This is a genomic window from Bacillus paralicheniformis (assembly GCF_001042485.2).
GTDB classification, from domain to species: Bacteria; Bacillota; Bacilli; order Bacillales; family Bacillaceae; genus Bacillus; species Bacillus paralicheniformis.
The window spans coordinates 1-81,199 of sequence record NZ_LBMN02000017.1 but is presented as its reverse complement, the minus strand read 5'-3'; the positions used below and the strand labels follow the sequence as shown (position 1 = coordinate 81,199).

Genomic DNA, 81,199 nt, shown 5'->3' with positions numbered 1-81,199 from the left:
GAGTAGGACGCCGCCAAGCGATTAAAAAGACCAGCTTATATAAGCTGGTCTTTTTTCTTGTTCCCTAAGGTTTTACGATAGCCAAAAGTGGAAATAATAAAGGACGAAGAGCAATTAGTTGAAAAAAAAGCGAAAACCACTTATAGTAAAGTTAAAGTCAAATATAGTCAAAGTCAAGTGAAGGAGGGGGCTGAGTGGGGAAAAATATTTCTGACATAATCGAACAGTATTTGAAACAAATATTAGAACAGAACGGGAAAGAAATATTAGAGATTAAACGGAGCGAAATAGCCGATAAATTTCAGTGTGTTCCTTCTCAGATCAATTACGTGATCAATACGCGTTTTACGAGTGAGCGCGGATACATCGTCGAAAGCAAAAGAGGCGGCGGCGGTTATATCCGAATTATTAAAATTAAAATGAACGATAAAATTGATTTGATTGACAACATTATGAATCATATCTATACAAGGCTCTCCCAGGCTGCTTCAGACGATATCATTTTAAGGCTTTTAGAAAATGGTGTCATTACAAAAAGTGAAGCAAAATTGATGGTGAGTGTCATGGATCGTTCTGTATTATATATTGATTTGCCTGAACGAGACGAATTAAGAGCAAGAATGATGAAAGCCATGCTTACGTCACTTAAATTTAAGTAAAGCGGGTGAGAAGCGTGATATGTCAAGAGTGTAAAGAAAGACCAGCAACTTTTCACTTTACGAAAGTCATTAATGGCGAAAAAAAAGAAATGCATATCTGTGAACAATGTGCAAAAGAAAACAGTGAGTCATATTCTATGAATGAAAGTGGCGGATTTTCCATCCATAATTTGTTATCCGGACTGCTGAATTTTGACTCGTCTTTTACTAACAGCAGTGAGGCTCAGCTTTTTCAACAGCCGGACCAGGTTCTGAGATGCAAAAAATGCAATATGACATTCCCGGAATTTCGAAAAACAGGCCGATTTGGATGTTCGGAATGTTATAAAACCTTCCATTCCTATATCACTCCGGTTTTAAGGAAAGTTCACAGCGGGAACACGGTCCATGCCGGTAAAATACCAAAGCGGATCGGCGGTAACCTGCATGTAAGAAGACAAATTGAAGCATTGAAAAAAGAGCTGAAAGAATTAATTCAGCAGGAGGAATTTGAAAAAGCAGCCAACATTAGAGACCAGATCAGGTCGCTTGAACAAAACCTGAATGCAAACAAGGAGGAGGAGGACTGATGTCACTGCAGCATTTTATTCAGAATGCTTTAAGCAATTGGATGCGGCAGGAAGGCCCTGAAAGTGACATCGTGCTTAGCAGCCGGATCCGTCTTGCTCGCAACTTGGATAAAGTTCGTTTTCCAACGCTTTTTTCAAACGAAGAGGCTTCAGCGATTATTACATTGTTTGAAGAACAATTCACAGGCTATGAAGTTCCAAGTATTGGGAAATTCGAGCTTGTGAAAATGGATCAGGTCCAGCCTTTGGAAAAAAGGGTTCTTGTAGAAAAACATCTGATCAGTCCGCATTTGACGGAAGCTTCCTTTGGCGCATGCCTTCTTTCTGAAAATGAAGAAGTGAGTATTATGCTGAATGAGGAAGATCATATTCGCATTCAATGTCTGTTCCCGGGATTTCAGCTTTCAGAAGCATTAAAAGCAGCAAATCAGGTGGACGATTGGATTGAAGAACGGATTGACTATGCTTTTTCAGAACAAAGAGGCTACTTAACCAGCTGTCCTACAAATGTCGGAACCGGGCTTAGAGCTTCTGTCATGATGCACCTTCCTGCTTTAGTGTTAACTAGGCAAATAAACAGAATTATTCCGGCAATTAATCAATTGGGCCTTGTTGTTAGAGGAATTTACGGTGAAGGCAGCGAAGCATTAGGGAATATCTTTCAAATTTCCAACCAAATTACCCTCGGTAAATCGGAACACGACATTGTCGAAGATCTGAACAGCGTCGTTGCTCAGTTGATCGAACAAGAGCGTTCAGCAAGAAAGGCGCTTTATCAGACTTCGCAAATCGAGCTTGAAGACCGCGTCTACAGATCTTACGGCGTACTGTCCAATTGCCGGATGATCGAATCGAAAGAAACAGCAAGATGTCTTTCAGACGTTCGTCTTGGAATTGACCTGGGGATAATAAAAGGTCTTTCCAGCAATATACTTAATGAGTTGATGATCCTCACGCAGCCTGGATTTCTCCAGCAATATTCAGGAGGAGTCTTAAGACCAAACGAGAGGGACATCAGGCGGGCTGCTCTTATCAGGGAGCGTCTGAAATTAGAAAACAACGGCAATAGACAGGAGGATGAAACGATATGATGTTTGGAAGATTCACAGAAAGAGCACAAAAAGTATTGGCGCTTGCTCAAGAAGAAGCTCTGCGTCTGGGCCATAATAACATTGGAACAGAACATATTCTCCTCGGCCTTGTCCGCGAGGGAGAAGGGATTGCTGCAAAGGCGCTGCAGGCATTGGGACTCAGCCCTGACAAGATTCAAAAAGAAGTTGAAAGCCTCATTGGCCGAGGGCAAGAGATGTCACAATCGATCCATTACACACCGAGAGCCAAAAAAGTGACTGAACTGGCGATGGATGAAGCAAGAAAGCTTGGTCACTCCTACGTTGGAACTGAACACATCCTCCTCGGCTTAATCCGAGAAGGGGAAGGTGTTGCGGCAAGGGTGCTGAATAATTTAGGCGTCAGCTTAAACAAAGCGAGACAGCAAGTATTGCAGCTGTTGGGCAGCAATGAGAGCGGTGGCGCTGCTTCAGGCGCCAACAGCAATGCCAACACACCAACCTTAGACAGTCTTGCCAGGGATCTCACGGCGATTGCAAAAGAAGACAGCCTTGACCCCGTAATCGGCAGAAGCAAAGAAATTCAGCGCGTAATTGAAGTGCTGAGCCGCAGAACGAAAAACAACCCTGTGTTAATCGGGGAGCCCGGTGTCGGTAAGACAGCGATTGCCGAAGGCCTCGCCCAGCAGATCATCAATAACGAAGTACCGGAGATTCTCCGCGATAAGCGAGTTATGACGCTTGATATGGGAACGGTTGTCGCCGGTACGAAATACCGCGGTGAATTTGAAGACCGCCTGAAAAAAGTGATGGACGAAATTCGTCAAGCGGGAAATATCATCCTCTTTATCGATGAGCTGCATACTCTCATCGGAGCCGGGGGAGCGGAAGGGGCCATCGATGCCTCCAATATCCTTAAACCGTCTTTGGCGCGCGGAGAGCTGCAATGTATCGGAGCGACAACCCTTGATGAATACCGCAAATACATTGAAAAAGATGCTGCACTCGAACGGCGTTTTCAGCCGATTCAGGTTGACCAGCCGTCTCCTGAAGAGAGCATTCAAATATTGAGAGGTCTCAGAGACCGCTATGAAGCCCACCACCGCGTATCGATTACGGATGAAGCGATTGAAGCGGCTGTGAAGCTGTCAGACCGGTATATTTCGGACCGTTTTCTGCCTGACAAGGCGATCGACTTAATCGATGAAGCCGGTTCAAAGGTTCGCCTGCGTTCATTTACAACGCCTCCGAACTTAAAAGAGCTTGAACAAAAGCTTGATGAAGTAAGGAAAGAAAAAGATGCCGCTGTCCAAAGCCAGGAATTCGAAAAAGCAGCGTCATTACGGGATACGGAGCAGCGCCTGCGCGAACAGGTCGAAGAAACCAAGAAAACCTGGAAAGAAAAGCAGGGACAGGAAAATTCAGAAGTGACCGTCGACGATATTGCAATGGTTGTTTCAAGCTGGACCGGAGTGCCGGTTTCGAAAATTGCGCAGACTGAAACAGACAAATTACTGAACATGGAGAGCATTCTTCATTCCCGCGTTATCGGCCAAGATGAGGCTGTCGTTGCGGTTGCCAAAGCAGTCAGACGCGCGCGTGCCGGCTTAAAAGATCCAAAACGTCCTATCGGTTCTTTTATTTTCCTCGGCCCTACAGGCGTAGGAAAAACGGAGCTTGCCCGTGCACTTGCCGAGTCCATTTTCGGCGATGAAGAAGCCATGATTCGCATCGATATGTCCGAGTATATGGAAAAACATTCAACATCAAGACTCGTCGGTTCCCCTCCGGGATATGTCGGCTATGATGAAGGCGGACAGCTCACTGAAAAAGTGAGAAGAAAACCGTATTCCGTCGTCTTGCTTGACGAAATCGAAAAAGCGCACCCTGATGTCTTCAATATTTTGCTGCAAGTGCTTGAAGACGGTCGCCTGACTGATTCAAAAGGGCGCACGGTCGACTTTAGAAATACGATTTTGATCATGACATCAAACGTCGGTGCGAGCGAACTGAGAAGAAATAAATACGTCGGGTTTAATGTGCAGGATGAAACCCAGAATTATAAAGATATGAAAGACAAAGTCATGGGCGAATTAAAACGCGCCTTCAGACCTGAATTTATCAACCGGATTGATGAGATTATCGTCTTCCACTCTTTGGAGAAAAAACATTTGAAAGATATTGTATCCCTCATGTCAGAACAATTAACTAAGCGTCTGAAAGAACAGGATCTGTCAATTGAGCTGACTGAAGCGGCTAAAGAAAAAATTGCCGATGAAGGCGTGGATCTCGAATACGGGGCGCGCCCTCTCAGAAGAGCAATCCAAAAACACGTGGAGGACCGGCTGTCTGAAGAGCTCCTGAAAGGCCATATTGAAAAAGGCCAGCATATTGTTTTGGATGTAGAAGGCGGAGAATTTGTCGTAAAAACCGAAGCTAAAACGAACTAATATAGAGACAAAAGAAAGAGGCATACGATGTTCATCAGTATGCCTCACTTTCTTATAAAGGGAGCGTTTTGAAAAATCAATGGCTAAAACAAAGACTAAATTCATTTGTCACTCATGCGGTTACGAATCCGCCAAGTGGATGGGGAAGTGCCCCGGATGCGGCACATGGAATACCATGGTGGAAGAAACGATAAAAAAACCCGCCGCCAACAGAAGAACCGCTTTTTCACATTCCGTTCAAACGGTGCAAAAGCCTTCACCTCTCACTTCAATCGAAACAACAGAAGAGCCGCGAATTAAAACGAAACTGGGCGAATTCAACCGCGTCTTGGGAAACGGTATTGTCAAAGGTTCACTCGTTTTAATCGGAGGCGATCCCGGCATCGGGAAATCAACCTTGCTGCTTCAAGTATCTGCCCAGCTCGCTGATTCAAAAGAAAATGTCCTGTACATCTCAGGTGAAGAATCGGTCAAGCAGACAAAGCTGAGAGCAGACCGTCTAGGCATCAACAGTCCCACTCTTCACGTTTTATCTGAAACCGATATGGAGTATATTACGTCTTCTATAGAAGAGATGAATCCATCATTCGTGGTGGTTGATTCGATTCAAACCGTTTACCAAAGTGATATTACATCTGCTCCAGGCAGCGTGTCCCAGGTCAGGGAATGCACCGCTGAGCTGATGAGAATTGCAAAAACAAAAGGGATTCCGATATTTATCGTCGGGCATGTCACAAAAGAAGGTTCGATTGCCGGACCGAGACTTCTGGAACATATGGTCGACACCGTCCTTTATTTTGAAGGTGAGCGGCATCATACATTTCGGATTTTAAGAGCCGTCAAAAACCGGTTTGGATCAACGAATGAAATGGGAATCTTTGAAATGAGGGAAGAGGGCCTGACAGAAGTGCTGAATCCGTCGGAGATCTTTCTCGAAGAGCGCTCGGCTGGAGCAGCCGGCTCGAGTGTCGTGGCTTCAATGGAAGGCACGAGGCCGGTCTTAGTAGAGATTCAGGCGCTGATTTCCCCGACGAGTTTTGGAAATCCGCGCAGGATGGCAACCGGAATTGATCATAACCGCGTCTCATTGCTGATGGCGGTTTTAGAAAAAAGGGTGGGGCTGCTGCTGCAAAATCAAGACGCCTATTTAAAAGTCGCCGGCGGCGTCAAGCTGGACGAGCCGGCGATCGACCTCGCCGTTGCGGTGAGCATCGCCTCAAGCTTCAGAGACACCCCGCCTCATCCGACGGATTGTTTTATCGGCGAAGTCGGCTTGACAGGGGAAGTCCGCAGAGTATCAAGGATAGAACAGAGGGTGCAGGAAGCGGCGAAGCTTGGTTTTAAAAGAATGATTATTCCTTCTGCAAATGTGGAAGGATGGACAAAGCCGAAAGGAATTGAAGTCGTCGGCGTTGAAAATGTAGCTGAGGCCCTTCGAGCTTCATTAGGAGGATCATAATATATGGAAAAAGACAAAAAAGGAGCGAAACAGGATCTTTCAGAAATATTGCAGTTTGTCGCCCCCGGCACACCTCTTCGCGAGGGAATCGAAAACGTCCTTCGGGCCAAAACAGGCGGATTAATCGTGGTCGGCTTCAATGATAAAGTGAAAGAAGTGGTTGACGGAGGGTTCCACATTAATTCTTCTTTCTCTCCGGCTCATCTGTACGAGCTGGCTAAAATGGACGGGGCGATTATTCTCAGCGATTCAGGGCAGAAAATTCTATATGCCAATACGCAGCTTATGCCTGAGGCGACGATACCATCCTCTGAGACGGGCATGAGGCACAGAACGGCCGAGCGTGTGGCCAAGCAGACCGGCTGTCTGATCATTGCAATTTCTGAAAGGCGGAATGTGATTACGCTCTATCAGGAAAATATGAAATATATACTCAAAGATATCGGCTTTATCTTAACAAAAGCCAATCAGGCGATTCAGACACTCGAAAAATACAAACTCATTTTGGACCATGCGATTTCCAATTTGAATGCGCTGGAGTTTGAAGAGCTTGTGACATTTGGGGATGTCATCTCTGTTCTGCATCGATATGAAATGGTGCTCAGAATCAAAAATGAAATTAATATGTATATTAAAGAGCTTGGAACAGAAGGCCATCTCATCAGGCTCCAGGTTAGTGAACTGATCACTGATATGGAGCAGGAAGCGGCGCTGTTCGTTAAAGATTATGTGAAAGAAAAAATCAAAGACCCGTTTGTCTTGCTGAAGCAGCTACAGGATATGTCGAGTTTCGAATTGCTGGATGACTCGATTCTCCTTAAGCTTTTAGGCTATTCAGCAACTACGAATATGGAGGAATACGTTTTCCCGAGAGGCTACAGGCTCCTTCACAAAATCCCCCGTCTCCCGATGCCGATCGTAGAAAATGTTGTCGAAGCATTCGGCCATTTAAAGCTCATTATCGAAGCGGATGTAAAAGAATTGGATGAAGTGGAAGGAATTGGGGCGGTCCGTGCCCAAAAGATAAAGAAAGGGTTAAAGAGACTTCAGGAGAAACATTATACTGACAGGCAGCTGTGAGAAAAATTTCTAAAAGTGATTAAAATTTGCAATTTATGGGTATATTATTCTTACTTTTTGTTTTCCCTTTTTCCGGTTGAAACAGCTGCATTCATAAAAATTAAAACGATTATTTTAAAGGAGGTGAAGGTATGTTGAAACGAATAGTTCAAGCGTTCTTTGCGATTTTGGGAGGCGTTATCGGTATTTTTCTCATACCGGAATTGTTTGTGCTGTTAAATGTACAGGACATACCTTTAGTAACAAACCCGTATGCGTCCGCTTGTTTAGGAGCTATCATCTTTTTTCTTCTGGGCATCTGGTGTGCGGATCATGTCATCAACTGGGTGAAACAAATTGAGGATTCCTTGATCAAAGCACCTGTCTCAGATTTATTGTTCGGCTCTTTGGGATTAATCTTCGGACTTATGCTCGCTTATCTTATCGTCAATGTCATTCCGTTAAAAGACATCCCTTATCAGTTGATCAGCACGGTCATTCCGATTGTGTTGGCCGCATTTCTCGGCTATCTCGGATTCCGTGTAGGTTTCAAGAAAAAGGATGAAATGCTGACACTTTTCACATCGAGAAAGAAAAAAGGTTCTGCTGAGGAAGAGCGTCCTGAAGAAGACAAAAAGCTGAAAATTTTAGACACAAGTGTTATTATAGATGGGAGAATTGCTGATATTTGTCAGACCGGATTTCTTGAAGGCGTCATTGTGATTCCTCAGTTTGTGCTTGAGGAGCTGCAGCATATCGCCGACTCTTCAGACGTCCTCAAACGAAACAGAGGACGGAGAGGACTGGATATTTTAAATCGGATCCAGAAAGAGCTCGATATCAAAGTTGAAATTTATGAAGGCGATTTTGAAGATATTCAAGAGGTCGACAGCAAGCTTGTCAAACTGGCGAAATTGACCTCAGGCGTTGTCGTTACCAACGATTTCAATTTGAACAAAGTATGCGAGCTCCAAAAGGTTGCCGTATTGAACATCAACGACCTTGCCAACGCCGTCAAACCTGTCGTGCTTCCGGGAGAAGAAATGAAGGTGCAGGTCATCAAAGACGGGAAAGAACATAATCAGGGCGTGGCTTATCTGGACGACGGCACGATGATTGTTGTGGAAGAAGGACGAAATTATATCGGCAAACATATCGACGTGCTCGTGACCAGCGTGCTGCAGACAGCGGCTGGCAGAATGATATTCGCCAAGCCAAAACTGCTGGAAAAGGCGCTTTGAAAAAGGGAGAAATAAAATGAATTACGAAGTCGTCATTCCTGCCGCCGGACAAGGTAAACGAATGAATGCCGGGAAAAACAAACTGTTTATCGAGGCGAAAGGAATACCTGTGATTATTCATACATTAAAGGTGTTTGAAAACCATGATGCCTGCAAAAGGATCATTCTTGTCATCAATGAACAGGAATTCGGTGAATTCAGCACCCTTTTAAAAACCTATCATTTTACAACGCCGATCGAGATGGTTCCGGGCGGAAGAGAACGCCAGCAAAGCGTATTTGCGGGTATTAAAGCGGCCGGCAAAGAGGAAACGGTCCTCGTCCATGACGGAGCAAGACCCTTTATTAAACGGGAATATATCGAACAGCTTGTCGAGAAAGCGAAGGAAACAGGGGCTGCTATCGTTGCCGTACCTGTTAAAGACACGATCAAACGCGTTCAAGACGGTGAAGTAGCCGGAACGATTGAACGTTCAAGCTTGTGGGCCGCTCAAACCCCACAAGCTTTTCGTCTTTCTATTCTGATGAATGCTCACCTTGAGGCTGAAACAAAAGGTTTCCTCGGTACGGACGACGCCAGTCTGGTCGAGGAAGCCGGAGGTACGGTTGCAATCATTCAAGGGGATTATCAAAACATCAAACTGACGACCCCGGATGACTTGCTTGTCGCAGAAGCGATATTAGAAGCGGAAAAGAGGAATGAACATGTTTAGAATAGGCCAAGGATTTGACGTCCATCAACTAGTGGAAGGCAGGCCGCTCATTATCGGGGGAATTACGATTCCTTACGAAAAAGGCCTGCTCGGACATTCGGATGCCGATGTGCTTTTGCACACGATTGCGGATGCGTGTCTCGGCGCCGTCGGCGAGGGCGATATCGGAAAACACTTTCCGGATACCGACCCTGAGTTCAAAGATGCCGACTCCTTCAAACTCCTTCGTCACGTCTGGATGATTGTGAAGGAAAAAGGCTATACGCTCGGGAACCTGGATTGTACAATCATCGCCCAAAAGCCTAAAATGGCGCCGTATATCGAAGACATGAGAGCCAGAATTGCCGAAGGGCTTGAGGCGGAAATGTCCCAAATTAACGTAAAAGCGACCACAACCGAAAAGCTTGGATTTACGGGAAGAGCCGAAGGAATCGCCGCTCAGGCTTCCGTTCTGCTCCAAAAGGTATAATTCATTTTGAAGACAGGTTCATTTGATGATAGAATAGGAAATAAATTTGAACTCTGTTAGAGACGAAAGGAAGTTAGACAGATGGGAAACGAAGTTCGGGTTCGTTATGCGCCGAGCCCAACAGGCCATTTACATATCGGAAATGCCAGAACCGCTCTCTTTAATTATTTGTTTGCCCGGAGCCAAGGCGGAAAATTCATCATCCGCATTGAAGATACGGACCGGAAGCGTAACATTGAAGGCGGAGAGCAAAGCCAGCTGAACTATTTAAAATGGCTGGGCATCGACTGGGATGAAAGCGTGGATGTCGGCGGAGAATACGGACCATACCGCCAATCCGAAAGAAACGACATTTACAAAACATATTACGAGGAGCTTCTTGAAAAAGGGCTTGCCTACAAATGTTACTGCACGGAAGAAGAGCTTGAGAAAGAGCGCGAGGAACAGGCTGCCCGCGGAGAAATGCCGCGCTACTCAGGCAAGTGCCGCAATTTAACTAAAGAAGAGCAGGAAAAGCTCGAAGCTGAAGGAAGACAGCCGAGCATCCGCTTTAAAGTCCCTCAAGGAGAAGTCATCAGCTTCAATGACATCGTCAAAGGAGAAATTTCTTTTGAAACAGACGGCATCGGCGACTTCGTTATCGTGAAGAAAGACGGAACGCCTACTTACAACTTTGCCGTAGCTGTCGATGACTATTTAATGAAAATGACGCATGTCCTGCGCGGCGAAGACCACATTTCCAATACGCCGAAGCAGATCATGATTTACAACGCCCTTGGCTGGGACATCCCGGCATTTGGACATATGACATTAATCGTCAATGAAAACCGTAAAAAACTGAGCAAACGGGATGAGTCCATCATTCAGTTTATCGAACAGTACGAAGAGCTCGGCTATTTGCCGGAAGCATTGTTTAACTTCATCACTCTTCTCGGCTGGTCGCCGGTCGGAGAAGAAGAACTGTTTACAAAAGAACAGTTTATTGAGATATTTGATGTACACCGTTTGTCAAAATCACCAGCGGTGTTTGATACGCATAAACTGAAATGGGTCAACAACCAGTATGTGAAAAAACTTGATCTTGATCAGGTGATCGAATTGACCGTTCCGCATTTGCAAAAAGCGGGCAAGGTTTCAGAAGAGCTAACTGGCAGCGAACAGGAATGGGTTCGCAAGCTGATTTCTCTATATCAGGAACAGTTGAGCTACGGCGCTGAAATCGTCGAGTTAACAGAGTTGTTCTTTAAAGACGATATCCAGTATAATCGTGAAGCAAGAACAGTTTTAGAAGAAGAGCAGGTTCCGGAAGTGCTTCGTGTATTTGCCGAAACGCTTGAGCAGCTTGACTCGTTTACGGCAGATGAGATCAAGGCATCCATCAAAGCCGTTCAAAAAGAAACAGGACATAAAGGGAAAAAGCTGTTTATGCCGATCCGCGTAGCGACGACAGGCCAGACCCACGGTCCTGAACTGCCTCAGTCCATTGAATTATTGGGGAAAGACACCGTTTTAAAACGGCTGAATAACATTATTCAATAAGATAAATCGTTGACAGGGATAAGTATAAAGCCAGGGCCTTTAAAGAGAGAGTCTTCATCGGCTGGAAAAGACTTAAGCGCCGGGCTTTAGAAATGCACCTCTTGAGACCTTTGAAGAACGTTTTTACACAAGTATTCAAAGGCGGTATCCGCCGTTATGGATGAGAGTTGAGAAAACAGCTGTGCTGTTTTCTAAACAGAGTGGAACCGCGCGTCAAAAAGCGTCTCTGTCATTAGACAGAGGCGTTTTTTTATATGGTTTGACAATAGATAGAGACAAAGGAAGCGGGGAACGGGGGGAATCATGTGTTCTTTAAAATGCTGAAAGAAGATGTAGATGTCGTATTTGATCAAGATCCAGCTGCGAGAAGCTACATTGAAGTCATCTTAACTTATTCAGGTTTGCATGCTATATGGGCGCATCGAATTGCACATGCTTTATATAAAAGAAAAAGGTTTTTCATCGCCAGAACGATCTCTCAAATCGCCCGCTTCTTTACAGGAATCGAAATTCACCCGGGTGCCAAGATCGGCAGGAGGTTTTTCATCGATCACGGCATGGGGGTTGTGATCGGCGAAACCTGTGAGATCGGAAACAATGTCACGGTTTTTCAGGGCGTAACGCTAGGAGGAACTGGAAAAGAAAAAGGCAAAAGGCATCCGACAATCGAGGACCATGCCCTGATCTCAACAGGGGCAAAAGTGCTTGGGTCCATTACAATCGGAAGAGGGGCGAAAATCGGCGCCGGCTCCGTCGTCCTGCATGATGTGCCTGAATGTTCCACCGTTGTCGGCATCCCGGGCCGCGTCGTCGTACAAAACGGAAAGAAAATCAGACGCGACTTGAACCACCAGGACTTGCCGGATCCGGTGGCTGACCGCTTCAGAGAATTGGAAAACGAAATCAGGCAGCTGAAACAAGAGCTCCGGAGAAAAGAAAGGGAAGATGAGCTGTGACACTAAAACTGTATAATACTCTCACACGAAAAAAAGAGCCGTTTGTGCCTCTTGAAGAAGGCAAGGTCAAAATGTATGTGTGCGGGCCGACCGTATATAACTACATCCACATCGGAAACGCGAGGCCGGCGATCGTCTATGACACGGTCAGAAAGTATTTGGAGTATAAAGGCTATGACGTCCAATACGTCTCCAATTTTACAGATGTCGATGACAAATTAATTAAAGCGGCAAATGAGCTTGGAGAGGAAGTGCCGGTCATCGCCGAACGCTTTATTAAGGCGTACTTCGAAGATGTCGGTTCACTGGGCTGCACAAAAGCGGACTGCCATCCGCGCGTCACTGAAAACATGGATGAAATCATCGATTTTATTCGAACGCTGATCGATAAGGGCTATGCTTATGAGGCAGACGGGGATGTTTATTATAAAACAAGATCGTTTGAAGGCTATGGAAAGCTGTCGCATCAATCAGTCGATGAGCTGAGATCAGGCGCCCGGATTCAAGTGGGCGAGAAAAAAGAAGATGCGCTCGATTTCGCATTATGGAAAGCGGCGAAAGATAACGAAATCTCCTGGGATAGCCCTTGGGGAAAAGGCCGTCCTGGCTGGCATATCGAGTGCTCTGCGATGGCGAAAAAATATTTGGGCGATTCGATCGACATTCACGCCGGCGGCCAGGATTTGACCTTCCCGCATCACGAAAACGAAATTGCCCAATCGGAAGCATTGACAGGGAAGCCTTTCGCGAAATATTGGCTTCATAACGGCTACATTAATATCGATAATGAGAAAATGTCAAAATCGCTCGGTAACTTTGTGCTTGTGCATGACATTATTAAAGAGCATGATCCCCAAGTGCTGCGGTTTTTCATGCTGTCTGTTCATTACAGACATCCGATCAACTATTCGGCCGAACTTCTTGAGAACACAAAAAATGCTTTTGGGCGTCTAAAAACAGCTTATAGCAATTTGCAGCATCGCCTGAAAAGCAGTACAAATTTAACAGAGGGCGATTCAGAATGGCTCGGAAAAATTGAAGAGCAGCGAAAAGCCTTTGAAACGGCAATGGATGATGATTTTAATACAGCGAATGCAATTTCCGTCCTGTTTGATCTGGCCAAACACGCCAACTACTATCTGCAGGAAAAGAATACTTCAGAACATGTCATTCAGGCGTTTCTACAGCTGTTTGACGAGATCTGCTCAGTGCTCGGCTTCTCCCTCAAGGAACAGGAACTTTTGGATAAGGACATTGAAGAACTGATCGAGAAGCGGAATGAAGCCCGCAGAAACCGTGACTTCGCAACATCTGACCAGATTCGCGACCAGCTGAAAAGCATGAACATTATCCTGGAGGACACTCCACAGGGTACGCGCTGGAAAAGAGGAGAATCGTAAACATGAATTTGGAAACCATTAAAGACGCCAAACAGCTGAATGGTTTGGCGCTTGCTTACATGGGTGATGCCGTATTAGAGGTATACGTCAGGCATCACCTCTTAAAGCAAGGCATGACAAGGCCCAATGATCTGCACAGGCAGTCGAGGCGCTATGTCTCTGCCAAGTCGCAGGCAAGCATGCTGTTTGCGCTAGAGGAGCAGAAATTTTTCACCGAGGAAGAACAGGCTGTGCTGAGAAGAGGACGGAATGCCAAATCCGGAACGGTACCGAAAAATACGGATGTTCAAACATATCGTTACAGTACGGCTTTTGAGGCGGTCATCGGGTATCTTTTTCTTGAGAACAGGGAAGATAGGCTTAATGAACTCATCAAAGTAGCGCTGGAAAAACGGGATGGCAGGGAGGAAGTCAAATGAGTGAGCAGCATGATTACGTCATAGGAAAAAACGCGGTCATCGAAACATTAAAGTCAGGCCGGGAATTGTATAAGCTGTGGATGGCGGAAAACACAGTGAAGGGACAGGCTCAGCAAGTCGTTGAACTTGCCGCCAAAAAAGGCATCACGATTCATTATGTCCCAAGAAAAAAACTCGATCAAATGGTTTCCGGACAGCATCAAGGCGTCGTCGCTCAGGTCGCGGCTTACGAGTATGCCGAACTGGATGATCTTTTTCAAAAGGCCGAAGACAGAAATGAACAGCCGTTTATCCTCGTTTTAGACGAGATTGAGGATCCGCACAATCTGGGCTCTATTATGCGCACCGCAGATGCGGTTGGGGCTCATGGCATCATCATCCCGAAGAGGCGCGCGGTCGGCCTTACGACGACTGTCGCCAAAGCCTCGACAGGAGCCATCGAACATATTCCGGTCGTCAAAGTGACCAACCTGTCGCGAACCCTGGAAGAAATGAAGCAACGGGGCATTTGGGTAGTCGGTACCGATGCGTCTGGAAAACAGGACTACAGGTCGCTCGACGGAAATATGCCGCTTGCGCTTGTCATCGGCAGTGAAGGAAAAGGCATGGGAAGGCTTGTAAAAGAGAAATGTGATTTTCTCATCCGCCTGCCGATGGCGGGAAAAGTTACGTCCCTGAACGCCTCAGTCGCAGCCGGCCTCCTGATGTATGAAGTGTACCGGAAACGAAGCCCTCTGGGAGAATAGACGGAATGGACATCCTGTTGGTCGACGGTTATAACATGATTGGGGCATGGCCTCAGTTGAAAGATTTAAAAGAAAACAGTTTTGAAGAAGCAAGGGATCTGTTGATACAGAAGATGGCGGAATATCAATCGTATACTGGGTTCCGGGTAATCGTTGTCTTTGATGCGCATCTCGTTAAAGGAATCGAGAAAAAGAAGGTCAATCATCGCGTAGAAGTGATATTCACAAGGGAAAATGAAACGGCTGATGAACGGATCGAGAAACTGGTGTCAGACTTGAATAATATTCAGACGCAACTCCATGTTGCCACATCTGACTACACAGAGCAATGGGCGATTTTCGGCCAAGGGGCCCTGCGCAAATCAGCCAGGGAGCTGCTCAGGGAAGTCGAAGCGATCGAAAGGCAAATCGAAAAAAGGGTGAAACAAATCACCTCAGAACGTCCCGCGGGGAAAATTCCATTGTCAGAAGACGTCTTGAAGATCTTCGAAAAATGGCGGCGTGGCGACTTGGATTAGGTTGACGCTTTTTTGTCCATTACTGTATAATATTTCTATCTACGTGCGGTCGGGGGGATCGGAGTGAACTTACAAAACAACCAGGGAAAATTCAGCAAAGAACAGTTCAGCAAAGAACGTTTTTGCCAGTTGGAAGACGAGCAGGTCATTGAAATGGTTCATGTCGGAGACAGTGATGCGTTAGATTACTTGATTACAAAGTACCGTAATTTTGTAAGGGCAAAAGCAAGATCCTACTTCTTAATCGGGGCTGATCGGGAAGATATCGTTCAGGAAGGCATGATTGGACTCTACAAATCTATCCGTGATTTTAGAGAGGACAAGCTGACTTCATTCAAAGCTTTTGCAGAATTATGCATTACCCGCCAAATTATTACCGCTATCAAAACAGCTACTCGCCAGAAACATATTCCGCTCAATTCTTATGTGTCGCTGGACAAGCCCATTTATGACGAGGAATCAGACCGGACGCTTCTCGACGTGATTTCCGGAGCCAAGGTTATGAATCCTGAAGAGCTGATCATCAATCAGGAAGAATTCGATGATATCGAGCTGAAAATGGGAGAATTGCTTAGTGATTTAGAAAGAAAAGTTCTTGCGCTCTATCTCGACGGAAGATCCTATCAGGAAATATCCGAAGAACTAAACCGCCATGTAAAATCGATCGATAATGCGCTCCAGCGTGTCAAAAGAAAGCTTGAAAAGTACCTGGAGCTCCGCGAAATCAGCTTGTAGCCAATGCTTATGGCATATTGACAGTCATTTTATGACTGTGATATGTTACTTAGGAAAATGATCGTCCAGAAAAAGGTGTAAACATGAAGAAAAAAGTAACGTTAGCCTGCAAAAATTGCGGAAGTCGTAATTATACGACAATGAAAAGCTCCGCAGCTTTGGCTGAACGGCTCGAAGTAAAGAAATACTGCAATAACTGCAATTCACATACAGTACATCTGGAAACAAAATAGGCGTTTTTGTTTTTAGGTTGTGGAGGTTTCTTACCATGGGTATTATCAAATTTTTAAAGAATGTCGGAAAAGAAATGAAAAAGGTCACCTGGCCTAAAGGAAAAGAACTAACGCGCTATACGATCACTGTTATCACCACCGTTATCTTTTTCGCTATCTTTTTTGCACTCATCGATTCGGGTATTACGCAATTAATTCGTTTAATAGTTGAATAATGATCAGCATAACGTGTTATAATAGATCTAAATATGACTTGCCAAAAAACCCGTTTAACGGGTTTTTTCATTGTTTCAAAATATGAGGCTCGTATAAAAGAAAGTGTCAGTTTCCCGGTACGGCCAAAAACTTTTAAGGTGTGGGGAGGGAAGGACTGAAAGGGTCCTGAATGAGAATGGAAAAGAAATGGTATGTGGTTCATACGTATTCCGGCTATGAAAATAAAGTAAAGGCGAATTTGGAAAAACGGGTGGAATCGATGGGGATGCAGGATAAGATATTCCGCGTCGTTGTACCTGAAGAGGAAGAAACCGATATTAAAAACGGCAAGAAAAAAGTCGTTAAAAAGAAAGTATTCCCTGGGTATGTACTTGTCGAACTAGTCATGACGGATGATTCCTGGTATGTTGTTCGAAATACGCCTGGCGTGACCGGGTTTGTCGGTTCAGCCGGATCAGGTTCAAAGCCGACTGCGCTGCTTCCGGGCGAAGCGGAAAAAATTCTGAAGCGGATGGGGCTTGAAGAAAGAAAAACAGAAATCGACTTTGAATTAAAAGAAACCGTCAAGGTGATCGACGGCCCGTTTGCTGATTTCACAGGGACGATCGAAGAGATCGACCACGACAAAAATAAAGTCAAAGTATTCGTTAATATGTTCGGAAGAGAGACCCCGGTTGAGCTCGAATTTACTCAAGTTGACAAATTGTAATGGAAAAGCGCTTGAAATCACTATATAAAAGTGATAATATACAAAGGTGCGTCTTGGCAAAAAGGTCAAGGCAGCTAGCTTGATATTTTCATCATTCATATAAAGAATGAGACCTTGAGTGGGAGGGTTCACCCTATTACCACATCACGGACTTAAGGAGGTGTGTCTCGTGGCTAAAAAAGTAGTTAAAGTTGTAAAATTGCAAATTCCTGCTGGAAAAGCGAATCCAGCTCCGCCAGTTGGTCCTGCATTGGGTCAAGCCGGTGTTAACATCATGGGATTCTGTAAGGAGTTTAACGCTCGTACATCTGACCAAGCTGGTCTGATCATTCCTGTAGAAATTTCGGTTTACGAAGACCGTTCATTTACATTTATCACAAAAACTCCGCCTGCTGCTGTATTGCTTAAAAAAGCGGCTGGAATTGAGTCAGGTTCTGGTGAGCCTAACCGTAATAAAGTCGCAACCGTTAAACGCGATAAAGTACGTGAAATCGCCGAAACAAAAATGCCTGACTTAAATGCGGCAGATGTTGAAGCGGCTATGCGTATGGTTGAAGGAACTGCCCGCAGTATGGGTATTGTGATCGAAGACTAATTTTTGTCTCTTTGCTGGGTTGCGAGTTTGGATCAGACAAGTTCGCAACCCTTATTCGTGGGAGGTTATTCCGCTAAAACCACTAAGGAGGAAATTTTAAAATGGCTAAAAAAGGTAAAAAATACGTCGAAGCTGCCAAGCTTGTAGAGCGTACAAAAGCTTACGACGTAAACGAAGCGATTGAGCTTGTGAAAAAAACAAACACAGCTAAATTCGATGCCACTGTTGAAGCGGCATTCCGTTTAGGTGTTGACCCTCGTAAAAACGACCAGCAAATCCGCGGTGCAGTTGTACTTCCAAACGGAACAGGCAAAACTCAGCGCGTTCTTGTTTTCGCTAAGGGCGAAAAAGCGAAAGAAGCGGAAGCTGCTGGTGCAGACTACGTAGGCGATTCTGATTACATCAACAAAATTCAGCAAGGCTGGTTTGATTTTGATGTAATCGTTGCGACTCCTGATATGATGGGTGAAGTCGGTAAAATCGGACGCGTGCTTGGACCAAAAGGTCTTATGCCAAACCCTAAAACAGGAACGGTTACTTTCGAAGTTGAAAAAGCAGTCAACGAAATCAAAGCTGGTAAAGTTGAATACCGCGTTGATAAAGCAGGAAACATCCACGTTCCAATCGGAAAAGTGTCATTCGAAGAAGGCAAGCTTGTAGAAAACTTCGCGACAATGTACGACACAATTTTGAAAGCGAAACCTGCTGCTGCTAAAGGTGTATACGTGAAAAACGTTTCTGTTACATCTACAATGGGACCTGGAATCAAAGTGGACCCTTCAACTTTCAACGTAAAATAATATTGACTTTTGATAAGACGTTCTGATATAATTCAAAACGTTGTAAAAATAAAATATGTCCATTTATACCGTAGACAGTAGGTGCCGATAAGGCTTAATCTCCTACCGAGGTGTATATATATCACAGCTCTAGCGTTACGTATGCTTGTATATACAGCCTCCATGTCGAATGGAGGCTTTTTATATGGAACATGTCGTTAAAGAACGTGATCACCGAACGGTATAAGTGTTACACAGATGAATCTTACAGGAGGTGTAACCATGAGCAGCGCAATTGAAACAAAAAAAGTTGTTGTTGAAGAAATTACTTCTAAACTGAAAGAAAGTAAATCAACGATCATCGTTGACTATCGCGGCCTTAACGTAGCTGAAGTAACAGAACTTCGTAAACAGCTTCGCGAAGCTAACGTTGAGTTCAAAGTGTACAAAAACACGATGACTCGCCGTGCGGTTGAACAAGCTGAACTTGATGGTTTGAACGATTTCTTAACAGGACCGAATGCGATTGCATTCAGCACTGAAGATGTTGTCGCTCCAGCTAAAGTTCTTAACGAGTTTGCTAAAAAGCACGAAGCTCTTGAAATCAAAGCGGGCGTAATCGAAGGCAAAGTATCTACAGTTGAAGAAGTGAAAGCTCTTGCTGAACTTCCATCTCGCGAAGGCTTGCTTTCTATGTTGCTTAGCGTACTTCAAGCTCCAGTTCGCAACCTTGCTCTTGCAACTAAAGCTGTTGCAGAACAAAAGGAAGAACAAGGCGCTTAATAGCATCAGTATCTAAAAAATAAAACAAAATGGAGGAATTACAAATGGCTTTAAATATCGAAGAAATCATTGCTTCCGTTAAAGAAGCAACTGTACTTGAATTGAACGACTTAGTAAAAGCAATCGAAGAAGAATTTGGCGTAACTGCTGCTGCTCCTGTAGCTGTAGCTGGCGGAGCTGCTGCAGGCGGTGCTGCTGAAGAAAAAACTGAATTTGATCTTGTTCTTGCTGGTGCAGGAGATCAAAAAATCAAAGTTATTAAAGTTGTTCGTGAAATCACTGGTCTTGGCTTGAAAGAAGCTAAAGAACTTGTTGACAACACTCCAAAACCTCTTAAAGAAGGTATTGCGAAAGAAGAAGCTGAAGAGCTTAAAGCTAAACTTGAAGAAGTTGGCGCTTCTGTAGAAGTTAAGTAATCTTCACCTAATCTTTAGGGGAAAGCTCGCTTTTAAAAGCGGGCTTTTTCTTTGCTAATTAATTGTAGTCCCTTCCGCATAAGATACGCCATCTTGTTTCAAGATATCTGGAGAGTTCACCAACTGAGGAGGTTCTGTGATGACTGACCATTATTATTCGGAAAAACCTTCAGCAAAAAGCAGCAGATCAACGTGGGCATTTCGCTTGAGAAACCGGACGTTTACTTTTATCAGCGACAGCGGAGTTTTTTCAAAAAGAGAAGTGGACTTTGGCTCAAGGCTGCTGATTGAAGCTTTCCGGGAACCGGATACAGAAGGTGATTTTTTGGATGTAGGCTGCGGCTATGGCCCGATTGGTCTTTCGCTTGCTGCGGATTTCGAAGATCGAATGGTTCACATGATCGATGTTAATGAAAGAGCTGTCGAACTTTCGAAGGAAAACGCGTTAAATAATCAGATCGACAACACGAAGATCTATCAGAGTGATCTGTTTGCCAACGTCGAACCTGCAAAAAAATTCGCTTCTATTATTACTAATCCCCCCATACGCGCCGGGAAAAAAACTGTGCACGCCATCTTTGAAAAAAGCGCTGAACATTTGCGGCCTTCAGGAGAGCTGTGGGTCGTCATTCAGAAAAAACAAGGCGGGCCTTCTGCCATTGAAAAATTAAAAGAACTTTTTGCGGACGTTGAAGTCGTTCACAAAAAGAAAGGGTACTATATCATCAAAGCAAAAAAAGTTTGACTCGGATTTTCAGCTATGTTAATATTATAAAATGCCAATGTATATATTTTGCTGCTGTTTTTAAGAAACGCCTAGGTTTGTATAAAATATACATTTTTGGGAACACTAATAAAATCGGTATTTTGTTTTTGGATGTGGTTTTCTAAATTAGAAACCCTTTTTTCTTTTGTCTTGTAAAAGTATTTCTTACATATTTGCGGAAGAAATGCTTGTTACACATATATTACGCATGATTTGAGGGGTGAATCAGTTGACAGGTCAACTAGTTCAGTATGGACGACACCGCCAGCGCAGAAGCTATGCACGCATTAGCGAAGTGTTAGAATTACCAAATCTCATTGAAATTCAAACCTCTTCTTATCAGTGGTTTCTTGATGAGGGTCTTAGAGAGATGTTTCAAGACATATCGCCAATTGAGGATTTCACTGGTAACCTCTCTCTGGAATTTATCGACTACAGCTTGGGCGAGCCTAAGTATCCGGTAGAAGAATCAAAAGAGCGCGACGTGACCTACTCAGCTCCGCTGCGTGTTAAAGTCCGCTTAATCAACAAAGAGACCGGTGAAGTAAAGGATCAGGATGTCTTCATGGGTGATTTCCCTATTATGACAGACACTGGAACCTTTATTATCAACGGTGCGGAACGGGTCATTGTATCTCAGCTCGTTCGTTCTCCAAGTGTATATTTTAGTGGTAAAGTAGACAAAAACGGTAAGAAAGGTTTTACCGCGACTGTCATTCCAAACCGTGGCGCATGGTTAGAATACGAGACTGATGCGAAAGATGTTGTTTATGTACGCATCGATCGCACACGTAAGTTGCCGGTTACGGTTCTTTTGCGTGCTCTTGGCTTCGGATCTGACCAAGAGATCATTGATCTCATCGGTGAAAACGAGTATTTGCGCAATACGCTTGATAAAGATAATACGGAAAACACCGATAAAGCGCTTCTTGAAATCTACGAGCGTCTTCGTCCAGGAGAGCCGCCTACAGTAGAAAACGCAAAAAGCCTGCTTGATTCAAGGTTCTTTGATCCGAAAAGATATGACCTTGCAAGTGTAGGACGTTATAAAATTAATAAAAAGCTTCACATCAAAAACAGACTGTTTAATCAGCGGCTTGCTGAAACGCTGATCGATCCTGAAACAGGCGAAATTCTTGCCGAAAAAGGCGCGATTTTAGACAGAAGAACGCTTGACAAAGTCCTGCCTTACCTTGAAAACGGAATCGGTTTTAAAAAGCTGTATCCGAACGGCGGAGTTGTTGAAGATGAAGTGACGCTTCAGTCTATTAAAATCTATGCCCCGACAGATCAAGAAGGGGAGCAGACAATCAATGTGATTGGAAATGCTTATATTGAAGAAGGCGTTAAAAATATTACACCTTCTGATATTATCTCTTCCATCAGCTATTTCTTTAACCTGCTTCACGGAGTGGGCGATACCGACGATATCGACCATTTAGGAAACCGCCGTCTCCGTTCAGTGGGAGAGCTTCTGCAAAACCAATTCCGTATCGGTTTAAGCAGAATGGAGCGTGTTGTTCGTGAAAGAATGTCTATTCAAGATACAAACACGATCACGCCACAGCAGCTGATCAATATTCGCCCTGTCATCGCATCAATCAAAGAGTTTTTCGGAAGCTCGCAGCTTTCTCAGTTTATGGATCAGACGAATCCGCTTGCTGAGCTGACGCATAAGCGCCGTCTGTCAGCGCTCGGACCGGGCGGTTTGACCCGTGAGCGCGCCGGAATGGAAGTCCGTGACGTTCACTATTCCCACTACGGCCGGATGTGTCCGATTGAAACTCCTGAGGGTCCAAACATCGGCTTGATCAACTCGCTTTCTTCATTCGCGAAAGTGAACCGTTTCGGCTTCATCGAAACGCCGTATCGCCGCGTTGACCCTGAGACTGGAAAAGTAACGCCGAGAATCGATTACTTGACAGCTGATGAAGAAGACAACTATGTCGTTGCCCAGGCTAACGCACGTCTGAATGATGACGGATCTTTTGTGGATGACAGCATCGTCGCCCGTTTCAGAGGGGAGAACACCGTTGTTCCGAAAGACCGCGTCGACTATATGGACGTTTCGCCTAAACAGGTTGTCTCTGCCGCGACTGCATGTATTCCTTTCTTGGAAAACGACGACTCAAACCGCGCCCTAATGGGAGCGAACATGCAACGGCAGGCTGTACCTCTTATGCAGCCTGAATCTCCGATCGTCGGAACCGGAATGGAGTATGTATCTGCAAAAGACTCCGGTGCCGCTGTTATTTGCCGCCATCCTGGAATCGTTGAACGGGTGGAAGCGAAAAACATCTGGGTGCGCCGCTATGAAGAAGTCGACGGCCAGAAAGTCAAAGGAAACCTTGATAAATACAGCCTGCTGAAGTTTGTTCGTTCCAACCAGGGAACTTGCTACAACCAGCGTCCGATCGTAAGCGTCGGTGATGAGGTTGTAAAAGGTGAAATTTTAGCTGACGGTCCGTCTATGGAAAAAGGTGAGCTTGCCCTTGGACGCAACGTCATGGTCGGCTTTATGACATGGGATGGCTACAACTACGAGGATGCCATCATCATGAGCGAACGCCTTGTAAAAGACGACGTATACACGTCTATTCATATTGAGGAATACGAATCAGAGGCCCGGGATACAAAACTCGGACCTGAAGAAATTACACGCGATATTCCAAACGTCGGTGAAGACGCTCTTCGCAATCTCGATGAACGCGGAATTATCCGTGTCGGTGCTGAAGTAAAAGACGGAGATCTTCTTGTTGGTAAAGTAACGCCTAAAGGTGTTACAGAGCTTACTGCAGAAGAGCGCCTGCTTCACGCCATCTTCGGCGAAAAAGCGCGTGAAGTCCGCGATACGTCGCTGCGTGTGCCTCACGGAGGCGGCGGTATCATCCTTGATGTAAAAGTGTTCAACCGCGAAGACGGAGACGAACTGCCTCCGGGCGTTAACCAGCTCGTCCGCGTTTACATCGTTCAGAAACGTAAAATTTCTGAAGGGGACAAAATGGCCGGACGCCACGGGAACAAAGGTGTTATTTCGAAAATCCTTCCGGAGGAAGATATGCCGTATCTGCCTGACGGAACACCGATTGACATCATGTTAAACCCGCTGGGCGTACCATCGCGTATGAACATCGGGCAGGTGTTGGAGCTGCACCTTGGTATGGCTGCACGCCGTCTCGGTCTGCATGTCGCGTCGCCGGTATTTGACGGTGCCCGCGAAGAAGATGTGTGGGAAACGCTTGAAGAAGCCGGCATGTCAAGGGACGCAAAGACAGTCCTTTACGACGGCCGAACTGGAGAGCCGTTTGACAACCGGGTGTCTGTCGGCATCATGTACATGATCAAATTGGCTCACATGGTTGACGACAAATTGCACGCGCGTTCTACAGGTCCTTACTCACTCGTTACCCAGCAGCCTCTTGGAGGTAAAGCGCAGTTCGGTGGACAGCGTTTTGGAGAGATGGAAGTTTGGGCGCTTGAAGCTTACGGTGCAGCATATACACTTCAAGAAATCCTGACTGTTAAATCGGATGATGTCGTAGGCCGTGTGAAAACATACGAAGCCATCGTAAAAGGCGACAATGTTCCAGAACCTGGTGTTCCGGAATCGTTCAAAGTATTGATCAAAGAGCTTCAAAGCTTAGGTATGGACGTCAAAATCCTATCAAGCGACGAAGAAGAAATCGAAATGAGAGACTTGGAAGACGACGAAGACGCGAAACAAAACGAAGGGCTTTCTCTGCCGAATGATGAAGAGTCCGAAGAATTCGTTTCTGCTGACGCAGAGCGCGATGTCGTCACAAAAGAATAAACGAATTTTATACGCAAGTGACAGGGTATAACCCGAAGATAAAAAGGGAGGTAGGCCCCTTGCTGGATGTGAACAATTTTGAGTATATGAACATCGGTCTCGCTTCACCTGACAAAATCCGTTCATGGTCTTACGGAGAAGTGAAAAAGCCTGAAACAATCAACTATCGTACTTTGAAACCTGAAAAAGATGGTCTATTCTGCGAGCGCATTTTCGGTCCTCAAAAGGACTGGGAATGCCACTGCGGAAAGTACAAGCGGGTTCGTTATAAAGGCGTAGTCTGCGACCGTTGTGGAGTTGAAGTAACCCGGGCTAAAGTCCGTCGTGAGAGAATGGGGCATATCGAGCTGGCAGCCCCTGTTTCTCACATCTGGTATTTTAAAGGAATCCCGAGCCGTATGGGTCTTGTGCTGGATATGTCTCCGCGCGCATTGGAAGAAGTCATTTACTTTGCTTCTTATGTCGTAACAGATCCGGCCAATACACCGCTTGAGAAAAAACAGCTTCTTTCTGAAAAAGAGTACCGGGCGTACCTTGATAAATACGGAAATAAATTCCAGGCATCAATGGGTGCTGAAGCGATTCATAAGCTCCTTCAAGATATCGACCTCGATAAAGAAGTGGATATGCTGAAAGAAGAGCTTAAAACGTCACAAGGACAGCGCCGCACACGTGCGATCAAACGCTTGGAAGTATTGGAAGCATTCCGCAACTCCGGAAATAAGCCGTCCTGGATGATCCTCGACGTTCTTCCGGTCATTCCGCCTGAGCTGAGACCGATGGTACAGCTTGACGGTGGACGTTTTGCAACTTCCGATCTGAACGATTTGTACCGCCGTGTCATCAACCGTAACAATCGTTTAAAACGTCTTTTGGATCTTGGAGCGCCAAGCATTATCGTTCAAAACGAAAAGCGCATGCTTCAAGAAGCCGTGGACGCGCTGATCGATAACGGACGCAGAGGCCGTCCTGTTACAGGTCCGGGAAACAGACCGTTAAAATCCCTTTCTCACATGCTGAAAGGTAAACAAGGCCGTTTCCGTCAAAACCTTCTCGGTAAACGTGTTGACTACTCAGGCCGTTCGGTTATCGTCGTAGGTCCGAACCTGAAAATGTATCAATGCGGTCTTCCGAAAGAAATGGCGCTGGAACTGTTCAAGCCATTCGTCATGAAAGAGCTTGTTGAAAAAGGTCTTGCCCACAACATTAAGAGTGCGAAGCGTAAAATTGAGCGCGTTCAGCCGGAAGTCTGGGATGTCCTTGAATCAGTTATCAAAGAACACCCTGTGCTTCTCAACCGTGCACCTACGCTTCACAGATTAGGTATTCAAGCGTTTGAACCAACGCTTGTCGAAGGCCGTGCCATCCGTCTTCATCCGCTTGTATGTACGGCATACAACGCTGACTTTGACGGTGACCAAATGGCGGTTCACGTTCCTTTATCAGCAGAAGCGCAAGCTGAGGCGCGCATCTTGATGCTTGCCGCACAAAACATCCTGAACCCTAAAGACGGAAAACCGGTTGTTACGCCGTCTCAGGATATGGTGCTTGGAAACTACTATCTGACGCTAGAACGCCCAGGCGCAGTCGGCGAAGGTATGGTTTTCAAAGATACGGATGAAGCGCTTCTTGCGTATCAAAACGGATATGTTCATTTGCATACGAGAGTAGCCGTTGCGGTTAACTCCCTGAAAAATGAAACATTTACCGAAGAACAGCGTTCCAAGCTGCTCGTTACAACTGTCGGAAAACTGATCTTCAACGAGATTCTTCCGCCGTCGTTCCCATACATGAACGAACCGACGAAGAGCAACATTGAAGAAAAAACACCTGACCGTTTCTTCTTGGATTACGGTGCAGATGTTAAAGAAGCCATTAAGAACCAGGAAATCAACCAGCCGTTCAAAAAAGGCATTTTGGGTAAAATCATTGCGGAGATCTTCAAAAGATTCCATATTACAGAAACATCAAAAATGCTTGACCGCATGAAAAACCTTGGATTTAAATATTCGACAAAAGCCGGAATTACGGTCGGTGTTTCCGATATCGTCGTATTGGACGACAAACAGGAAATCCTTGAAGAAGCGCAAGGAAAAGTTGATAACGTCATGAAGCAGTTCAGACGTGGTCTGATTACTGAAGAAGAGCGTTATGAACGGGTCATTTCCATCTGGAGTGCAGCTAAAGATACGATCCAAGGCAAGCTGATGAAATCCCTGGATGAAATCAACCCGATCTACATGATGAGTGATTCCGGAGCCCGGGGTAACGCATCAAACTTTACGCAGCTTGCGGGTATGCGCGGTCTGATGGCCAACCCGGCTGGACGGATCATCGAACTTCCGATCAAGTCAAGCTTCCGCGAAGGTTTAACGGTACTCGAGTACTTTATCTCTACTCACGGTGCGCGTAAAGGTCTTGCGGATACGGCTCTGAAGACAGCCGACTCAGGTTACCTGACACGCCGTCTCGTAGACGTAGCCCAAGACGTCATCATTCGTGAGACTGACTGCGGCACAGACCGAGGTATTCTTGCCAAAGCCATCACGGAAGGCACAGAAGTGATCGAGCGTCTTGAAGAGCGTCTTGTCGGCCGATTCGCGAGAAAACCTGTTAAACATCCGGAAACAGGTGAAGTGCTTGTGGATGAAAACGAGCTGATCGACGAAGATAAAGCGCTCGAAATTGTCGAAGCAGGCATTGAAGAAGTGTGGATCCGCTCCGCATTTACATGTAATACGTCACATGGTGTATGTAAACGATGCTACGGCCGCAACCTGGCAACAGGAACCGACGTCGAAGTCGGGGAAGCAGTCGGAATCATCGCTGCCCAGTCCATTGGTGAGCCGGGTACACAGTTAACAATGCGTACCTTCCATACGGGCGGGGTTGCCGGAGACGATATTACACAAGGTTTGCCGCGTATCCAGGAATTGTTTGAAGCGCGAAACCCTAAAGGTCAAGCGACGATCTCTGAAATTGACGGTGTCGTAGCTGAAATCAATGAAGTGCGTGACAAACAGCAGGAAATCGTCGTTCAGGGCGAAGTCGAAAGCCGTTCATATACGGCGCCTTACAACGCGCGCCTGAAAGTCACTGAAGGAGAGAAAATTTCCCGTGGCCAGGTGCTGACAGAAGGTTCGGTTGATCCGAAAGAGCTTCTGAAAGTTACTGACATCACGACGGTGCAAGAATACCTCCTTCATGAAGTGCAGAAGGTTTATCGTATGCAAGGGGTTGAAATCGGGGATAAGCACGTCGAGGTTATGGTTCGCCAGATGCTTCGCAAAGTGCGTGTCATCGATGCCGGCGACACGGAAGTGCTGCCAGGCACGCTGCTCGATATTCACCAGTTTACCGAAGCGAACAAAAAAGTTCTGCTCGGAGGCAAACGCCCTGCAACAGGCCGTCCGGTGCTTCTCGGTATCACCAAAGCATCGCTTGAAACGGATTCCTTCCTGTCTGCCGCGTCATTCCAGGAAACAACACGTGTCCTGACAGATGCAGCAATCAAAGGAAAACGCGATGAGCTTCTCGGCCTGAAAGAGAATGTTATCATCGGTAAGCTTGTTCCTGCTGGAACGGGTATGCTGAACTACCGTAAAGTGAAGCCGGTATTGCAAGTCCAATCATCTGATGAAATGGTTCCGGCTGAATAAATAAAAAAATCCTAAAGAAGGATGTCACTAAAAATTGTCATCATGTGTTGACATCCTTCTTTCAGGATGATAATATAACCAAGGTGCTCAATTTAAACCTGTTACTTTGGAGGATATATGATGTCTTATGATAAAGTATCACAGGCTCAATCTATTATTATCGGTACGAAGCAGACAGTCAAAGCGCTGAAGCGCAATTCTGTTAAGGAAGTCGTCGTAGCAAAAGACGCTGATCCTTTTCTGACGTCAGATGTTATTAACCTGGCAAATGAACAAGGGATTCCCGTCTCAATGGCAGAGTCCATGAAAAAGCTCGGCAAAGCCTGCGGAATTGAAGTCGGAGCTGCAGCTGTTGCCATTATTCAATAACGTACTCGTTGTTTTTGCTTTTATGCAAAGGCATTGTTTTTTGCTTTTAAATGAACCACCTGGGTATGTGGGTTATAAAACATGATGAAGGGAGGAATTACAAAATGCCTACAATTAATCAGCTAGTCCGCAAAGGACGCGTAAGCAAAGTTGAAAATTCTAAGTCTCCAGCACTTAACAAAGGATACAACAGCTTCAAGAAAGAGCACACTAACGTATCTTCACCACAAAAACGCGGAGTATGTACCCGTGTCGGTACAATGACACCGAAGAAGCCGAACTCGGCGCTTCGTAAATATGCCCGTGTTCGTTTAACTAACGGAATCGAGGTTACGGCCTACATTCCTGGTATCGGACACAACCTGCAAGAGCACAGTGTCGTATTGATCCGCGGTGGACGTGTAAAAGACTTACCGGGGGTACGCTACCACATCGTGCGTGGCGCGCTTGATACTGCCGGAGTTGAAAACCGTGCACAAGGCCGTTCTAAATACGGTACAAAACGTCCTAAGAAAAAATAATTCCGTTTAAATACAAATAAAAGGGTTTTTAAAAGCAAGGAGTTCTGGCAATGCTGTTAAGGGCATCAGGCTTTTCGCGCCTAGCGCTGGTTTGATCCCGGCAGCTGAACCGTGAATCCCTCTGCTTACTGTAAACCCGTAACAAGAGAAGGGAGGATAATCAGATGCCACGTAAAGGTCCTGTAGCAAAAAGAGATGTTTTACCTGATCCGCTTTACAACTCTAAACTGGTTACTCGTTTGATCAACAAAATGATGATCGACGGTAAAAAAGGTAAAGCTCAAACAATCCTATACAAGTCATTCGATATTATTAAAGAACGTACCGGCAACGATGCAATGGAGGTTTTCGAACAAGCATTGAAGAACATCATGCCAGTGCTTGAAGTTAAAGCACGCCGTGTAGGTGGTGCAAACTACCAAGTACCTGTAGAGGTTCGTCCTGAACGCCGTACGACTCTTGGACTTCGCTGGTTAGTAAACTACGCTCGTCTTCGCGGAGAAAAAACGATGGAAGAGCGTTTAGCTAACGAAATCCTTGATGCAGCTAACAACACTGGTGCAGCTGTTAAGAAACGTGAAGATACTCATAAGATGGCTGAAGCAAACAAAGCGTTCGCTCACTATCGCTGGTAATCTCACACGACAAAATATTATTCCCTAAGAAGGAAGGAGAAAAGACCCAATGGCAAGAGAGTTCTCCTTAGAAAAAACTCGTAATATCGGAATCATGGCTCACATCGATGCCGGTAAAACGACAACAACTGAACGTATCTTGTTCTACACAGGCCGTATCCATAAAATTGGTGAAACTCATGAAGGGGCTTCCCAAATGGACTGGATGGAGCAGGAACAAGAACGCGGTATCACAATCACATCCGCTGCAACAACTGCACAGTGGAAAGGTTACCGCGTAAACATCATCGACACACCAGGACACGTAGACTTCACAGTTGAGGTTGAACGTTCCCTGCGCGTACTTGATGGTGCCGTTGCCGTTCTTGACGCACAATCAGGCGTTGAGCCGCAAACTGAAACAGTTTGGCGTCAGGCAACAACTTACGGAGTACCTCGTATCGTATTTGTCAACAAGATGGACAAAACGGGTGCGGACTTCCTTTACTCTGTAGGAACTCTTAAAGACCGTCTTGAGGCGAACGCTCACGCGATCCAATTACCGATTGGCGCCGAAGACAATTTCGAAGGGATCATCGACCTTGTAGAAAACGTTGCGTACTACTATGAAGATGATCTTGGAACACGCTCTGATGCGCGTGAAATCCCTGCCGAGTACAAAGACAAAGCTGAAGAGCTTCGCGCCAGCTTGATTGAAGCTGTTGCTGAGCTTGATGAAGAGCTTATGATGAAGTACTTGGAAGGCGAAGAAATCACAGTTGACGAGCTGAAAGCGGCAATCCGCAAAGGAACTTGTAACGTGGAGTTCTATCCGGTTCTTTGTGGATCAGCTTTCAAAAACAAAGGTGTTCAATTAGTGCTTGACGCAGTTCTTGACTACCTGCCAGCTCCAACTGACGTACCGGCAATCAAAGGTACTCTGCCTGATTCTGAGGAAGAGGTTACTCGTGAGTCTTCTGACGACGCACCTTTCTCAGCACTTGCATTTAAAGTTATGACTGACCCTTACGTTGGTAAATTGACGTTCTTCCGTGTGTACTCAGGAACACTTGATTCCGGTTCATACGTAAGAAACTCAACAAAAGGCAAACGTGAGCGCGTCGGACGTATCCTGCAAATGCACGCCAACAGCCGTGAAGAAATCTCTACTGTGTACGCAGGGGATATCGCTGCTGCTGTAGGTTTGAAAGACACGACTACAGGGGACACGCTTTGCGACGAGAAAAACCTTGTAATTCTTGAATCTATGGAATTCCCTGAGCCTGTTATCCACGTTGCAATCGAGCCTAAATCTAAGGCTGACCAAGACAAAATGTCTACTGCACTGGCTAAATTGGCTGAAGAGGATCCAACATTCCGTGCGCATACTGACCCTGAAACAGGTCAAACGATCATCGGCGGTATGGGTGAGCTTCACCTTGATATCATCGTTGACCGTATGAAACGCGAATTTAAAGTTGAAGCCAACGTTGGTGCTCCTCAAGTTGCGTATCGTGAAACATTCCGTGCGAGCGCGCAAGTTGAAGGTAAATTCGTACGTCAGTCTGGTGGACGCGGACAGTTCGGACACGTTTGGATCGAATTCTCTCCAAACGAAGAAGGAAAAGGCTTTGAGTTCGAAAACGCAATCGTCGGTGGTGTCGTTCCTCGTGAATACATTCCGGCTGTTCAAGCAGGACTTGAAGATGCACTTCAAAACGGTGTAGTCGCAGGTTACCCTGTTATCGACATCAAAGCGAAACTTTTTGACGGTTCTTACCACGATGTCGACTCTAACGAAATGGCGTTTAAAATCGCTGCTTCCATGGCGCTTAAAAACGCGGCAAGCAAGTGTAACCCGGTTATTCTTGAGCCGATCTCCAAAGTTGAAGTCGTTATCCCAGAAGAATACATGGGAGACATCATGGGTGATATTACATCACGCCGCGGTCGCGTAGAAGGTATGGAAGGACGCGGAAACGCTCAAGTCGTTCGCGCGATGGTTCCACTTTCTGAAATGTTCGGTTACGCTACGGCTCTCCGTTCAAACACACAAGGACGCGGTACGTTCACAATGGTCTTTGACCATTACGAAGAAGTGCCTAAGAGCATTGCTGATGAGATCATCAAAAAAAATCAAGGTGAATAATTGATTTTGCCTCTTCATTAAAGTATAAATACTATTGTAAGATGAGAAAGTGAAACATCGCTTTCACTTTCTATCACTCTATATAACAAAAACTAACCTTTTTAAGGAGGATTTTCAGAATGGCTAAAGAAAAATTCGACCGTTCCAAATCACATGCCAACATTGGTACAATTGGACACGTTGACCATGGTAAAACTACATTAACAGCTGCTATCACAACTGTGCTTCATAAGAAATCTGGTAAAGGTACTGCTATGGCATACGACCAAATCGACGGTGCTCCAGAAGAGCGTGAGCGCGGTATCACAATCTCTACTGCACACGTTGAGTACGAAACAGAAACTCGTCACTATGCACACGTTGACTGCCCAGGACACGCTGACTATGTTAAAAACATGATCACTGGTGCTGCGCAAATGGACGGAGCGATCCTTGTTGTATCTGCTGCTGACGGTCCAATGCCACAAACTCGTGAGCACATCCTTCTTTCTCGTAACGTAGGTGTGCCTTACATCGTAGTATTCTTGAACAAATGCGACATGGTAGACGACGAAGAGCTTCTTGAGCTAGTTGAAATGGAAGTTCGCGATCTTCTTTCTGAGTATGAGTTCCCTGGTGACGATGTACCAGTTATCAAAGGTTCTGCACTTAAAGCTCTTGAAGGTGACGCTGAATACGAAGCTAAAATCTTCGAACTGATGGATGCAGTTGACGAATACATCCCAACTCCAGAGCGCGATACTGAAAAGCCATTCATGATGCCTGTTGAGGACGTATTCTCAATCACAGGTCGTGGAACAGTTGCTACTGGACGCGTAGAGCGCGGACAAGTTAAAGTCGGTGACGAAGTTGAAATCATCGGTCTTCAAGAAGAAAACAGCAAAACAACTGTTACAGGTGTTGAAATGTTCCGTAAGCTTCTTGACTATGCAGAAGCTGGAGACAACATCGGTGCACTTCTTCGCGGTGTATCTCGTGAAGATATCCAACGTGGTCAAGTACTTGCTAAACCAGGTACAATCACTCCACATAAAAAGTTCAAAGCTGAAGTTTACGTTCTTTCTAAAGAAGAGGGTGGACGTCACACTCCATTCTTCTCTAACTACCGTCCTCAGTTCTACTTCCGTACAACTGACGTAACGGGTATCATTCAGCTTCCAGAAGGCGTAGAAATGGTTATGCCTGGAGACAACATCGAAATGACTGTTGAATTGATTTCAACAATCGCGATCGAAGACGGAACTCGCTTCTCTATCCGTGAAGGCGGACGTACAGTTGGTTCTGGCGTTGTTTCTTCAATCATCGAATAATACTTATAAAATAAAAAACGAGATCCATCCGGGTCTCGTTTTTTATTTGTCCTGAAGTCCTTGATTATCCTTGCTGGAATCTGTATAATAAAAAAAGTGTGCAAAAGCCGGTAATATTCAATATTACCTTGCATCATGCCTATAAATTTTGTATAATAGTGCATGTTGGTCTTTGACTGCGATGAAGTGAGAGGTTGCTGACACACCCGGCCGCTTTGCCATGGCAAGGTGATTCAGGTTTTTCTCACGGAGAATTGTCTAATGTAAGTAGGCGAAAAGGAGGGAAAATAATGGCAAAACAAAAAATTCGTATTCGTTTAAAAGCGTATGATCATAGAATCCTTGATCAATCTGCTGAGAAGATTGTTGAAACGGCTAAACGTTCCGGAGCCAGCGTTTCTGGTCCGATTCCGTTGCCAACTGAGAAATCAGTTTACACAATCCTTCGTGCGGTGCACAAATACAAAGATTCTCGTGAGCAATTCGAAATGCGTACACATAAACGTTTAATCGACATTGTGAACCCAACACCACAAACTGTCGATGCTCTAATGCGATTAGATTTACCATCTGGTGTCGATATCGAAATTAAACTTTAATCTAAAATATAGAATGATTTTTATAGGAGGTGTGACGAATGACCAAAGGAATCTTAGGAAGAAAAATTGGTATGACGCAAGTTTTCGCAGAAAACGGTGATCTTATTCCGGTAACTGTTATCGAAGCTGCTCCTAACGTTGTACTTCAGAAGAAAACTTCTGAAAACGACGGCTATGAAGCGATTCAGATCGGTTTTGACGACAAGCGTGAGAAGCTTGCCAACAAACCAGAAAAAGGACACGTTGCAAAAGCGGAAACTGCTCCTAAGCGCTTCGTTAAAGAATTACGCGGAGTGGATATGGATGCGTATGAAGTTGGTCAGGAAGTCAAAGTTGATATTTTCTCTAACGGAGAAGTCGTAGATGTAACAGGAACATCGAAAGGTAAAGGTTTCCAAGGCGCTATCAAACGCCACGGACAATCTCGCGGACCTATGTCTCACGGTTCACGCTACCATCGCCGTCCTGGTTCAATGGGACCGGTAGACCCTAACCGTGTATTCAAAGGAAAGCTGTTGCCTGGACGTATGGGCGGAGAGCAAATCACTGTTCAAAACCTTGAAATCGTAAAAGTGGATGCAGAGCGCAACCTTCTTTTAGTTAAAGGTAACGTTCCTGGTGCGAAAAAATCATTAGTCGCTGTTAAAAGCGCTGTTAAATCTAAATAATTCTCTTAGGAAAGGAGGAAATTGATCATGCCAAAAGTAGCTTTATATAACCAAAACGGTTCTACTGCTGGTGATATCGAATTAAACGACTCTGTATTTGGAATCGAGCCAAATGAGAGCGTAGTATTCGACGCTATTCTTATGCAAAGAGCTTCCTTACGTCAAGGAACTCATAAAGTAAAAAATCGTTCGGAAGTACGTGGCGGAGGTCGCAAACCTTGGCGTCAAAAAGGTACCGGCCGTGCTCGTCAGGGATCTATCCGTTCACCGCAATGGCGCGGAGGTGGTATCGTATTCGGTCCTACACCACGCAGCTATGCATATAAATTACCGAAAAAAGTTCGCCGCTTGGCTATCAAATCAGCATTGTCTTCTAAAGTGAATGACAACAACTTGATCGTTCTTGAAGATCTTAATCTTGATGCGGTTAAAACAAAAGAAATGGCAGCTATCCTTAAAGGTCTGTCTATCGAGAAGAAAGCTTTAATCGTAACTGCGGATGCAAACGAGACAGTTGAACTATCTGCTCGTAACCTTCCAGGAGTTACTGTTGTTGAAGCTAACGGAATCAACGTCCTCGATGTTGTCGGTCATGAGAAGCTTGTGATCACGAAAGCAGCGGTTGAAAAAGTAGAGGAGGTGCTTGCATAATGAAAGATCCTCGTGATGTTCTAAAGCGCCCCGTCATTACTGAACGTTCTGCTGATTTAATGACTGAGAAAAAATATACGTTTGAAGTAGACGTAAGAGCTAACAAAACAGAAGTGAAAGACGCTGTTGAGCAAATCTTTGGAGTGAAAGTTGAAAAAGTCAACATCATGAACTACAAAGGGAAATTCAAACGTGTCGGCCGCTACTCTGGTATGACAAACAAACGCAGAAAAGCGATTGTTAAGCTTACTGAAGACAGCAAAGAAATCGAAATTTTTGAAGCTTAATCACTTGTAAAAAGAAGGAGGGAAATTCAAAATGGCGATTAAAAAGTACAAACCGACCTCTAACGGACGTCGCGGCATGACTACGTCTGATTTTGCGGAAATCACGACAGATCAGCCGGAAAAATCCTTGCTTGCCCCGCTTCACAAAAAAGGCGGACGCAACAACCAAGGTAAATTAACTGTACGTCATCAAGGCGGCGGACATAAACGCCAATACCGTATTATCGACTTCAAACGCGATAAAGATGGTATACCTGGACGCGTTGCTACAGTTGAGTACGATCCAAACCGTTCAGCTAACATTGCTCTAATTAACTATGTAGACGGAGAAAAACGCTACATCCTGGCTCCTAAGGGCCTTCAAGTAGGAACTGAAATCATGTCAGGACCAGAAGCTGACATTAAAGTAGGTAACGCACTTCCACTGATCAACATCCCTGTTGGTACAGTCGTGCACAACATTGAATTAAAACCTGGAAAAGGCGGACAGCTTGTACGTTCAGCTGGTACATCTGCTCAAGTTCTTGGTAAAGAAGGAAAATACGTTCTTGTGCGTCTGAACTCCGGTGAAGTTCGCATGATTCTTTCTGCTTGCCGCGCTTCTATCGGTCAAGTAGGTAACGAACAGCACGAACTGATCAACATCGGTAAAGCAGGACGTTCACGCTGGAAAGGCATCCGTCCTACAGTTCGCGGTTCTGTTATGAACCCTAACGATCACCCGCACGGTGGTGGTGAAGGACGCGCTCCGATCGGACGTAAATCACCTATGTCTCCATGGGGTAAACCAACTCTTGGATTCAAAACTCGTAAGAAAAAGAACAAATCAGATAAATTCATCGTACGTCGTCGTAAAAATAAATAACGGGGTTGTCTACGGTTCATATCGGACCGTAGTGCAATCACGAAGGGAGGTTCCAAAATGGCTCGCAGCTTAAAAAAAGGACCATTTGTCGATGATCATCTAATGACAAAAATCGAGAAATTAAATGAAGCGGATAAGAAACAAGTTGTGAAAACTTGGTCTCGCCGTTCTACTATTTTCCCGCAATTTATCGGTCACACAATCGCAGTCTATGATGGACGCAAACATGTGCCTGTTTACATCTCTGAAGATATGGTAGGTCACAAGTTGGGTGAATTCGCACCGACACGCACTTACAAAGGTCATGCTAGTGATGACAAAAAAACAAGACGCTAATGAGAGGAGGCTTTTAAATGCAACAAGCTAAAGCTGTCGCAAGAACAGTCCGTATTGCTCCTCGTAAGGCACGTCTAGTAATGGACCTGATTCGAGGCAAGCAAGTAGGTGAAGCAGTATCGATCTTAAACCTTACGCCAAAAGCTGCTTCCCCGATTATTGAAAAAGTTTTAAAATCTGCTATCGCTAACGCTGAGCACAACTACGAAATGGATGCAAACAACCTGGTTGTTACTCAAGCTTACGTGAACGAAGGCCCTACGTTGAAAAGATTCCGTCCGCGCGCTATGGGACGTGCAAGCCAAATCAACAAACGTACGAGCCACATTACTATCGTTGTATCAGAAAAGAAGGAGGGATAACTCGTGGGTCAAAAGGTAAATCCAGTCGGTCTTCGTATTGGTGTTATACGTGATTGGGAATCTAAGTGGTACGCTGGCAAAGATTACGCTGACTTCCTTCACGAAGATCTGAAAATCCGTGAATTTATTAATCAACGCCTGTCTGACGCTTCTGTTTCTAAAGTGGAAATCGAGCGTGCGGCAAACCGTGTAAATATTACGATCCACACAGCTAAGCCTGGTATGGTTATCGGTAAAGGCGGTTCTGAAGTCGAAGCGCTTCGCAAAGCCCTTAACAGCCTTACTGGCAAGCGTGTACACATTAACATTCTTGAAATCAAAAGAGCTGATCTTGATGCTCAGCTAGTTGCTGATAACATCGCTCGTCAATTGGAAAACCGCATCTCTTTCCGTCGTGCGCAAAAGCAACAAATCCAACGCACAATGCGCGCTGGTGCACAAGGAATTAAAACAATGGTTTCCGGTCGTCTTGGCGGCGCAGACATCGCTCGTTCTGAATACTACAGTGAAGGAACTGTTCCATTGCACACACTTCGTGCAGACATCGACTATGCTACATCTGAAGCTGACACAACTTACGGCAAGCTTGGTGTAAAAGTCTGGATCTATCGTGGAGAGGTTCTTCCTACTAAGAAGAAAACTGAGGAAGGAGGAAAATAATATGTTAATGCCAAAACGCGTTAAATATCGCAGAGAGCATCGCGGAAAAATGCGCGGCCGTGCAAAAGGCGGCTCTGAAGTGCATTTCGGTGAATACGGCATCCAGGCTCAAGAAGCTTCTTGGATTACAAACCGTCAAATCGAAGCTGCGCGTATCGCAATGACTCGTTACATGAAACGTGGCGGTAAAGTTTGGATCAAAATTTTCCCTTCTAAGCCTTATACAGCTAAGCCTCTAGAGGTTCGGATGGGTTCCGGTAAAGGTGCTCCTGAAGGATGGGTAGCTGTTGTAAAACCGGGCAAAGTTTTATTTGAAATTTCTGGTGTGTCTGAGGAAGTCGCTCGTGAAGCTCTTCGTCTTGCATCTCACAAATTGCCAATTAAAACGAAGTTCGTAAAACGTGAAGAAATTGGTGGTGAATCAAATGAAAGCTAATGAAATTCGTGACCTTACCACTGCTGAAATTGAACAAAAAGTAAAGTCTCTTAAAGAAGAACTTTTCAATCTTCGCTTTCAATTAGCGACAGGACAACTTGAAAACACTGCTCGCATTCGTGAAGTGCGCAAGTCAATCGCGCGCATGAAAACTGTGATTCGGGAAAGAGAAATTGCTGCCAACAAATAATTCCGGAGGGAGGTTCTCTAAAACATGAGCGAACGCAATCAGCGCAAAGTCTACCAAGGACGTGTTGTTTCTGACAAAATGGATAAAACCATTACTGTTGTTGTAGAAACTTACAAAAAACATTCACTCTACGGTAAACGCGTAAAGTACTCTAAAAAATTCAAAGCACATGATGAAAATAACCAAGCTAAAATCGGAGACATCGTAAAGATCATGGAAACTCGTCCATTATCTGCGACTAAACGTTTTCGTCTAGTTGAAGTTGTCGAAGAAGCTGTTATTATCTAATAAAGTTCGGAAACCTTTTTCCGAAGGGAGGTAACAAATAATGATTCAACAAGAGACTCGTTTAAAAGTAGCTGATAACTCTGGTGCCCGTGAAGTATTAACAATCAAGGTGCTTGGTGGTTCTGGACGCAAAACAGCTAACATTGGTGATGTCATTGTTTGCACGGTTAAACAAGCAACACCAGGAGGCGTTGTCAAAAAAGGTGAGGTCGTAAGAGCTGTAATCGTACGTTCTAAGAGCGGCGCGCGCAGAAATGACGGATCTTACATCAAATTCGATGAGAATGCATGTGTTATCATCCGTGACGACAAAAGCCCGCGCGGAACTCGTATCTTCGGACCTGTAGCACGTGAACTTCGTGATAACAACTTCATGAAAATTGTTTCTCTAGCTCCAGAAGTACTTTAATGATATCAATGCCGGACTAAGGAGGTGCGATCAGGATGCATGTTAAAAAAGGCGATAAAGTAATGGTTATCTCTGGTAAAGACAAAGGAAAACAAGGTGTGATCCTTGCAGCTTTCCCTAAAAAAGACCGCGTAATCGTTGAGGGTGTCAACATGGTGAAGAAGCACTCAAAGCCGACTCAAGCTAACCCTCAAGGCGGAATTTTAAATCAAGAGGCGCCAATTCATGTGTCAAACGTAATGCCGCTCGATCCTAAAACAGGTGAAGTGACTCGCGTAGGATACAAAGTGGAAAATGGCAAAAAAGTTCGTATTGCAAAAAAATCTGGGCAAGTTCTAGATAACTAGTAATAAAGGAAGGGAGGTCTATCTCATGAACCGCCTTAAAGAAAAGTACAATAAAGACATTACACCTGCATTAATGAAAAAGTTCGAATACAAATCTGTGATGCAAGTGCCTAAAATTGAAAAAATCGTAATCAACATGGGTGTTGGTGACGCTGTTCAAAACGCTAAAGCTATCGATAGCGCTGTTGAAGAACTAACGTTTATCGCTGGTCAGAAACCTGTCGTTACTCGTGCGAAGAAATCTATTGCTGGATTCCGTCTTCGTGAAGGAATGCCAATCGGTGCGAAAGTAACTCTTCGCGGAGAGCGCATGTACGATTTCCTTGATAAACTAATTTCTGTTTCTTTACCACGTGTTCGTGACTTCCGCGGAATTTCAAAAAAATCTTTTGACGGTCGCGGAAACTACACACTAGGAATCAAAGAACAGCTGATCTTCCCTGAAATTGACTATGATAAGGTAACTAAAGTTCGCGGTATGGACATCGTTATCGTAACGACTGCCAACACTGATGAAGAAGCTCGTGAACTGTTAACTCAATTAGGTATGCCATTCCAGAAATAATCAATGAAAGGGAGGCGAAATCGTGGCTAAAAAGTCAATGATTGCGAAACAAAAACGCACACCGAAGTTTAAAGTACAAGAGTACACTCGCTGCGAACGCTGCGGCCGTCCGCACTCTGTTATTCGTAAATTTAAACTTTGCCGTATTTGTTTCCGTGAACTTGCATATAAAGGACAAATTCCTGGCGTTAAAAAAGCCAGCTGGTAATCCCCGTTTATGGGAAGGAGGTTATTAAATAATGGTTATGACAGATCCGATTGCAGATATGCTGACTCGAATTCGTAATGCAAACATGGTACGTCATGAGAAGCTCGAAATTCCTGCTTCGAAGTTGAAAAGAGAAATCGCTGAAATCTTGAAAAGAGAAGGTTTCATCCGTGACGTAGAATTCATTGAAGATAACAAGCAAGGTATCATCCGTGTTTTCTTGAAATACGGACAAAACAACGAGCGTGTCATCACTGGCCTTAAGAGAATCAGCAAACCAGGTCTGCGCGTTTACGCTAAGTCAAACGAAGTGCCTCGCGTACTGAACGGACTTGGAATCGCAATTCTTTCTACATCACAAGGTGTGTTAACAGATAAAGAAGCCCGCGCTAAACAGGCTGGCGGAGAAGTATTAGCATACGTTTGGTAAGAAGTTTAACATGAATGGAGGTGTTTGGTATGTCTCGTGTAGGTAAGAAGCTACTTGAGATTCCTTCAGGCGTTACAGTTACTCTGAACGACAACACTGTAACCGTGAAAGGACCAAAAGGAGAATTAACTCGTACGTTTCATCCTGATATGAAGATTAAAATTGAGGACAATGTACTTACTGTAGAGCGTCCTTCAGATAATAAAGAACACCGTGCGCTGCATGGCACAACTCGCAGCATCATCGGAAACATGGTTGAAGGTGTATCTAAAGGTTTTGAAAGAGGTTTGGAATTAGTCGGTGTCGGTTACCGTGCTTCTAAATCCGGAAACAAGCTTGTTTTGAACGTTGGATACTCTCACCCTGTAGAAATCGTTCCTGAAAACGGAATTGAAATCGAAGTTCCATCTCAAACAAAAGTGGTTGTAAAAGGTACAGATAAAGAGCGTGTTGGAGCTACTGCTGCAAACATTCGCGCTGTACGTTCTCCAGAACCTTACAAAGGCAAAGGGATCCGCTATGAAGGAGAAATGGTTCGTCGTAAAGAAGGTAAATCTGCTAAGTAAAACCGCTTAATGTGAGAAAGGAGTGACCCAGATGATTACGAAAACAAGCAAGAATGCTGCACGTCTTAAAAGACACGGTCGTGTTCGCGCGAAGCTTTCAGGAACCCCTGAGAGACCTCGTCTAAATGTTTTCCGTTCAAACAAACATATTTACGCACAAGTGATCGATGATGTGAACGGTGTTACACTTGTGAGTGCATCAACTCTTGATAAAGACTTTAACGCTGAAAATGGCAGCGATACGTCTGCGGCTGCAAAAGTTGGCGAGCTTGTTGCAAAACGCGCTTCTGAAAAAGGTATCACAAATGTCGTGTTCGACCGTGGCGGTTACCTTTATCATGGACGTGTAAAAGCATTGGCTGATGCTGCACGCGAAGCTGGATTAGAATTTTAATAAAAGAAGGAGGGACATATGAATATGCGTCGTATTGACCCAAGCAAATTAGAGTTAGAAGAACGCTTAGTTACCGTTAACCGCGTAGCGAAAGTTGTTAAAGGTGGTCGTCGTTTCCGCTTCGCAGCTCTAGTCGTTGTCGGTGACAAAAACGGACACGTAGGATTCGGTACTGGTAAAGCACAAGAAGTACCAGAAGCGATCCGCAAAGCTGTTGAAGATGCGAAAAAGAATTTGATCGAAGTACCAATGGTTGGAACTACAATTCCACACGAAATCATCGGACGTTTCGGTGCAGGAAACATCTTGTTAAAACCTGCTTCTGAAGGTACGGGAGTTATCGCTGGAGGCCCAGTACGTGCGGTACTTGAGCTTGCAGGTGTAGCTGATATCCTTTCTAAGTCTTTAGGTTCTAACACACCGATCAACATGATCCGTGCAACAGTCCAAGGTTTAAGCGAGCTGAAACGCGCTGAGGACGTTGCGAAGCTTCGTGGAAAATCTGTAGAAGAACTGTTAGGATAAGGAGGGAACATTAATGGCTAAATTAGAAATTACCCTCAAACGCAGTGTAATCGGACGCCCGGAAGATCAGCGTATTACTGTAAGAACGCTCGGTTTAAAGAAAACAAACCAAACTGTCGTTCATGAAGACAACGCTGCAATCCGCGGTATGGTTAACAAAGTATCTCATTTAGTTTCTGTTAAAGAACTTTAAAAATAAACGATAGGCTAAGGAGGTGTCCAAATGAAACTTCATGAATTAAAGCCCGCAGAAGGTTCACGTAAAACGCGCAACCGCGTAGGTCGTGGTATTGGTTCTGGTAACGGTAAAACAGCAGGTAAAGGTCATAAAGGTCAAAACGCTCGTTCTGGCGGCGGTGTACGTCCTGGATTCGAGGGTGGACAAATGCCTTTGTTCCAACGTCTTCCTAAACGCGGTTTCACAAACATCAACCGCAAGGATTTCGCTGTAGTCAACCTAGACAAACTCAACAGCTTTGCAGAAGGGACGGAAGTTACTCCTGAACTTCTTTTAGAAACAGGTGTAATCAGCAAGTTGAAATCTGGAGTGAAAATTCTTGGCGACGGTCAATTAGAAAAGAAATTAACTGTTAAAGCCAATAAATTCTCCGCTTCTGCTAAACAAGCAATTGAGGCTGCTGGCGGTACAGCTGAGGTGATCTAACTTGTTTAAGACAATCTCCAATTTTATGCGTGTGAAGGATATTCGGAATAAGATTATCTTCACTCTTTTAATGCTTATCGTCTTTCGTCTCGGTTCGTTCATTCCTGTGCCGCATGTAAACACAGAAGTTTTAAAGGCACAGGATCAAATGAGCGTATTTGGGATTCTAAACACATTTGGCGGCGGTGCATTGTTCAACTTCTCCATTCTTGCAATGGGAATCATGCCTTACATCACAGCTTCAATCATCATTCAGCTCCTGCAGATGGATGTTGTGCCGAAGTTTACCGAATGGTCTAAGCAAGGAGAAGTTGGTCGCCGAAAACTAGCACAGTTCACAAGGTACTTCACAATCGTTCTTGGATTTATCCAGGCTTTAGGTATGTCTTACGGGTTTAACAACATGGCCGGCGGCGCGTTGATTACAAACCCTGGAGTCGGTACTTATTTGCTTATTGCGGTTGTACTAACTGCTGGAACTGCTTTTTTAATGTGGCTGGGAGAACAAATTACGTCTCATGGAGTTGGTAACGGAATATCCATTATCATCTTCGCCGGTATCGTTGCCGGCATTCCGCAGACGATTAATCAGATCTACGCTCAGCAGTTTGTAGATGCTGGAGATCAGTTATTCTTGCAAATCATAAAGGTTGTCGTTATATTGGTTGCGATTTTGGCGATTGTCGTTGGCGTTATTTTCATCCAACAGGCAGTTAGAAAAATCTCAATTCAATATGCGAAAGGTTCAGGCCGTTCACCGGTTCCTGGCGGCCAGTCTACACACTTGCCGCTGAAGGTTAACCCGGCGGGAGTTATTCCGGTTATCTTTGCAGTAGCATTTATCACCACTCCGCGGACCGTGGCAACATTTTTTGGTACCAATGACGTCACGAATTGGATTCAAAAAACGTTTGATTACACGCATCCGGTCGGAATGGGAGTTTATGCGGCGTTGATCATCGCCTTTACCTATTTCTATGCATTTGTGCAGGTAAACCCTGAGCAAATGGCCGATAATCTTAAAAAACAAGGTGGCTATATTCCGGGAGTTCGTCCAGGAAAAATGACTCAAGATAGAATTACGAGCATTTTGTATCGACTTACATTTGTAGGCTCCATATTCTTGGCCGTGATTGCCATTCTTCCTGTCTTGTTCGTTAATATTGCTGGGCTGCCTTCATCTGCACAAATTGGTGGAACAAGTTTGCTGATTGTCATCGGGGTTGCACTTGAAACAATGAAGCAGCTTGAAAGCCAGCTGGTAAAACGAAACTATCGTGGATTTATGAAGCACTAGAGGAAATGGGGCGCGCCCATTCCCTCTAAAATAGAGAGGACGGGGAATCCGAAATGAACTTAGTCTTAATGGGACTGCCTGGAGCCGGTAAAGGGACACAGGCTGAACGGATTGTTGAAGATTTTGGGATACCTCATATCTCAACAGGAGACATGTTCCGCGCTGCGATGAAAGAAGAAACGGATCTGGGACTCGAAGCCAAATCATACATTGATAAAGGTGAGCTTGTTCCGGATGAAGTGACAATTGGTATTGTCAGGGAGAGACTTGGCAAGAATGATTGTGACGGAGGTTTTCTTCTGGACGGATTTCCGAGAACAGTCGCTCAAGCTGAAGCACTTGAGGAAATTCTTAAAGGACTTGGCAAGTCGATTGACCATGTCATCAACATTCAAGTCGATAAAGATGCATTGATGGAACGTCTGACAGGACGCAGAATCTGCAGAAACTGCGGTGCAACTTATCATTTAGTCTTTAATCCGCCTGCGAAAGAAAATGTATGCGACAAGTGTGGAGGAGAGCTTTATCAGCGTGAAGACGATAATGAAGCTACTGTATCTACACGGTTAGAGGTCAACATGAAGCAAACCCAGCCTTTACTCGATTTCTATGCGGATAAAGGATATCTCGTAAACATTGACGGGCAGAAGCACATCAATGAAGTTTACGCTGATATAAAGGAGCTTCTCGGAGGCCTGGACAAATGATTATTTGTAAAACTCCCCGAGAAATCGAAATCATGCGGGAAGCCGGAAGAATTGTCGCTTTAACTCATCAGAAGCTGAAAAAGCACATTAAACCCGGCATCTCGACAAAAGAACTGGATCAAATTGCCGAACGTTTTATTACAAAGCAAGGTGCAATCCCGTCTTTTAAAGGGTATAATGGTTTTCGCGGGAGCATTTGCGTTTCGGTCAACGAAGAACTCGTGCACGGTATTCCGGGAAAACGGGTCCTTCGCGACGGAGACATCATCAGCATCGATATCGGTGCGAAGCTGAACGGTTATCATGGTGACTCTGCATGGACTTATCCAGTGGGTACGATTAGCGATGATGATCAAAAGCTGCTGGATGTGACAGAGGAGTCTTTATATAGAGGCTTGAAGGAAGCAAAACCGGGAGAACGTTTGTCGAATATTTCCCACGCAATTCAAACGTATGTCGAAAGCGAACAATTTTCAGTCGTCAGGGAATATGTAGGACACGGGGTAGGGCAGGATCTTCATGAGGATCCGCAAATTCCTCACTACGGTCCGCCGAACAAAGGCCCGCGTTTAAAGCCTGGCATGGTCCTGGCCATTGAGCCGATGGTCAATGCAGGCACACGCTATGTCAAAACATTGGCTGACAACTGGACGGTTGTAACTGTGGACGGGAAGAAGTGTGCTCACTTTGAACACACGATTGCCATAACGGAAGCCGGTTTTGAGATACTGACAAAAGCCTAGGTGAAATGAGATGTATCGGAAAACACCTGAAATTGGACAGTTCGTACGCATAGCAAAAGGCCGCGAAATGAACCAATACGCAGTTGTTATTGATATAGTCGATCATCATCATGTGCTGGTAGCAGACGGAGAAAAGCGTAAATTTCATTCTCCTAAGAAAAAGAATATCAATCATTTAACCTTTTATGATTGCGTATCTCCGGAAGTTCAGAACAGTATAAACGAAACAGGGCGTGTGACAAACGGAAAATTGAGATTTTCTCTTTTGAAATTTGTCAGAGAGCAAGTTACTGATTTGAAGAAGGGAGAACACTTGAATGGCGAAAGACGATGTAATTGAAGTGGAAGGTACTGTAGTCGAAACGCTGCCAAACGCAATGTTCAAAGTTGAACTTGAGAATGGTCATACGGTTTTGGCCCACGTATCTGGTAAAATCCGCATGCACTTCATTCGCATTTTACCTGGAGACAAAGTTACGGTAGAATTATCTCCATATGACTTAACTCGTGGTAGAATTACGTACCGTTACAAATAAAGCACTCCGGAAATTGAAGGAGGTTGGAAACACATGAAAGTGAGACCATCAGTTAAACCGATCTGTGAAAAATGTAAGGTCATTCGCAGAAAAGGAAAAGTAATGGTGATCTGTGAAAATCCAAAGCATAAACAAAAACAAGGATAATTTTTAAGGAGGTGCGAGAGAGATGGCTCGTATTGCTGGTGTAGATATCCCACGTGATAAACGTGTTGTTATTTCATTAACATACATCTTTGGAATCGGTCGTACAACGGCTCAGCAAATCTTAAAAGAAGCTGGAGTTTCTGAAGATACTCGCGTTCGTGATTTGACTGAAGAAGAACTTGGTAAAATCCGTGACGTGATTGACAAATTGAAAGTTGAAGGTGACCTTCGCCGTGAAGTGTCTCTTAACATCAAACGTCTGATCGAAATCGGAAGCTACCGCGGAATTCGTCATCGTCGCGGATTGCCTGTTCGCGGTCAAAATACAAAAAATAACGCGCGTACTCGTAAAGGTCCGCGTCGTACTGTAGCTAACAAGAAAAAATAAGCAAGGGAGGTAATTAAACAATGGCTGCTGCTCGTAAAACAAACACGCGTAAACGCCGCGTGAAAAAGAATATTGAATCTGGAATTGCTCATATCCGTTCAACTTTCAACAACACGATTGTTACTATCACAGATGTTCATGGTAATGCTCTTTCTTGGTCAAGCGCCGGATCTCTTGGATTTAAAGGTTCTAAAAAATCCACTCCGTTTGCTGCGCAAATGGCCGCTGAAACAGCTGCTAAAGGTTCTATCGAACATGGACTTAAAACTCTTGAAGTTACTGTAAAAGGACCTGGTTCTGGCCGTGAAGCTGCAATTCGTGCACTTCAAGCTGCTGGACTGGAAGTTACAGCAATCAGAGACGTAACGCCTGTTCCTCATAACGGATGCCGTCCGCCAAAACGTCGCCGCGTGTAATTTGTTTGTATAGATTTTGTGTCCCTGTCAATAATGGGTTATGATACAGTTAATTTATAAAACGAATGCACACTCGTTGCCTGAGCACATACGGGACTAAACAATGGGGAATTTCGGATAGAATCAGAGAAATTCTTTCCGGGGTTTCGACGTTTTGAAGGAGGGTTTTATGAAATGATCGAGATTGAAAAACCAAAAATCGAAACGGTTGAAATCAGCGACGATGCCAAGTATGGTAAATTTGTCGTAGAGCCACTTGAGCGTGGATATGGTACAACTTTGGGTAACTCCTTACGTCGTATCCTTTTATCCTCACTCCCTGGTGCCGCTGTAACATCGATCCAAATAGATGGTGTACTGCATGAATTCTCGACGATCGAAGGCGTCGTTGAAGATGTTACAACGATTATCTTAAACATTAAAAAACTTGCACTGAAAATCTACTCTGAAGAAGAGAAGACGCTTGAGATTGATGTACAGGGTGAAGGAGTTGTAACAGCTGCTGATATTACCCACGACAGTGATGTTGAGATTTTGAATCCTGATCTTCACATTGCGACTCTTGGCCAAAATGCGAGTTTTCGAGTTCGCTTAACCGCTCAAAGAGGTCGCGGGTATACACCAGCTGACTCGAATAAGAGAGACGATCAGCCAATTGGGGTCATCCCGATTGATTCCATCTTTACACCTGTTTCTCGTGTAACATATCAAGTTGAGAATACTCGTGTGGGTCAGATTACAAACTATGACAAACTTACGCTTGACGTATGGACAGATGGAAGCACTGGACCAAAAGAAGCAATTGCGCTTGGTTCAAAGATTTTGACTGAACACCTTAATATTTTTGTCGGTTTGACCGACGAAGCTCAGCATGCTGAAATCATGGTTGAAAAAGAAGAGGACCAAAAAGAAAAAGTTCTTGAAATGACTATTGAAGAGCTCGATCTTTCAGTCCGTTCTTACAACTGCTTGAAGCGTGCGGGAATCAATACAGTTCAAGAACTTGCGAACAAAACTGAAGAAGATATGATGAAAGTTCGCAACCTGGGTCGCAAGTCGCTTGAAGAAGTAAAAGCGAAACTTGAAGAACTTGGACTTGGCCTTCGCAAAGACGATTGACTAGTTTCCATGTGAACTAGGATTTTCGTGTGTTTTTTATTTCAGATCGAGTATTTCAATAAAGGAGGGGACACCACATGTCATACAGAAAACTAGGACGCACTAGTGCACAGCGTAAAGCAATGCTGCGTGATCTTACAACAGACTTGATCATCAACGAGAGAATCGAAACAACAGAAGCTCGCGCGAAAGAACTTCGCTCTGTTGTAGAAAAAATGATTACACTTGGCAAGCGCGGAGATTTACACGCACGCCGCCAAGCAGCTGCATACATCCGCAATGAGGTTGCAGATGCAGAGAAAGACCAAGATGCACTCCAAAAACTTTTCTCTGATGTAGCACCTCGTTATGAAGAGCGCCAAGGCGGATACACACGTATTATGAAGCTTGGTCCTCGCCGTGGTGACGGAGCACCAATGGCTATCATCGAATTGGTTTAATCACATATTTTGTGTGTCTAAAGAAGGGCGGGACAGTTTTTAACTGGATCTATGCCCTTTTTTTAGATACCGGGGAATTTTCTATGATAAAAGAATAGTCAGAAAAGCAGAGCTTTAGAGGAGAGGAGGCCGGACGGGCAAATGAATCAAGATCGATTAATAGCTGCAGAGGATATCACGTTTCGCTACCAGAAAGATGCGGACAGGCCTGCGCTTGATCATGTATCTTTCCATGTGTCGAAAGGAGAATGGCTTGCGATCGTAGGTCACAACGGCTCAGGGAAGTCGACGCTCGCCCGTGCTTTAAACGGACTGATCCTGCCTGACGAAGGATCGATTGATGTCGGCGGTATTCAGCTGACGGAAGAGACGGTCTGGGATGTCCGAAAAAAAATCGGCATGGTGTTTCAAAATCCGGATAACCAATTTGTCGGGACAACCGTCCGCGATGATGTGGCTTTTGGTTTAGAAAACAACGGAGTTCCAAGAGAAGACATGGTGGAAAGGGTGGATTGGGCCGTTCAACAGGTGAACATGCAAGAATTTCTCGATCAAGAGCCGCACCATCTCTCTGGAGGGCAAAAGCAGCGTGTTGCGATTGCGGGAGTGCTTGCCGCCCGTCCTGACATCATGATTCTCGACGAGGCGACTTCCATGCTCGACCCGATGGGACGGGAAGAAGTGCTGGATACGGTCAGAAGGCTGAAAGACCAGGGAATGGTTACGGTCATTTCGATTACACATGACTTAAACGAAGCTGCTAAGGCCGACCGGATCATCGTCATGAACGGCGGAAGAAAATTTGCCGAAGGCACGCCGGAGGAAGTCTTTCGTCTGAATCAAGACCTGATAAAAATCGGGCTTGATTTGCCTTTTTCTTTTCAGCTTAGCCAAATGCTGAAGGAAAGCGGTCTGGCTTTGAAAGGCGATCATCTGACACAAGAAGGATTGGTGAATGAGCTATGGACATTGAAATCAAAGATGTAGAGCACCGATACCAGATGAAAACGCCTTTTGAACGCCTTGCGATCTATGATGTCAACGCCGTGATTAAAGAAGGAAGCTATGTCGCAGTGATCGGCCATACAGGATCGGGAAAATCGACGTTGCTTCAGCACCTGAACGGGCTTTTAAAACCGACAAAAGGACAGATACGCCTCGGCGGGGACGTTCTCGAAGCAGGCAAAAAGAATAAACACTTAAAAGCTTTGCGGAAAAAGGTCGGGATTGTCTTTCAGTTTCCTGAACATCAGCTGTTTGAAGAAACAATTTTAAAGGACATTTCATTCGGCCCGATCAATTTCGGCATGAGCCGGGAGAAGGCGGAAGAAAAGGCGAGGGAAATGCTGAAGCTTGTAGGTTTGGATGAGGAGCTGTCCGACAGGTCCCCGTTTGAACTAAGCGGCGGGCAAATGCGCCGCGTGGCCATTGCGGGAGTGCTGGCGATGGAGCCGGAGGTTCTCGTCCTCGATGAACCGACGGCAGGGCTTGACCCAAGAGGCCGCAAAGAGATCATGGACATGTTCTACAGCCTCCATAAGCAGAGGAATCTGACGACGATTCTCGTCACCCACAGTATGGAAGATGCGGCGGCGTATGCAGATGAACTGATTGTGATGCATAAAGGCACGGTCAAAGCAAAAGGGACGCCGCGGGAGCTTTTTTCAAGGAAAGACGATATCGCTGCCTTTGGGCTTGATTTGCCGGAAACGATTAAATTCCAAAAACGTCTTGAAGAAACGCTGGGCATTACGTTCAAAGCGCCGATCTTGACGATTGAAGAAGCAGCCTCCGAAATTAAAGCTCTTTTTCAGGAGGAAAATGCCCTATGATGGACAATATCATTATCGGCAAGTATGTACCCGGGACATCGATCATTCACCGGCTTGATCCGCGTACAAAGCTGTTAACCATTTTCCTTTTTGTCTTTATCGTTTTTTTCGCGAATAATACGGAAACATATGCACTGCTCGGCCTGTTTACGGTCGCAGCCGCAGCTTTGTCGGGCGTTCCGGTGCGATTCCTTTTAAAAGGGATGAAGCCGGTGTTCTGGATTGTGCTGTTTACGTTTCTGCTTCATATTTTTATGACAAGGGAAGGACCGGTTCTCGCCGATTTCGGCTTGTTTAAAATTTATGAGCAGGGGCTTGTTCAAGGGATTTTTATTTCGCTGCGCTTTGTTTACCTCATCATGATCACAACGATTTTAACATTGACGACGACTCCAATCGAAGTGACCGATGGTTTGGAGCATTTGCTCGGTCCGTTTAAAAAGTTGAAGCTTCCCGTTCATGAACTCGCTCTCATGATGTCCATCTCCCTTAGATTTATACCGACTCTGATCGAAGAGACGGATAAGATCATGAAAGCACAAATGGCAAGAGGCGTCGATTTTACGAACGGCCCGGTCAAAGAACGTGTCAAAGCGATCGTTCCTCTTCTTGTTCCGCTGTTTGTCAGTGCCTTTAAAAGAGCCGAAGAGCTTGCAACCGCGATGGAGGCGCGAGGATACAGAGGAGGGGAAGGCCGTACAAAATACAGGCAGCTGACGTGGAAATGGAAGGATACTTCCGTGCTTCTCATTTTAGCTGGTCTTGGCGTATTGCTAATTTTATTGCGGACTTAGGTGATAGACGATGAGAATGAAATGCACGATTTCATATGACGGACACCTTTTTTACGGCTACCAAGTGCAGCCTGGTCAAAGAACGGTGCAGGATGAGCTTGAAAAAGCGCTGCAAACGCTCCATAAAGCGAAAGAGCGTATTCCTGTCGTTTCATCCGGGCGTACCGACAGCGGCGTCCACGCGGTCGGACAGACGATTCATTTTGACAGTCCGCTATCCATCCCTGAGGCGAAATGGCCGTATGCTTTGAACGCCCTGCTGCCTGATGATATATCGGTCCACAAGGCGGAAGCTGTCGATAATCAATTTCATGCGAGGTTTTCTGCAAAAAGAAAAGAATACCGGTATATGATTTACAGGGGCAGACATCCGGACGTTTTTAAACGCCACTACGCATACCATGTTCCGTATGACCTTGATATGGAAAAAGTCAAAGAAGCCTCCCGCTATCTGGTCGGAACCCATGATTTCACAAGCTTTTGTGCAACCAAAACCGAAGTGAAGGACAAAGTCAGAACGGTCTATGAACTGGAATGGTCTGACACAGGGGACGGACTGCAGATGAGGATTGTAGGCAGCGGATTTTTGTATAACATGGTTAGAATCATTGCCGGCACGCTTCTTGATGTAGGAACCGGCAAATTTTCCCCTGGAGACATTGAAAAGATGATTCTTGCCAGAAGCCGCGATGCCGCAGGGCGCACGGCACCGGCGCACGGCTTGTATTTATGGCGTGTTATCTATGACAACTAAACCAGGTGTAACATTTTCTTGACAGAGAGTACAGAAAGTTATAAGATATCATATGGTATGTATTTCAACCCCACGATAAGCCCCGGAAACTTATTGTGTTTTGAAATAGAACGTAATTGAAGTTTATTGAAAATGGCAGATTTATTTAGGAGGGAAATTTAATGCGTACAACACCTATGGCTAACGCAAGTAATATTGAACGCAAGTGGTTAGTTGTTGATGCTGCTGGCAAGACGCTAGGACGTCTTTCTACAGAAGTTGCATCTATCCTTCGCGGAAAACATAAACCAACTTACACACCACACGTTGACACTGGAGATCATGTGATCATCATCAACGCTGAAAAAATCGAGTTAACTGGTAAAAAGTTAACGGACAAAATCTACTACCGTCACACTCAACATCCAGGCGGTTTAAAATCAAGAACTGCTCTTGAAATGCGTACAAACTACCCTGAGAAAATGCTTGAACTTGCGATCAAAGGCATGCTTCCAAAAGGTTCTCTAGGTCGTCAAATGTTCAAAAAATTGAACGTATACCGTGGTTCTGAGCATCCACACGAAGCACAAAAACCTGAAGTTTACGAACTTCGCGGTTAATTAAAAGGAGGTTACCAATTTGGCACAGGTTCAATATTACGGTACTGGCCGTCGTAAAAGCTCTGTAGCGCGTGTGCGTTTAGTTCCAGGAGAAGGCCGTATCATCGTGAATAATCGTGAAATCAGCGAGCACATCCCATCTGCAGCTCTAATCGAAGATATCAAACAACCATTAAATTTGACTGAAACAGCTGGTACTTATGACGTTTTAGTAAACGTTCATGGAGGCGGCTTATCCGGTCAAGCCGGAGCAATCCGTCACGGTATCGCCCGAGCTTTGCTTGAAGCAGATCCGGAATACCGTTCAACTCTAAAACGTGCCGGTCTACTGACTCGTGACGCACGTATGAAAGAACGTAAAAAATACGGACTTAAAGGCGCACGCCGTGCACCTCAGTTCTCAAAACGTTAATATACCAACGTTCAAGCCCTCATCCGGTTACTCGGAAGAGGGCTTGTTTTTTGCTTTAAAATGATTTTTGACCACATTTTGACCACGTTTAAATGAATTTCTCATAATTCCATGTACTTTTTAAATGTTTCGGCCGTTTTTTCTTTTGCGGTTTTCGTGACATGTGTATAGATGTTCATAGTCGTTTGAATTTCTTTGTGACCTAAACGGGCTTGTACTTCTTTAATGGATGCGCCTGCTTCAAAAAGGATCGATGCGTGAGAATGTCTAAAACCGTGAATCGTGATTCTGTGAAGCTTATTTTTAGCGATCATACGGTTTAAGAGGGAAAAGCCTTAGAGGGCGCATATCGCCCCGTATAAGCGCGTATTTAGCTTCTGAGGTGATCCCATTAGATAAGAGTATTTCTTTTTGCTACGTACGCCATTTTGTAAGTATTTGGGCCGTATGATAATCAATCGTAATAATTCGCTTAGAATGATATTTTTTTGTTGTTTGGATGACTTCTTTACCGTCTTCAAAAAACATTGTTTGTTTGATGTTTATTGTTTTCTCTTTTAAGTCAACGTCCCTCCATTCCAAGGCAAGAAGTTCCCCTTTACGCATACCGGTAAAAATAAGAACATAAAACATAACATAATCTTGTTGTTCAAGTTGCGAATGCGCTTTTTCGAGAAAGGTTTTGATTTCGTCCTTTTCCCAAAAGTTCCGTTTCTCTTCTTCCTGCGGTAAAAACCAATATGAACGCCTCCTATGCTCAATTAGTAAATTGCACAAGTTGGAAAGAACGTTTGTTCTGTTTTTGGTGTTAAAGAAAAGCCCTAAAAAGGGCATTTCTTAATTATTGACTTCGATTGTGTGCTTGATGTCTTTTCCAAGAGGCTCGAAATTGTTATCTGTTGGAGCATCAACACGCAGTTCAATGGATTTCAAATCCTTAACAGATGACTTTTTTAAGATATATACATTATGCCCCTCGTTTTTAACTTTGCCTAAGTATTCACCCTCGATGTGTTCAGACAATAACATTTCAGGTTCCAGCTGCTCTTTAGTGTTTGTGACGATTGTGGCTTGTCCTAAATAGAAGTTAACATCTTTTTCTGATGTGTTTTCGCCAGATAGTTCAATTGTGACAGCATTCACTTTCTCACCTACTTTGACACCGAGCAGATCAGCAGTTTCTTCGTTTTTTGGCTCCATTTCTTTCAATTGTACAGCTTTGATTTCGTATTTAATAGGACCTGTAGTTCCGTTTATATTTAGTTTTTTATTAGTATAGACATTTTTCCCTTTGAGGTTTTCGTCTTCCTGTACATCTTCTTTTTTGTTGTCAGTGTCTTTATTTTCGCTTGCTGATGATTCTTTTTTGGTATCATCTTTTTTTGCGGTGTCTTTAGAACCGCACGCCCCTAAAATAATCCCTAAACAGAGCGCAAGGGATAAAATTAAAAATTTCTTCAAGTAAAGCCCCCCAGTTCATTTATATGGTATATCTTTTATCATAGGACAAAACTCCCGCAAATTCAACGGAACAATACCAATTTTGTAAAAAGTTACGTCTGTGATTAATCAGATTTCTTTTTCCCGCCTTCTTTCAGTTGCGCCGTCATGATTTCAAGAGCAGCATCTAAATCTCCTGTGTAAATTCTCCATCAAGGGTGGCAAGGAATGTTTTTGCATTAGATAATCCAAAAGGGGAATTTATAGTAAAAAACGGCAGTCATTTCGAAATGGATACAACGGGGCACACTTGGATCGATTCAACAGGAGTTATATCGATCAGCAGTGGCGAAAGGGTTTCGCTAGGATCAACTGTTCACTTGCCTGCTAAAACTATGTTAGGCGGAAGAGATACCTCAAGCCAATACGAGCAAGCAAGAACTTACAGAGATATATGGCGGATTACAGTATAACCGAATGATTCCGCTGATTATGTAGATGTTCATCTAGGCTCGGATTCTGCCGCCTACGGTTCCACGCAATACTTTTTTCAAGATGAAAACGCCAAAAAAGCTGAAAATATTTTTGCTGTTTTCGCCCAACCATACGGGGGCTATTCTAATGCTTGTACGGCAGGCGTTGAGGCCATGTCTAGCACAGGATTTAAGTGTATGTGCGAGGAACTGGAACATTAACAGGGGGCAGCGATAAGATTATGCGAGTGCTAGTCTGTATGTTTTACGAAGTACCGTAAAAAAAGTGAGGTTTTAAAATGGCTATCGATTATAAAGGTTATTCCTATCACAAATATATGGACGGGGTCGAAATCACCGAAACCGATACGGGGATCATTATAAGCGAATTTTCCTGATCGACGGTGACACAAAACATCATTTTGACGCCGTTTCTATCAGTTTAAATAGAGACGATGAATTCCCGATCTTGTATGAATTGTTCATCGTGAAAGACGCGGAAACCGGAAGCATGAAATACCATCTTGATAAAACATATCTTGAATAGCTGATTGTAAAGCCTTTCTCCAAAGAGAAAGACAGATCAGTCAGAACTTAGAACAGGAAAACGAAAAGCTCAAAAAAGAGCTTCAAGAAGAGCGGATCGGAAATTCACAGGCGGAAGATGAAGTGATAGAAATGAATCAAATCGAAGTAAATAAAGAATATCACGAAAAAAGAGCAGAAGCGGCGAGATAAGCGGCTTTTTTATTTTGTATAAAGGAGTCCATACAATGGATACATTTTATAAAGGTGTCATTGCTGTTGCGGGTGAAATTGCCGGATTTCTTTTTGGAGGTTGGAGCGTGCTGCTTACTATTTTGTCTGTACTTGTGATTGATTATGCAAGCGGTCTGATGGCTGCCGGAATAAACGGAGAAAAGTAAAGTCGGATATATCGGCATTACTCGTAAAGTGTTTATTTTTGTGATCGTTGGGGTTATGGCGAATTTCGGTGGATTTTCGGGACATGAAAGAACGTAAAAAATACGGACTTAAAGGCGCACGCCGTGCACCTCAGTTCTCAAAACGTTAATTTCTGGCGTTTCAAAGGCTCTCAAGACTTTTGTCTTGGGGGTCTTTTTTATTGCTGCCGTCCTACATATGAAGCGGATACCGGAACACGGTTCATCTCCCGCGCCCAGACGGATATTTGTCCGATGTGATGAATTTCATGGGCGATCAAATGCTTTAAAATGTCACTTTGTGTATAGGTATCTTCTGACCAAGACGTTTTGACAGGCTTTTGTTCGGCTGCGCTGGAAAAATGAAAAACCACGCTCTCAACTTCGGGACGATACGCTTCAGAAAACCTGATAATGTGCTGAATCGACGGGTAGTCGGAAAACTCGGGAGTGAAGTCCGGCTTGTCTAAAATGGCATACATCCAGCTCACCTCAACATCGACAATATGAAACAAGTTTTTCAAAATGCTTTCCATACCGCCTGAATGCCTTTTTTCGAGTTCCTCTTGTAACTGATGCAAGCACCATTCAAACCCTTCATTGCGAACCTGCCAATTATATTGAAACAATCCATTCATTGCCTCACATCTCTTTATCTGTTCGGACTTTTCCTTCTCCTGAAAATCGGGCTTCAAACTGCATAAAAGGAAACTGATCAATTGAATTTTCCGGCGTTTATTTTTCATTTTTACTTGAAGCAGATCCGGAATACCGTTCAATTCTAAAACGCGCTCTACTTCTGACTCGCGATGCGAATAAGAACGTACCCGTGCACCTCAGTTTTAAAAACGTAAATATAGCATGTTACATGCTCTCAAATCATTTGATTGGAGGCCACGACGATTGTATAAGATAAGCAGACATAGAAAAGCCTTTAAAAGACGGTTCTCAGCCTTCTGAAAATGTTTTGATTGTGCCTTGGTCCTTTGACCTCTTAGCGGAGCTGTAAACGTTTATTGAGGCTGTTGAGGAGAGGGAGGGCAGCGAGAGGGTATAGCCCCCCGGATGATGTGTGAAAACGGGCTTAAAATAATGGTCCAGCTATAAAAAAAGCAAAAGAACCAATGAGTTCTTTTGCTTTTTCAAAGGGAAGGGGGAAACTTTTTAGTTTCGCACACTCAATCAGTCAATGCTCGATAGACATTTAATACTCCCGCACCGGTGTCTATTTTGTCAGCGTTCCGATCAGCATTTTTTAACAGGATTTTAACAGCCTTGTCTGGTTTGTCATGCAATTGTTTCTGATCAATCAGAAGGGCCAGAGCGCCGGATACTTTTGGGGCCGCGATCGAAGTGCCTATTGAGAATGTATAGGTTACTCCGGGAGCTGCACCGAGAATGTATTCCTGCCTGAACAGTCCTTCTCCGTAATATCGATCCTCGCCCACTTCATTTAAAAGACGGAGATCGCCTCCATCGGCTGCAATGTCGACGACATTTTTTCCATAATTGGAAAAGACGGATCTCATTCCGCTTGGACCTATTGAGGAAACGGTGACGACATTCGGCAATTGGGCCGGAATCAAAATGACTTTGCCGTCTGCCGATAAGTCCTCCTGTTTGGTACTTCGCCAATATTCAAATACGGCATTTTTGTCTTTCAAGTCAAGGCCTTCATTTCCAATTGAGGCTACAACGGCACTGCCCTTTTTATGGGCAAATGAGACTGCTTTTTTAAAAGCTTTAATTTCAGCCAGATCATTCGTATCAGGCATTTGTTTGTTCTTCCGATTTTGTTTTACAAGAAATGTACCGAAGCTGACGTTGATAATATCGACATCATCGATCGCCGCTTGGATGATCGCATCAATAATCCAGACTGTGTCAGCGCTTTTCCCGCCGAATACTCTGTAAGATCTGATTCCTGTTTCTGGAGCGATCCCTTTCATCAATCCATTTGCCGCAATTTGACCGGCTACAAATGTTCCGTGTCCCAGGTAATCTGTGCTGTCGTTTATGTCACCCTTTTCATATGGTTCCTGTCCTCTCAGTCCCCCTTTAGGCACAAAGTTTCGGACGGAGAGGATGTTTTCTTTCAAATCTGGATGGTTCATGTCAATTCCGGAATCAATGATACCCACGATTGTGTTTTTGCTTCCTTCGGTGATTTGATAAGTCTGTCCATTATTAGTCGCTTTTCTCATATCCCATTGGAAGTCGTCCCATAGAGTAGGGGTGCCCCCAAATATCGTCGCCTCCGCCGGAGCAGTGTTATGCAGTGAGGCAGGCTGCATGGCTACAGATTGGTTATGGCTGTTTATATAGTTTATTTCAGCCGCCAATTCTTGAACCTCTTTTTGTCTGCCTTCTATCTGATAAAGCCCGATTTCTTCGACTGAGTATACAAGTTTTATGTTTCGTTCATTAAGTGTCTTCACCCAATCATCGTGATGGGCTGGGCTCTCTAGGTAAATCGTATATCTATCAAGTTGACTGTCATTAGCGGAAGCCTGCCCGGGCAGGGCAAAGATGATCACGACGAGCAGGCACAATAATAATATGTGAATTCGTTTTATGTTCATGATTTTTCCTCCCAGCCTACCATACATGTTGAATTCGCCGAGAAGTTAGTAGTTTTTATTGGCTTTTAGTATCAGGCTATCATGAATAAAAGGTTCTGTTATTCAACTTTTTAATGCTGAGCAGCGAGAAGAGCGCGGTCATCGCGACGCAGACGATAAAAAATACTGCCAGCCTGTCGGTGCCGGCATATACATTTGTCATCCCATAGAGCGGCAGTGCCCATGGATAAAGGACTGGTATCAACGAGTCCGTATTGTTCGAAAAGGCTAAGAAGGAGGGAAAACTTAAGAATATGCTGATCATCAGGGCCGTCCGAGCGGATTTCATTCGTAGATAAAAATAGAACAGGAGCGTTCCGAGACTGGTTGCCCCGGCCGTTCCAAGGATTACGGCCGATAAGTAAGTGCCTATTGGGATTTGGTCCGTATATCCAGAAGCATAGCCAAGGACAATCTGCAAACCGAACATCAGCAATTGTGCGGACAGAATGATGATTACGGTCCAAGCCATCTTGCTTAAAAAGAACACTGTTCCCTTTGCAGGAATCATCAGCAAATGCTCCCAATTGTTTGCTTGTTTTTCATATTTGGACATTGTGCCCGTAATCAGGGAGATGATAATCGGAAAGAAGACCGTACCATAAAACATCTGGGTCATCATCATAAGAATCTGCCAAGAATTCGCCTCATTGTAAACGTACTTTCCAATCATGATTTTTGTATGAATAATCCATCCGTAGATGACAGGCAGGACAACTAGGATAATGATCATCAGCCAGATTTTCATTTTTCTAATTTTGATCCATTCTGCCGAAAACGCCTGCTGAAAGCTTGCCATTTCACTCACCTCCGGAAGAAAAGGTTTTTTGGTAAAAAATCAGTAAAGATAACATACCGTACCCCAGTGTCGACACCAGCATGAGAACTGGTAATAAGCTGTTTGCCTGTGTTCCGGCCCGCAACAGTTCAGCAAGCGGACCCCATGGGAGCCACCAATAAGGCAGCACAGCATGAAAGAGGAAAACCGCCATCCCGATGCTGACGGAAATATACGGATTTTCAACCACGACTGTCGCAGACGTCTGAAAGACAACAAAAGGAAGTGCAAACAGAAATGCCGTGTAGAGCAATGGTTCAGGGAATGTCCCTCCGAATATGAAGCCTAGTCCGCCCATCAGCAGCCACAGGATCAAACCGAATAGCTGGACAAGTAAGGTGGCTAGAATAACTTTTACAAAAAAATGCTTCCACTTTGCATGCGGAGTGGAAAGGAGAACGGGCCACATTCCCGATTTGTGCTCAACCCCGCTCACTAACAAGGTGAACATCATCACCACAAAGATGATGAGATAGCTCCAAGTCAAGGTGCAAAGCTCATAAAGGACGCGGAAGGCCTGTTCCGCGGTTCGCCCGTTTTTTGTCAAATAGAGCATCATTGTCCAACAGGCCGCAAAAATCAGGAGCGGTCCGGAACATAATGGCAGCAGGAGGGCTGCGGGCCTTTGTTTCCGCCACTCGGCTGCAAAAACGCTTTTCATACAGACACCTCGGAGGAACGGATTAGCTGTAGATAGGCTTCTTCCAGCGTCCCTGGAGATTCGTTTATATGAAAATCGGTTATTTCATTTTCAATCAAAATGCCTTCTATTTTGTCTTTTACTGCTCCAGAAACTTGCACTTGCTCAGCCCGGTCAACGCGGGTCTCTAAGCCATGTTCGTGCAGAATATCGATGATTTTTCCGCTTTCAGTTGAGCGGATGATGTAACCAGATTTTTGATCGGAGAGCAATGTCGCCATTTCTCCTTGAAACAGAAGGTTTCCATGGTAAATGACACCTATCCGATTTGCCATTTGCTCGACCTCTCCAAGAAGATGGCTCGATACAAGAACGGTGGCACCTTCTTTTTTCGGCAGTTCGCGGATTAGCTCCCGTATTTCATGGATTCCCTCAGGATCCAATCCGTTTGTCGGCTCATCGAGCAGCAGGAGCCTGGGGTTGTGAAGAATCGCGCTGGCAATGCCTAGCCGCTGCTTCATGCCGAGTGAATATGACTTTACTTTTTTAGATCCGACGCGGTGCAGACCGACTCTTTCAAGCGCCCAGTCGATAGCCCTGTTGTCTGAGATTCCGCGCAGGGTGGCCAGTATACGTAAATTATCGCGTCCGTCCAGATGTTCATAGTAGGAGGGCTTTTCAATCAGGGCGCCCGTCTTGGCTAGAATTGAAATCCGGTTATCAGGCATTCTATTTCCAAACATAAGAATCTCACCGGAATCGGGGCGGATCAAGCCCATCAACATCCGCATCATCGTTGTTTTTCCTGAGCCATTAGGTCCGAGGAATCCGTATACTTCTCCTTCCGGAACCAGCAAACCGGCATCTTTCACGACATCGATGCGGTTGTATGTTTTCGTCACGCCTTTCGTTTCGATGATCAAGAATCGTCGCTCCTTTCTATTTCGTTACACATCTTCTTTATTGTATTCAAATACATCATCGATCGAACAGCCGAACGCATGTGCAATTTCAAATGCGAGCGTGAGGGAAGGGGTGTATTTCATTTTTTCAATTGAGATGATTGTTTGCCTGCTCACACCCGCCCGTTCCGCTAATTGCTGCTGGGTCATCTTGGTGCGCGCCCGCCATTCCGGAAGCCGGTTCGTCAGTTTTTTTTTCTGTTTGTTTTCTGCATTCATACCTGTCCCCCATTGATCAATTTCTATGTCCATTCCTTTTTGTGAAAATATAAAGCACCGCCGCCGATGAATGCAACGAAGCTGACAATCAGCGTCGGATAAAAAGCTGATTCATTCGCCAAAAAGCCAGCATCTCCGCCCATTGCAGCTGAAAAAGCCTGTGTCATGCTGAGCATTGGATGAGACCAAGGATAAAGAGGTCCCAACAGCTCCGAGTTGGCAATGAGGATAGCCGGCAATGTCAGCATTACATTGACGGTGCTTGGACCGGCAAAGCTTTTAAAATAGGTCGCAAGCCAAAACTGAAGGGCGGCAAGCGGAAGGCACGACAGCCATCCCATAAGGCAGCTCATGACCAGGCTGTACCAGGGGAACGGAGAGCCGAATCCTTGAACGCTTCCCACAAACCAGATGCCGATCAGGAAAAACAGCTGCGTGAATAGCAGCAAGATCATGATGATGACATATTTGGCAGCGTACACTTGAACCCTGCTCACCGGCAGGGTCAACAGCTGCTTCCATCCGCCGTGGGCATGCTCGTTACTGCACAGTAGAGCGGCAAGTACACCTGTCAACAATGGCAAAAACAGCGCACTGTGCGTAAGGATCATTTGTGTGCTCAGTGCAAGCCATTTGCTCGAGCCAATGCTGAAGAGCGGGAAAAAACCGATGACAGCGGAAAGGGCTGGACTGGCGAGCACGATAAACCAGATTTTTGAATTTTTTAGTTTCAGCCACTCGGAGTTCAATAGTTGATAGAACATACTATGCGACATCCTTTCGTGATAGGGATAACAAGGCAAATAAATAGATGAGCAGTCCCACGGCCAATCCCTTTATGACTGAGAGGGTGCTTTGCCCTATACCATCTATTAACAATGGCCATTTCCATGGCATCCACTCAGGCAGTCCGTGAGCATACATGATAAACACTGCACTTGCGATGCCGATTGTCAAAGCGATTCCTTGATTGGAATATTTCACCGAGAGCCAAAACTGTAAAAAAACGAAAGGTAGTGCTGCAAATAATGTATAAAAGCTCATCATCAACGCATCCCCGAGCGGAAATGTCTCCGAAAATCCAAGCAGTCTGCCGAGCACATATGTGCCCGCAGGAAGTATAGCTGTCGAGATCAGCATCATGGTGATAATGATGATAATCTTGGACTGGTACACTTTCCATTGTTTAACGGGGAGGGAAAAGAGTTTCTTCCACATATTTGCATGATGTTCCATTCCCGCGAGCAGCGAGTTGATCATCGTTGTTCCGAGAAGGAGGGAAGGCGGCCAGTAGGCATGGATGTTTTCAAGCAGGAACAGCCATTTATCCGGGTTCCGCGACATGAGGTAATCAAAGCGGAGCGCATAATTGGCCCCTTGCATCGCGACGACTCCGAGTGGGCCGAAAATGACGATTACCCATGTCAGTTTTCTGATCTTCAGAATTTCAGATTTCAACAATTCAGAGATCACAGTGTTTCTCCCCCTTTAGTCATGTCGAGGAAGATATCTTCAAGTGATTTCGATTCGTCGTAAATTCGGAAGATGTCAATCTCATTTTCAAAGAGTTTTCTGGCGAGCCGGGAAATTTCCATATCAGTCCTGTCCTCAATCATCAGGCCGCGCTGTGTTTTAACCGCCTCTACGCCCTCACGCGAGAAAATGTCTAACGCCCCGTCCGTGTCACTTGTCGAAAATACAATCTTTGTATCGGCCTTCGAACGGAGCTCTCCGATCGCGTCTTGAAAGAGCATTTCTCCGTTGGCGATGATTCCTACCTGGGTGGCTACTTGTTCAATTTCAGAAAGCAAATGCGAGGAGATCATGACGGTAATGCCGTAATCGGACGGCAGTCTGAGGATGAGCTCGCGTATTTCAAGGATTCCCGCCGGATCCAATCCGTTTGTTGGTTCATCGAGAATGACGAGTTTCGGATATCCGAGCAGCGCTGCAGCTATGCCTAAGCGCTGCTTCATGCCGAGCGAATATTCTCCCGCTTTCTTGTCCGCCATTTTCGTCAATCTGACCATCTCAAGCACATCGTCAATATTAGACTTCGGAACATTCAGTATCTTCCGGATTGCCTCCAGATTCTCCTCGCCTGTGAGATGAGGATAATATGACGGCGATTCCACAAGTGAACCGACGTTTCGCAGAATGTCAAGCCGATTGCTTTTCAAGTCCTTCCCGAAGATTCTCGTTTCGCCTTTTGTCGGGTTGATGAGTCCGAGCAGCATGCGAATCGTCGTCGTTTTTCCTGCACCGTTTGGACCGAGGAAGCCATAAATTTCTCCCTCTTGAATGCACAAATTCACGTTTTTCACAACATCTGTTTTACGGTATGTTTTGGTTAATTGTCTCGTTTCCAGAATATATTGATGTTCATCCATTTTTTCATCCCCTTGATCGCATTTTTCCTTGTTTTATTCGTCAAATGTGGAATCAGTACTTTCTTTTCAAAATGAACAGATAGATAGTACCGAAAATTACGCTTAGTGCAAACATTAATGACGTTATTTTTTGATACATTAGTCCACTGATGTCATGGCCGAATCCGAAGAAAATACTCAGTGCGATAAGCGCTGCAAGCACATAAAACATAGATGAGTAGACTCTTAGGAAAATTGCTTCTGACCGTTCATCCCTGCCCATACGCCTCGATACTATCCAGATAATTGCCAGGCAGGCGAGGATCACCACTCCTCCAATACTATTTCCGTATACCGCAATCTGTTCGATATTCATGGTAATCATCCTCCATAATTAGTTATTTCAATTAAATTGTAAAGTAAACTTCACTTATTGTAAAGTGTGCTTTACGAATTTTAGAAAAAGACACGCTTCTTGACGATCCAAGAGCGTGTTATGAAATCATTTCTTTATAGAATTCACTGTAGAAACTGGACTTTTTCAGCAACTCATGGTGTGTGCCCGATTCGATGATTCTTCCGTTGTCGACAACGACAATCATGTCACAATTCATTACTGTCGTAAGTCTATGGGCAATCACAATTCTTGTGCAGTTAATATCAGAGAGATACTCGTCAATCTTTGATTCATTTAAATGATCAAGTGAGCTGGTTGCCTCATCAAGGACGAGAATCGACGGTTTTCCAAGAAGCGCCTTTGCGAGGGCGATTCGCTGCCTTTGCCCGCCAGAAATATTCATGCCCATCTCAGATACCATTGTATGATACTGCATTGGCATCTTCATAATTTCTTCATGGATTTGGGCAGCCTTTGCGGCTTCGATTACTTCTTCGGGAGACGCCTCTGGATTATGGAGAATTATATTATCATAAATGCTTCTATTAAACAGCATGACATTTTGAGGTACGGTACCAATTTGCCGACGCAGGTGGCCCAGATCAAGCTCTTTCATGCTAACGCCGTCGTAATAGATGTCTCCCGAAGACGGTGCGAATAGCCCGATTATCATGTTGGCGAGTGTCGTTTTTCCTGATCCTGACTGTCCAATAAGAGCAACTTTTTGTCCTTTCTTGATATCGAGTGTAACATTATGAATCACATTTTCGCTGTATTTAGAGTAGGAGAAAGTGACATTCTTTAACAGAATATTGCCTTCAAGTGTTTTTTTCATCTTGTCTCCCTCCATTTCTCCAGGTGCATCGAGGACATCTTCAACTCGTTTTAGGTAGGATGTTGTCAAGATAAAAGAATTGATCGTTTGAACGATATTGCCGCTCAACATGAAAAATTGGTTTGAAATGGCATGAAATGCTACCAATACCCCAAGCGTGATACTTCCTGCAAACACTTGGTGTGCTCCAACCCATAAGAGGATCAGGGGAGCCATAAGCTGCATTGTATTGCTTGCGGTGTTTACGCGGTTCAGTACAATTTCTTTCTTCCTATAAGCGCTAAGAAGATTCCTGAATCTCTGAAGCCATCTATTGTAAATCTTGCTTTCCACACCGGACGTCTTTACTCCAAATATTCCATAGAGCATTTCTGTCTGCGCTCCTTGCACTTCGGAATGCTCTTTAATCTCCATCTGATTCGTCTCTGCGAGGTATCTTTGGCTCACGGCGATTAGTATTACATTGGTAGATGCTATCAAAGCGACTATAAAAACCATTAGAGGCGATTGCAAGAACATATACAATAGGATGACCAGCAAAACAGCGGAATCCAGCAGACCTTTTACTACCTGGTTGGCCAGCTGGTCGCGGATCACCTTCATGCTGTTCGCCCTAAAAAGCAAATCTCCGAAGGAACGCAGAAGGAAGAACTGGTACGGCAGCCTGAGAAGGTGACTGAAAAATCTAGTTTGGATCTCATAATCAAGCGCATTATGAAGAGTGATCAGAATTCTCCCCCGTAAAAACGTAAATAGGGTATTGAATAGGATCAGCCCACCAATTCCGGCTAAGAATATATTCAGTAGATCCCGATAGTCGGGGACAATAATCTTGTCAATGACAAATTGGATAAAGATTGGCATCGCTACTGTGAACATCTGTAGCAAGAATGTGAGAAACAGGATACTAATGAAAATCTTTGGCCTATTCGTCACTAAATAAGAGAAGGATGCCCAGACGTTTTTTCTGCTCCGGCGTTCAAAATTTTTGTTGGGATATAAAGTAAGTACGTATCCCGAATATTTCTCCGTGAATTCTTTCTCTTTCAGCTTCCTCCTTCCAGAACCTGGATCAACGATTGTATAAGCTTGTTGTGCAACCTTCTCGAGAATAACGAAATGATTGTTTTCCCAGTACAGGATTGCTGGCAGTATGAGAGTCCCCAGTTGCCGGCTATCAGCTTTATACGATTTCGTGTCGAAATTCAGCTGCTCCGCCAACTTTTTAAGATGGAACAAAGTCGTTCCATCACGGCCGTTTCCCATTCGCTCCCGAACCTCGTACATGGATAAGTCATTTTTGTAATAGGACGAAATCATTGCGATGCAACAAAGTGCGCATTCGGTCTGCTGCATCTGTTCAATGAAAGGAACACGCCTGCGAGTTGGAAATAATTTTTTCTTCTTTAACATACGGCTCCTCCCTTTGGCAGCTCCAAAGCCAGAACTGATGGTATTTCGGGGTTTTTGAACCTCAACAGGCTATACCCAATCCCCGTCCGGCCAAGCATGAAGCCATCCATCTCCGCTCTAGGATCTAAGCCAAACCTCCAACCGTACGTCTTTTTCTGGGAAAGAACAATATCAACTAAATCCCTTGCTTTCTTTTCCAGTTTTACGTCATTCAGCTCTTGGGAGGCTGTTAGGAGGATGTCCGCGTTTCCCATAGTTCCGTGGCAAAGACAGTGGCTTTCTATTACCCCTTCGCATATGACCGTTTTCAAAGATATGTCGAGGTCCTTTGCGATAAGTTCTAAATTTGATGTGTTTTTCAGCATCAGTCGGGATAGGGCAATGCCCGGCGCTCCGTGACACCAGTAAACTCTTTTTCGTTTCTGATTTTCGGAAGCTGCAGCCGAGTCCCAATTGCCTGTGGCTGGATCGTAAAATGTATTTTCATATAAAAGTAATTTTTCAGTTTTATCTTTATAGATTTTCTTCCCTGTTACTTTTCCAAGTGAGCCGAGTGCCCAGGCGTATCCCGATGCTCCATGAGCAAGGCCGGTCCCCTCATCGATTTCAGTCAGCAGCTGCATGAGTCTATCTCCTGCAAATTGAGCCATATCCAAATAGTCTTTGTCTCCCGTTTCTTGATAGATATTAAGCGACATCACGATAAAACCGGCCAGACCTCCTGAGAAATCAGGGTTTTTTTCATCACGGATGATATCATGTAAAGAAGGCAACCTTTCCTTTGCCCGCCGGATCAGTTCGCGGTCATTCCATAGTAGTCCAAGGTGAACCAGTCCATACAAAAATGCGCCTTCTCCACTGAAAGCCGAAACGGAAGGGTTGAGCGGTTTGTCGCCGGCTTTTCGAATAACTGTTTTGATCGCACCACGGCTTAGTTTTTCGTATTGACAATTGTTTGTTTCCCTCGCTAAATAAGCCAAAAAGAGAGCATAGCCAAGTAATCCATCATATAGATCAGAGCTCTTGACCGACACGTTAACGCCTGTTTCCTTATTTAAATTTAATCCAAGCCAGTTCACTTCAAGGTTATCCTCGATAATAGCCCTGTCTTTTAATTGTCTGCCTAGCTCCAATGCTTCCTTAATGATAGAGGAAGGAGAAAGGTTCCCTTTTCTTTTAGGTAGGGTTGGGACGGTCTGATGAAATTTCCATACGTCGCCCAGCATGGATGCGAGAGACCACCTTAAATATTGTGTTTGTTTTTCTAAGTCGCTTTTGCTAAGTTTGTTGATCCTTTTGAAAATAGATTCAAACCCTGTTTCAGAAAAGAAAGAGGAGATAAGGTGTCCATTGCTGTTATAGAGATCACGGCTGTTTAGTGTAAAATAGAAATACGGAACGTCATGTCTTAGCAGATCCTTTGTTTCATGCTTGACTAGCTCCTCGAATTTTGAGCTTTGGTTGGTCACTTGCCACAGAATATCGAACATTTGCACTCGGTCAAGCCCGTTCTGTACATAATCGGGATGCAGGCTGTTATGGAGGAATTCCATGTACACGTGTGTTGGCCTGAATACCTGGCGGACATGGGCTTTACCATAAGGCTGCAAAGGGCCATCAACACTCATGAATTCTTCCTTATGGCGAAGAAACAGTTTGTACATGTCTGAAAAACCTGTTTCCAATTCAGCCGAATAATCGAAGGCGGACATTGTTTTCCCTTTAAACATCGGTTTGTTTTTGTACTCACCCGACTTTGCGGGAACACGGGTCATCTTAATTTCATCGGTTCCCTCGCCTTCAAGATGGAGGCTCTTTATTTTTTTTGATACCTGGTTTTGACCTGCGCCTAGGGCGCTCAAGTCAAAGTCAATAATTGAATGCTCAAAAGAAGGGAGTGGAAGCATCAAAGTTGAGTAGACCGAATCGTTTAGCTCAAGTGCCAGTCGGCTCTGGACTCTGAGCTGTTTCATCATTTCCAGATTTCGGCTGAAAAGCGTCTCTAAATCTATCGGAACTGGGTATTCCCCGTGCGCGATAATATTTTCTGCATGAAAATCGGAGGAGCCCAAGATGTAGAACAGCGCAGTATAAGCTCCTTGCCTATAATAAAAGCGACTCACCTCATCTTCATGTGTGCACTTTTCGTACGGGACAAACTCCTGCCAGCCGTAGGTTCGGCAATCCAAACTTTTGGCTGATTGGAGAGGATACTGCAAACCTTTCCCGTTCAGCCAAGACAGCAAGGCTTCGAAAATTTTATCGATCAAAATCTGTCGTGGTTTATAAACTAGCTTGTTGCCGGTTTCAAATTCCAGTAGAGCAACAGTTCTGCCGTTTTGATGTGTATCACCGAGGCCCATTTTCAGTCTCTCTAATCGATGGAGACGGTTCCCAAATTGATATTTGATGCTCTCGTGATCTTTCACAAAACGTTGGATTAGTTCCACGGTGACGTCCAGAGTATTTTGCATGCTCTCAGTCATCAACCGCGAAAGGACTGGATAGTTTCCGAAGAATTCCATCCTGAGTTCATGATCCTCATTGAGTTGGCGCATAAAGTGCTCAAATCGTTCTTCACCCGTTTCTCCTTCGAGCATCCCGACCTTTCTAGCGATGTTGACTTCGAGAATCACACATTTCATCAGCATTGAATGAAGCCGTTCATAAAGTGTATTAGCAATCGACTTGATTATGGTTTCAAGGTTTACCAGGCTGGTGTTAATATGCCTGAGTGCATCAGCAAGCCGCTTTTTCGCATACTGGATGAAAGGATCAACCAATGCTTGAAAGCTGGTGTAATCCAATGGAGTTGATTTATATGTATGCATCACTTTTTCAAATACCGTAGTCCACGGCAATTCTTTCTCCACAACTGGATTATCCTTCTCTTCTATGTACTGCATCAGCTGTTCTATAGTCAAGCGGTCCATTTTGAGCCGCTTCTCGAGCATTCCTTCGGGTATAGCCCTTTTCCACTTATTGAACTCTTTTATATTAACAGCTGGCGTTTTTGTGCCGGTAATTTTTCGTTCATTCAGATAAGCAGAACGGCTGAACATATCCTTCATTTTTGCAACAGTCATGTTAATCTCCCCTTTCTTTTATGCATACATTTAAGAAAAGTTGGATATAATAGATAACGAAACGGTTGGCCTCGATAAAACATGACCAACCGCCCCTTGTTTTTCATTTTCCGGCCAAACGTTATGTAAGAAGAAGGATCTGAGCTCCCATTCTAAATCCCTCTCATACTAGCATTGGCCAAATTAGCAATCAGATGTACATGCGTTAGACGGACACCAAACAGCTGTAACCAATGTTCCACATGGCAATGAAGAAGGAGTAGTGTGCGGTGTAACATCCGCAGCACCTGCAAGGTTCTTTAATTCTTCTTCGTTGACCTCGCCGACAGGGTTAGAAAACTCAAGATTGGCACGTTTGTTGGCATCACGGTAAATTGCAGCCATTTCACGATGTGACATTCGTTTCACCTCCTTTCAAGTAGTTTGTTTTCAAGATTCAATATGTTCGGTACCGCCTCACTGTCATATTGCTTCAATAACCCCATTCCGATGCCAGCCAGCCCGGTCATTAACCCTTTAGCTTCCGTTCCCCTTGATATACCATAATTCCACATTTTCTGTTTAACGATCTCCAACAATTGCGATCTGACAGATTCGATATAAACGTCCAGTTCACGATCCTGAAGTACTTGTTTGGCATAGAGGAGAATTTCTAATTGTCCAAAGTCACCGTGGCAGTAAGAGCGGTTATTACCAAATCCTTTGTGCAAAGTCGTTTCAAGCGCAACTTCAATTTCCCTGTCGAGCAAAGGATCCGTCCAGCCATTTTCCTTCAGGCGGAGCCTTGACAATAGTATTCCCGGAGCTCCATGACACCAGGCGTATGAGGATGTATCCCTTCCTGGCGTTCGCCAGTTTTTCTCCTTTTCATCATAAAATGTCCGCTCATATTCCAAGGCTTTCGATATATACGGAAGGATTGCTTTGTTTTCAGTCCAGTAATTGAGAGAGGAAAGAGCAGCAGCGGTACCTCCCGTACCATGCGAATAGCCTGTCAGAACTGAGCCGTCCAAGACAGAAGGCCAGCCCATTCCGCCGCTTTTCATTACACGACCGTGTTTCATTAGATGTTTTCCGCATGAAATAGCTCCCTTAACCGCTTGGATGCTTCCTGTTCGATGGAAAATACACAGCAGGATGTCAAGTGCTCCCGTAGCACCACCTATATAATCAAAGATTGTATCCTCGTTGATCATCGCGATATATCCTGGCAAGGCTTTTTCCACCTGTTGGTGAAGAGATGAATCATTCCAGAGTTCTGCAAGTAGGATGGTTGTAAACAGGTTTCCGCCTACACCGCTGTATGCCCCGAGGCTCCAAGTTGGATTTTCGCTGAATTTTTTCATATCATTTAGAATCGGAACAATTGCTTGTTCCGCCGCCTCTTTAAATCGTTGTTCACCTGTAAAATACGAGAGGTAAGCTAGAAAGAGGGCTATTCCGCTGTTGCCGTTATAAAGATCGAGTCCTACGGGAGAAATTTTCCATATCACTTCATTGTTTCCTTCCAGCACGGTACTGATCCAGGTAAGATCCTTTTTGTTCCTGTTCACCCCTTGTATTTTTGTCTTCAGTAAGTAATTTCCTATATCGACTGCCTGTTCTAGGAAATCTTCTTTAGCCGGAGCTGTCTTATTCCAGAATGGATCAATTTTCTCAACATCCGCATAATGATCTGCACTTGAGGCGAGCATGACCATATGCAAAACCTGTAGTTGCCCGTATAAGTCCTTTTCGTCAAGACTTCGTATCTTTTCCAAGACAAGGTCAAACGCAGGGGAAAGAAAGAAGTCTCTGATGACTCTTCCGTTTGAGCTCCATAAATGCCGCTCGCCCGGTCTGGTTGTGAATAAAGGGACATCATGGCGGCGTAAATCTTCCATTTCATCAATGATAATACTCTCCATTTTTGGAACCTGGAGGCACTTTAGCCACAGCCTGTGTAAAAAAACTTCCTGATCAACTGGATCTCGAAGCAAATCAGGATGGACTAGACTACGCAGGAATTCTCCATAGACCGCTGTTGGTCTTAAAATCGTCCTGACTCTGACTTGCTTGAATCCTTGCAACTGGCTGGTAAGCTCTACTTTGTTTGCAGCCATAAATCGGTAGACGGCCGTAAAGCCCTCGACAATTTCAGATAGATAATCGTGAAGATTCACGAACTTCCCATTATAGCTTGGCAGATTGAGGCCGGCTTCCAAAAAGGCTATCCCCTTTTTCAAATATGCCTGGTCAGTACCCTTATCGACAATTTGGGCCACTTCAAACGGGAGGCGCTGATTTCCTTTCCCTCCCAATCCACTTAAATCAACACCTGATTTATTCCGGTCCTTCCGCTGATAAAGCAAATTAGGTAGCATGCCGGAAGCCATAATCGATTTCGAGAGCATTTTATCGGCTTGTCCAAGAGCTTCTTTGCTGTAACTGTCATCGTAAATATTCTGATGAAACAATGATTCCATATCGACGAACACCGGGTGACCACCCATTGCAATGATATTTCCATAGTGAAAATCAGTTGCGTTCAACACATACAGTACAGCAAGTTGAGCGCCCATACGTTTATAAAAATCTTTGACTTCTTCGGCTGATTGGCAGGCTTTATATTGAATAAATTCCGTCCAACCATGATCATCTGCATTGACCACCTTCATTTTGTAGAAATTCGGAATATTGTTCTCCTGAGCATTTAGCCAAGATAGCAACTTCTGATATTGTTGGTCTGCGTCCAAGGGTCTTGGTTTATAGACGAGCGATTGGCCGCCTTCGAATTCCAAAATTGAAACACTTTTTCCATTGTCGTGTGTGTCCCCTTTACCAAGGTGAATCTTCCTTAATCTTCCTATTTTCGGGAAGGTTTTAATCAGCACGGGCCAGTCATTTTCTAGATGCTCAACAATATCCCTAATAAAGCTAACTGAGCTATTGACTTTGTGGATCAAAAGGGAGATGAGGCTCTGATACTCGCTTCCGAATGAGGATAGGAACTTTTTATCTGTCAAAATTTCATGTTCGAAATAGTCATACCGCTCTTCGGGGGTGCTGCCTTTCAGGAGTCCCTGCTCTCGGTATACATTCAGCTCAAGCACGAGGGTCTTGTGGCAGATAGAATAGATGTCGTCATTCATTTGTTCAAGCAAGTCTGAATATAACTCGTTTTCTGAAAAATCGAATGAATGGTTATGTATGTATAAAGTTTTAAGTTTGGAGAAAGCTAGTTTCAGGAAATGATCGATGAATGTACCGAACTTTTTATTTTGTTCCGTCTGGCGTGCCGGCAGAGGATCAAGCGCTCCCTTAAGGATTAAATCCCAATCATCAAACCAGGGATGAACATTTTCTACAGCACTCTTTTTGCCGCCAAACTTTAAGGCTAATATATGATCAATGTTTATTCCAGATATTTCATTTAGGCTTCTTTTCATATACTCTTCATTATTGTAGAAGAAACGGCTCCAAAATTTGATCTGCTCTAACCGCTCTGAATCCGTTCCCTTCAACATGCTGTCCATTGTTTCACTCCTAACCTTTTTCTGAATGAGATGCACACGGCCGGCAAAATGCCGGCCAGATTCAACTAATATCTTGTACTGAAGAGTACACCAGGAACCTTTATTACCTAATTGACAGCTGATGTTGCACCAAGCACAGCCGCCTGCAAGCATTTCCATTTCACTGTCTGACAGCTTGTCCATTAAATCACCCGCAGGGTTGGTCACTTGGCAGTTGTGTAATAGGATTTTTCCATGCTTCCAAATTTGAAGTTTTCCTACATCTCTTTATTAACATTATTTTTGTAGACAGTCGTTAATATCGGCTGGGTTTCATTTGCAGCTCCGTTGACATTCTTTTGTAAGAGTGCACCATTGACCTTTGTTACCTAATTGACAGCTGATGTTATACCACTCGCAGCCGCCTGCAAGCATTTCCATTTCACTGTCTGACAACTCGTCCATTAAGTCACCGGCAGGACTTACAATTTGGCTGTTCATACGTGCAACAGGATTTTTCCATGCTTCGATCTTTGACATTTTCCTTCACCTCTTAATTAATTTTGGGAGCTCAGCATTATTATAACAATAATTAGAATTGTTGGATTATTTTTGGGCTATTTTGGATTATTTCTTGTGCAAAATGCCCTATTTCAAAATTATTGTGTCCAATAAGTTAAATATTCGAAAATATCTATACATAAACTTTCCTTCTTTGTATAATTGAGATGAAATACCTAATATGTATATTTTAGGAGTGTTAGTAATGGATCTGCCAACCCAATTAATTGGAGGTATGCTTGAAACATTCTTGATTATAACGATTGGTATTTCGTTATTGAATGTCAGCTATAAAAACAAATTTTTCAGCCTGCTCTTAATCAGCCTTTACGGAAGCATTGTATTGTATCTGGTGAAAAGTTCTTTTCCTCCTCTGCTGTACCTTTCCATTATGGTTTTGGCGATCAGTTTACCGGTTTCGCTTTTTTTGAACCTCAGAATTCTGTTATCGATAATCGGCGTTTTATTGGGTGCTGTTTGTTTACTCGTATCCGAAGTGATTGGCTTCGCAATGTTAAGAGTTGCCGAGCCAGTTCTCAATGTAAAAGAGGGAAGCCTTGGTACGGCATTGCCCCATTTTTGTATCCTTTTATTCATGCTTTTCCTAATTCGAAAAAAGAGAGTGGTTTTAATTTCACCGAAGAAACAGGTGAAAGACTTGGACATAAAATTGTACATGATTTTGATACTGTCATTTTCTTTGCTGCTTCTATACTATTTCATCATCTATAAGAACCAAAAAGTAGAGGGCTTTATTAATCTTTTTTGGAGCATTGCCCTTGTTTCATTAACTTTTTTCACCTTGATTATCATGAGGCGCATTTTCTACAAAAACCTCCGTAACGCTGAGAATTCTTTAGAGGAACAATATGAGGAGGTTGGCAAATACATTCACTTCATAAAAAAACATAACCATGATCAGGGGCATCATCTTATCGCAATTCAACAAATGCTTAATAAAGGGCAATATGAAGAAACGAAACATTATCTAAGTGACGTGATGAAGGACTCCGCTTTAATCAGCGACATACTTCCTATCCATTCCATTGCGCTCAGCGCCCTGCTCCTTTCGTATAAGGATAAAGCCTTAAAGGAAGATATTCGTATTCACTATAAAATCAGCGATAGTCTGAGGGATTTTCCATGCAAGCTTTTTGAAACAAATAAAATATTTGGAAACCTGATCATGAATGCAGTGAAACCGTAAAAGAACTCGGTGATATTCCAGAACGGACAGTATATGTCCAGATTGATTCCGGAGAAGGTTACTACAGAATAGATGTAGGCAACTTTGGAGACGTAGAGCGGTTCGCTGAGGTGGTAGATCGGATTTTTGAAGAAGGATTTTCTACGAAAGGCAAGAAGGGAAGGGGATATGGCCTCCATATCGTTAAATCAGTCGTTGAGAAGCATCAAGGATTCATCTTTCCGGAGATCATCGATAGGATGATCGTCTTCAAAGTCAGGATTCCGAAGGAGTTAGGCGATGGTTAAGTTCACACCCAATTACTTGTCAAAAAAAATTTCGGAACAGATCATTTATTACAACCCTGATTTTCGTAGTAGGCAAGATAGCATACGATACGGGCTTGAGTGGATGCTTGCCGCCATCAATCAAATACTGCTGGTATTTATTATAGCTTGTTATTTTGACTGCGTGATACAAGCCATGGTCATCTTGTCGGCGGGCGGATTTTTGAGAATGTTTTCAGGGGGAAGCCACTTTAAAGGTTATTATTATTGTTTATTTTTCAGCACGTTTCAAATTATGGTGATCACGTACATATCCATAGAATTTGCTTTTCACTTCTCCCGGGGGATGAAATGGATGCTGATTGGCCTGATTGTCTTGTCATTTTTCATTTTCTTAAAAAAATCACCGAAACTGCATAAAAAGATGCAGGTATTCAGTCCTCAACAGAGAACAGAGATTAAATATAGGTCGATTTGCGTTTTTCTGGGTCTCATGCTGGTCAGCCTTTTGGTTGACAGCCAGCTTCAATACGGCATTTGGATCGCAATGATCATGCAAAGCATTACCTTGACTGACTCATGGCATAAAATCATCTTATCTTTTGATAAGAGGTTTAATAAAAAATAAAAGGGGACTAGGGAAATGGTGAAATTTATTACTTATTTGATTGGTGTATCCGCTTTGTTTTTCAATTCAATTACTTCACTAAGCAGCTGTTTCTGGTTTGCTTATGAACCGGAATTGCCTGAGGATTTAAAGAGTGACGATCATTGACGGTAAGAATATGCGTGATTGATGATGATCAAGATATTCTTGATTTTTTCAAAGAGGTTTCGGACAGCATCAGTCATGCTAGATTTGAATTAATCACAAGAGAAATAAGCGAGTTGATTTCCCACCTGGAGTCTGTGAATGAAGTCGATCTGGTCATTATCGATATCAATCTGAAGCAGTCAAGCGGTTTCGATTTAGCTGAATATCTGAAAGAGTATTATCCCAGTATCAGCATCATGTTCATGAGTTCCTACACAGAATACGCTCTGGATGGATATAAGTTTTATCCTATTGATTTTTTAGTCAAACCGATTAACATTTTAAGACTCAAATCAGCTGTAGAGCTTCTTCGAAATCATAAGGCTTTTTCAAAAAGAAACAATAAAAAGATAGGCATCAGTTCTAGCGGCAAAATTCATCTCGTAGATGTAGACAGCATTTTGTATATTGAAAAGGTGGGGAGAAAATCCTGCATAAATCTTGAAAATGGAAAGATCATTAAGTCAAGTCAATGTTTGATGACCCTTGAGGAAATGCTTAAAGGGAGCAACTTTTTTAGAACCCATCAGTCTTTCCTCGTTCCGTTGGATAAGATTGAGGAAATCATCCAAGACACCTACATGAAGTCGTATAATCTAAAAATTAAAAACTGCAAAAAGATTATCAATGTGAGCCGTAACAAATACCGTGAGCTCAAAGAACTTCTCACCGCGGTGATATAAAAGTAAAACTTTTACTTGATACAAGGCACGATGAATCGATTTAGCCAATCGATCATTGCGCCTTTATTTATGCTGCTGGACAGATGATTAAACAAGTATTGAAAATAAGAAAAGACTAAAAACTGATTTTCCTTTGCAGAACACTTTATGGATGGCGCGCATAAATGAGCTGAAACTAACCTCTCCTAATATTTTCGGCTTCTTCCTCCGTTTCCCTTCCTTAGAAAAGCATGATTTCCGGCTCCTGACTGCACAATACAAGGTAAAAAGGAGGCGGTTCTATGGGGACGGTCGTATCTTTTAACAATGAAAAACAAAAGAAGCAGATCAATTTGGAAAAAAAGCTTCTGCGCGAACTGTCTTTGGAAAAAATGCTGAATTCTGCGGAGGAATGCTTTGCTCCTCTTTTTCATTTTTTTTCTAAGCACACGGATATTTTGTATGACGGCTGCATCGATTTTGCCATTGAGGCCTATTTGCTGGGAGCCGAGTACGGAAAGTTCGGCTATCACGGAGAGCCCGTTCAACGAGCGATGGTCCGCTCAGAAAAAGAAGAAAAACAGCTTCTGCACGAGCTTTATGAATATGCGGTGAGCTGGTCTGAGGCTTTTAATATTCAAGCGGCTCATGAACCACTCTATTATGCTTGCGAATACTTCATCCAAAGCTGGTGGAAGGAAGGCTTCAGCGAGCGGGAAAGACGCTTTAAGCTTCGGCTCAGATAATTTATGTAAAAGTGCGGCCAAGCTGAATCATATTTCCTTTCCTTGTCCCATATGTTGTAGTAAGGACGAGCGGGAGGGAAAGGGATGAAGAAAAAAATAAAATGGCTCGGGTTTTTACTCGGCTTTGTCGTTTTATTATGTTTATTTCAATATCAATTTCACAATGATGATTCTTGGCGGTCATGGAATCTTCCGTTGAGCGGCAAGATCATTTATATTGATCCTGGACACGGGGGCGCGGATGGAGGAGCATCAAGCGGTGAACTCCTTGAAAAAGATGTGGCGCTTGAAGTATCCCTTAGAATCAGGGACTATCTCCAGGAACAGGGCGCCTTGGTGTTGCTGACGCGGGAGGACGATCATGATCTCGCTCCTGAAGAAACGAAGGGGCTCAGCAGAAGGAAAGCGGAAGACTTGCGGAAAAGGGTCGACGTGATCAACAATTCTGAAGCCGACCTTTACCTCAGCATCCATTTGAATGCGATTCCTTCCGCCCGATGGAGCGGTGCGCAAAGCTTCTTTTACGGGCAATATGAAGAAAACGAACGGGCCGCCAAGTTTATTCAGGATGAATTAAGACATAATCTTGAAAACACGACGCGGAAGGCAAAGCGGATACACGGCATTTATTTGATGCAAAATGTGAAAAAGCCGGGGGCCCTCGTCGAGATCGGGTTTTTGTCAAATCCGAAAGAAGCAAAACAGCTGGCCAAGCCCAAATATCAGGACAAAATCGCGGCATCCGTATATAAAGGTGTATTGCGCTACTTTACAGAAGACAGAGACCCTCCTGAATAAGAGGGTTTCTTTTTGTGTCAAAGACACTATAAGGAAAGATATGCTATACTTATTTTGTAAACGAATACAACAAAGGGTGAGATCAATGTTGCGAGAAGACGATGTAAAAAAAATAGTCGGCGATTTGGACGAGCCATTTCTTCACAAGCCGCTCAGAGAGCTGGATGCCGTCAAGGAAATTAAAATAAAACCCGAAAAACGGCACGTCAGCGTAAAGGTGGCGCTCGCAAAAACGGGATCTGCCGAACAAATGCAGCTTCAGCAGGAAATCGTCATACGGTTAAAAGAAGCCGGTGCAGAGACGGTCGGCCTGCGTTTTGAGGAGCTGCCTGAAGAAGTCGTGATGAATAATCAAGAGTCTGCCCAAGGGCAGGATCAATCTCTGCTGAATAGTGAAAAACAGCCTGTGTTTTTAGCGGTGGCAAGCGGTAAAGGCGGCGTCGGCAAGTCGACGGTGTCCGTCAATTTGGCTGTGTCTTTGGCTCGAATCGGAAAGAAAGTCGGATTAATCGACGCCGATATTTACGGATTCAGCGTTCCGGATATGATGGGAATCACTGTACGGCCGACGATTGAAGGAGAAAAGGTCGTGCCGGTTGAAAGATTCGGAGTCAAAGTAATTTCGATGGGATTTTTTGTTGAAGACAATGCCCCTGTCATTTGGAGAGGCCCTATGCTTGGAAAAATGCTGAATAACTTTTTCCATGAGGTTGAATGGGGAGATGTCGATTATATTATCTTAGACCTGCCGCCGGGAACAGGCGATGTAGCGCTTGATGTTCACTCAATGCTTCCAAGCTGCAAAGAGGTGATCGTGTCGACGCCGCACCCTACTGCCGCGTTTGTCGCTGCAAGAGCGGGCGCGATGGCTTTGAAGACCGATCATGAAATCTTGGGAATCGTTGAAAATATGGCTTATTACGAAAGCGTCAAAACAGGCGAAAAAGAATACGTATTCGGCAAAGGCGGAGGCGAGAAGCTCGCAGAAGAACTCGGTGTTCCGATTCTGGGCAAAATTCCGCTGAAGCAGCCCGATTGGGATGACAGCGAATTTGCGCCGTCCGTTTATGATGAAAGTCATCCGACCGGTGCCATTTATTTGGATATCGCCAAAAAAATCGACGAAAGCATTGGCGTAAAAGCTTAAAGATCAGAAAAAGCTTCCTCCGCGGAAGAAGCTTTTAGTGAATGAAAAGCGGCTTAGCTTTGTTTTTCTTCGCCGCCTTTCATTTCTTCTTTCATGCTTTCAGAAGCAGCTTTTTTCAGTTCCTCTTCAAACTGCTTTCTGTAGAGCGGGCTTGACAGAGTGTCAGATATGACTTCCTGCAGGTGGGTTCGGAATTCCTGGCTTCTGACAAGTTCACCGTATTTTTTGGTCATTTCAGGATCCTGCATGACCTGCATCAGCATTTTTTGGTACTCAGGATCTTTCATCAGTTTTTTCAGCACTTTTTCATGTTCATTTTGAAGTGTTTTGGCAAAGCCTTCTGCGAATTTTGGATCTTCGAAGACTTTTTTCCAAAATTCAGCTCCTTTTTTGGAGGTCATTGTTTTTTCAACGGTTTCTTTGACGGTTTTTTCATCCATCACAAGTGTTTCATTTAATTTGTCATCATTTAATATTTCTTGAATCGCTTTTTTTCCGTCATCTGTCTTTAATATATCGACAACCATCTTTTTGGTTTGATCATAGTCCATCTCAGCTGCTTGGTCCGTGGGAGCACAAGCTGTTACAGATAGAAACAGAAAACAGCTTATCGATAGCATTGTGGTCTTGAACATGCTTAAGCTCCTTTCGAAAACTCGTCTTACCTTTAATATGAATGTCTTTTATAAATTTATACATAACAAAATATCGCTGCTACAGCGTTTACTTAGGGGTTGGGAAGTCTACAATGAAAAGCCGTAATCTCGTCCGATTTTTCTTTTCCGTGTTGGGTGTCGGAGCTTTGACTACAAGTATTGTCGGTTTTGCCATTGAGTGGGGAAGATATAAGGAGCTGTTTCTTTCCTTCGAGGTATTGGAGATTCTTTCTGTTCTATTTTGGTTTATCGGGGTTGGCATGATCTTTAGCGTGATTGCTCAAATGGGGTTTGTGATTTTCTTAACGATTCACCGTTTTGCACTGGAAATCTTCAGATCTCATTCTTTGTGGAATTCGATTCAGCTGTTTTTGATTGTATTTGTCGCGTTTGATTTGGTTTACTTGCGTTTTCTGTTTTTTGAAAAAGAGGGAGGCTCCATCATTCCGTATATTTGGCTGCCGCTCTTTATTTTGGCGGTAAGCATTGCGGCCGCTTATGCAAAGCAAAAACAGTCCTCTAAAAAAACGTTCGTTTCCGCATTATTTCTAATGTTTGTTTTTACTGTGATGGAGTGGTTCCCGGCGTTAAGGGTCAATGAAGAGGACTGGCTCTATTTAATGCTGCTTCCTTTATTAGCCTGCAACGCTTTTCAACTTTTAATGCTCCCAAAATTTCAGGCCCGCGCTTAGACCGGTTGCTATTTTACTTCTGATGATTTTGCATCCGTATTTGCGATTAAATCGCTGACGGTTACATTTTTGAGTCCCTTGCTTCTGAGGTGGTGCACGATCTCAGGCAGGGCTTCTTTTGTTTGTTTGGCCGAATCTGAAGCGTGAAAGAGCACGATATCACCAGCGCTCACCGTTTCATTTACGTTTTGTACGATCTTTTGAACCCCCGGGTTCGTCCAGTCATCCGAATTAATACTGTAGTGAACGACGGTATAGCCGTACTGTTTAGCGACATCGAGTACGTCTTTATTAAACTGGCCGGTCGGCGGCCTTAAAAGCGTGAGGTCCTCAAGACCGAGTTTTTGAAAAGAGTTTTGTGCTTTTGTTAAGTCTTTTTTGATTTCGCTTTTCTTCATTTGCGAATAGTTTTTATAAGCATAGCCCATGCTCCCGATCTGATGACCGTCTTTACGGATTCTTTCCACGACATCCGGATGGCGCTCCGCCCATGAAGCTGAAAGAAAAAAGGTCGCATCTTTAATACCGTTTGCTTTTAATGTATCTAAAATAGGCATGGCCTTTTGATCTCCCCAGCTGATATTAAAGGTAAGAGCGACTTCGTTTGTATCTGAGTCTCCTCTATATACCGCTTTTGCTCCGCTTTCTGTAGAAAACACAGGAAGAGGGAGCAGGTTTTGTACATAAAAAAAGCTTGCTGTCGCAAAAGCGGCTATCATAATAATGATTAACTGCTTAATCCGTTTCATATGCCACACATAAAAATGGTTCACAGAGAAACTCCTCCTTGTCCATGCTGCTTTGTATTCATCCTATGCTTGTTTAAAATAGAACATAACAATAATTCATCTTAAGAAAAAAATTAAAAAGAGGGTTGACCAGATTTGAATTAACATGTTATATTATTATTCGTCGCTGATAAACAGCTGACATGAAAAAGCTCCAACAAATAATTTTGAAAAAAGTTATTGACAAATATGTGGGCTTGATGTTATATTATTAAAGCCGCTGAACGAAGCGGAAATGATCTTTGAAAACTAAACAAGACAAACGTACCTGTTAATTCATTAAATAAATCGCACATGCGAATGTGCGTAGTCATTATCAAACTTCATGGAGAGTTTGATCCTGGCTCAGGACGAACGCTGGCGGCGTGCCTAATACATGCAAGTCGAGCGGACAGATGGGAGCTTGCTCCCTGATGTTAGCGGCGGACGGGTGAGTAACACGTGGGTAACCTGCCTGTAAGACTGGGATAACTCCGGGAAACCGGGGCTAATACCGGATGCTTGATTGAACCGCATGGTTCAATTATAAAAGGTGGCTTTTAGCTACCACTTACAGATGGACCCGC

At 44.2% G+C, this 81,199-nt stretch carries 98 protein-coding genes, 1 rRNA gene, 1 pseudogene and 2 other annotated features; of the genes and pseudogenes, 80 read left to right on the top strand and 20 right to left on the bottom strand.

Annotation, left to right across the window (positions count from 1 at the left end; all coding sequences use genetic code 11):
- Nucleotides 1-194 precede the first annotated feature (194 nt).
- The 68 genes from ACH97_RS13700 to rpsI (ACH97_RS13375) all read left to right on the top strand — a co-directional run bounded on the left by ACH97_RS13700 (nt 195) and on the right by rpsI (ACH97_RS13375) (nt 52,565).
- On the top strand, nt 195-659 hold the full coding sequence (locus tag ACH97_RS13700; RefSeq protein WP_020449835.1) for a CtsR family transcriptional regulator: 465 nt from the start codon (nt 195-197) through the stop codon (nt 657-659).
- A gap of 14 nt (nt 660-673) precedes the next feature.
- The gene (mcsA, locus tag ACH97_RS13695; RefSeq protein WP_003178271.1) at nt 674-1,228 is read left to right on the top strand and encodes a protein-arginine kinase activator protein McsA; all 555 of its coding nucleotides are present in this window, start codon (nt 674-676) and stop codon (nt 1,226-1,228) included.
- Complete coding sequence (gene mcsB, locus ACH97_RS13690; protein ID WP_020449837.1) at nt 1,228-2,319, top strand: protein-arginine kinase McsB; 1,092 nt, start codon at nt 1,228-1,230, stop codon at nt 2,317-2,319. The genes mcsA and mcsB overlap by 1 nt, the downstream gene beginning before the upstream one ends.
- Nucleotides 2,316-4,748, top strand: coding sequence for an ATP-dependent protease ATP-binding subunit ClpC (gene clpC / locus ACH97_RS13685; protein ID WP_020449838.1), 2,433 nt, complete (start codon nt 2,316-2,318; stop codon nt 4,746-4,748). Before mcsB ends, clpC begins: the two co-directional genes overlap by 4 nt.
- A 79-nt stretch (nt 4,749-4,827) precedes the next feature.
- The gene (radA, locus tag ACH97_RS13680; protein WP_020449839.1) at nt 4,828-6,207 is read left to right on the top strand and encodes a DNA repair protein RadA; all 1,380 of its coding nucleotides are present in this window, start codon (nt 4,828-4,830) and stop codon (nt 6,205-6,207) included.
- A 3-nt stretch (nt 6,208-6,210) separates the two neighbouring features.
- Nucleotides 6,211-7,287: a DNA integrity scanning diadenylate cyclase DisA gene (gene disA, locus ACH97_RS13675; protein WP_020449840.1), complete on the top strand. Its 1,077-nt coding sequence runs from the start codon at nt 6,211-6,213 to the stop codon at nt 7,285-7,287.
- A 131-nt stretch (nt 7,288-7,418) separates the two neighbouring features.
- A complete protein-coding gene (locus tag ACH97_RS13670; protein ID WP_009330350.1) occupies nt 7,419-8,507 on the top strand; it encodes a PIN/TRAM domain-containing protein in 1,089 nt (362 codons plus the stop codon).
- A 16-nt stretch (nt 8,508-8,523) separates the two neighbouring features.
- Nucleotides 8,524-9,219, top strand: a complete 696-nt coding sequence (gene ispD, locus ACH97_RS13665; protein ID WP_020449841.1) for a 2-C-methyl-D-erythritol 4-phosphate cytidylyltransferase — start codon at nt 8,524-8,526, stop codon at nt 9,217-9,219.
- Entirely contained in the window at nt 9,212-9,688 is a 477-nt protein-coding gene (gene ispF, locus ACH97_RS13660; RefSeq protein ID WP_020449842.1) for a 2-C-methyl-D-erythritol 2,4-cyclodiphosphate synthase, read from the top strand. The genes ispD and ispF overlap by 8 nt, the downstream gene beginning before the upstream one ends.
- Before the next feature lie 81 nt (nt 9,689-9,769).
- Nucleotides 9,770-11,227, top strand: coding sequence for a glutamate--tRNA ligase (gene gltX / locus ACH97_RS13655; RefSeq protein WP_020449843.1), 1,458 nt, complete (start codon nt 9,770-9,772; stop codon nt 11,225-11,227).
- Nucleotides 11,228-11,458: a binding site (T-box leader), on the top strand.
- A 74-nt stretch (nt 11,459-11,532) separates the two neighbouring features.
- The gene (gene cysE, locus ACH97_RS13650; protein ID WP_020449844.1) at nt 11,533-12,183 is read left to right on the top strand and encodes a serine O-acetyltransferase; all 651 of its coding nucleotides are present in this window, start codon (nt 11,533-11,535) and stop codon (nt 12,181-12,183) included.
- The gene (gene cysS / locus ACH97_RS13645; RefSeq protein ID WP_020449845.1) at nt 12,180-13,583 is read left to right on the top strand and encodes a cysteine--tRNA ligase; all 1,404 of its coding nucleotides are present in this window, start codon (nt 12,180-12,182) and stop codon (nt 13,581-13,583) included. Before cysE ends, cysS begins: the two co-directional genes overlap by 4 nt.
- Before the next feature lie 2 nt (nt 13,584-13,585).
- Nucleotides 13,586-14,002: a Mini-ribonuclease 3 gene (locus tag ACH97_RS13640; protein WP_020449846.1), complete on the top strand. Its 417-nt coding sequence runs from the start codon at nt 13,586-13,588 to the stop codon at nt 14,000-14,002.
- Nucleotides 13,999-14,748, top strand: coding sequence for a 23S rRNA (guanosine(2251)-2'-O)-methyltransferase RlmB (gene rlmB, locus ACH97_RS13635; RefSeq protein ID WP_023855918.1), 750 nt, complete (start codon nt 13,999-14,001; stop codon nt 14,746-14,748). Before ACH97_RS13640 ends, rlmB begins: the two co-directional genes overlap by 4 nt.
- Before the next feature lie 5 nt (nt 14,749-14,753).
- Entirely contained in the window at nt 14,754-15,266 is a 513-nt protein-coding gene (gene rae1, locus ACH97_RS13630; RefSeq protein WP_020449848.1) for a ribosome-dependent mRNA decay endonuclease Rae1/YacP, read from the top strand.
- A 63-nt stretch (nt 15,267-15,329) separates the two neighbouring features.
- Nucleotides 15,330-16,001: an RNA polymerase sporulation sigma factor SigH gene (sigH, locus tag ACH97_RS13625; protein WP_003178288.1), complete on the top strand. Its 672-nt coding sequence runs from the start codon at nt 15,330-15,332 to the stop codon at nt 15,999-16,001.
- A gap of 83 nt (nt 16,002-16,084) precedes the next feature.
- Nucleotides 16,085-16,234 carry a 50S ribosomal protein L33 gene (gene rpmG / locus ACH97_RS22975; protein WP_020449849.1) on the top strand — a complete coding sequence of 50 codons (150 nt, stop codon included), beginning with the start codon at nt 16,085-16,087 and terminating at the stop codon, nt 16,232-16,234.
- 35 nt (nt 16,235-16,269) lie between these two features.
- Complete coding sequence (secE, locus tag ACH97_RS13620; RefSeq protein WP_003178291.1) at nt 16,270-16,449, top strand: preprotein translocase subunit SecE; 180 nt, start codon at nt 16,270-16,272, stop codon at nt 16,447-16,449.
- Between the two features lie 176 nt (nt 16,450-16,625).
- Nucleotides 16,626-17,159 (top strand): transcription termination/antitermination protein NusG, encoded by a 534-nt coding sequence (nusG, locus tag ACH97_RS13615; protein ID WP_003178298.1) that lies wholly within the window; start codon nt 16,626-16,628, stop codon nt 17,157-17,159.
- Between the two features lie 169 nt (nt 17,160-17,328).
- A complete protein-coding gene (gene rplK / locus ACH97_RS13610; RefSeq protein ID WP_003178300.1) occupies nt 17,329-17,754 on the top strand; it encodes a 50S ribosomal protein L11 in 426 nt (141 codons plus the stop codon).
- Between the two features lie 101 nt (nt 17,755-17,855).
- Nucleotides 17,856-18,554 carry a 50S ribosomal protein L1 gene (gene rplA, locus ACH97_RS13605; RefSeq protein WP_020449850.1) on the top strand — a complete coding sequence of 233 codons (699 nt, stop codon included), beginning with the start codon at nt 17,856-17,858 and terminating at the stop codon, nt 18,552-18,554.
- Nucleotides 18,555-18,604: 50 nt separating this feature from the next.
- Nucleotides 18,605-18,746: a sequence feature (ribosomal protein L10 leader region), on the top strand.
- Nucleotides 18,747-18,815: 69 nt separating this feature from the next.
- Nucleotides 18,816-19,316, top strand: a complete 501-nt coding sequence (rplJ, locus tag ACH97_RS13600) for a 50S ribosomal protein L10 (RefSeq protein WP_003178304.1) — start codon at nt 18,816-18,818, stop codon at nt 19,314-19,316.
- 44 nt (nt 19,317-19,360) lie between these two features.
- Complete coding sequence (gene rplL / locus ACH97_RS13595) at nt 19,361-19,732, top strand: 50S ribosomal protein L7/L12 (RefSeq protein ID WP_003178305.1); 372 nt, start codon at nt 19,361-19,363, stop codon at nt 19,730-19,732.
- 139 nt (nt 19,733-19,871) lie between these two features.
- Nucleotides 19,872-20,477, top strand: a complete 606-nt coding sequence (locus ACH97_RS13590) for a class I SAM-dependent methyltransferase (protein WP_020449851.1) — start codon at nt 19,872-19,874, stop codon at nt 20,475-20,477.
- A gap of 250 nt (nt 20,478-20,727) precedes the next feature.
- The gene (rpoB, locus tag ACH97_RS13585; protein WP_020449852.1) at nt 20,728-24,309 is read left to right on the top strand and encodes a DNA-directed RNA polymerase subunit beta; all 3,582 of its coding nucleotides are present in this window, start codon (nt 20,728-20,730) and stop codon (nt 24,307-24,309) included.
- Nucleotides 24,310-24,368: 59 nt separating this feature from the next.
- Nucleotides 24,369-27,968 carry a DNA-directed RNA polymerase subunit beta' gene (rpoC, locus tag ACH97_RS13580; RefSeq protein ID WP_020449853.1) on the top strand — a complete coding sequence of 1,200 codons (3,600 nt, stop codon included), beginning with the start codon at nt 24,369-24,371 and terminating at the stop codon, nt 27,966-27,968.
- A gap of 120 nt (nt 27,969-28,088) precedes the next feature.
- On the top strand, nt 28,089-28,337 hold the full coding sequence (locus ACH97_RS13575; protein ID WP_023855916.1) for a 50S ribosomal protein L7ae-like protein: 249 nt from the start codon (nt 28,089-28,091) through the stop codon (nt 28,335-28,337).
- A 104-nt stretch (nt 28,338-28,441) separates the two neighbouring features.
- The gene (gene rpsL / locus ACH97_RS13570) at nt 28,442-28,858 is read left to right on the top strand and encodes a 30S ribosomal protein S12 (protein ID WP_020449855.1); all 417 of its coding nucleotides are present in this window, start codon (nt 28,442-28,444) and stop codon (nt 28,856-28,858) included.
- 164 nt (nt 28,859-29,022) lie between these two features.
- Nucleotides 29,023-29,493 carry a 30S ribosomal protein S7 gene (gene rpsG / locus ACH97_RS13565; RefSeq protein WP_003178317.1) on the top strand — a complete coding sequence of 157 codons (471 nt, stop codon included), beginning with the start codon at nt 29,023-29,025 and terminating at the stop codon, nt 29,491-29,493.
- Between the two features lie 49 nt (nt 29,494-29,542).
- Nucleotides 29,543-31,621, top strand: coding sequence for an elongation factor G (fusA, locus tag ACH97_RS13560; RefSeq protein WP_020449856.1), 2,079 nt, complete (start codon nt 29,543-29,545; stop codon nt 31,619-31,621).
- 119 nt (nt 31,622-31,740) lie between these two features.
- On the top strand, nt 31,741-32,931 hold the full coding sequence (tuf, locus tag ACH97_RS13555; protein ID WP_020449857.1) for an elongation factor Tu: 1,191 nt from the start codon (nt 31,741-31,743) through the stop codon (nt 32,929-32,931).
- 290 nt (nt 32,932-33,221) lie between these two features.
- Entirely contained in the window at nt 33,222-33,530 is a 309-nt protein-coding gene (gene rpsJ / locus ACH97_RS13550) for a 30S ribosomal protein S10 (RefSeq protein WP_003156464.1), read from the top strand.
- A 38-nt stretch (nt 33,531-33,568) separates the two neighbouring features.
- The gene (rplC, locus tag ACH97_RS13545) at nt 33,569-34,198 is read left to right on the top strand and encodes a 50S ribosomal protein L3 (protein ID WP_020449858.1); all 630 of its coding nucleotides are present in this window, start codon (nt 33,569-33,571) and stop codon (nt 34,196-34,198) included.
- Between the two features lie 27 nt (nt 34,199-34,225).
- The gene (gene rplD / locus ACH97_RS13540) at nt 34,226-34,849 is read left to right on the top strand and encodes a 50S ribosomal protein L4 (RefSeq protein WP_020449859.1); all 624 of its coding nucleotides are present in this window, start codon (nt 34,226-34,228) and stop codon (nt 34,847-34,849) included.
- Complete coding sequence (gene rplW, locus ACH97_RS13535; RefSeq protein WP_020449860.1) at nt 34,849-35,136, top strand: 50S ribosomal protein L23; 288 nt, start codon at nt 34,849-34,851, stop codon at nt 35,134-35,136. The genes rplD and rplW overlap by 1 nt, the downstream gene beginning before the upstream one ends.
- Before the next feature lie 31 nt (nt 35,137-35,167).
- Nucleotides 35,168-36,001, top strand: coding sequence for a 50S ribosomal protein L2 (rplB, locus tag ACH97_RS13530; RefSeq protein WP_020449861.1), 834 nt, complete (start codon nt 35,168-35,170; stop codon nt 35,999-36,001).
- Nucleotides 36,002-36,058: 57 nt separating this feature from the next.
- Complete coding sequence (rpsS, locus tag ACH97_RS13525) at nt 36,059-36,337, top strand: 30S ribosomal protein S19 (RefSeq protein ID WP_003178334.1); 279 nt, start codon at nt 36,059-36,061, stop codon at nt 36,335-36,337.
- 17 nt (nt 36,338-36,354) lie between these two features.
- On the top strand, nt 36,355-36,699 hold the full coding sequence (gene rplV / locus ACH97_RS13520) for a 50S ribosomal protein L22 (protein ID WP_020449862.1): 345 nt from the start codon (nt 36,355-36,357) through the stop codon (nt 36,697-36,699).
- 3 nt (nt 36,700-36,702) lie between these two features.
- A complete protein-coding gene (rpsC, locus tag ACH97_RS13515) occupies nt 36,703-37,359 on the top strand; it encodes a 30S ribosomal protein S3 (RefSeq protein ID WP_003178339.1) in 657 nt (218 codons plus the stop codon).
- A 1-nt stretch (nt 37,360) separates the two neighbouring features.
- Nucleotides 37,361-37,795 (top strand): 50S ribosomal protein L16, encoded by a 435-nt coding sequence (gene rplP, locus ACH97_RS13510; RefSeq protein WP_020449863.1) that lies wholly within the window; start codon nt 37,361-37,363, stop codon nt 37,793-37,795.
- The gene (rpmC, locus tag ACH97_RS13505; RefSeq protein ID WP_003178343.1) at nt 37,785-37,985 is read left to right on the top strand and encodes a 50S ribosomal protein L29; all 201 of its coding nucleotides are present in this window, start codon (nt 37,785-37,787) and stop codon (nt 37,983-37,985) included. Before rplP ends, rpmC begins: the two co-directional genes overlap by 11 nt.
- Nucleotides 37,986-38,009: 24 nt before the next feature.
- A complete protein-coding gene (gene rpsQ / locus ACH97_RS13500) occupies nt 38,010-38,273 on the top strand; it encodes a 30S ribosomal protein S17 (protein ID WP_003178345.1) in 264 nt (87 codons plus the stop codon).
- 40 nt (nt 38,274-38,313) lie between these two features.
- Nucleotides 38,314-38,682, top strand: coding sequence for a 50S ribosomal protein L14 (rplN, locus tag ACH97_RS13495; protein WP_020449864.1), 369 nt, complete (start codon nt 38,314-38,316; stop codon nt 38,680-38,682).
- 35 nt (nt 38,683-38,717) lie between these two features.
- The gene (rplX, locus tag ACH97_RS13490; protein WP_003178350.1) at nt 38,718-39,029 is read left to right on the top strand and encodes a 50S ribosomal protein L24; all 312 of its coding nucleotides are present in this window, start codon (nt 38,718-38,720) and stop codon (nt 39,027-39,029) included.
- Between the two features lie 25 nt (nt 39,030-39,054).
- Nucleotides 39,055-39,594, top strand: coding sequence for a 50S ribosomal protein L5 (rplE, locus tag ACH97_RS13485; RefSeq protein WP_020449865.1), 540 nt, complete (start codon nt 39,055-39,057; stop codon nt 39,592-39,594).
- 22 nt (nt 39,595-39,616) lie between these two features.
- On the top strand, nt 39,617-39,802 hold the full coding sequence (gene rpsN / locus ACH97_RS22970) for a 30S ribosomal protein S14 (RefSeq protein ID WP_003178353.1): 186 nt from the start codon (nt 39,617-39,619) through the stop codon (nt 39,800-39,802).
- Between the two features lie 31 nt (nt 39,803-39,833).
- Nucleotides 39,834-40,232 (top strand): 30S ribosomal protein S8, encoded by a 399-nt coding sequence (rpsH, locus tag ACH97_RS13480; RefSeq protein ID WP_003178355.1) that lies wholly within the window; start codon nt 39,834-39,836, stop codon nt 40,230-40,232.
- A gap of 29 nt (nt 40,233-40,261) precedes the next feature.
- A complete protein-coding gene (gene rplF, locus ACH97_RS13475) occupies nt 40,262-40,798 on the top strand; it encodes a 50S ribosomal protein L6 (RefSeq protein WP_003178356.1) in 537 nt (178 codons plus the stop codon).
- Nucleotides 40,799-40,829: 31 nt separating this feature from the next.
- Nucleotides 40,830-41,192: a 50S ribosomal protein L18 gene (rplR, locus tag ACH97_RS13470; RefSeq protein ID WP_020449866.1), complete on the top strand. Its 363-nt coding sequence runs from the start codon at nt 40,830-40,832 to the stop codon at nt 41,190-41,192.
- A gap of 24 nt (nt 41,193-41,216) precedes the next feature.
- A complete protein-coding gene (gene rpsE / locus ACH97_RS13465; protein WP_023855910.1) occupies nt 41,217-41,717 on the top strand; it encodes a 30S ribosomal protein S5 in 501 nt (166 codons plus the stop codon).
- Between the two features lie 13 nt (nt 41,718-41,730).
- A complete protein-coding gene (gene rpmD, locus ACH97_RS13460) occupies nt 41,731-41,910 on the top strand; it encodes a 50S ribosomal protein L30 (RefSeq protein WP_020449868.1) in 180 nt (59 codons plus the stop codon).
- A 30-nt stretch (nt 41,911-41,940) separates the two neighbouring features.
- Nucleotides 41,941-42,381: a 50S ribosomal protein L15 gene (gene rplO, locus ACH97_RS13455; protein ID WP_020449869.1), complete on the top strand. Its 441-nt coding sequence runs from the start codon at nt 41,941-41,943 to the stop codon at nt 42,379-42,381.
- Nucleotide 42,382: 1 nt separating this feature from the next.
- Complete coding sequence (secY, locus tag ACH97_RS13450) at nt 42,383-43,678, top strand: preprotein translocase subunit SecY (RefSeq protein ID WP_020449870.1); 1,296 nt, start codon at nt 42,383-42,385, stop codon at nt 43,676-43,678.
- A gap of 53 nt (nt 43,679-43,731) precedes the next feature.
- The gene (locus tag ACH97_RS13445) at nt 43,732-44,385 is read left to right on the top strand and encodes an adenylate kinase (protein WP_020449871.1); all 654 of its coding nucleotides are present in this window, start codon (nt 43,732-43,734) and stop codon (nt 44,383-44,385) included.
- Nucleotides 44,382-45,128 (top strand): type I methionyl aminopeptidase, encoded by a 747-nt coding sequence (gene map / locus ACH97_RS13440; protein ID WP_020449872.1) that lies wholly within the window; start codon nt 44,382-44,384, stop codon nt 45,126-45,128. The genes ACH97_RS13445 and map overlap by 4 nt, the downstream gene beginning before the upstream one ends.
- 10 nt (nt 45,129-45,138) lie before the next feature.
- On the top strand, nt 45,139-45,468 hold the full coding sequence (locus tag ACH97_RS13435; RefSeq protein WP_020449873.1) for a KOW domain-containing RNA-binding protein: 330 nt from the start codon (nt 45,139-45,141) through the stop codon (nt 45,466-45,468).
- A complete protein-coding gene (infA, locus tag ACH97_RS13430; protein WP_003178377.1) occupies nt 45,446-45,664 on the top strand; it encodes a translation initiation factor IF-1 in 219 nt (72 codons plus the stop codon). The genes ACH97_RS13435 and infA overlap by 23 nt, the downstream gene beginning before the upstream one ends.
- 33 nt (nt 45,665-45,697) lie before the next feature.
- A complete protein-coding gene (rpmJ, locus tag ACH97_RS13425; RefSeq protein ID WP_003156543.1) occupies nt 45,698-45,811 on the top strand; it encodes a 50S ribosomal protein L36 in 114 nt (37 codons plus the stop codon).
- 22 nt (nt 45,812-45,833) lie between these two features.
- The gene (gene rpsM, locus ACH97_RS13420; protein WP_003178378.1) at nt 45,834-46,199 is read left to right on the top strand and encodes a 30S ribosomal protein S13; all 366 of its coding nucleotides are present in this window, start codon (nt 45,834-45,836) and stop codon (nt 46,197-46,199) included.
- Between the two features lie 20 nt (nt 46,200-46,219).
- Complete coding sequence (gene rpsK / locus ACH97_RS13415) at nt 46,220-46,615, top strand: 30S ribosomal protein S11 (RefSeq protein WP_020449874.1); 396 nt, start codon at nt 46,220-46,222, stop codon at nt 46,613-46,615.
- 174 nt (nt 46,616-46,789) lie between these two features.
- Nucleotides 46,790-47,734, top strand: coding sequence for a DNA-directed RNA polymerase subunit alpha (locus tag ACH97_RS13410; protein WP_020449875.1), 945 nt, complete (start codon nt 46,790-46,792; stop codon nt 47,732-47,734).
- A 77-nt stretch (nt 47,735-47,811) separates the two neighbouring features.
- The gene (rplQ, locus tag ACH97_RS13405; protein WP_020449876.1) at nt 47,812-48,174 is read left to right on the top strand and encodes a 50S ribosomal protein L17; all 363 of its coding nucleotides are present in this window, start codon (nt 47,812-47,814) and stop codon (nt 48,172-48,174) included.
- A gap of 141 nt (nt 48,175-48,315) precedes the next feature.
- Nucleotides 48,316-49,161, top strand: a complete 846-nt coding sequence (locus ACH97_RS13400; protein ID WP_020449877.1) for an energy-coupling factor ABC transporter ATP-binding protein — start codon at nt 48,316-48,318, stop codon at nt 49,159-49,161.
- Nucleotides 49,137-50,006 carry an energy-coupling factor ABC transporter ATP-binding protein gene (locus ACH97_RS13395; RefSeq protein ID WP_020449878.1) on the top strand — a complete coding sequence of 290 codons (870 nt, stop codon included), beginning with the start codon at nt 49,137-49,139 and terminating at the stop codon, nt 50,004-50,006. Before ACH97_RS13400 ends, ACH97_RS13395 begins: the two co-directional genes overlap by 25 nt.
- The gene (locus tag ACH97_RS13390) at nt 50,003-50,800 is read left to right on the top strand and encodes an energy-coupling factor transporter transmembrane component T family protein (RefSeq protein WP_020449879.1); all 798 of its coding nucleotides are present in this window, start codon (nt 50,003-50,005) and stop codon (nt 50,798-50,800) included. The genes ACH97_RS13395 and ACH97_RS13390 overlap by 4 nt, the downstream gene beginning before the upstream one ends.
- A 10-nt stretch (nt 50,801-50,810) precedes the next feature.
- Nucleotides 50,811-51,554 carry a tRNA pseudouridine(38-40) synthase TruA gene (gene truA / locus ACH97_RS13385; protein ID WP_020449880.1) on the top strand — a complete coding sequence of 248 codons (744 nt, stop codon included), beginning with the start codon at nt 50,811-50,813 and terminating at the stop codon, nt 51,552-51,554.
- A 161-nt stretch (nt 51,555-51,715) separates the two neighbouring features.
- Complete coding sequence (rplM, locus tag ACH97_RS13380) at nt 51,716-52,153, top strand: 50S ribosomal protein L13 (RefSeq protein WP_020449881.1); 438 nt, start codon at nt 51,716-51,718, stop codon at nt 52,151-52,153.
- 19 nt (nt 52,154-52,172) lie between these two features.
- Nucleotides 52,173-52,565: a 30S ribosomal protein S9 gene (gene rpsI, locus ACH97_RS13375; protein WP_020449882.1), complete on the top strand. Its 393-nt coding sequence runs from the start codon at nt 52,173-52,175 to the stop codon at nt 52,563-52,565.
- A 101-nt stretch (nt 52,566-52,666) separates the two neighbouring features.
- Here the strand turns inward: rpsI (ACH97_RS13375) and ACH97_RS24260 are convergent, their stop codons facing one another.
- The 3 genes from ACH97_RS24260 to ACH97_RS13365 all read right to left on the bottom strand — a co-directional run bounded on the left by ACH97_RS24260 (nt 52,667) and on the right by ACH97_RS13365 (nt 54,026).
- Nucleotides 52,667-52,879 carry a tyrosine-type recombinase/integrase gene (locus ACH97_RS24260; RefSeq protein WP_025810425.1) on the bottom strand — a complete coding sequence of 71 codons (213 nt, stop codon included), beginning with the start codon at nt 52,877-52,879 and terminating at the stop codon, nt 52,667-52,669.
- Nucleotides 52,880-52,979: 100 nt separating this feature from the next.
- Nucleotides 52,980-53,399 carry a site-specific integrase gene (locus ACH97_RS24255; RefSeq protein ID WP_277619888.1) on the bottom strand — a complete coding sequence of 140 codons (420 nt, stop codon included), beginning with the start codon at nt 53,397-53,399 and terminating at the stop codon, nt 52,980-52,982.
- Between the two features lie 3 nt (nt 53,400-53,402).
- Nucleotides 53,403-54,026: a glycosyl hydrolase lipoprotein gene (locus tag ACH97_RS13365; RefSeq protein ID WP_020449883.1), complete on the bottom strand. Its 624-nt coding sequence runs from the start codon at nt 54,024-54,026 to the stop codon at nt 53,403-53,405.
- 1,225 nt (nt 54,027-55,251) lie between these two features.
- On the opposite strand from ACH97_RS13365, the gene ACH97_RS13360 reads away from it, so the two are divergent.
- Nucleotides 55,252-55,404, top strand: a complete 153-nt coding sequence (locus tag ACH97_RS13360; RefSeq protein ID WP_223254888.1) for a phage holin family protein — start codon at nt 55,252-55,254, stop codon at nt 55,402-55,404.
- A gap of 83 nt (nt 55,405-55,487) precedes the next feature.
- A pseudogene (gene rpsI / locus ACH97_RS22960) lies at nt 55,488-55,553 on the top strand (30S ribosomal protein S9); the annotation flags it as partial.
- Between the two features lie 48 nt (nt 55,554-55,601).
- Here rpsI (ACH97_RS22960) and ACH97_RS13355 read toward each other — a convergent pair.
- The 15 genes from ACH97_RS13355 to ACH97_RS13285 all read right to left on the bottom strand — a co-directional run bounded on the left by ACH97_RS13355 (nt 55,602) and on the right by ACH97_RS13285 (nt 72,836).
- A complete protein-coding gene (locus tag ACH97_RS13355; protein WP_020449884.1) occupies nt 55,602-56,060 on the bottom strand; it encodes a DinB family protein in 459 nt (152 codons plus the stop codon).
- Between the two features lie 540 nt (nt 56,061-56,600).
- Nucleotides 56,601-58,004 carry a S8 family peptidase gene (locus ACH97_RS13350; protein WP_033155051.1) on the bottom strand — a complete coding sequence of 468 codons (1,404 nt, stop codon included), beginning with the start codon at nt 58,002-58,004 and terminating at the stop codon, nt 56,601-56,603.
- Nucleotides 58,005-58,083: 79 nt separating this feature from the next.
- Nucleotides 58,084-58,842: an ABC transporter permease gene (locus ACH97_RS13345; RefSeq protein ID WP_020449886.1), complete on the bottom strand. Its 759-nt coding sequence runs from the start codon at nt 58,840-58,842 to the stop codon at nt 58,084-58,086.
- Between the two features lies 1 nt (nt 58,843).
- A complete protein-coding gene (locus ACH97_RS13340) occupies nt 58,844-59,542 on the bottom strand; it encodes a hypothetical protein (RefSeq protein ID WP_020449887.1) in 699 nt (232 codons plus the stop codon).
- Nucleotides 59,539-60,444 carry an ABC transporter ATP-binding protein gene (locus ACH97_RS13335; protein ID WP_020449888.1) on the bottom strand — a complete coding sequence of 302 codons (906 nt, stop codon included), beginning with the start codon at nt 60,442-60,444 and terminating at the stop codon, nt 59,539-59,541. The genes ACH97_RS13340 and ACH97_RS13335 overlap by 4 nt, the downstream gene beginning before the upstream one ends.
- Nucleotides 60,445-60,468: 24 nt before the next feature.
- The gene (locus ACH97_RS13330; protein ID WP_020449889.1) at nt 60,469-60,702 is read right to left on the bottom strand and encodes a helix-turn-helix transcriptional regulator; all 234 of its coding nucleotides are present in this window, start codon (nt 60,700-60,702) and stop codon (nt 60,469-60,471) included.
- 23 nt (nt 60,703-60,725) lie between these two features.
- Complete coding sequence (locus tag ACH97_RS13325) at nt 60,726-61,466, bottom strand: ABC transporter permease (protein WP_020449890.1); 741 nt, start codon at nt 61,464-61,466, stop codon at nt 60,726-60,728.
- Between the two features lies 1 nt (nt 61,467).
- On the bottom strand, nt 61,468-62,175 hold the full coding sequence (locus ACH97_RS13320) for an ABC transporter permease (protein WP_020449891.1): 708 nt from the start codon (nt 62,173-62,175) through the stop codon (nt 61,468-61,470).
- Entirely contained in the window at nt 62,172-63,092 is a 921-nt protein-coding gene (locus ACH97_RS13315; RefSeq protein WP_020449892.1) for an ABC transporter ATP-binding protein, read from the bottom strand. The genes ACH97_RS13320 and ACH97_RS13315 overlap by 4 nt, the downstream gene beginning before the upstream one ends.
- A gap of 52 nt (nt 63,093-63,144) precedes the next feature.
- Nucleotides 63,145-63,447 carry a hypothetical protein gene (locus ACH97_RS13310; RefSeq protein WP_020449893.1) on the bottom strand — a complete coding sequence of 101 codons (303 nt, stop codon included), beginning with the start codon at nt 63,445-63,447 and terminating at the stop codon, nt 63,145-63,147.
- 118 nt (nt 63,448-63,565) lie between these two features.
- Nucleotides 63,566-65,716, bottom strand: coding sequence for a peptidase domain-containing ABC transporter (locus ACH97_RS13305; RefSeq protein WP_020449894.1), 2,151 nt, complete (start codon nt 65,714-65,716; stop codon nt 63,566-63,568).
- A complete protein-coding gene (locus ACH97_RS13300; protein WP_020449895.1) occupies nt 65,710-68,802 on the bottom strand; it encodes a type 2 lanthipeptide synthetase LanM family protein in 3,093 nt (1,030 codons plus the stop codon). The genes ACH97_RS13305 and ACH97_RS13300 overlap by 7 nt, the downstream gene beginning before the upstream one ends.
- A 183-nt stretch (nt 68,803-68,985) precedes the next feature.
- Entirely contained in the window at nt 68,986-69,201 is a 216-nt protein-coding gene (locus tag ACH97_RS13295) for a class II lanthipeptide, LchA2/BrtA2 family (RefSeq protein ID WP_020449896.1), read from the bottom strand.
- Between the two features lie 5 nt (nt 69,202-69,206).
- On the bottom strand, nt 69,207-72,524 hold the full coding sequence (gene lanM / locus ACH97_RS13290; protein WP_223254889.1) for a type 2 lanthipeptide synthetase LanM: 3,318 nt from the start codon (nt 72,522-72,524) through the stop codon (nt 69,207-69,209).
- Between the two features lie 105 nt (nt 72,525-72,629).
- Nucleotides 72,630-72,836, bottom strand: a complete 207-nt coding sequence (locus ACH97_RS13285) for a plantaricin C family lantibiotic (RefSeq protein WP_020449898.1) — start codon at nt 72,834-72,836, stop codon at nt 72,630-72,632.
- Nucleotides 72,837-73,062: 226 nt separating this feature from the next.
- On the opposite strand from ACH97_RS13285, the gene ACH97_RS13280 reads away from it, so the two are divergent.
- From ACH97_RS13280 to ACH97_RS13255, 8 genes are all read left to right on the top strand, one after another.
- Entirely contained in the window at nt 73,063-74,064 is a 1,002-nt protein-coding gene (locus ACH97_RS13280) for a hypothetical protein (RefSeq protein ID WP_048350042.1), read from the top strand.
- A complete protein-coding gene (locus tag ACH97_RS23465) occupies nt 74,028-74,351 on the top strand; it encodes an ATP-binding protein (RefSeq protein WP_155519893.1) in 324 nt (107 codons plus the stop codon). Before ACH97_RS13280 ends, ACH97_RS23465 begins: the two co-directional genes overlap by 37 nt.
- The gene (locus tag ACH97_RS13275; protein ID WP_020449900.1) at nt 74,344-74,958 is read left to right on the top strand and encodes an accessory gene regulator ArgB-like protein; all 615 of its coding nucleotides are present in this window, start codon (nt 74,344-74,346) and stop codon (nt 74,956-74,958) included. Before ACH97_RS23465 ends, ACH97_RS13275 begins: the two co-directional genes overlap by 8 nt.
- 15 nt (nt 74,959-74,973) lie before the next feature.
- The gene (locus ACH97_RS24500) at nt 74,974-75,105 is read left to right on the top strand and encodes a cyclic lactone autoinducer peptide (RefSeq protein WP_006640358.1); all 132 of its coding nucleotides are present in this window, start codon (nt 74,974-74,976) and stop codon (nt 75,103-75,105) included.
- Nucleotides 75,102-75,827 (top strand): LytR/AlgR family response regulator transcription factor, encoded by a 726-nt coding sequence (locus tag ACH97_RS13270; protein ID WP_006640359.1) that lies wholly within the window; start codon nt 75,102-75,104, stop codon nt 75,825-75,827. The genes ACH97_RS24500 and ACH97_RS13270 overlap by 4 nt, the downstream gene beginning before the upstream one ends.
- A gap of 281 nt (nt 75,828-76,108) precedes the next feature.
- Complete coding sequence (locus ACH97_RS13265; RefSeq protein ID WP_020449901.1) at nt 76,109-76,552, top strand: YbaK family protein; 444 nt, start codon at nt 76,109-76,111, stop codon at nt 76,550-76,552.
- An 84-nt stretch (nt 76,553-76,636) separates the two neighbouring features.
- On the top strand, nt 76,637-77,350 hold the full coding sequence (gene cwlD / locus ACH97_RS13260; RefSeq protein ID WP_020449902.1) for an N-acetylmuramoyl-L-alanine amidase CwlD: 714 nt from the start codon (nt 76,637-76,639) through the stop codon (nt 77,348-77,350).
- Nucleotides 77,351-77,435: 85 nt separating this feature from the next.
- Complete coding sequence (locus ACH97_RS13255; RefSeq protein ID WP_020449903.1) at nt 77,436-78,497, top strand: Mrp/NBP35 family ATP-binding protein; 1,062 nt, start codon at nt 77,436-77,438, stop codon at nt 78,495-78,497.
- 53 nt (nt 78,498-78,550) lie between these two features.
- Here the strand turns inward: ACH97_RS13255 and gerD are convergent, their stop codons facing one another.
- Nucleotides 78,551-79,132 carry a spore germination lipoprotein GerD gene (gene gerD, locus ACH97_RS13250; protein ID WP_020449904.1) on the bottom strand — a complete coding sequence of 194 codons (582 nt, stop codon included), beginning with the start codon at nt 79,130-79,132 and terminating at the stop codon, nt 78,551-78,553.
- A 113-nt stretch (nt 79,133-79,245) separates the two neighbouring features.
- Between gerD and ACH97_RS13245 the strand changes: the two genes are divergently transcribed.
- A complete protein-coding gene (locus ACH97_RS13245) occupies nt 79,246-79,845 on the top strand; it encodes a KinB-signaling pathway activation protein (RefSeq protein WP_020449905.1) in 600 nt (199 codons plus the stop codon).
- Between the two features lie 8 nt (nt 79,846-79,853).
- Here the strand turns inward: ACH97_RS13245 and pdaB are convergent, their stop codons facing one another.
- Nucleotides 79,854-80,618 carry a polysaccharide deacetylase family sporulation protein PdaB gene (pdaB, locus tag ACH97_RS13240; protein WP_020449906.1) on the bottom strand — a complete coding sequence of 255 codons (765 nt, stop codon included), beginning with the start codon at nt 80,616-80,618 and terminating at the stop codon, nt 79,854-79,856.
- Nucleotides 80,619-80,955: 337 nt separating this feature from the next.
- Between pdaB and ACH97_RS13235 the strand changes: the two genes are divergently transcribed.
- Nucleotides 80,956-81,199: ribosomal RNA gene (locus ACH97_RS13235) — 16S ribosomal RNA — on the top strand; the annotation flags it as partial.

What these genes read in the sequence shown, in the direction of transcription:
- rpsG (WP_003178317.1), top strand. Translation starts at nt 29,023, where the DNA reads ATGCCACGTAAAGGTCCTGTAGCAAAAAGAGATGTTTTACCTGATCCG.
- ACH97_RS13340 (WP_020449887.1), bottom strand. Translation starts at nt 59,542, where the DNA reads ATGAAAAGCGTTTTTGCAGCCGAGTGGCGGAAACAAAGGCCCGCAGCC.
- rpmJ (WP_003156543.1), top strand. Translation starts at nt 45,698, where the DNA reads ATGAAAGTGAGACCATCAGTTAAACCGATCTGTGAAAAATGTAAGGTC.
- ACH97_RS13360 (WP_223254888.1), top strand. Translation starts at nt 55,252, where the DNA reads ATGGATACATTTTATAAAGGTGTCATTGCTGTTGCGGGTGAAATTGCC.
- rplR (WP_020449866.1), top strand. Translation starts at nt 40,830, where the DNA reads ATGATTACGAAAACAAGCAAGAATGCTGCACGTCTTAAAAGACACGGT.
- ACH97_RS13275 (WP_020449900.1), top strand. Translation starts at nt 74,344, where the DNA reads ATGGTTAAGTTCACACCCAATTACTTGTCAAAAAAAATTTCGGAACAG.
- rpsQ (WP_003178345.1), top strand. Translation starts at nt 38,010, where the DNA reads ATGAGCGAACGCAATCAGCGCAAAGTCTACCAAGGACGTGTTGTTTCT.
- ACH97_RS13350 (WP_033155051.1), bottom strand. Translation starts at nt 58,004, where the DNA reads ATGAACATAAAACGAATTCACATATTATTATTGTGCCTGCTCGTCGTG.
- ACH97_RS13345 (WP_020449886.1), bottom strand. Translation starts at nt 58,842, where the DNA reads ATGGCAAGCTTTCAGCAGGCGTTTTCGGCAGAATGGATCAAAATTAGA.
- rplB (WP_020449861.1), top strand. Translation starts at nt 35,168, where the DNA reads ATGGCGATTAAAAAGTACAAACCGACCTCTAACGGACGTCGCGGCATG.
- map (WP_020449872.1), top strand. Translation starts at nt 44,382, where the DNA reads ATGATTATTTGTAAAACTCCCCGAGAAATCGAAATCATGCGGGAAGCC.
- ACH97_RS13435 (WP_020449873.1), top strand. Translation starts at nt 45,139, where the DNA reads ATGTATCGGAAAACACCTGAAATTGGACAGTTCGTACGCATAGCAAAA.
- ACH97_RS13310 (WP_020449893.1), bottom strand. Translation starts at nt 63,447, where the DNA reads ATGAATATCGAACAGATTGCGGTATACGGAAATAGTATTGGAGGAGTG.
- mcsB (WP_020449837.1), top strand. Translation starts at nt 1,228, where the DNA reads ATGTCACTGCAGCATTTTATTCAGAATGCTTTAAGCAATTGGATGCGG.
- rae1 (WP_020449848.1), top strand. Translation starts at nt 14,754, where the DNA reads ATGGACATCCTGTTGGTCGACGGTTATAACATGATTGGGGCATGGCCT.
- ACH97_RS13575 (WP_023855916.1), top strand. Translation starts at nt 28,089, where the DNA reads ATGTCTTATGATAAAGTATCACAGGCTCAATCTATTATTATCGGTACG.
- ACH97_RS13670 (WP_009330350.1), top strand. Translation starts at nt 7,419, where the DNA reads ATGTTGAAACGAATAGTTCAAGCGTTCTTTGCGATTTTGGGAGGCGTT.
- ACH97_RS13400 (WP_020449877.1), top strand. Translation starts at nt 48,316, where the DNA reads ATGAATCAAGATCGATTAATAGCTGCAGAGGATATCACGTTTCGCTAC.
- rpsJ (WP_003156464.1), top strand. Translation starts at nt 33,222, where the DNA reads ATGGCAAAACAAAAAATTCGTATTCGTTTAAAAGCGTATGATCATAGA.
- ACH97_RS13390 (WP_020449879.1), top strand. Translation starts at nt 50,003, where the DNA reads ATGATGGACAATATCATTATCGGCAAGTATGTACCCGGGACATCGATC.
- rpsE (WP_023855910.1), top strand. Translation starts at nt 41,217, where the DNA reads ATGCGTCGTATTGACCCAAGCAAATTAGAGTTAGAAGAACGCTTAGTT.
- ACH97_RS13305 (WP_020449894.1), bottom strand. Translation starts at nt 65,716, where the DNA reads ATGTTAAAGAAGAAAAAATTATTTCCAACTCGCAGGCGTGTTCCTTTC.
- rplW (WP_020449860.1), top strand. Translation starts at nt 34,849, where the DNA reads ATGAAAGATCCTCGTGATGTTCTAAAGCGCCCCGTCATTACTGAACGT.
- rpsL (WP_020449855.1), top strand. Translation starts at nt 28,442, where the DNA reads ATGCCTACAATTAATCAGCTAGTCCGCAAAGGACGCGTAAGCAAAGTT.
- ACH97_RS13410 (WP_020449875.1), top strand. Translation starts at nt 46,790, where the DNA reads ATGATCGAGATTGAAAAACCAAAAATCGAAACGGTTGAAATCAGCGAC.
- rplV (WP_020449862.1), top strand. Translation starts at nt 36,355, where the DNA reads ATGCAACAAGCTAAAGCTGTCGCAAGAACAGTCCGTATTGCTCCTCGT.
- rpsH (WP_003178355.1), top strand. Translation starts at nt 39,834, where the DNA reads ATGGTTATGACAGATCCGATTGCAGATATGCTGACTCGAATTCGTAAT.
- radA (WP_020449839.1), top strand. Translation starts at nt 4,828, where the DNA reads ATGGCTAAAACAAAGACTAAATTCATTTGTCACTCATGCGGTTACGAA.
- ACH97_RS13330 (WP_020449889.1), bottom strand. Translation starts at nt 60,702, where the DNA reads ATGAATGCAGAAAACAAACAGAAAAAAAAACTGACGAACCGGCTTCCG.
- rplA (WP_020449850.1), top strand. Translation starts at nt 17,856, where the DNA reads ATGGCTAAAAAAGGTAAAAAATACGTCGAAGCTGCCAAGCTTGTAGAG.
- ACH97_RS13640 (WP_020449846.1), top strand. Translation starts at nt 13,586, where the DNA reads ATGAATTTGGAAACCATTAAAGACGCCAAACAGCTGAATGGTTTGGCG.
- rplQ (WP_020449876.1), top strand. Translation starts at nt 47,812, where the DNA reads ATGTCATACAGAAAACTAGGACGCACTAGTGCACAGCGTAAAGCAATG.
- nusG (WP_003178298.1), top strand. Translation starts at nt 16,626, where the DNA reads ATGGAAAAGAAATGGTATGTGGTTCATACGTATTCCGGCTATGAAAAT.
- rplM (WP_020449881.1), top strand. Translation starts at nt 51,716, where the DNA reads ATGCGTACAACACCTATGGCTAACGCAAGTAATATTGAACGCAAGTGG.
- gltX (WP_020449843.1), top strand. Translation starts at nt 9,770, where the DNA reads ATGGGAAACGAAGTTCGGGTTCGTTATGCGCCGAGCCCAACAGGCCAT.
- infA (WP_003178377.1), top strand. Translation starts at nt 45,446, where the DNA reads ATGGCGAAAGACGATGTAATTGAAGTGGAAGGTACTGTAGTCGAAACG.
- ispD (WP_020449841.1), top strand. Translation starts at nt 8,524, where the DNA reads ATGAATTACGAAGTCGTCATTCCTGCCGCCGGACAAGGTAAACGAATG.
- rplP (WP_020449863.1), top strand. Translation starts at nt 37,361, where the DNA reads ATGTTAATGCCAAAACGCGTTAAATATCGCAGAGAGCATCGCGGAAAA.
- rplJ (WP_003178304.1), top strand. Translation starts at nt 18,816, where the DNA reads ATGAGCAGCGCAATTGAAACAAAAAAAGTTGTTGTTGAAGAAATTACT.
- rplL (WP_003178305.1), top strand. Translation starts at nt 19,361, where the DNA reads ATGGCTTTAAATATCGAAGAAATCATTGCTTCCGTTAAAGAAGCAACT.
- rpsM (WP_003178378.1), top strand. Translation starts at nt 45,834, where the DNA reads ATGGCTCGTATTGCTGGTGTAGATATCCCACGTGATAAACGTGTTGTT.
- ACH97_RS13280 (WP_048350042.1), top strand. Translation starts at nt 73,063, where the DNA reads ATGGATCTGCCAACCCAATTAATTGGAGGTATGCTTGAAACATTCTTG.
- secE (WP_003178291.1), top strand. Translation starts at nt 16,270, where the DNA reads ATGGGTATTATCAAATTTTTAAAGAATGTCGGAAAAGAAATGAAAAAG.
- rpsS (WP_003178334.1), top strand. Translation starts at nt 36,059, where the DNA reads ATGGCTCGCAGCTTAAAAAAAGGACCATTTGTCGATGATCATCTAATG.
- ACH97_RS13590 (WP_020449851.1), top strand. Translation starts at nt 19,872, where the DNA reads ATGACTGACCATTATTATTCGGAAAAACCTTCAGCAAAAAGCAGCAGA.
- rplF (WP_003178356.1), top strand. Translation starts at nt 40,262, where the DNA reads ATGTCTCGTGTAGGTAAGAAGCTACTTGAGATTCCTTCAGGCGTTACA.
- ACH97_RS13300 (WP_020449895.1), bottom strand. Translation starts at nt 68,802, where the DNA reads ATGACTGTTGCAAAAATGAAGGATATGTTCAGCCGTTCTGCTTATCTG.
- rplE (WP_020449865.1), top strand. Translation starts at nt 39,055, where the DNA reads ATGAACCGCCTTAAAGAAAAGTACAATAAAGACATTACACCTGCATTA.
- tuf (WP_020449857.1), top strand. Translation starts at nt 31,741, where the DNA reads ATGGCTAAAGAAAAATTCGACCGTTCCAAATCACATGCCAACATTGGT.
- ACH97_RS24255 (WP_277619888.1), bottom strand. Translation starts at nt 53,399, where the DNA reads ATGCCCTTTTTAGGGCTTTTCTTTAACACCAAAAACAGAACAAACGTT.
- rpsK (WP_020449874.1), top strand. Translation starts at nt 46,220, where the DNA reads ATGGCTGCTGCTCGTAAAACAAACACGCGTAAACGCCGCGTGAAAAAG.
- ACH97_RS13315 (WP_020449892.1), bottom strand. Translation starts at nt 63,092, where the DNA reads ATGGATGAACATCAATATATTCTGGAAACGAGACAATTAACCAAAACA.
- rplX (WP_003178350.1), top strand. Translation starts at nt 38,718, where the DNA reads ATGCATGTTAAAAAAGGCGATAAAGTAATGGTTATCTCTGGTAAAGAC.
- ACH97_RS24500 (WP_006640358.1), top strand. Translation starts at nt 74,974, where the DNA reads ATGGTGAAATTTATTACTTATTTGATTGGTGTATCCGCTTTGTTTTTC.
- ACH97_RS24260 (WP_025810425.1), bottom strand. Translation starts at nt 52,879, where the DNA reads ATGATCGCTAAAAATAAGCTTCACAGAATCACGATTCACGGTTTTAGA.
- rplD (WP_020449859.1), top strand. Translation starts at nt 34,226, where the DNA reads ATGCCAAAAGTAGCTTTATATAACCAAAACGGTTCTACTGCTGGTGAT.
- disA (WP_020449840.1), top strand. Translation starts at nt 6,211, where the DNA reads ATGGAAAAAGACAAAAAAGGAGCGAAACAGGATCTTTCAGAAATATTG.
- ACH97_RS13245 (WP_020449905.1), top strand. Translation starts at nt 79,246, where the DNA reads ATGAAAAGCCGTAATCTCGTCCGATTTTTCTTTTCCGTGTTGGGTGTC.
- rpmD (WP_020449868.1), top strand. Translation starts at nt 41,731, where the DNA reads ATGGCTAAATTAGAAATTACCCTCAAACGCAGTGTAATCGGACGCCCG.
- rlmB (WP_023855918.1), top strand. Translation starts at nt 13,999, where the DNA reads ATGAGTGAGCAGCATGATTACGTCATAGGAAAAAACGCGGTCATCGAA.
- ACH97_RS13295 (WP_020449896.1), bottom strand. Translation starts at nt 69,201, where the DNA reads ATGTCACATCGTGAAATGGCTGCAATTTACCGTGATGCCAACAAACGT.
- ACH97_RS13445 (WP_020449871.1), top strand. Translation starts at nt 43,732, where the DNA reads ATGAACTTAGTCTTAATGGGACTGCCTGGAGCCGGTAAAGGGACACAG.
- rplO (WP_020449869.1), top strand. Translation starts at nt 41,941, where the DNA reads ATGAAACTTCATGAATTAAAGCCCGCAGAAGGTTCACGTAAAACGCGC.
- ACH97_RS13325 (WP_020449890.1), bottom strand. Translation starts at nt 61,466, where the DNA reads ATGTTCTATCAACTATTGAACTCCGAGTGGCTGAAACTAAAAAATTCA.
- fusA (WP_020449856.1), top strand. Translation starts at nt 29,543, where the DNA reads ATGGCAAGAGAGTTCTCCTTAGAAAAAACTCGTAATATCGGAATCATG.
- ACH97_RS13395 (WP_020449878.1), top strand. Translation starts at nt 49,137, where the DNA reads ATGGACATTGAAATCAAAGATGTAGAGCACCGATACCAGATGAAAACG.
- ACH97_RS13255 (WP_020449903.1), top strand. Translation starts at nt 77,436, where the DNA reads ATGTTGCGAGAAGACGATGTAAAAAAAATAGTCGGCGATTTGGACGAG.
- rpmG (WP_020449849.1), top strand. Translation starts at nt 16,085, where the DNA reads ATGAAGAAAAAAGTAACGTTAGCCTGCAAAAATTGCGGAAGTCGTAAT.
- clpC (WP_020449838.1), top strand. Translation starts at nt 2,316, where the DNA reads ATGATGTTTGGAAGATTCACAGAAAGAGCACAAAAAGTATTGGCGCTT.
- ACH97_RS13265 (WP_020449901.1), top strand. Translation starts at nt 76,109, where the DNA reads ATGGGGACGGTCGTATCTTTTAACAATGAAAAACAAAAGAAGCAGATC.
- rplN (WP_020449864.1), top strand. Translation starts at nt 38,314, where the DNA reads ATGATTCAACAAGAGACTCGTTTAAAAGTAGCTGATAACTCTGGTGCC.
- rplC (WP_020449858.1), top strand. Translation starts at nt 33,569, where the DNA reads ATGACCAAAGGAATCTTAGGAAGAAAAATTGGTATGACGCAAGTTTTC.
- ispF (WP_020449842.1), top strand. Translation starts at nt 9,212, where the DNA reads ATGTTTAGAATAGGCCAAGGATTTGACGTCCATCAACTAGTGGAAGGC.
- gerD (WP_020449904.1), bottom strand. Translation starts at nt 79,132, where the DNA reads ATGTTCAAGACCACAATGCTATCGATAAGCTGTTTTCTGTTTCTATCT.
- ACH97_RS13285 (WP_020449898.1), bottom strand. Translation starts at nt 72,836, where the DNA reads ATGTCAAAGATCGAAGCATGGAAAAATCCTGTTGCACGTATGAACAGC.
- ACH97_RS13355 (WP_020449884.1), bottom strand. Translation starts at nt 56,060, where the DNA reads ATGAATGGATTGTTTCAATATAATTGGCAGGTTCGCAATGAAGGGTTT.
- truA (WP_020449880.1), top strand. Translation starts at nt 50,811, where the DNA reads ATGAGAATGAAATGCACGATTTCATATGACGGACACCTTTTTTACGGC.
- cwlD (WP_020449902.1), top strand. Translation starts at nt 76,637, where the DNA reads ATGAAGAAAAAAATAAAATGGCTCGGGTTTTTACTCGGCTTTGTCGTT.
- rpmC (WP_003178343.1), top strand. Translation starts at nt 37,785, where the DNA reads ATGAAAGCTAATGAAATTCGTGACCTTACCACTGCTGAAATTGAACAA.